The sequence below is a fragment of the Paraburkholderia ginsengiterrae genome, from assembly GCF_001645125.1.
GTDB classification, from domain to species: Bacteria; Pseudomonadota; Gammaproteobacteria; order Burkholderiales; family Burkholderiaceae; genus Paraburkholderia; species Paraburkholderia ginsengiterrae.
Genome location: NZ_LXKA01000382.1, coordinates 57,672 through 170,349, shown reverse-complemented (window position 1 = coordinate 170,349; position 112,678 = coordinate 57,672). Strand labels below are relative to the sequence as shown.

The 112,678-nt window shown below is 61.2% G+C and carries 112 protein-coding genes and 1 pseudogene (1 of these 113 running past the window's edge); 45 read left to right on the top strand and 68 right to left on the bottom strand.

Annotated elements, in window-relative coordinates; translation table 11 throughout:
* Nucleotides 1–132 precede the first annotated feature (132 nt).
* Both A6V37_RS37060 and A6V37_RS37055 read left to right on the top strand, forming a co-directional pair.
* Nucleotides 133–420: a DUF3303 domain-containing protein gene (locus A6V37_RS37060; protein WP_064265193.1), complete on the top strand. Its 288-nt coding sequence runs from the start codon at nt 133–135 to the stop codon at nt 418–420.
* A gap of 7 nt (nt 421–427) precedes the next feature.
* Nucleotides 428–2,065 (top strand): MFS transporter, encoded by a 1,638-nt coding sequence (locus tag A6V37_RS37055; protein ID WP_064265192.1) that lies wholly within the window; start codon nt 428–430, stop codon nt 2,063–2,065.
* Between the two features lie 30 nt (nt 2,066–2,095).
* Here A6V37_RS37055 and A6V37_RS41140 read toward each other — a convergent pair whose 3' ends face one another.
* On the bottom strand, nt 2,096–2,242 hold the full coding sequence (locus A6V37_RS41140; RefSeq protein ID WP_157447935.1) for a hypothetical protein: 147 nt from the start codon (nt 2,240–2,242) through the stop codon (nt 2,096–2,098).
* Nucleotides 2,243–2,631: 389 nt separating this feature from the next.
* Here A6V37_RS41140 and A6V37_RS37050 point away from each other — a divergent pair, with 389 nt between their 5' ends.
* Nucleotides 2,632–3,105: an Lrp/AsnC family transcriptional regulator gene (locus A6V37_RS37050; protein ID WP_064265191.1), complete on the top strand. Its 474-nt coding sequence runs from the start codon at nt 2,632–2,634 to the stop codon at nt 3,103–3,105.
* Between the two features lie 34 nt (nt 3,106–3,139).
* Here A6V37_RS37050 and A6V37_RS37045 read toward each other — a convergent pair whose 3' ends face one another.
* A complete protein-coding gene (locus A6V37_RS37045; protein WP_064265190.1) occupies nt 3,140–4,375 on the bottom strand; it encodes a YbfB/YjiJ family MFS transporter in 1,236 nt (411 codons plus the stop codon).
* A gap of 340 nt (nt 4,376–4,715) precedes the next feature.
* On the opposite strand from A6V37_RS37045, the gene A6V37_RS37040 reads away from it, so the two are divergent.
* Nucleotides 4,716–5,195, top strand: a complete 480-nt coding sequence (locus A6V37_RS37040) for a hypothetical protein (protein ID WP_064265189.1) — start codon at nt 4,716–4,718, stop codon at nt 5,193–5,195.
* A 48-nt stretch (nt 5,196–5,243) separates the two neighbouring features.
* Here the strand turns inward: A6V37_RS37040 and A6V37_RS37035 are convergent, their stop codons facing one another.
* The 4 genes from A6V37_RS37035 to A6V37_RS37020 all read right to left on the bottom strand — a co-directional run bounded on the left by A6V37_RS37035 (nt 5,244) and on the right by A6V37_RS37020 (nt 9,669).
* The gene (locus tag A6V37_RS37035; RefSeq protein ID WP_064265188.1) at nt 5,244–6,572 is read right to left on the bottom strand and encodes an MFS transporter; all 1,329 of its coding nucleotides are present in this window, start codon (nt 6,570–6,572) and stop codon (nt 5,244–5,246) included.
* Nucleotides 6,573–6,646: 74 nt separating this feature from the next.
* Complete coding sequence (locus tag A6V37_RS37030) at nt 6,647–6,883, bottom strand: DUF2783 domain-containing protein (protein WP_064265187.1); 237 nt, start codon at nt 6,881–6,883, stop codon at nt 6,647–6,649.
* A 62-nt stretch (nt 6,884–6,945) separates the two neighbouring features.
* The gene (locus A6V37_RS37025; RefSeq protein ID WP_064265186.1) at nt 6,946–8,655 is read right to left on the bottom strand and encodes an FAD-dependent oxidoreductase; all 1,710 of its coding nucleotides are present in this window, start codon (nt 8,653–8,655) and stop codon (nt 6,946–6,948) included.
* Between the two features lie 54 nt (nt 8,656–8,709).
* Nucleotides 8,710–9,669, bottom strand: coding sequence for an MBL fold metallo-hydrolase (locus A6V37_RS37020; RefSeq protein WP_064265185.1), 960 nt, complete (start codon nt 9,667–9,669; stop codon nt 8,710–8,712).
* Nucleotides 9,670–9,947: 278 nt separating this feature from the next.
* Here A6V37_RS37020 and A6V37_RS37015 point away from each other — a divergent pair, with 278 nt between their 5' ends.
* Both A6V37_RS37015 and A6V37_RS37010 read left to right on the top strand, forming a co-directional pair.
* Nucleotides 9,948–10,805, top strand: a complete 858-nt coding sequence (locus A6V37_RS37015; RefSeq protein ID WP_064265184.1) for an IclR family transcriptional regulator — start codon at nt 9,948–9,950, stop codon at nt 10,803–10,805.
* Entirely contained in the window at nt 10,802–11,716 is a 915-nt protein-coding gene (locus tag A6V37_RS37010) for an IclR family transcriptional regulator (RefSeq protein ID WP_064265183.1), read from the top strand. Before A6V37_RS37015 ends, A6V37_RS37010 begins: the two co-directional genes overlap by 4 nt.
* A 60-nt stretch (nt 11,717–11,776) precedes the next feature.
* On the opposite strand, the gene A6V37_RS37005 is transcribed toward A6V37_RS37010, so the two are convergent.
* The 3 genes from A6V37_RS37005 to A6V37_RS36995 form a co-directional block, all read right to left on the bottom strand.
* Nucleotides 11,777–12,700 (bottom strand): hypothetical protein, encoded by a 924-nt coding sequence (locus A6V37_RS37005; protein ID WP_064265182.1) that lies wholly within the window; start codon nt 12,698–12,700, stop codon nt 11,777–11,779.
* A gap of 94 nt (nt 12,701–12,794) precedes the next feature.
* Complete coding sequence (locus A6V37_RS37000; RefSeq protein WP_064265181.1) at nt 12,795–13,904, bottom strand: polyamine ABC transporter substrate-binding protein; 1,110 nt, start codon at nt 13,902–13,904, stop codon at nt 12,795–12,797.
* A gap of 46 nt (nt 13,905–13,950) precedes the next feature.
* Complete coding sequence (locus tag A6V37_RS36995; protein WP_064265180.1) at nt 13,951–15,078, bottom strand: DmpA family aminopeptidase; 1,128 nt, start codon at nt 15,076–15,078, stop codon at nt 13,951–13,953.
* A 151-nt stretch (nt 15,079–15,229) separates the two neighbouring features.
* Here A6V37_RS36995 and A6V37_RS36990 point away from each other — a divergent pair, with 151 nt between their 5' ends.
* Entirely contained in the window at nt 15,230–16,033 is an 804-nt protein-coding gene (locus A6V37_RS36990; RefSeq protein WP_064265179.1) for a helix-turn-helix transcriptional regulator, read from the top strand.
* Nucleotides 16,034–16,074: 41 nt separating this feature from the next.
* On the top strand, nt 16,075–16,839 hold the full coding sequence (locus A6V37_RS36985) for a hypothetical protein (protein ID WP_082902553.1): 765 nt from the start codon (nt 16,075–16,077) through the stop codon (nt 16,837–16,839).
* An 83-nt stretch (nt 16,840–16,922) separates the two neighbouring features.
* On the opposite strand, the gene A6V37_RS36980 is transcribed toward A6V37_RS36985, so the two are convergent.
* From A6V37_RS36980 to A6V37_RS36970, 3 genes are all read right to left on the bottom strand, one after another.
* Nucleotides 16,923–17,786, bottom strand: coding sequence for a MurR/RpiR family transcriptional regulator (locus tag A6V37_RS36980; RefSeq protein ID WP_064265178.1), 864 nt, complete (start codon nt 17,784–17,786; stop codon nt 16,923–16,925).
* A 102-nt stretch (nt 17,787–17,888) separates the two neighbouring features.
* A complete protein-coding gene (locus A6V37_RS36975; RefSeq protein ID WP_064265177.1) occupies nt 17,889–18,971 on the bottom strand; it encodes an ABC transporter ATP-binding protein in 1,083 nt (360 codons plus the stop codon).
* Between the two features lie 86 nt (nt 18,972–19,057).
* The gene (locus tag A6V37_RS36970) at nt 19,058–19,831 is read right to left on the bottom strand and encodes an SDR family oxidoreductase (protein WP_064286890.1); all 774 of its coding nucleotides are present in this window, start codon (nt 19,829–19,831) and stop codon (nt 19,058–19,060) included.
* 284 nt (nt 19,832–20,115) lie between these two features.
* Here A6V37_RS36970 and A6V37_RS36965 point away from each other — a divergent pair, with 284 nt between their 5' ends.
* From A6V37_RS36965 to A6V37_RS36955, 3 genes are all read left to right on the top strand, one after another.
* The gene (locus tag A6V37_RS36965; RefSeq protein ID WP_064265175.1) at nt 20,116–21,348 is read left to right on the top strand and encodes an ABC transporter substrate-binding protein; all 1,233 of its coding nucleotides are present in this window, start codon (nt 20,116–20,118) and stop codon (nt 21,346–21,348) included.
* 146 nt (nt 21,349–21,494) lie between these two features.
* Nucleotides 21,495–22,385, top strand: a complete 891-nt coding sequence (locus A6V37_RS36960) for a carbohydrate ABC transporter permease (protein ID WP_064265174.1) — start codon at nt 21,495–21,497, stop codon at nt 22,383–22,385.
* Nucleotides 22,382–23,233 carry a carbohydrate ABC transporter permease gene (locus A6V37_RS36955; protein ID WP_064265173.1) on the top strand — a complete coding sequence of 284 codons (852 nt, stop codon included), beginning with the start codon at nt 22,382–22,384 and terminating at the stop codon, nt 23,231–23,233. Before A6V37_RS36960 ends, A6V37_RS36955 begins: the two co-directional genes overlap by 4 nt.
* A gap of 100 nt (nt 23,234–23,333) precedes the next feature.
* Here the strand turns inward: A6V37_RS36955 and A6V37_RS36950 are convergent, their stop codons facing one another.
* A complete protein-coding gene (locus A6V37_RS36950; RefSeq protein ID WP_064265172.1) occupies nt 23,334–23,627 on the bottom strand; it encodes a DUF1330 domain-containing protein in 294 nt (97 codons plus the stop codon).
* 292 nt (nt 23,628–23,919) lie between these two features.
* Between A6V37_RS36950 and A6V37_RS36945 the strand changes: the two genes are divergently transcribed.
* On the top strand, nt 23,920–24,591 hold the full coding sequence (locus A6V37_RS36945; protein WP_064265171.1) for a DsbA family oxidoreductase: 672 nt from the start codon (nt 23,920–23,922) through the stop codon (nt 24,589–24,591).
* A 121-nt stretch (nt 24,592–24,712) separates the two neighbouring features.
* On the opposite strand, the gene A6V37_RS36940 is transcribed toward A6V37_RS36945, so the two are convergent.
* Entirely contained in the window at nt 24,713–25,873 is a 1,161-nt protein-coding gene (locus A6V37_RS36940; protein WP_064265170.1) for a porin, read from the bottom strand.
* A gap of 690 nt (nt 25,874–26,563) precedes the next feature.
* Here A6V37_RS36940 and glnH point away from each other — a divergent pair.
* The 3 genes from glnH (at nt 26,564) to glnQ (ending at nt 28,763) form a co-directional block, all read left to right on the top strand.
* Nucleotides 26,564–27,316, top strand: a complete 753-nt coding sequence (gene glnH, locus A6V37_RS36935) for a glutamine ABC transporter substrate-binding protein GlnH (protein WP_064265169.1) — start codon at nt 26,564–26,566, stop codon at nt 27,314–27,316.
* 65 nt (nt 27,317–27,381) lie between these two features.
* Nucleotides 27,382–28,038 carry a glutamine ABC transporter permease GlnP gene (gene glnP / locus A6V37_RS36930; protein WP_064265168.1) on the top strand — a complete coding sequence of 219 codons (657 nt, stop codon included), beginning with the start codon at nt 27,382–27,384 and terminating at the stop codon, nt 28,036–28,038.
* Nucleotides 28,035–28,763, top strand: coding sequence for a glutamine ABC transporter ATP-binding protein GlnQ (gene glnQ, locus A6V37_RS36925; RefSeq protein ID WP_064265167.1), 729 nt, complete (start codon nt 28,035–28,037; stop codon nt 28,761–28,763). The genes glnP and glnQ overlap by 4 nt, the downstream gene beginning before the upstream one ends.
* A gap of 68 nt (nt 28,764–28,831) precedes the next feature.
* On the opposite strand, the gene A6V37_RS36920 is transcribed toward glnQ, so the two are convergent.
* The 3 genes from A6V37_RS36920 to A6V37_RS36910 form a co-directional block, all read right to left on the bottom strand.
* The gene (locus tag A6V37_RS36920; RefSeq protein WP_064265166.1) at nt 28,832–29,272 is read right to left on the bottom strand and encodes a hypothetical protein; all 441 of its coding nucleotides are present in this window, start codon (nt 29,270–29,272) and stop codon (nt 28,832–28,834) included.
* A 151-nt stretch (nt 29,273–29,423) separates the two neighbouring features.
* Complete coding sequence (locus A6V37_RS36915) at nt 29,424–31,115, bottom strand: fibronectin type III domain-containing protein (protein ID WP_064265165.1); 1,692 nt, start codon at nt 31,113–31,115, stop codon at nt 29,424–29,426.
* Between the two features lie 275 nt (nt 31,116–31,390).
* On the bottom strand, nt 31,391–32,608 hold the full coding sequence (locus A6V37_RS36910; protein WP_064265164.1) for a GGDEF domain-containing protein: 1,218 nt from the start codon (nt 32,606–32,608) through the stop codon (nt 31,391–31,393).
* Nucleotides 32,609–33,299: 691 nt separating this feature from the next.
* Here A6V37_RS36910 and A6V37_RS36905 point away from each other — a divergent pair.
* On the top strand, nt 33,300–33,614 hold the full coding sequence (locus A6V37_RS36905) for a hypothetical protein (protein ID WP_064265163.1): 315 nt from the start codon (nt 33,300–33,302) through the stop codon (nt 33,612–33,614).
* A gap of 147 nt (nt 33,615–33,761) precedes the next feature.
* Here A6V37_RS36905 and A6V37_RS36900 read toward each other — a convergent pair whose 3' ends face one another.
* Nucleotides 33,762–33,986 (bottom strand): hypothetical protein, encoded by a 225-nt coding sequence (locus A6V37_RS36900; RefSeq protein WP_064265162.1) that lies wholly within the window; start codon nt 33,984–33,986, stop codon nt 33,762–33,764.
* 134 nt (nt 33,987–34,120) lie between these two features.
* Entirely contained in the window at nt 34,121–34,540 is a 420-nt protein-coding gene (locus A6V37_RS36895) for a hypothetical protein (RefSeq protein ID WP_064265161.1), read from the bottom strand.
* Between the two features lie 192 nt (nt 34,541–34,732).
* Here A6V37_RS36895 and A6V37_RS36890 point away from each other — a divergent pair, with 192 nt between their 5' ends.
* From A6V37_RS36890 to A6V37_RS36880, 3 genes are all read left to right on the top strand, one after another.
* Nucleotides 34,733–35,362, top strand: a complete 630-nt coding sequence (locus A6V37_RS36890; RefSeq protein ID WP_064265160.1) for a TetR/AcrR family transcriptional regulator — start codon at nt 34,733–34,735, stop codon at nt 35,360–35,362.
* Between the two features lie 186 nt (nt 35,363–35,548).
* Entirely contained in the window at nt 35,549–36,211 is a 663-nt protein-coding gene (locus tag A6V37_RS36885) for a DUF3313 domain-containing protein (protein ID WP_064265159.1), read from the top strand.
* A complete protein-coding gene (locus A6V37_RS36880) occupies nt 36,186–37,778 on the top strand; it encodes a PqiB family protein (RefSeq protein WP_064265158.1) in 1,593 nt (530 codons plus the stop codon). Before A6V37_RS36885 ends, A6V37_RS36880 begins: the two co-directional genes overlap by 26 nt.
* Before the next feature lie 29 nt (nt 37,779–37,807).
* On the opposite strand, the gene A6V37_RS36875 is transcribed toward A6V37_RS36880, so the two are convergent.
* On the bottom strand, nt 37,808–39,745 hold the full coding sequence (locus A6V37_RS36875; RefSeq protein WP_064265157.1) for a putative bifunctional diguanylate cyclase/phosphodiesterase: 1,938 nt from the start codon (nt 39,743–39,745) through the stop codon (nt 37,808–37,810).
* Between the two features lie 285 nt (nt 39,746–40,030).
* Here A6V37_RS36875 and A6V37_RS36870 point away from each other — a divergent pair, with 285 nt between their 5' ends.
* Nucleotides 40,031–40,369, top strand: a complete 339-nt coding sequence (locus A6V37_RS36870; RefSeq protein ID WP_064265156.1) for a hypothetical protein — start codon at nt 40,031–40,033, stop codon at nt 40,367–40,369.
* On the opposite strand, the gene A6V37_RS41135 is transcribed toward A6V37_RS36870, so the two are convergent.
* Entirely contained in the window at nt 40,350–40,634 is a 285-nt protein-coding gene (locus A6V37_RS41135) for a hypothetical protein (RefSeq protein ID WP_131799786.1), read from the bottom strand. The two genes, A6V37_RS36870 and A6V37_RS41135, sit on opposite strands and share 20 nt — an antisense overlap.
* 296 nt (nt 40,635–40,930) lie before the next feature.
* Here A6V37_RS41135 and A6V37_RS36865 point away from each other — a divergent pair, with 296 nt between their 5' ends.
* Entirely contained in the window at nt 40,931–41,137 is a 207-nt protein-coding gene (locus A6V37_RS36865; RefSeq protein ID WP_064265155.1) for a hypothetical protein, read from the top strand.
* Between the two features lie 301 nt (nt 41,138–41,438).
* On the top strand, nt 41,439–41,846 hold the full coding sequence (locus A6V37_RS36860) for a DUF2784 domain-containing protein (protein ID WP_064265154.1): 408 nt from the start codon (nt 41,439–41,441) through the stop codon (nt 41,844–41,846).
* A gap of 8 nt (nt 41,847–41,854) precedes the next feature.
* On the opposite strand, the gene A6V37_RS36855 is transcribed toward A6V37_RS36860, so the two are convergent.
* The 3 genes and pseudogenes from A6V37_RS36855 to A6V37_RS36845 all read right to left on the bottom strand — a co-directional run bounded on the left by A6V37_RS36855 (nt 41,855) and on the right by A6V37_RS36845 (nt 44,558).
* A complete protein-coding gene (locus A6V37_RS36855; protein WP_064265153.1) occupies nt 41,855–42,451 on the bottom strand; it encodes a uracil-DNA glycosylase family protein in 597 nt (198 codons plus the stop codon).
* Nucleotides 42,452–42,503: 52 nt separating this feature from the next.
* A complete protein-coding gene (locus A6V37_RS36850) occupies nt 42,504–42,752 on the bottom strand; it encodes a hypothetical protein (protein ID WP_064265152.1) in 249 nt (82 codons plus the stop codon).
* Between the two features lie 31 nt (nt 42,753–42,783).
* Nucleotides 42,784–44,558, bottom strand: a pseudogene (locus A6V37_RS36845) (ABC transporter transmembrane domain-containing protein).
* Between the two features lie 143 nt (nt 44,559–44,701).
* Between A6V37_RS36845 and A6V37_RS36840 the strand changes: the two are divergent.
* Nucleotides 44,702–44,935, top strand: coding sequence for a hypothetical protein (locus A6V37_RS36840; protein ID WP_064265151.1), 234 nt, complete (start codon nt 44,702–44,704; stop codon nt 44,933–44,935).
* On the opposite strand, the gene A6V37_RS36835 is transcribed toward A6V37_RS36840, so the two are convergent.
* Nucleotides 44,932–45,708 carry an ArsR/SmtB family transcription factor gene (locus A6V37_RS36835; RefSeq protein ID WP_075643625.1) on the bottom strand — a complete coding sequence of 259 codons (777 nt, stop codon included), beginning with the start codon at nt 45,706–45,708 and terminating at the stop codon, nt 44,932–44,934. The genes A6V37_RS36840 and A6V37_RS36835 overlap by 4 nt on opposite strands.
* A gap of 134 nt (nt 45,709–45,842) precedes the next feature.
* On the opposite strand from A6V37_RS36835, the gene A6V37_RS36830 reads away from it, so the two are divergent.
* Nucleotides 45,843–47,258 (top strand): MFS transporter, encoded by a 1,416-nt coding sequence (locus A6V37_RS36830; protein WP_064265150.1) that lies wholly within the window; start codon nt 45,843–45,845, stop codon nt 47,256–47,258.
* Between the two features lie 31 nt (nt 47,259–47,289).
* On the opposite strand, the gene A6V37_RS36825 is transcribed toward A6V37_RS36830, so the two are convergent.
* The 6 genes from A6V37_RS36825 to A6V37_RS36800 all read right to left on the bottom strand — a co-directional run bounded on the left by A6V37_RS36825 (nt 47,290) and on the right by A6V37_RS36800 (nt 52,812).
* The gene (locus A6V37_RS36825; RefSeq protein ID WP_064265249.1) at nt 47,290–48,360 is read right to left on the bottom strand and encodes a rhodanese-like domain-containing protein; all 1,071 of its coding nucleotides are present in this window, start codon (nt 48,358–48,360) and stop codon (nt 47,290–47,292) included.
* Between the two features lie 158 nt (nt 48,361–48,518).
* Nucleotides 48,519–49,175, bottom strand: coding sequence for a peroxiredoxin (locus tag A6V37_RS36820; protein ID WP_064265149.1), 657 nt, complete (start codon nt 49,173–49,175; stop codon nt 48,519–48,521).
* A gap of 325 nt (nt 49,176–49,500) precedes the next feature.
* A complete protein-coding gene (locus A6V37_RS36815; protein WP_064265148.1) occupies nt 49,501–49,728 on the bottom strand; it encodes a hypothetical protein in 228 nt (75 codons plus the stop codon).
* Nucleotides 49,729–49,837: 109 nt separating this feature from the next.
* Entirely contained in the window at nt 49,838–50,602 is a 765-nt protein-coding gene (locus A6V37_RS36810) for a ParA family protein (protein ID WP_064265147.1), read from the bottom strand.
* Between the two features lie 159 nt (nt 50,603–50,761).
* Nucleotides 50,762–51,934: a YncE family protein gene (locus A6V37_RS36805; protein ID WP_064265146.1), complete on the bottom strand. Its 1,173-nt coding sequence runs from the start codon at nt 51,932–51,934 to the stop codon at nt 50,762–50,764.
* Between the two features lie 62 nt (nt 51,935–51,996).
* Nucleotides 51,997–52,812, bottom strand: coding sequence for a creatininase family protein (locus A6V37_RS36800; protein ID WP_064265145.1), 816 nt, complete (start codon nt 52,810–52,812; stop codon nt 51,997–51,999).
* A 441-nt stretch (nt 52,813–53,253) separates the two neighbouring features.
* Between A6V37_RS36800 and A6V37_RS36795 the strand changes: the two genes are divergently transcribed.
* Nucleotides 53,254–54,384 carry a VIT1/CCC1 transporter family protein gene (locus tag A6V37_RS36795; RefSeq protein ID WP_064265144.1) on the top strand — a complete coding sequence of 377 codons (1,131 nt, stop codon included), beginning with the start codon at nt 53,254–53,256 and terminating at the stop codon, nt 54,382–54,384.
* A 171-nt stretch (nt 54,385–54,555) separates the two neighbouring features.
* Nucleotides 54,556–55,902, top strand: coding sequence for an ABC transporter ATP-binding protein (locus tag A6V37_RS36790; RefSeq protein ID WP_064265143.1), 1,347 nt, complete (start codon nt 54,556–54,558; stop codon nt 55,900–55,902).
* A gap of 30 nt (nt 55,903–55,932) precedes the next feature.
* Here the strand turns inward: A6V37_RS36790 and A6V37_RS36785 are convergent, their stop codons facing one another.
* Nucleotides 55,933–56,415 (bottom strand): cupin domain-containing protein, encoded by a 483-nt coding sequence (locus A6V37_RS36785; RefSeq protein ID WP_064265142.1) that lies wholly within the window; start codon nt 56,413–56,415, stop codon nt 55,933–55,935.
* 82 nt (nt 56,416–56,497) lie between these two features.
* Nucleotides 56,498–57,112, bottom strand: coding sequence for a TetR/AcrR family transcriptional regulator (locus A6V37_RS36780; RefSeq protein WP_064265141.1), 615 nt, complete (start codon nt 57,110–57,112; stop codon nt 56,498–56,500).
* An 83-nt stretch (nt 57,113–57,195) separates the two neighbouring features.
* Here A6V37_RS36780 and A6V37_RS36775 point away from each other — a divergent pair, with 83 nt between their 5' ends.
* The 3 genes from A6V37_RS36775 (at nt 57,196) to A6V37_RS36765 (ending at nt 60,439) form a co-directional block, all read left to right on the top strand.
* On the top strand, nt 57,196–58,338 hold the full coding sequence (locus A6V37_RS36775) for an MBL fold metallo-hydrolase (RefSeq protein ID WP_064265140.1): 1,143 nt from the start codon (nt 57,196–57,198) through the stop codon (nt 58,336–58,338).
* Between the two features lie 95 nt (nt 58,339–58,433).
* On the top strand, nt 58,434–59,093 hold the full coding sequence (locus A6V37_RS36770) for a PadR family transcriptional regulator (protein WP_064286889.1): 660 nt from the start codon (nt 58,434–58,436) through the stop codon (nt 59,091–59,093).
* Nucleotides 59,090–60,439, top strand: a complete 1,350-nt coding sequence (locus tag A6V37_RS36765; RefSeq protein ID WP_064265138.1) for an FAD-dependent oxidoreductase — start codon at nt 59,090–59,092, stop codon at nt 60,437–60,439. The genes A6V37_RS36770 and A6V37_RS36765 overlap by 4 nt, the downstream gene beginning before the upstream one ends.
* A gap of 65 nt (nt 60,440–60,504) precedes the next feature.
* On the opposite strand, the gene A6V37_RS36760 is transcribed toward A6V37_RS36765, so the two are convergent.
* From A6V37_RS36760 to A6V37_RS36730, 7 genes are all read right to left on the bottom strand, one after another.
* Entirely contained in the window at nt 60,505–61,920 is a 1,416-nt protein-coding gene (locus tag A6V37_RS36760) for a DUF2252 domain-containing protein (protein ID WP_064265137.1), read from the bottom strand.
* Nucleotides 61,921–62,001: 81 nt separating this feature from the next.
* Complete coding sequence (locus A6V37_RS36755) at nt 62,002–63,735, bottom strand: SulP family inorganic anion transporter (RefSeq protein ID WP_064265136.1); 1,734 nt, start codon at nt 63,733–63,735, stop codon at nt 62,002–62,004.
* Nucleotides 63,736–63,816: 81 nt separating this feature from the next.
* Nucleotides 63,817–65,115, bottom strand: coding sequence for an L-fuconate dehydratase (locus A6V37_RS36750; protein WP_064265135.1), 1,299 nt, complete (start codon nt 65,113–65,115; stop codon nt 63,817–63,819).
* A gap of 159 nt (nt 65,116–65,274) precedes the next feature.
* Nucleotides 65,275–66,216, bottom strand: a complete 942-nt coding sequence (locus tag A6V37_RS36745; protein ID WP_064265134.1) for an ABC transporter substrate-binding protein — start codon at nt 66,214–66,216, stop codon at nt 65,275–65,277.
* Between the two features lie 88 nt (nt 66,217–66,304).
* Complete coding sequence (locus tag A6V37_RS36740) at nt 66,305–67,330, bottom strand: ABC transporter permease (RefSeq protein ID WP_064265133.1); 1,026 nt, start codon at nt 67,328–67,330, stop codon at nt 66,305–66,307.
* 16 nt (nt 67,331–67,346) lie between these two features.
* Nucleotides 67,347–68,861, bottom strand: a complete 1,515-nt coding sequence (locus A6V37_RS36735) for a sugar ABC transporter ATP-binding protein (protein WP_064265132.1) — start codon at nt 68,859–68,861, stop codon at nt 67,347–67,349.
* Between the two features lie 385 nt (nt 68,862–69,246).
* Complete coding sequence (locus tag A6V37_RS36730; protein ID WP_064265131.1) at nt 69,247–69,549, bottom strand: VF_A0006 family four-cysteine protein; 303 nt, start codon at nt 69,547–69,549, stop codon at nt 69,247–69,249.
* A 235-nt stretch (nt 69,550–69,784) separates the two neighbouring features.
* Between A6V37_RS36730 and A6V37_RS36725 the strand changes: the two genes are divergently transcribed.
* Nucleotides 69,785–70,078, top strand: a complete 294-nt coding sequence (locus A6V37_RS36725; protein WP_064265130.1) for a hypothetical protein — start codon at nt 69,785–69,787, stop codon at nt 70,076–70,078.
* Nucleotides 70,079–70,177: 99 nt separating this feature from the next.
* Here the strand turns inward: A6V37_RS36725 and A6V37_RS36720 are convergent, their stop codons facing one another.
* Together A6V37_RS36720 and A6V37_RS36715 are read right to left on the bottom strand one after the other, a co-directional pair.
* Complete coding sequence (locus tag A6V37_RS36720) at nt 70,178–72,388, bottom strand: xanthine dehydrogenase family protein molybdopterin-binding subunit (RefSeq protein WP_064286888.1); 2,211 nt, start codon at nt 72,386–72,388, stop codon at nt 70,178–70,180.
* Nucleotides 72,389–72,390: 2 nt separating this feature from the next.
* Nucleotides 72,391–72,852, bottom strand: a complete 462-nt coding sequence (locus A6V37_RS36715) for a (2Fe-2S)-binding protein (protein ID WP_064265128.1) — start codon at nt 72,850–72,852, stop codon at nt 72,391–72,393.
* Between the two features lie 185 nt (nt 72,853–73,037).
* Between A6V37_RS36715 and A6V37_RS36710 the strand changes: the two genes are divergently transcribed.
* Entirely contained in the window at nt 73,038–73,982 is a 945-nt protein-coding gene (locus A6V37_RS36710; RefSeq protein WP_064265248.1) for an AraC family transcriptional regulator, read from the top strand.
* A 137-nt stretch (nt 73,983–74,119) separates the two neighbouring features.
* On the opposite strand, the gene A6V37_RS36705 is transcribed toward A6V37_RS36710, so the two are convergent.
* The gene (locus A6V37_RS36705; RefSeq protein WP_064265127.1) at nt 74,120–75,367 is read right to left on the bottom strand and encodes an MFS transporter; all 1,248 of its coding nucleotides are present in this window, start codon (nt 75,365–75,367) and stop codon (nt 74,120–74,122) included.
* Between the two features lie 145 nt (nt 75,368–75,512).
* Here A6V37_RS36705 and A6V37_RS36700 point away from each other — a divergent pair, with 145 nt between their 5' ends.
* From A6V37_RS36700 to A6V37_RS36690, 3 genes are all read left to right on the top strand, one after another.
* Nucleotides 75,513–76,385 (top strand): LysR family transcriptional regulator, encoded by an 873-nt coding sequence (locus tag A6V37_RS36700; protein WP_064265126.1) that lies wholly within the window; start codon nt 75,513–75,515, stop codon nt 76,383–76,385.
* A gap of 814 nt (nt 76,386–77,199) precedes the next feature.
* A complete protein-coding gene (locus A6V37_RS36695; RefSeq protein WP_064265125.1) occupies nt 77,200–77,661 on the top strand; it encodes a TadE/TadG family type IV pilus assembly protein in 462 nt (153 codons plus the stop codon).
* Nucleotides 77,662–77,708: 47 nt separating this feature from the next.
* Nucleotides 77,709–78,917, top strand: coding sequence for a TadG family pilus assembly protein (locus tag A6V37_RS36690; RefSeq protein WP_064265124.1), 1,209 nt, complete (start codon nt 77,709–77,711; stop codon nt 78,915–78,917).
* Nucleotides 78,918–79,001: 84 nt separating this feature from the next.
* Here A6V37_RS36690 and A6V37_RS36685 read toward each other — a convergent pair whose 3' ends face one another.
* The 9 genes from A6V37_RS36685 to A6V37_RS36645 form a co-directional block, all read right to left on the bottom strand.
* The gene (locus tag A6V37_RS36685) at nt 79,002–79,784 is read right to left on the bottom strand and encodes an amino acid ABC transporter permease (RefSeq protein ID WP_064265123.1); all 783 of its coding nucleotides are present in this window, start codon (nt 79,782–79,784) and stop codon (nt 79,002–79,004) included.
* Nucleotides 79,785–79,888: 104 nt separating this feature from the next.
* Complete coding sequence (locus A6V37_RS36680) at nt 79,889–80,650, bottom strand: basic amino acid ABC transporter substrate-binding protein (protein ID WP_064265122.1); 762 nt, start codon at nt 80,648–80,650, stop codon at nt 79,889–79,891.
* A gap of 249 nt (nt 80,651–80,899) precedes the next feature.
* Nucleotides 80,900–81,616, bottom strand: a complete 717-nt coding sequence (locus A6V37_RS36675; protein WP_064265121.1) for a transposase — start codon at nt 81,614–81,616, stop codon at nt 80,900–80,902.
* A gap of 236 nt (nt 81,617–81,852) precedes the next feature.
* Nucleotides 81,853–82,284, bottom strand: coding sequence for a hypothetical protein (locus A6V37_RS36670; RefSeq protein ID WP_064265120.1), 432 nt, complete (start codon nt 82,282–82,284; stop codon nt 81,853–81,855).
* Entirely contained in the window at nt 82,281–82,745 is a 465-nt protein-coding gene (locus A6V37_RS36665; RefSeq protein WP_242665698.1) for a septal ring lytic transglycosylase RlpA family protein, read from the bottom strand. Before A6V37_RS36665 ends, A6V37_RS36670 begins: the two co-directional genes overlap by 4 nt.
* Before the next feature lie 200 nt (nt 82,746–82,945).
* Nucleotides 82,946–84,520 carry an amidase gene (locus tag A6V37_RS36660; RefSeq protein ID WP_064265119.1) on the bottom strand — a complete coding sequence of 525 codons (1,575 nt, stop codon included), beginning with the start codon at nt 84,518–84,520 and terminating at the stop codon, nt 82,946–82,948.
* 186 nt (nt 84,521–84,706) lie between these two features.
* A complete protein-coding gene (locus A6V37_RS36655) occupies nt 84,707–85,705 on the bottom strand; it encodes a class I SAM-dependent methyltransferase (protein ID WP_064265118.1) in 999 nt (332 codons plus the stop codon).
* A 437-nt stretch (nt 85,706–86,142) separates the two neighbouring features.
* Nucleotides 86,143–86,973 carry a substrate-binding periplasmic protein gene (locus tag A6V37_RS36650; protein WP_064265117.1) on the bottom strand — a complete coding sequence of 277 codons (831 nt, stop codon included), beginning with the start codon at nt 86,971–86,973 and terminating at the stop codon, nt 86,143–86,145.
* Between the two features lie 41 nt (nt 86,974–87,014).
* A complete protein-coding gene (locus A6V37_RS36645; protein ID WP_157447934.1) occupies nt 87,015–87,668 on the bottom strand; it encodes a hypothetical protein in 654 nt (217 codons plus the stop codon).
* A gap of 211 nt (nt 87,669–87,879) precedes the next feature.
* On the opposite strand from A6V37_RS36645, the gene A6V37_RS36635 reads away from it, so the two are divergent.
* The gene (locus A6V37_RS36635; protein ID WP_064265114.1) at nt 87,880–88,770 is read left to right on the top strand and encodes a LysR family transcriptional regulator; all 891 of its coding nucleotides are present in this window, start codon (nt 87,880–87,882) and stop codon (nt 88,768–88,770) included.
* A 129-nt stretch (nt 88,771–88,899) separates the two neighbouring features.
* Here A6V37_RS36635 and A6V37_RS36630 read toward each other — a convergent pair whose 3' ends face one another.
* The 4 genes from A6V37_RS36630 to A6V37_RS36615 all read right to left on the bottom strand — a co-directional run bounded on the left by A6V37_RS36630 (nt 88,900) and on the right by A6V37_RS36615 (nt 92,634).
* Nucleotides 88,900–89,817, bottom strand: coding sequence for a LysR family transcriptional regulator (locus A6V37_RS36630; RefSeq protein WP_064265113.1), 918 nt, complete (start codon nt 89,815–89,817; stop codon nt 88,900–88,902).
* Nucleotides 89,818–89,969: 152 nt separating this feature from the next.
* On the bottom strand, nt 89,970–90,584 hold the full coding sequence (locus A6V37_RS36625; protein WP_064265112.1) for a DUF1989 domain-containing protein: 615 nt from the start codon (nt 90,582–90,584) through the stop codon (nt 89,970–89,972).
* A gap of 21 nt (nt 90,585–90,605) precedes the next feature.
* Nucleotides 90,606–91,964 carry an amidase family protein gene (locus A6V37_RS36620; protein WP_207547560.1) on the bottom strand — a complete coding sequence of 453 codons (1,359 nt, stop codon included), beginning with the start codon at nt 91,962–91,964 and terminating at the stop codon, nt 90,606–90,608.
* A gap of 22 nt (nt 91,965–91,986) precedes the next feature.
* Entirely contained in the window at nt 91,987–92,634 is a 648-nt protein-coding gene (locus tag A6V37_RS36615; protein ID WP_064265111.1) for an FMN-dependent NADH-azoreductase, read from the bottom strand.
* 245 nt (nt 92,635–92,879) lie between these two features.
* Here A6V37_RS36615 and A6V37_RS36610 point away from each other — a divergent pair, with 245 nt between their 5' ends.
* From A6V37_RS36610 to A6V37_RS36590, 4 genes are all read left to right on the top strand, one after another.
* The gene (locus A6V37_RS36610; RefSeq protein ID WP_207547559.1) at nt 92,880–94,325 is read left to right on the top strand and encodes a purine-cytosine permease family protein; all 1,446 of its coding nucleotides are present in this window, start codon (nt 92,880–92,882) and stop codon (nt 94,323–94,325) included.
* Nucleotides 94,322–95,131 (top strand): creatininase, encoded by an 810-nt coding sequence (locus A6V37_RS36605; RefSeq protein WP_064265109.1) that lies wholly within the window; start codon nt 94,322–94,324, stop codon nt 95,129–95,131. The genes A6V37_RS36610 and A6V37_RS36605 overlap by 4 nt, the downstream gene beginning before the upstream one ends.
* A gap of 664 nt (nt 95,132–95,795) precedes the next feature.
* Entirely contained in the window at nt 95,796–96,197 is a 402-nt protein-coding gene (locus A6V37_RS42695; RefSeq protein WP_064265107.1) for a hypothetical protein, read from the top strand.
* A 192-nt stretch (nt 96,198–96,389) separates the two neighbouring features.
* A complete protein-coding gene (locus tag A6V37_RS36590) occupies nt 96,390–97,763 on the top strand; it encodes an MFS transporter (RefSeq protein WP_242665697.1) in 1,374 nt (457 codons plus the stop codon).
* Between the two features lie 183 nt (nt 97,764–97,946).
* Here the strand turns inward: A6V37_RS36590 and A6V37_RS36585 are convergent, their stop codons facing one another.
* A complete protein-coding gene (locus tag A6V37_RS36585; RefSeq protein WP_064265106.1) occupies nt 97,947–98,849 on the bottom strand; it encodes a LysR family transcriptional regulator in 903 nt (300 codons plus the stop codon).
* Nucleotides 98,850–98,993: 144 nt separating this feature from the next.
* Between A6V37_RS36585 and A6V37_RS41130 the strand changes: the two genes are divergently transcribed.
* The 3 genes from A6V37_RS41130 to A6V37_RS39770 all read left to right on the top strand — a co-directional run bounded on the left by A6V37_RS41130 (nt 98,994) and on the right by A6V37_RS39770 (nt 100,399).
* Nucleotides 98,994–99,182, top strand: a complete 189-nt coding sequence (locus tag A6V37_RS41130; protein WP_242665696.1) for a DUF3563 family protein — start codon at nt 98,994–98,996, stop codon at nt 99,180–99,182.
* 465 nt (nt 99,183–99,647) lie between these two features.
* Nucleotides 99,648–99,908, top strand: a complete 261-nt coding sequence (locus tag A6V37_RS36580; protein WP_064265105.1) for a hypothetical protein — start codon at nt 99,648–99,650, stop codon at nt 99,906–99,908.
* Between the two features lie 209 nt (nt 99,909–100,117).
* Complete coding sequence (locus A6V37_RS39770) at nt 100,118–100,399, top strand: hypothetical protein (protein ID WP_157447933.1); 282 nt, start codon at nt 100,118–100,120, stop codon at nt 100,397–100,399.
* Between the two features lie 47 nt (nt 100,400–100,446).
* Here A6V37_RS39770 and A6V37_RS36575 read toward each other — a convergent pair whose 3' ends face one another.
* Nucleotides 100,447–100,863 carry a cupin domain-containing protein gene (locus A6V37_RS36575; RefSeq protein ID WP_165614389.1) on the bottom strand — a complete coding sequence of 139 codons (417 nt, stop codon included), beginning with the start codon at nt 100,861–100,863 and terminating at the stop codon, nt 100,447–100,449.
* Between the two features lie 186 nt (nt 100,864–101,049).
* On the opposite strand from A6V37_RS36575, the gene A6V37_RS36570 reads away from it, so the two are divergent.
* The 3 genes from A6V37_RS36570 to A6V37_RS36565 all read left to right on the top strand — a co-directional run bounded on the left by A6V37_RS36570 (nt 101,050) and on the right by A6V37_RS36565 (nt 103,428).
* Complete coding sequence (locus tag A6V37_RS36570; RefSeq protein WP_064265103.1) at nt 101,050–102,159, top strand: saccharopine dehydrogenase family protein; 1,110 nt, start codon at nt 101,050–101,052, stop codon at nt 102,157–102,159.
* Nucleotides 102,160–102,345: 186 nt separating this feature from the next.
* Nucleotides 102,346–102,648: a hypothetical protein gene (locus tag A6V37_RS39765; RefSeq protein WP_075643622.1), complete on the top strand. Its 303-nt coding sequence runs from the start codon at nt 102,346–102,348 to the stop codon at nt 102,646–102,648.
* Nucleotides 102,649–103,071: 423 nt separating this feature from the next.
* Nucleotides 103,072–103,428, top strand: coding sequence for a BON domain-containing protein (locus A6V37_RS36565; RefSeq protein ID WP_064265102.1), 357 nt, complete (start codon nt 103,072–103,074; stop codon nt 103,426–103,428).
* 12 nt (nt 103,429–103,440) lie between these two features.
* On the opposite strand, the gene A6V37_RS36560 is transcribed toward A6V37_RS36565, so the two are convergent.
* The 10 genes from A6V37_RS36560 to A6V37_RS36515 form a co-directional block, all read right to left on the bottom strand.
* Nucleotides 103,441–104,616, bottom strand: coding sequence for a porin (locus A6V37_RS36560; RefSeq protein ID WP_064265101.1), 1,176 nt, complete (start codon nt 104,614–104,616; stop codon nt 103,441–103,443).
* A gap of 284 nt (nt 104,617–104,900) precedes the next feature.
* Nucleotides 104,901–106,352 (bottom strand): NAD-dependent succinate-semialdehyde dehydrogenase, encoded by a 1,452-nt coding sequence (locus tag A6V37_RS36555; protein ID WP_064265100.1) that lies wholly within the window; start codon nt 106,350–106,352, stop codon nt 104,901–104,903.
* 26 nt (nt 106,353–106,378) lie between these two features.
* The gene (locus A6V37_RS36550) at nt 106,379–106,696 is read right to left on the bottom strand and encodes an NIPSNAP family protein (RefSeq protein WP_064265099.1); all 318 of its coding nucleotides are present in this window, start codon (nt 106,694–106,696) and stop codon (nt 106,379–106,381) included.
* Nucleotides 106,693–108,327, bottom strand: coding sequence for a bifunctional 3-(3-hydroxy-phenyl)propionate/3-hydroxycinnamic acid hydroxylase (locus A6V37_RS36545; protein WP_064265098.1), 1,635 nt, complete (start codon nt 108,325–108,327; stop codon nt 106,693–106,695). Before A6V37_RS36545 ends, A6V37_RS36550 begins: the two co-directional genes overlap by 4 nt.
* A gap of 11 nt (nt 108,328–108,338) precedes the next feature.
* Nucleotides 108,339–109,214, bottom strand: a complete 876-nt coding sequence (locus A6V37_RS36540; RefSeq protein WP_064265097.1) for an alpha/beta fold hydrolase — start codon at nt 109,212–109,214, stop codon at nt 108,339–108,341.
* A gap of 23 nt (nt 109,215–109,237) precedes the next feature.
* Complete coding sequence (locus A6V37_RS36535; protein ID WP_064265096.1) at nt 109,238–109,843, bottom strand: amino acid synthesis family protein; 606 nt, start codon at nt 109,841–109,843, stop codon at nt 109,238–109,240.
* Nucleotides 109,844–109,856: 13 nt separating this feature from the next.
* The gene (locus A6V37_RS36530) at nt 109,857–110,315 is read right to left on the bottom strand and encodes a VOC family protein (protein ID WP_064265095.1); all 459 of its coding nucleotides are present in this window, start codon (nt 110,313–110,315) and stop codon (nt 109,857–109,859) included.
* An 8-nt stretch (nt 110,316–110,323) separates the two neighbouring features.
* Nucleotides 110,324–111,340, bottom strand: coding sequence for a WD40/YVTN/BNR-like repeat-containing protein (locus A6V37_RS36525; RefSeq protein WP_064265094.1), 1,017 nt, complete (start codon nt 111,338–111,340; stop codon nt 110,324–110,326).
* A gap of 13 nt (nt 111,341–111,353) precedes the next feature.
* Nucleotides 111,354–112,157 (bottom strand): SDR family NAD(P)-dependent oxidoreductase, encoded by an 804-nt coding sequence (locus tag A6V37_RS36520; RefSeq protein WP_064265093.1) that lies wholly within the window; start codon nt 112,155–112,157, stop codon nt 111,354–111,356.
* 14 nt (nt 112,158–112,171) lie between these two features.
* Nucleotides 112,172–112,678 carry the end of an aldehyde dehydrogenase family protein gene (locus A6V37_RS36515; protein ID WP_064265092.1) on the bottom strand. 1,008 nt of this gene lie beyond the right edge of the window, so the window shows 507 of its 1,515 coding nt (coding positions 1,009–1,515); its start codon lies off the right edge, out of view; it ends in the stop codon at nt 112,172–112,174.

The window sequence follows — 112,678 nt, the reverse complement described above, 5'->3', positions numbered from 1 at the left end:
TGATGCTTAGGACGCCACGTGGTTTTTTCCTGCTGCCCGCCAATAGCGCGTGCTATCCGGACAGCTTGCCGGCGCAAAAGAGATTTCGGCACGCCACGAGCCGGCATCGCGGATTCGAATTGGAGACACACCATGAAATTCATCGTCCAGTGGAACGGTCTGCCGACTGCGGAGGGTTCCGTTATCGAACGCTTCATGAAGACCGGTGGTCAAACACCGGACGGTGTCAAATTGCTGGGACGTTGGCATGCGATTGGCGGATTGCATGGCTTCGCGGTCGTCGAGGCGGAGGACACCCGAGGCATCTCGGCACTGGCGCTCGAATGGGGTGACTTGCTGACCATGAGCATCTTCCCGGCCATGACCGACGAAGACCTGGGCGCGGCACTCGCCAAACATCAGGCAACCCATCAACAGTAAGTACCTCATGACTCCAGAGCTCCCGGCGCCTCTCCCTGGCGGTCAACTGCTGCCGTTTCGCGAATCGTTTCTCGCGATGCTCGGCATTGCGTTCGTGGCCATGCTGGTGGCGCTGGATCAAACCATTGTCGGAACCGCACTGCCACGTATCGTCGCCGACCTGAAGGGTTTCGACCTGTACGCGTGGGTCGCGACGTCGTACATGCTGGCCTCCGTCATCACCATTCCGATCTTCGGGCGGCTCGGCGATCTGTTTGGCCGCAAGCCGTTTCTGATCGCCGCGATCCTGCTGTTCACCGGCGCGTCCGTCTTGTGCGGATTCGCCTCCAGCATGCTGCTGCTGGTGATCTCGCGCGGCCTGCAAGGCATCGGCGGCGGCATTCTGATCGGCACGGTGTTCGCCACCGTCGCCGATCTGTTCCCCAATCCGAAACTGCGGCTGCGCTGGCTGGTTTTCGTCACTTCCGCGTTCGGCGTAGCCAATATGGTCGGGCCAACATTGGGCGGACTGTTGACGCAGTATGGCGGCTGGCGTCTGGTGTTTTTCGTCAACGTGCCGGTCGGGATTGCTTCGCTATTTTTCGTGCAGCGCTTTGTGCCGCCGCTGCGCCATCTGCGGCATAAAGGCCCCGTGCGGCTCGACTGGCTCGGTGCATTCGTGCTTGCCGTCACGTTCGGTTCAGTGCAACTCCTGATCGAACTGTTGCCGAAACGCGGCTTCGACACGACGACAATCGTGCTGGCCATCATATCGACCACTTGCGGGCTCATTCTCTGGCTATGGGAGCGGCGCATCGGCTATCCGATCGTGCCCGTGGACATGCTGATGGACCGCAAACTGTCAGCGCTCTTCGCCATGGCGGCGCTCGGGGGCTTCGCGCTCTTTTCGCTGGTGTTCTACGTGCCGTTGCTGTTTCAGGGCGGCTACGCCATGTCCGCGCATGCCTCGGGCATGCTGATCACGCCGCTCCTGCTCGGTACGACGATAGGCAGCGTGGTCAACAATCGTATCGTCACACGAATTCGCCGCGCGAACGGCATCATGTATGTGGGGTTTGCGCTGTCCGCGCTCGCCTGCCTCAGCGTGGTCGCGCTGCATGGCAACGAGCCGCATCTCGTGTGGATGTCGTGCATGGGCCTGAGCGGACTCGGGCTTGGTCTCGTCGCGACCAGTCTGACGGTGTGCTCGCAGCAGATCGTCGACCGGGATCATGTGGGCGCAGCCACCGCGCTCCTTCAGTCGCTGCGCACGTTCGGCGGCATGCTCGGCACCGTGCTGACCGGTGCGTTGCTCGGCCATCTCTACTCGCAAGGCGTGCATCGTTCGCTCGATTCGTATCAGGCGACGCAGTGGTTCAAGTCATTCGCCAGCCCGGAGTTGCTGGTGGATCGCGCGGAGCAGGCCGCGCTGATCAACCGCCTGGTGAGCGCCGGCCATGCGGGCGACGCCATGATGCATTCCGCGCGCGATGCGCTCGTGCAGTCGATACACATCGGCATTCTGATGGCTTGCGCCGCCACGCTGGTCGGACTTTGTCTCGCGTGGTTCGTCCCGCCGGTGCAGATCGTCTATGCTGAAACCGGCCTCGCGCCAGATGGGCAATCACCCGCCGACGCGCTCCCTCCGCACGGTACGGCGCTGTAGACGCCTGCCGCTGCTTCGACTCGCGCATCTTCAGTGACGCGCATGTTGCGGAGCGTGTTCACGTACCGGCATGGCGACGCTGGCCGAGGTCCAGGCGAGACACGCTGCGACTTCCACTACCACGCTGCCTAAGGCCAACGACACTGTTGCCGCCAGCAGATACACACGAGAATCCATGTCCTCTCCCGATGTGAAAAATCACGCGGGCAAGGGCTTGCGTGCGTCATCGTTAGTCAATCGGGTTTCGAGGCGTGGCGTGCGCAACGCAGCCGGCGGGAAGATGCATCCATGCCCGGCGGGTGCGCGCTCCGGCGCTGGTGGCGCCGGAATTCGTCCGCGTGCCGCCTTCCTGTGAAGGCGGCGAGACACCGGAGGGCAGCTTGTGGCCGCATGAGGCCGCGGGCGCGAAGACCGCGACCCGGACGGTTGTCCCGGGCATGAATGCATGGTGAAAATATACCGGGACCCAGGCTGGATAGGCTTCTTAAAGCGATCTATCGTCTGACCGATACCAGAACGATCTTCCGCTAAAATTGCATTTTCCAGTACAAGCTTCCAGACACACCATGACCACCCGAAATCGCCCGCTGGACAACCAGGACCGCAAGATCATGCGCGAGTTGCAGAAGAACGCGCGCCTGAGCAATGCTGAACTCGCCGAACTGGTCGGCATGTCGACCACCGCATGCTGGAATCGCACGCGTCAATTGGAAACCGAGGGGTATATCCGTGGCTACGTTGCACTGCTCGATCAGCAGAAGCTCGGTTTCGCGGACGTGGTGCTGCTCGAGGTCACACTGAACCGTCACGACGAGGACGCCCTCGCCCGCTTCGGCGCCGAACTGGCGACGCTGACCGAAGTGCTCGAGGCGTATCTCGTGTCGGGTGACTACGACTATCTGGTGAAAGTAGCGGTGGACGGCACGGCCGGCTACGAGCGGTTTCTGCGCGAGAAGCTCTACAAGATCGCCGGCATCCGTCACAGCCGTTCGATGTTCGCGCTGCGGTGCATGAAGAGCATCCCGTCCGTGCAGGTGTAGCCGGTGTAACGCGCGAAGGCCCGAGCGTGCAACGTCACGATGCGCGCAGCGGCTTCTGACACGCGGCCAACACCGCGCCCGCGCCGAGCAGCAGCGCGGAATACACGAGGCCGCGTGCGAGACCCGCGCCGTCCGAGACCCAGCCGATCACCATCGGGCCGACTATCTGTCCGAATGCGAACACGATCGTGAAAGCGCTGATGCCTTTGGCCCAGTGGCTCGCGGGCAGGTTGTGGCGCACGAAAGCCGTGGTCGACGCCACGGCGGAGAGAAACGTCGCGCCAAACAGCACGCCGGATACGAACGCGACCCACGGCTGCGTGAACAGCGCGGGCAGCAGCGTCGCGACCGCGAGCAAAGCGTTGAGCACGGCGAGCGCCTGGCCGCCGCGCATGCGATCGAGCAGCCCGGACCACACTCGCGCCGACAGCACGGTCGCGACACCGAGCAGCAGATAAAAGCCCGTCACGACCGCCGCGCTCATGCCCGCGTTGCGCAGCAGCGCCACGATGAACGTCATGTAGCCGATATACCCGACGCCGAACAATCCATAGCCCGCCAATGCGAGGCTGAAACGCGGCCAGCGCGGGGCATCGGCGGCCGCATGCGAGGGCGCGGCCGACCCTGCCGCGGGATGCCTGTTTTCGATTTTGCGCGCGGCGCCAATTGCCACCGCGGAGAACACCGCGCACGCCGCTGCCAGCGCGAACCACGCAGATTGCCAGCCGTGGGTGGCCTGGGTGATCGTGAACGGCACCAGCACCGACGACGCCACGATGCCCCATCCCGTGCCGCCGTAGTACAGGCCGAGCACAAGCCCGGCATCGTATGGTCTAGCCGATGCCAGCCGCGCCGCCAGCACGCCGCCGCTGATGAAAACCGCCGCGCTGGTCGCGCCGGTAATCACGCGCAACACCAGCAGCGAGTGTGTGTCGGCGAGCAGGCCACTGACCGCCATCAGCACAGCGGTTGCCGCGCAACCGGCGCCGAACAGCGCGCCGGCCGACCAGCGGTGCGCGAGCCGCGGAAACGCCAGTGCGCCGAGCAGATAACCCAGGGCGTTGGCCGTGTTCATCGCGCCCGCCTGCGCGAAGCTCCAGCCGAGATCGAGTTTCATCGACGGCAACAGCAGCGCGTACGCGAAACGGGCCAGTCCCAACGCGATCGCGCTGCCTAGCGACAGCGCGGCGGCGAGCGTCAGCGTGGGCAAACGTTCCGCGGCTTCGGTGTCCGTGTGAGGCGATGCTGAATCGAGAGATTTGGTCGGCATGTGCTAGCGGAAGTGGACAAGGAGGCTGCAGAACGCTTTTGCAGCGAACGTTGAATTTGGCACTTCGTCATCATATCCGGGGACCGCGGGCGGGCTTGACCGTTAGTTGCCTTTGATAGCCGAAAACGAGCACTTGCACGGCGGACGTCTCGCAGCCCCCCGTCGAACGCATGCTGTTTCATGCGATGATGCCATCGTCTAAATGAGAATGATTTGCATTTAGACGAGAACTGGCTCATCATTCAGTCCATAACATTTGCCGAACACCACCCAATCGCGTCAGCGCGCCCCTCTCACCCGCCCGCGCGATTCATTGGACCGCGTCCATTCAGGAGCAACGATGAATTTCCGCTCTCCATACAGCAGCCGCCCCGAACTGATCGACGACCATCCGGCCGATCCAGCCGACACGCCCGAACGCACCGTTCTCAGTGCCGTTCGGACCTGGCTGCGGCCCGCTTGCGAAACGGCACGCGGCGACGTGCACTGGCGCGACATTCTGAGCGGTGCCGGCTTGCGTCGCGACGGCATCGAGCATTTCGATCTGCTGATGCGCTCGCTCATGCACGTGTCGTATCGTCCGCTCGACATGCGCTGCCGTTGCGCGAGCGATCTCGGCAAGGACGAGGCGGTGGTCCTGCAAACCATCGCGCTGCTGCAAAAGACCCACAGCGGCGCGGCGTTGCGCATGTTGAGCGAGTGGCTGCCAGCGCCCGCCGTGAGTGGCGTGTTGAAGCTGATTCGCTGGTTCGCCATCGACTTGCTCGACGCCGGCGTGGAACTCAGCGTGCAGGCACGGCGTGTGACGTACATGCACTGAAGAAGCCAGCCGATGCCTGCCGTTGGCACCGGCGTGCGGCATTCGGCATCAAACGTGTTTGGCGTCTTTCGGCACGCCCAGCAACAACGCCGCTCCGCTGACGAACAGCAATGCGGTGAGCAGATACAGCGCGTTGTCCATGCTGCCGGTGTGCGTCTTGATCATGCCGATCACCCAGGGACTGACGATACCGCTCGTAATGCCGATGCTGCTGATCAACGCGATGCCGGCCGCCGCCGCGGTGCCGGACAGATAACCCGACGGTACCGTCCAGAAGATCGGCAGCGCCGCGAAAATCAGCACGGCAGCCAGCGAGAGAATCGCCAGCATCGCGGGAAAGCTGCTCAGATGAAGCGTCAGCAACGAGAGCGCCACACCGCCGCCAATCGTGCAGACGGCGAAATGCCGGCGGCGTTCGCCACGGCGATCCGAGTGACGCGCAATCAGGATCAGCCCCACCGCGCCGACCGCGTTGGGAATCACGGTGTACAAGCTGATTGCGAGCACATCATGAACGCCGAAGTCGCGAATCATCAGCGGCATCCAGAAGTTCAGCGTCAACGACGCGCAGGTCAGCGAAAAATAGATGAACGCGAACAGATACACACGCGGATTGCGCAACGCCTGCATGAACGAGCGTGACGAATGCGCATCTGAGGAAGGCCGGCGGTCTTCATCGCGCTGCGCCAGCAGTTGTGCTTTCTCCGCGGCGCTGAGCCACGTGGCGTGCTGCGGGCCGTCCACCAGGTAGTAGGCAGCGAGCAGACCGAGCACGATCGCGGGCGCGCCTTCGATCACGAACATCCACTGCCAGCCGAACAGGCCCAGCACGCCGCCCATGTCGCGCATGATCCAGCCGGACACGAGGCCGCCGAGCACGCCCGCCACCGCCACTCCCGCGAAGAAAATCGACAGCACGGCGGCGCGCCGCCGCGCCGGATACCAGTAGGTCAGATACAGCACGATGCCGGGAAAGAAGCCCGCTTCGAACACCCCGAGCATGAAGCGCAGCAGATAAAAGTGCGTGGGCTTCGACACCAGCATCATGCCGACCGACGCAATCCCCCACAGCAGCATGATCCGCGTGAACGTGCGGCGTGCGCCGAAACGCGCGAGGAGCATGTTGCTCGGCACTTCACATAGGACATAGCCGACGTAGAAGACCGCCGCGCCGAGACCGTACATCGCATCGCTGAAGCCGAGGTCGTGCTTCATCTGCAACTGCGCGAAGCCGATATTGATGCGATCGAGAAACGACACGACGTAGCAGAGAAACAGAAAAGGAATAATCCTTAAGGATACCTTTCTATATAGCAGATCATCAGGTACGGCAGCGGATGCGCCCGGCTCGAGCGCGGGGGCGAGGGATTGGCTCATCGGTTATCTCCAAACGTGAGGGTCCAACGGACCCGCCGGGTCCGGCGTCTTACTGCGCCGCGTTGTGGGTGGAATCAGGCCGCGAGGGAATGCGGCTCGGTGCCTTGGCTGGATGCGTCGGACACACCTTCGCGTGCATGCCGCATGGCTTCGAGCAGAACGTCGTGATCGCCGATATGGTTGGCGAGCAGCAGGATCAGTTGCGCGTTGGCCGACTGGCTCTGCGCATCGTCCAGATCGCGATGCATGTCGATCAGCGCCTCGTAGAAATCGTCGGGGCGGGCGAGGTTGGGTTGGGTGTTGAGTGGCATGTCGGTCTCCAACTGCTATTTTTGCTGATGTGGTGCGCGTGCCGCGTCTGCGGCGCGTTCGGTCAGGCGGTGCCTTCCACGCACAGTGCTCGTTTCAACGCCTGCTCCACCGCGCCCGCATCGAGTTGGCGCCAGCGCGCGCAAACATGCTGGTCCGGACGAATCAGATAGAACGTGCCTGGTTTTGCGTCATAGCGTGCACTTGCAAGACCTTCCGCATCGCGGACCACTTTAGCGCCCGCCGACGTAACGGCTGACTCATCGCCACGCGTCACCACAACAAGCTTCAACCGAATCGGACCCGCGCGCAGCGAATCCAGCGCGGCCTGCGCAGCCTGGTCGACACCTTGTTCACCGCAGAACAACACGCCAGTGAATTGCTGACCGAGCTGCGGCAGCAGCCATGCCGGCTGTCCCGCCAGTTGCACCGGTGCATCGACACATGACGTGCCCGGCACCATCAACCCTTCAAAGCTATCGCTATCCGCCGTATTCAGCGGGGAATCACGCAACACCGCCGGCACCGAGAGCCGCCCACTATTCGTCAGTTGCCGCGCAAACGGATGATGACGCGCGAGCTTCAGCACCGCGTCGCGGAACACGCGGCTCACGGGGCTTTTCGGCGTAATGAAATCCGTGGAGCGCGTGGAGTTGCGGATGTTTTCGTCGGCGGCGAACTCGCGCTCGCTGGCATAGCTGTCGAGCAACGCATCGGACGCGTTGCCGCCGAGCACCATCGCCAGTTTCCATGCGAGGTTTTCCGCGTCCTGCAGCCCGCTATTCGCACCACGCGCGCCGAACGGCGACACGCCATGCGCGGAGTCTCCGGCGAACAGCACGTTGCCGTGCCGGAAGCGTTCCATGCGCAAACATGAAAACGTATAGACGCTGACCCATTCCAGTTCGAACTTCGCGTCCTTGCCGAGCAGCGCGCGCACGCGCGGGATCACGCGCTCCGGCGTTTTCTCCAACACCGGATCGGCGTCCCAGCCCAACTGGAAATCGATCCGCCACACGTTATCCGGCTGCCGATGCAACAGCACGGATTGATTCGGATGGAACGGCGGATCGAACCAGAACCAGCGCTCCGTCGGAAATTCCGCTTCCATCTTGACGTCGGCGATCAGGAAACGGTCTTTGAACGTCACACCTTTGCTGTCGAGTCCCATCAGGTTGCGCATCGGGCTGCGCGAACCGTCGGCGGCGACCACATAACGGCCGCGCAACGCGTACTGGCCATTGGGCGTGTCGACCGTCAGCGTGACGCTGGCGTCATCCGTGCCGGGTGTGCCGCTTTGCTGCACGCCGACCACTTTGCTTTTCCAGCGGATCTCGAGATTCGGCATTTCCTGCGCACGTTCGAGCAGAAAGCCTTCCACGTAGTACTGCTGCAAGTTGATGAACGCAGGCCGATGGTGGCCCGCTTCCGGTTGCAGATTGAACGTGTACACCAGTTCGTCTTTCAGGAACACCTTGCCGACGTTCCAGCTGATGCCCTTGTCCACCATGCGCTGACCGCATCCCAGCCGGTCGAAGATATCCAGCGAGCGCTTCGAGAAGCAGATTGCCCGCGACCCTGTGGACAACGAACAATCGTCGTCCACCAGCACGACCGGCACGCCCTGCTGCGCGATATCGATCGCGGTAGCGAGGCCCACCGGCCCCGCACCGACCACGATCACCGGATACGCCGTCTGGTCCATGCCGCCCTGCCCGCTCTGCTCACGACACGGCTGATAGTCGAACGCCAGCGTCTGGTAGTTGATGCTCATCTTGTGTCTCCGTCCTTCTCCGCTCTGCTTCTTTGTGCTGTGCGCCGGTTAATCTCAGGCTTGCAGCGCGTCCCACATTTCCTTGTCGCGCTGCGCGGTCCAGATGCGCGGATGCGTGATGCCGCTCGCTTCGTCGAACGCGCGCGACACGTCGAACGGCAGACAGTGCTCGTAGATGAAAACGTGGCCGAACTTCGGGTCCATCGCCTTGCGCGTGTGCGCCATGGCAGCCTTCAGATCGAGCTTCTGTTCGACGGCCTCACGGCCCTGCTGAAGCAGCGTGGTGACAAAGTCCTTCGTGTAGTCCAGACCCTGGTCGACCTCTTCCGGCGTGGTCAGCGCGGGGCCGCGGCCCGGTACGAGCTTGTCGGCCTTCAGCGCGCGCAACGCTTCGAGCGTGGCCGGCCATTGTTCGAGCTGCGCGTCGCCGCAATAGCAAGCCGCGTCGTACTCGACCAGGTCGCCCGAGAACAGCACCTTCTGCGACGGCAGCCATACCACCGTGTCGCCCTTCGTGTGACCCGCGCCCAGATGAGCGATACGCACTTCGAGCTTGCCGAGGAACAGCGTCATTTCCTTTTCGAACACGAGCGTCGGCCATGTCAGGCCCGGCACCGTTTCGACACCCGCGAACAGGCGGGGGAAGCGCTCGATTTCCGACTTCATGTCCTGTTCGCCACGCTCGACGATCATTTCGTACGTGCCGCGGCTCGCGATCACCTCCTGCGCGCCTTCCTTGAAATAGGCCGATGCGCCAAGCACGCGCACCGCGTGGTAGTGCGACAGCACGACGTATTTGATCGGCTTGTCCGTGACGCTGCGAATCTTTGCGATGAGGTCTTGCGCCATGGCCGGCGTGGCGGTCGTGTCGACGATCAGCACGCCGTCGTCGCCGATGATCACGCCCGAGTTCGGATCGCCCTCGGCGGTGTATGCGTAGGCGTTCTCGGACAGTTGCGTCCATGTGACTTTTTTGACTTCCAGGTCGGCCTGGGATGCGAATGCCTTTGCCATGCTTGTCTCCCTCAAAAGTTGGACGTGAGGCGAGACGGCCGACCGCGCGGATGCCGCGCTGGCTGACGGGTTTGGAGGACTGTCTCGCCCCGCTTTGACTCTGTGACTGCGACGGTGTGTCGGGGTGAATCAATATTAGGACGGCGGCCGCTTATTTGTCAATGACGAAATGTATCGCTATACGCAAATTTCAGAACGACTAAGATGAAGGCATGGTCAGGCGGGTCGGCGCGACGGCCTTCGGTTAACATGGACCCTTTTTACGGACGAGCGCGGGTGTGAGCAAAACAGCGAAATCGGCCACGGGCAAAGGCGCGGGCGGCCGCGAGACGGCGGAGGGCGGCAAGACGCAGCGCGGCATCCAGAGCGTCGAAGTGGGCGGCCGCGTCCTGCTGGCGCTCGCCCAGGCGCGCGCGCCGCTCGCGTTGTCAGACCTCGCCACCGCCGCGCAGATCGCGCCGGGGCAGGCGCACGCGTATCTGGTGAGCCTGAGCCGGCTCGGCTTGATCAAGCGCGACGAGCTGACGGGGCGCTATGAACCGGGTCCGCTGTCGCTGCGGCTCGGGCTGCTGCATCTGGAGAATCAGCCGGCGTTTCGCGCCGCCGTGCCGCGTGTGGCCGCGCTGGCCGAGGCGATCGGCTTTAGCGTGGCGATCTGTATTGCCGGGGCGCAAGGGCCAACTATCGTTCGGTATGAGCATGCGGGCTTTCCGTTGCATGTCAATTTGCATGTGGGGACGGTGATGTCGCTGCCGGGCACGTCGACGGGACGCGTGTGTTGCGCTTTTCTGCCGCGTGATGTGGTGGACGGGATGTGGGCGAATCAGTCGGGTGGGTCGAGTCGCGTTATGACTGCGCCCGAGGCAAGCGCGGAGTTTGATGCTACGTTGGATGCGATTCGCGCGCGTGGGTTGGAATGCAGTGTGGATGTGCCGAGCCCGGGCATCAGCAGTTTGTGCGCGCCGGTGTTGGATAGCGACGGGCGTTTGACCCTCGCGTTGACGGTGATTGGCTCGACCGGCGCGATCGATGTCGCTGTTGATGGTTCGATCGCGCGTGCGCTGCTGGCGACGGCGCACGATATTGGCGCTGAACTGGCGGCTGCACCTTCTCTATTGGCTTCTACAGCATCGTGACCGACTCTCCCGATACTTCTCACGGCGCTTCTGCTGCTTCTGCCGATCTGAAACCGCAGCGCGGCATCCAGTCGCTCGATAGCACGGGCGAACTGCTGGCCGCGCTCGTGGCGGCGGCGCGGCCGCTGAACCTCCGCGATCTCGCGGCCTCGGCCGGCATGCCGCCGGCAAAGGCGTTTCCGCATCTGGTGAGCTTGCAGAAAATCGGCTTGCTTAATCGTGATGCGGCGGGCTGTTTTGAAGCTGGGCCCCTTGCGCTGGAGTTGGGGCTGATTGGCTTGCAGCGCTTGTCGCCGACGCGTGAGGCGGAACCCGAGGTGGTGGAGCTGGCGGGGTCGACGGGGATGAGCGTCGCGATGGCCGTGCTCGGTCCGCTCGGGCCCACCGTGGTGCGCCTGGAGGAATCCGCGCGGCCGCTGCACGTGAGCCTGCGGGTCGGCACGGTGATGTCGCTGGTGAATACAGCAATTGGGCGGGTGTTTGCTGCGTATGTCGCGGATGATGTGCGCGCTGGGTTGCTGGCGCAGGATCATCTACGGCTCGCGGGGGCGGACATGGCTGAAGTGTTCGCGGGAAAGGCCGTTGGCTGCGCGGATGCTGTGTCCGGGTCGCCGCCGCTGACGAAAGCCTATGAGCAGCGCCTTGCGCAAATTCGAGCCGATGGTGTCGATACGGCCCTTAGCCGACCCGTTCCGGGCATCGATACGTTGGCTGCGCCGGTGTTCGACCATACGGGCAACATCTGCCTCGTGCTGGCGATCATGGGCACTAGCGGGAATTTCGATAGCGAATTGGCAGGCGCGCCGGCGCAAACTTTGCGCGCCGCGACGGAGAGGTTGTCGCGGAGGTTTGGGTGGATGGTGGTGGGTGAATCGTTCGCAAAACCTGATAACAAACTGGTTCACGACTGATTTCCAGTCGAAGCCGCGCACGCCGAAGGCCGCGACACTGCACGGCCGGTGAACTGTGGGCTATCCGCGCTGGTTAGCTTGTCTCGCGTGGTTCCCGGCGGCAATCGCCTGTTGCATGAATGGCATGGCGCTAAACAGCCCATCTAGCCGTTGGCGTTCGTCCGGCGCGGCAGTGACGGTGAAGTAGGATTGATTGGGCGCGTTGCGGCGCTCCACGGGTTGATCCGCATACTCGCCGAGCAGATGATTCTGAACTTCAACGGCGAGATCGCCGATCCAGCATTGAAGGCGTCCCAATGCGACTTGAAGCGGTTCCGCAAGCGCATCAAATTCGATAAGCGTATTGGCCGTGATGTCCGGTCGATAAATGAACGGAGCGGCGGCAGGGTTTCGCGCGACTTCTGGATTCTCGATAGGCAACCAACGGATAAGCATCGACTGGAACAGAAGGTTTGTGTGATGAATATCGTGTATTGCGGAATTGATCGCTATCTTGAAGATATCGAAGCCCACCAGCAGCGCGTCGTATCGCTCGATAAAGAAGATGAGTCGAACGGCCGCCTCGGCATAGCGGTTCAGTTCTCCCATGAAAGCAGGCGCCCTGTAGATGACAGGGGCCTGGTCCAGCCCGGCCTGGGTGCGATCAACAGCTATGGCAAAAGCCGTTCGGATGGAAGCCATCGTGGCCGTTGGCACACTCGCATCGCTGTACGGCCGGATGGCGCTCTGGAACTCACGATACGCCTCAAGCTGAAGATCAGCTTTGACGCTTCGCTTGTGCTGCTCAATCGCCTCACGATGTTGCCGCCGCAACTGAAGCACGATCACCAGGACACTGACTGCCGCTGCAAAGATCGTTGTGGCGATCTGAATCGACGGCGTGATGTAGTCCGTAGGCGCCTCGATGACGCGGATCGGTACACCTTGCGTTGGCGTGTAGAGCAGTGCCGGTTGCGGAAGATCGACGCCGAATGTCGTGGTCATAGGACTCGTCATGGCAAGTGCGCGGGAACTTCGACGAGCCATTCTATCGAACAATTGCCTCGCGACTCTGCAGCGTTCCCGCAAAACATCCCCGTCAGCGCCCCGACTTCAGCTGGGTCCACAACCGGTTTTCAAGGCGCATGATATCTGTCGGCAAGGGTTGTGACAGCGTGAGCGATTTCATCCTGTCAGGGTCAGGGTAGACCGCGTTGTTCTTGAGAATGTCCGCCTTCACATAGTTAAGAGCAGCGGCGTTGGCGTTCGGATAGAAAACCTGATTGGTGATTGCCGCGCTAACCTTTGGCTGAAGGATGTAGTTGATCCATAGCATGGCGGCTTCAGGGTGAGGTGCATCTTTCGGCACACCCATCAGATCGAACCACAGTACCCCGTCGCCATTCGGAATGACATAGCGAATTTCGTAGGAGCGGTGCGCTTCCTCAGCACGCCGTTTCGCGATGCCAACATCACCCGACCACGCCAGCGCGATGCAAACATCGTTATTGGCCAGGTCATTGATGTAGCCGGAAGAATTGAACTGGGTGATGTACGGTCGAATCGTCTTGAACAACTGGTAAACCGCCTGATAATCCGCCGGGTTCCTGCTATTAGGATCCTTATGCAAGTAGACCAACCCGACTGAGAACGCATCCTCTGGCGAGTCGAGCACCGAGACTCCACAGGATTTCAGCCTGGATACATACTGCGGGTTAAATAGCAGGTCCCAGCTGTCATAAGGTGCGTCCTTGCCCAGAATCTGGGTGACTTTGGTCGCGTTGTACCCAATGCCATCCGTTCCCCATGACCATGGCACCATGTATTGATTGCCCGGGTCGGCTGAGGCGAGCATTTTCATGAGCAACGGGTCCAAGTTGGCCAGGTTGGGAATCTTGCTCTTGTCGAGCTTTCGATAAACACCCGCTTCAATTTGCTTGGCGGCATAGGCGGACGAAGGCACTACCACGTCGTAACCCGACGAGCCACTCAGCAATTTGGCCTGCAAGGTGTCGTCGCCGTCGTAGACGTCGTAGCGTGTGTGAATACTGGTTTGCTTTTCGAATCCCGACACGGTGTCGTCGGCGATATTGTCCGACCAGTTGTAGACATTCAGGTCTTCGGCTTCGGCATGGTTGGCGCCCAACGTCATGACGCCCAAAGCGACAAGCGTACCGGTGATGACGGAGATGCGATGACGGATAGTCATAGTGGCCCTTCGATCAGGATGAAGCGTTTCACAGAAGACGTAATCGTTAGTTCGTGGAGTAATGCGTCAATGGCCTCCGGCCCGGACGCCACCCCACTTCCGCGAGAGCATCCAGCAAGCGGTCCGCGCCCAGCGCGTGGACATGAACACCTTGTCCCTCGGTATCGTCGGCCGCTACCAGTGCGTTGAGAATCGCTTCTTCAACCGCTTCCGCCGCAGCGACGAAGATTGACGAAATGAAATCCTGGGCTATGCTGCGCACGTGCATGATGGGCTCTCGCGCCAGGCTGTAATCCGCCGGCGGGATGCCGCGGTTGCCTACCGAGAAAGCGACGAAGATGTCGCCGCTGGCATATTCGGTACCGCCGCCCACGCGTGCGAGTCCGATGCTCGCGCGCCGCGCTACCTGATCGCACTGGTGTGGCAGCAGTGGCGCGTCAGTGGCGAGCGTCACCACGATCGATCCCATTCCCGGGACGCCTGCCAGCCGTCGGGAAAACGGCGACGGCACGTCGCGCAGCACATCGCCGACAGGGTAGCCGGCTACGCGAAGCGCTTCGCGGCGGCCGTAGTTGGCCTGAACCAACGCGCCGACCGTCCAGCCGCCCTCGTCTGGCGTCAGCTTGCGCGATGCCGTTCCGATGCCGCCTTTGAATTCATGGCAAATCATGCCGGTGCCTCCGCCGACCGATCCTTCAGGGACCGGCCCGCTCGTGGCCTGTGCCATTGCCTCGTGGACGTGCGCCGCCGTGACATGCTGGCCCCAGATGTCGTTTAGTACCCCGTCGAAAGTCTCCAGCACCACGGGCATGCACCAGTACTGGCTATCGCCAACCGAAGAACGCTCCGCGGCGACGAGCGCATCACGGACCACGCCGACACTGTGCGTGTTCGTATAGGCAATCGGCGTCGTGAGCAAACCGGACTCGCGGATCCATTCGAGGCCAGTTGCGTCACCGTTGCCGTTAAGCACGTGAGTCCCGGCAAAACATGGTTCGAACCTCGCGACGCCGGGGCGCGGCTCGATGATGGTCACGCCCGTTCGAATCGAAACTTCTCCCCGATTTTCGACCAGGGTACGATGACCGACTCTGACGCCTTGCACGTCGGTAATGCTGTTGAACGGGCCCGGGGTGCCGTAACCGATTCGAACACCGAGGTCTCTGATGCCCATGCCTTTCCTCCTGTATTGCCGAGCGAATTAGTCGGCGTGTATGCGTTGGGGTACTGCGATACTAGGGTGCAAGGCTGTGGGTGAAAATCAGGCCGAAGGGCTAGAACAATTGTGCGGCCTACCCTTTTAGGGGTAGTTGGGAGAAGTCGGCATGCAGTTTGAAGTCTCGGACGTGGCATTTCATAACCGGCTTGGACGTCTGATCGAAAAACTCGACGACAAGCAGTTCTGGCATGCGCTGACGGATTTGCTACGCGGCGTGGTCCAGTTCGACAACTGGGTGGCGGTGATCTTCTGGCCTGACAGGAAACCGCAGTTGATTGCGGAAATCCAGGCGCCTGCCTCGGGGGAAGAATTGTTCAGAGGGTATTTGAACAGCGTTTATCTTCTGGACCCTTTCTATCAATTCAGTCTGAGTGCCATTCGCTCCGGCGTGTATTGTCTCGACGAAGTGGCGCCCGATCACTTCCGAGAAACCGAATACTTTCGCCGCTATTTTTCGATTAACGTGCTGGAAGATGAAGTGCAGTTCCTGGCACCTCTATCAACCGGGGGAACGCTGTCACTATCGCTGGGCGGTAAGCGGCGCTTCAGTGCGTCCGAGATCGGCACGCTGTGTCTTTATGGAGCGTGGATCATTCCGTTGATGTGCCACGCGGTTTCCTCGCAGACAGCTGTTGCGTCGCCGAGCGTTGCTTCCGCCTCAGGGGGCGACCGTCGTGTTCAGTTCGAACAAGCGCTGCGTAAGAAATCCACCGCGGCCCTCACGAACCGCGAAATTGAAATTGCGCTGATGATCCTCGCCGGTCATTCCACCAAGAATATCGCGCGGCTACTCGGCGTCTCGCCTGCAACTGCCAAGGTTCATCGGCGCAATCTCTACAAGAAACTGGATATCTCATCCCAATCAACGTTGTTCCTGCTGATTCTCGACGAAGAGTCGGAGGCACATTGACGCGATTGCCCGAGCCAGCGCGGAATCCGGAAGGGAAACGCATGAAACGCTTCTTCCAGCATTTGACCACCACCGGCGCCATCTGCATCGCTCTGGCGACCTCCGCATTAGCGCAAAGCAATAACGAAGTCGTCACTGCCGTCTACGAAGGCACCCTTGGCTCCCAGCGAATCGGCATGACATTGATCGTGAAGGACGGTCAGCTTATCCCCGACAGCCACTACTTCTACAACAAGCATTTGACCGACATCCCGCTCACCGGCACAGCCGGCCGCAGCCTAACCCTGAAAGAACCCGGCGGCGGCACTTTCACCCTGCATTTCGAAGGAAACGGCAGCAACGGCAATGCTCCGCTTGCCTTCGAAAACAGCATCGGCTTGTCGGGAAGCTGGACCGGCCCCGACAGCAAAACCTATCCGGTAGCGCTCGCCGGCGGTGGCGGTCCGGGCCCCGCGGCCCCGCCCGACACACGCCGCTACCAGGACGTGACCGACAAAAGCGACACCGCCTTCGAAGCCCAGGCACAAGGTTTCTACAAAGCCGTGCTAACCGGCGACCGCGCCGCCGCGGCACGATATGTGAGCTTTCCGCTGAGGGTCAATTTCTCACCCACGCGACACGTACAGATCAAGACACCGACTGAGTTAAACGCTCAGTGGAGCAAGATCTTCAACGCCGCGTGGCTCAAGAAAGCGGCTGATGCCGCGCCGCATGACATGCCGGTCATACGAGGTCAGGCGATGCTCGGCAACGGACTGGCATTTTTCGGCAGCAGTGGTGCCGAAGTGATTAACGCGGGGTCTTGAGACCCACAGCGCTGGCAACGAACGCTTATTCAGAAGTACCTGGAGGCCTTAACCAGCCAGGCGTAAATCCCGCCAACAGCCAATCAATCCCCCGCCGCCTCCGGTTCATGCGACGCCAGCCTCGCCTTCGCATGCCGCATCTTCTCAAGCGTCTTAGGCCCGGCCTTGAGCGCGACCCCAATCGCGAGCGCATCCATGATGCACAGATGCACGAGCCGCGACACGCCCGGCGTATTCGGATCCACAGGACTCGCCACGCGCAGCAGCAGCGGAATATCGACCAGCCATGCCAGGCGCGAACCGACATTGGTAAGCGCGATCGTGGTCGCGCCGCGCTCCTTGGCGATCTGCATGCTTTCGTTCACCTCGACGCTGCGGCCGGAATGCGAAATCGCGAAAGCCACGTCGCCCGGTTCCATCAGGCCCGCGTAAAGACGCTGCAGATGACCATCCGTAAAAGCGGTCGATGCAATATCGAGCCGCAGGAACCGCAGTGCCGCGTCCTGCGCGACCAGCCCCGATCCCGAACCGACGCCGAAGAAAAACACCCGCCGCGCGCTCGATAACGCGGCAATCGCACTCTCGACCACCGCCGGATCCAGCGCGCCACGCGCATGGGTAATGCCGTCGATGGCCGCTTCGCCCACCTTGTCCATCAGCGTCTGCACGTCGTCGTCGCGCGCCACCGCCGTCGATGCATACGGCACGCCGCCCGCCACGCTCTGCGCCAGTTGCATCTTGAAGTCGCGCAGGCCATGCGCGCCGATAGCGCGGCAAAATCGCGTGACGGAGGGCTCGGACACGTCCGCGCGCTGCGCGAGTTCGGTGATGCTCGCGCGCATCGCGAAGTCGACGTCGCTCAGCACCATGTCGGCGACCTTGCGCTCGGCGGGCCGCAAATTGGCCAGTGCACTGCGGATGTGGGGAATCAAGTTTGGTGCGGACACCCGGTGTTCCTTAAAAGCGCCTACTCTCACGGGTTAAACGAATCCGCGTCGCAGCTTCAGCTCGAGCCGTCCTTGAATCGGTCTCGAGCAGCAACACGCGGTTCAAACCAGCCTGCGCCCGCTCTCCGTGTCGAACAGATGAATATGTTCGGCCGGCAGGCGCAGCGCGACGCGCTGGCCAGGCTCGACTTTCGAGCGCTGGCGAGTCGTCACGCACCACGTGCTGCCGCCTATTTTCCCGTACAAATGGGTCTCCGCGCCAGTCGGCTCGGTCACTTCGACTTCCATCGTGGCGTCCGGCGTCGCGCTCGTGATCTCGATGTGCTCCGGCCGCACGCCGAGCGTGACCTTCGCGCCAACCACGGCCGACGCAGGCGCTCCCTCGAGCACGATCTCGCCGCCGTCCGTGAGATTCAACGCAAGCCCCTGCCCTTGCGAGCGGTTCGCGATCGCGCCCTCGGCAAAATTCATCGATGGCGAACCGAGAAAGCTCGCCACGAACAGATTCGCGGGACGATCGTACAGCTCCAGCGGACGGCCGATCTGCTCGATGCGCCCCGCGTTCATCACGACGATGCGGTCGGCCATGGTCATCGCTTCGATCTGATCGTGCGTGACGTAGATCACCGTGTTCTTCAGCCGCTGATGCAGTGCCTTGATTTCCGTGCGCATCTGCACGCGCAGTTTGGCGTCGAGATTGGACAGCGGTTCGTCGAACAGGAATAGCGAAGGCTCGCGCACCACCGCGCGGCCCATCGCCACGCGTTGGCGCTGGCCGCCGGACAGCGCGCGCGGCAAGCGATCCAAATAGCCGCTGAGATTCAGCATCTTCGCGGCCGCTTCGATCCGCGGCTTGAACTTCGCGGACGGCTCCTTGCGAATCCGCGGCCCAAATGCAATGTTTTCGTAGACGGACAGATGCGGATAGAGCGCGTAACTCTGGAACACCATCGAAATATTGCGCTGCTGCGGTGCGAGGCTGTTCGCACGCGTGCCGCCGATCATCAGATCGCCGCCGCTGATCTCTTCGAGCCCCGCCACCATGCGCATCAGCGTGCTCTTGCCGCAGCCCGACGGCCCGACCAGCACGACGAATTCGCCGTCGTCGATGTCGAGGTCGATGCCGTGCACCACTTGCGTGTCGCCATAGCGTTTGAAGATGCCGCTCAGTTGCACTGCTGCCATGCTGTCCTCATCGTCGTGCTTCGTTGACTCGATCTCGCGCTGCTTGCTTGTAGCTTGCTCGTTGCTTGCTTGTAGCTTCCGGTGGTTCAGAACGATTCGAGCGTCAGTTCCTGCGCCATCAAACGGTTGCCAGCCATCAGCCCACCGTCGACCGGCAAGGCGACACCGGTAATCACCCGCGCCATCGGCGACGCCAGAAACTGCACTGCATCGGCGATATCGTCGGGCGTCGCGAAGTCACCCAACGGGTACCACTTTTTCAGTTCCTCGAACACCTGCGGATTCTTGTCAACTCGGGCCTGCCACGCCTGCGTCTTCACCGTGCCCGGGCAGACAATGTTGGCGCGTATGCCATGGCGGCCGAGTTCAAGCGCCAGCGCCTTCGTGTAACTGATCAGCCCCGCCTTCGCCGCGCTGTACGCCGGATGACCGAGCGCGGCCATGCCGTTCACCGAGCCGATCAGCACCAGCACGCCCTGCTGCCGTTCGATCATCGACGCGCGCACCGCTTCCACCGTGTGATACGTGCCGTTCAGGTTCAGATGAATATCGCGCTGCCAGCTCGCGGCATCCGTGGTGGCGAGCGTCAGTCCTTGCGCGGCACCCGCGTTCGCGACCAGCACGTCCACCGGACCGCGCGTCTTGACCGCGGCGGCCACCGCTTGCTGCACCGCGGCGGCGTCGCCGAGATCGACCGCAACCGGCGTGACGCGCGCCGCGCCGAGGTGCGCGGTCAAGGCCAGCAGCGCGGCAGCGTCGATGTCGAGCGCCAGCACCGTATCGCCCTGCTCCACGAAGCGCTTGCACAACACGCTGCCGATCCCGCCGCAAGCGCCCGTTACCAACACCACACGATTCATGTCCGCCCTCGCTCCTCGACCTCGCCACCCGCGCCGGCATTGGCCCGGCATGTAAATTTCCTACAAATCCGACATCGCGCGGTTCTATGCCATCCCAAAATTTGGGTATTCACACTTTCTCGCGATGCAAAATATTCCTTCCTTTACAGCATCTTAGGCACAAAACCAGCCAAGAAAAAATATCGCAGACCCTACGTGACAAGCTATTTTTCGTCATGTAGGATTTTTACAAACAATTTAACCCAAAGCGGCCGGCGACGGCAGCAGACCATTAGGAGAGAGAGATGTCGTTGCATGCCCGTGCTTCCCTCGCGCTCGGCAAAGTTGCCTTCGCGCTCGCGTTTGCAGGTATCGCCGTCGCGGCTCACGCCGACACGGTCCGCGTCACGGTCGCGCACTACAGCGATGCGACCGCGCCGTACTTCGAAAAAATGGCTCGCAACTTCGAGAAGGCCAATCCCGGCACGACCATCAAGATCGAAGACGTGAACTGGGACACGCTGCAACAGAAACTCCAGACGGATATCTCCGGCGGCGCCAACGCCGACCTCGCGATCGTCGGCACGCGCTGGCTGCTCGACTTCGTAAAGGACGACGTGGCCGAGCCGCTCGACGGCTATATGGATTCGAGCTTCAAGGGCCGCTTCATCGGTCCGTTCCTCGCACCGGGCGAAATCAACGGCAAGGTGTATGGCCTGCCGATCGCCGCCTCCGCGCGCGCGCTCTACTACAACAAGGATCTGCTCGCGAAGGTCGGCTATCCCGACGGTCCGAAAACCTGGAACGACGTGATCGATGCGTCGAAGAAACTGAAGGCGCAAGGCATTGCCGGCTTCGGCCTGCAAGGCAAGGAAATCGAAACGGACGTCTACTATTACTACGCGTTGTGGACCAACGGCGGCGACGTGGTCGGCAAGGACGGCAAGGCCGCTTTCGCTTCGCCGGCCGGCATCAAGGCGGCCACGCTGTACAAGACGATGATCGACGACGGCCTGACGCAACCCGGCGTGACTGGCTACAGCCGCGAAGACGTGCAGAACCTCTTCAAGCAGGGCCGTGTCGCGATGATGATCTCCGCGCCGTTCCTCGCGAAGCAGATCAAGAAGGAAGCGCCGAACCTGAAGTACGGCATCGATCCGATCCCGATGGGCACGACGCACGCCACCTACGCCGTCACCGATTCGATCGTGATGTTCAAGAACTCGAAGGTGAAGAAGTCGGCGTGGAAGTTCCTTGACTATCTGTTCACGAAGGAGCCGCGCGTCGAGTTCACGACAACGGAAGGCTTCCTGCCGACCACCAAGGCTGAATCGACCGACCCGGCGTTCAACGATCCGGACACCAAAGCGTTCGTCGCGCTGCTGCCGACGGCCCGCTTCGCGCCGACCGTGACCGGCTGGGAAGACACCGCGAAGGCCGTGACCGACGCAATGCAGTCGATCTACCTGGGCAAGGCAAAGCCGGCTGATGCGTTGAACGCGGCGGCTGCGCAAGCGAACAAGTCGCTGGGGCATTGATCGCAAGGTAGTCCCGCAGTAACTGGCTGAACCCGGAACGCGCACCGCCCTTGCCAGGGTAGCGCGCGTTCCGGCTGTCCTGCACCATCCGGCCCATTCCGCCGCGCCCGCCTATCCACGCAGGCGCGTCTTACGATCGAGCACGCATGAGCCGTTCCGCTTCTCCGCGCCTGCAAGCGCCCTGGTTGCTGATTGCGCCGAGTCTGGTACTGGCGTTGTTCATCATCAGCTATCCGATTTTTAACATCGTGTGGCAGTCGCTGCACGAGGTCTCGCGCTTCGGCGCGATTCGCGATTTCACCGGTCTGCAGAACTTCTATACGATCTTCAGCGACCCTTATTTTCTTGCGGCCGCCAAGCGCACCATCGTTTGGACCGTGTGCGTGGTGGGAGGCACGGTGCTGACCTCGGTGCCCGTCGCCCTGGTGCTGAATCAGGACTTCCACGGCCGCGGCATAGCCCGCACAATTGTGATGCTGCCGTGGTCCGTCTCGCTGACCATGACCGCCGTGGTGTGGCGTTGGTCCTTCAACGACGACTACGGCATGGTCAACGTCACGCTGCAGAAACTGGGCTTGATCAGCGGGCCGATCCATTGGCTCGCCACGCCGGAACTCGCGTTTCCGGTTGAAATCGCGGTTGGCATTCTGGTGTCGATTCCGTTTACGGTGACGATTCTGCTGGGCGGATTGTCGTCGGTGCCGGGCGATATTTATGAGGCTGCGCGGATCGACGGCGCAAGTGCGTGGCAGCAATTTCGCCAGCTCACCATGCCGCTGCTGCGCCCCTTCATCAATATGGCGATTCTGTTGAACGTGATCTACGTCTTCAACTCGTTCCCCATCATCTGGGTGATGACGCAAGGCGGCCCCGACAACAGCACGCACATTCTCGTCACGTATCTCTATGAACTCGGTTTCCGGCTCGGACGTCCCGGCGAAGCCGCGGCGGTGTCGCTGATCATGCTCGTAATGCTGTTCGTGTTCTCGATCGCCTATCTGCGCTTGCAGCCCGCAAAAGAAGGGGAGCCGTCATGAGTCTCAGCACGAAGATGAAGCGCTCGCTGTGGTGCTGGCTCGCGCTGTCGCCGCTCATTGTGGTGGTGCTGTTTCCGTTTGCCGTCATGCTGTTCACCGCGTTGAAGCCGGCTTCGGAGATCTTTGTCTATCCGGCGCGCTGGCTGCCGGTGCATTGGCAATGGAGCAATTTCTCCGACATGTGGGAAGCCGCCAATTTCGGCGTGGCGTTACGCAATAGCACGGTGATCAGCTTGCTGTCGACCGCGCTCGCGCTGGCCGTGAGCTTGCCGGCCGCTTACGCGCTGGCGAGATTTCCGTTTCGTGGACGCGGGCTCTATCGGCAGTTTCTGCTCGTCACACAGATGCTGTCGCCTATCCTGCTCGTGGTCGGCCTGTTCCGGCTCGCCGCGATGATTCCTTATGGCGATGGCAATCTGGTGGATTCGAAAATCGGCGTGATCGTTTCCTACGCGGCTTTCAATATCGCGTTTGCCGTGTGGATGCTGTCGTCCTACTTTCAGACGGTGCCGCGAGATCTGGAAGAGTCCGCGTGGCTGGAAGGATGCGGGCGAACCAAAGCCGTTTTCAAAGTGTTCTTGCCGCTCGCGGTGCCCGCGATTGTGGTGACCGCGATCTTCACGTTCATCAATGCGTGGAACGAGTTCGCGGTCGTCTACACGCTGATCCGCTCGCCGGAGAACAAGACGCTAACCGTGCAGGTGACCGATATGGTAGCGGGAAAATACGTCGTCCAATGGCATCTGGTGATGGCCGCGACGCTCTGCGCCACGTTGCCGGTGTCGGTCGTGTTTGCGTGGCTGCAGCGGTACCTGGTGAAGGGGCTGGCGTTGGGGGCAGTCAAGTAACGTCTTAAGGGCCAAGCCTGCCCCGACCTGATATCGGCTCTCGCCGAAACACTGACGTCACGCGGACCTTGCCCGGCCGCGTGACGTTTCTCCGCAGGCGTTATTCCGCGCCGCGCACGATCCGCAGATCGCGCTCCACACCATCGCCCAACGCTTCGAGCGCCTTCTTGTAGAGATCGCTGCTATAAGCGGCAACCGCCGCTTCGTAGGTCGGAAACTCGATCACGACCGTACGCTCGTTCAAGCCCTGCTCACGCGCCTCTTCAGCCACGCCCCGCACGATGAACTTGCCGCCGGCAGCCGTCACCGCGGGCAGCGCGAGCTGCGCGTACGCGGCCAGTTTGGCTGGGTCTTTCGTCGCGCGATATGACGTCACCCAATAACCCTTGCTCATTTGAAGCTCCTTGTTCTACGGTGAAAAAGCAGTCGCCGTCCTGCATGGCTGGCAGAACGTGACTATGCCATTGTTCGGATATTCCTGTTATCCGGTGGATGGAAGACCCAGACTCCGGCATGGAATATAAGCAGCGTAGCACGGCGAATGATCGCGCTTGATCGTGCTGCATCGTCGTACAGCGTGGTATCGCATCGTCCTGCAAATATCGGCAATTCCGGTTACGCTGTCGACAGCTATCGCCGCGCCGCCATGGCAGCAGCGCCACAGCGCTCCATCTCTCAGGAACACAATGACCCAACCGCTAACCATCGACTTTGTCTCCGATATCGCCTGCCCGTGGTGCGCGATCGGCCTATCCTCGCTCCAACGTGCGCTAGCGCAGCTTGGCGAAACGGTCGACGCCCAGATAACCGTGCATCCGTTCGAGTTGAATCCGCAAATGGGCCCCGGCGGCCAGACGATCGTCGAGTATCTCGGCAAGAAATACGGACGCACGCCCGAGCAGATCGCGGAAACGCATGCCGCGATCCACGAACGCGGCGCGAGCGTCGGTTTTGACTTCGGCCCGCGCACGCACGTCTACAACACGTTCGACGCGCACCGCCTGCTCCATTGGGCGGGCACCAAGGGCCAGCAATTGCCGCTCAAACTGGCGCTGCTGCGCGCCTATCACTCCGAGGGCAAGGATCCGAGCAACCACGACGTCCTGATAGAAGCAGCGCAGTCCGTGGGACTCGACGCCGCAGAGGCGCGCGAAGTACTGCAAAGCGGCATCTATGCCGACGACGTGCGCGCGGCAGAGCAGAACAACGCGGCAATGGGTATTCAGTCGGTGCCCGCCATCATCTTCAATCGCCGCTATCTGGTGAGCGGTGGACAGCCCGTGGAAACGTTCGTGGAAGTCATCGAACAGATTCTGGCCGAAGAGAAGAACGGGGAATCAACGGATACGCAACGATAAGCCGTTGACGTGGCGCCGCGCGGATAACCGTGGATAACCACGGATGACATTACCCGCGCGGACTCGTATGCCTGGCGCAAACCAGGCATACGGTTTCACTCAATGCTCAACGCGAGATCGATCAGAACGCGTGGCGCATTCCCACCGTGACCGCCACTTGCGTGTTGCTGGACGACGGCGACAGCGTGTTGATCATGGCATGCGAGAGCACCGAATCCGCCGGCGCGCCATGCACGTTCTGATACACGCCTTCAAGATAGAAGTCCGTGCGCTTGCTGATCGCGTAGTCGGTCTGCAGCATGCCCGTATTCCAACCCGGCGACGAGCCGTTGTAGGCGCCATGCGTGTACGTGTACGCGCCCGACACGCTCAACGCCGGCGTGAGCGCGTACTTCGCGTTCACTTCGTAGTTGTCGAGCCGCAACGAGCCGGCCAGCGTACCGGCCGACGCATCGTCCGAGCCGAGGTAGGTGCCCGTGCCGAACGAGAACACGCCCGACGCGTTGTCGATCTGCGTATGGCTCCAGACCAGCCCGACGGTGGCCGGTCCATAGGTGTAGTTGCCACCCAGCGACCAGATGCGCTGGCGCTGCGCCAGGAAGTTCGCGCTCGTATCGCCCGAGGTGACGGCGCCGCCGCCGTTGCCCGCGCCATTCAGTTGCAGGTAGCCGGCGGCAAGGTTCACCGGACCCTGCGCATAGGAAAGGCCGAAGCCGTATGAACGGTTGTTCGCGAAGTTGCCGGCCTTGTTGCTGAACGAATACATCGTTTCGAACGTCACGCCGTGGTACGTCGGACTCGCGTACTTGACCGAATTGTTGATAACAACGGAATTCGCCGCCAGGTTGTCGTTCTCGAACGGATGCGCGGCCATATTGCCGCCCCACGTGTTGGACTCCGCCGTGAGCGGTCCAACCAGGTCGTTCATCACGTCGAACTGGCGGCCGAACGTCAAGGTGCCGTAAGGATCGCTTTGCAGGCCGACCCATGCCTGGGAACCGAATCCATCACCGGAGAACGCCTGCGCTCCGTTATTCAGCAGGAAACCTTGTTCGAGCTTGAAGATTGCATGCAAGCCGCCGCCCAGATCTTCCGAGCCTTTCAATCCGAAAACCGTGTTCTGCGTTGAGCTGCTCACTTCCTGCCAGTTGCTGTGTCCGAATTGATTGTTCGTATAAACGAGACCCGCATCGATCAGGCCGTAGAGCGTCACGCTGCTTTGCGCATGCGCGGACATTGAAACGGCGCCGAAGAGCGCGGCTGTGAGTAAAGACTTTTTCATACTTGTTGGCTCCGTGTGATTGAGGAATTCATTTGCTCGATCCACCAGCGCCATGAACGCGCACGCAATACGTCCGCAATCATAGTTGCGCTATCTGCGAGAAGCATAAGTTGCTGTTTGTTGTTCATTGCGCGCTACGCCATGCCAATGGCACTGCGATGGTGCGCGCTGATAGATTGCAGGGCTTTCAAATTGATATGAGTGCACGCGGACTAACCAGTACGATTAGAAATCGCGCACGCCAATCATAGGACGATGAAAATAAATTCAGTGTCAAAAAAATAAATGCGTGGTGTCGAAAGAACAACGCGGGGGCGAAGCTTAGCGTGTTCCGGCACGCGCGGGGAAGTGTGATTCAGTGAATCAGACTTTAAGATGACGCCGCGAAGTCCCGTTTGTCTCCCCCTCTGCCCGAACGCAGGTTGTATCCCTCAAGCCAGTCAATATCGAACGTCCGTTCGCGAGCGGCTGGAGCGGCTGGAGCGGCCCCGCCCCACCGTTTCTGCCGCCTCTTCATCGCGAAACAACAAACGTTGTCAGTCCAGGGTTTTCATTAACAGAAATTGCTTTCACCAAAATTATTGTTGTCGTAGTATCCGCATTGACAACATATGTTGCAGTCATCCTGGATCGCACATCGCATGTTGTTGACCCGGCCCGGGGTATTGCCAATCAATGCGGAGAGAAATCATGGGACGTCGCGCCTTCCTGCTGTCTATCGCTGCTGCCGCCCTGTTCGGCACAGGCCTCGTTCACGCCGAGAACAAGGAACTCATCGTCGGCACCGATACATCGTTCATGCCTTTCGAATTCAAGCAGGGCGATAAGTACGTCGGTTTCGACCTCGATCTCTGGGCAGAGATTGCGAAAGACCAGGGCTGGAAATACAAAATCCAGCCGATGGACTTCAGCGGCCTGATTCCGGCCCTGCAAACGCAGAACATCGACGTCGCGCTGTCGGGTATGACCATCAAGGAAGAGCGCAAGAAGGCGATCGACTTCTCCGACCCGTATTACGACAGCGGACTGGCTGCGATGGTGCAAAGCGGCAACACCACCATCAAGTCAATCGATGACCTGAATGGCAAAGTCATTGCCGCCAAAACCGGCACGGCCACCATCGACTGGATCAAGGCTCATCTGAAGCCCAAGGAAATCCGCCAGTTCCCGAACATCGACCAGGCCTATCTCGCGCTGGAGGCAGGCCGTGTCGATGCCGCCATGCACGACACGCCGAACGTGCTCTATTTTGTCAACACGGTCGGCAAAGGCCAGGTGAAGGTCGCCGGCGCGCCAGTCAACGGCGACAAATACGGCATTGGCTTCCCGAAGGGCAGCCCGCTGGTCGCCACGGTCAACGCGTCGCTCGCCAAAATGAAGGCCGATGGCCGCTACGCGACGCTGTACAAGAAGTGGTTCGGCTCCGAGCCGCCCAAGTCGTAAGCGTCGCAAGTTGAACGCGCAGCGAGGATTCGCTGCGCGAAAGGCGAATCAACCAGGAGCGGTTTGTGGAATTCGATTGGTCAGTGATCTGGACTGCGCTTCCAGACTTGATAACCGGCGTGAAATTGACGGTGTTCATTGCGTTCGTCGGGCTGGTGGGCGGCTTCGTGGTCGGTGTCGTCGCCGGCATGTTCCGCGCTTATGGGCCGCTCGCGCTGAACATCGCCGCGCAGGTCTACATTGAACTCATTCGCGGCACACCGATTGTGGTGCAGGTGATGTTTCTCTACTTCGCCCTGCCCCTGCTTGCACACCTCAGGATCGACGGGCTCAGCGCCGCGATTATCGCCATTACCGTGAATTCCGGCGCGTATCTCGCCGAAGTCGTGCGCGGCGCCTTGCTGTCCATTCCAAAGGGTTTGATGGAGGCTGGCCTCGCCATGGGGCTGTCGATGCCGCGCGTGCTGCTGAAAATCGTCGGTCCGCTCGCATTCCGCCGGCTGATTCCGCCATTGGGCAATCAGTGCATTGTCAGTTTGAAGGACACGTCGCTGTTTATCGTCATCGGCGTCGGGGAACTGACGCGCAAGGGTCAGGAAATCATCGCGGGAAATTTTCGCGCGGTTGAAATCTGGTCGGCCGTCGCGGTGATCTATCTCGTGCTGACCGGCGCGATGACGCTGTCGCTCCGCGTCGTTGAAAAAAGGATGCGCATACTATGAGCATGGTGGAATTCAAGAACGTGTCGAAGAGCTTCGGCCACGTGCCCGTGCTCAGGAACATCGATCTTCGTATTGAGAATGCTGAGGTAGTGGTAGTGGTCGGTCCCTCGGGTTCGGGCAAATCGACCATGCTTCGATGCATCAACGCGCTCGAGAAAATCAGCGGCGGCGAGTTGCTGGTGGACGGCTTGAGCGTCAAAGGCCATGCGTCCGACATCCGCGCGATTCGCCTCGAAGCCGGCATGGTGTTCCAGCAGTTCAATCTGTTTCCGCAGATGACCGCGCTCGAGAACGTGATGTTTGGGCCGATTCAGGTGCGCGGCGCATCGCGCGCGGAGGCCCGTGACCAAGCCATGGCGTTACTCGACAAGGTCGGTCTGGAATCGCGAGCGAATCACTACCCTTCCGAACTGTCCGGAGGACAGCAGCAGCGTGTGGCCATTGCGCGAGCGTTAGCGATCAAGCCGAAGCTGATGCTGTTCGACGAGCCGACCTCGGCGCTGGATCCCGAGCTACGTCATGAAGTGCTAAAGGTCATGCAAGACCTGGCGATGGAAGGCATGACGATGATCGTCGTGACCCATGAGATCGGATTCGCGAAGCGGGTAGGCACGCGCCTGCTATTCATGGATCAGGGCGGAATTGCGGAAGACGGCGAACCTGCCGCGCTGATCGACAATCCGCCCACGCAGCGGCTAAGAGACTTTCTGAAGCACGTGGCTTAAGTGGACCACGCTGCCCTCTGCAGAGGTCGACGGTTACCCGTCGACCCGCGCTGCATCCCGCTCACCGTTCAGTCGTAGTGGCGATGTTTGTGGTGCTTCTTGCCCGAGTGGTAGCCGCGGGAATAGTCGTCCGCGTACGAGTTGGAGCGCGAGACGTTGCCGCCGAGCGCCGAGCCGAGACCGCCACCCACCGCAGCACCGACCAGACCGCCGCCACGCCCGCCCATAGCATTGCCGGCCGCCGTGCCCGCACCGCCGCCAAGCGCGCCGCCGATGATGGCGCCCGTGCGTTCCCTGCGGTTCGACGTGACCGCTCCACCTGCACCGCCGCCCACCGCGCCGCCAATCACGGCACCCGTGCTGCCGCCTACGGCGCCACCGAGGGCCGCGCCGGCGACACCACCGAGCGCGCCGCCAAGGGCATTGTTCATATCGCTCGCCACTGCCGATAACGACGCCGTGGCGGTGAGCGCCGCAACGGCAACAATCTGGAGGATTTTCTTCGACATAAAAGGCAATTCATAATTTTTAGACAGCGCGGAGTATATCCGGCAAATGAAAGGCATTTGTAACGCCCCGGCTCCACATCGGTAAGACGTGTAACAAAAATGGTCTTATAGGATTTGATGTGGGGGCAGATCGTGGGGGCGCTCCAACACCTCAGCCGCGCCGCTTCTTTTTCAACTCGATGGTCTCGAACAGCTCGTAGGTCTGCGTCGGCGTCTGGTCCGCGCCGGGCGCATGGTAATAGTTCATCGTAATGGTGGTCTCGCCGCCGGGCTGTCCCGGGTCGTGATCGAACACCGCGATGCCGTAGCCGGTGCCGGTATCGCGTTGCGCCGACCAGATCGCGTCTTCCACGGCGTCCGCGCTCGCGCGCACGAAAGTCCCGGCTGTCGTGCCGGTCACCGGACGGTTGGGCCGCGTGAAGATACGCGCCTGCGGCAGCCCCGTGCCGGCATCCACGCCGTACACATCCAGCGGGGCACTCGTGCCTCCGCCGCCCAGAATCAGGTGAATCGTGCCGTGGCTCGTATCGAAAGTCGACGCCCCCGGCGACACCGCCGACATTACCGGCTTCGGCTGCAACGTATCGACCGGCCTGCCGGTCGCGATGTCGGTGCCATGGTTGTGATTGCAGCCGCGTACGGGATAGCTGCGCTCATAGTCGTGATCATGGCCGCACAGCACCAGATCGACGCCATAGCGGTCAAACAGCGGCAACCATGCTTCGCGGATGCCCTTGTCCGAACCGTTGCCGGTCTTCGAGGAACTCAACGCGTCCTGATGCATCTGCACGACGATCCAGTCGATGTCATCGTCCTCAGCTGCGCGTCGCAAGGTCCTCTCGAGCCAGCGCGTCTGCTCGCCGGCGCTATATCCCCGCACATAGAGCGACGTGCCCGGTTGGATCGGCGGATTGCCGGTGCTCGCAACCGGCACCAGCGGATTCGGGCCGGCAACGAATGCCGCCGCGTCCTGATAGACGACGTCATCCGCGTCGAGCGAAATGAAGAGTACCGAGCTCACTCGGAAGCTGTACCAGCGGCCCTGATAACGCGTGTGATTGTCCGGCAGCGTATAGCGTGCGAGATACGATGCGAGGCCCTGTTCCCCGTTGTGGAATTCGAGTTCGTGGTTGCCCGGACACGGCATCCACGGCCGGTTCGACGCCGAAGTCTGGCAGTTGTTGCCGAAGTCGCGCCACACTTCCGGCTGATGCATCGGGTTCAGATTGGCGTAGCAAAGATCGCCATTGAGCAGGTGGAACAGCGGCTGGAACCGCTCGACCGCCTGCACCGCAAAGCGGCTTTGCGGCGACGACAGGACCCAGCCCGTGTTGGGCGTCGCGAGGTCGCCATAGCTCGTCCAGCGGAATGGAGCGCGGCCGTGCGGCGCGGTGCGGAAATTCGCCGAGAAAGGCTGCGCCGCGTTGCTGTCGTTCTCCGCGGTCACCTCGTACTCGTAACTGGTATCGGGCTTCAGGTCGTGCAAACGCGCGTGATACGTGAACACGACCTCGCCGTTGAGGCCGTCGGCATAGGTGCTTTGCACGCCGTGCACCGTCCGACTCGCCTCACCTGCACCGCTCAGGCGCACGCGCGGATTCACCGCGGGCGCCGGCGACGCCCACGACACGGTGACCTCACGCGCCGGATCGTTGCCCCAGGTCAGGTGGACCTGCTCCGGCGTGCCGTCGGGCGTGCTGCCCGCCGCGCGCGCCGCCGACGAAAGCGTGCCCGCCGCTGTTGCCAGACCGGACGCGCCGGCCAACTTCAGAAACCCACGACGCGAGACAATGGACGCGCCCTGATCGGTCGGTAAAACCTTGGCGTTTTTCTTGTTCGACATAGCTGGTGTTGTTGTGCAGGGGATGGAAGGATGCCGGCCTCTATTCCGGGTGCACCGTGCCGCGTGAACTGCGAGTGCGCTGCCGGACGGGCGCCGGGGGCCTGACGGATTGAACAGACGCAATGGATGAGACGAGCCATGCTAGCCGCGCGGCGATGACATGCGGATGAAACCCCGATCCTGCGTCGCGGCGGCAAACTTCAAGCGTTCACACGTTGGGGATTGCTCGGCTCAGTTGTCCGGCAGGGATTGAAGCAGAGCGCTATACAGGATTTTCATGCAGGGTCGTTGGTTTGCTCGGTCGTGCTCTCGCCTTGCGTATCTTCGACCCGTTGCCCGGCAGACAACAGCGTGCCGACAACGCAATTCCGGCCCATGGCCTTCGCGGCGTATAGCGCGGCGTCCGCCCTGCCCATCATGTTCGCCAGCGTGTCGCCTTCGTGGTACTCATCGACACCGGCACTGAAGGTATACGCGACCTCGCCTGATGGAATAGTCAGACGCGATGCCGCGACATGGACGCGCAGCTGGTCTATCAAACGAACCGTGTCGGCTTGCCCGGTGGACAGAGACAGGACGGCGAATTCCTCGCCGCCAAGACGGCCGAAGATATCTCCTTGTCGCAAGCCGCTTGATACGGTAGCAGCGAAATGCGCAAGCACCTGGTCGCCGCCCGCATGCCCATGTACGTCGTTGATTGCCTTGAACTTGTCGAGGTCGAGAATCGCAATGGACAGCCGCAACTTCGCATTCCTGGCCTCTTGCAGCAATGCCTCTGCCTGGACAAGGAACGCCCGGCGCACAAGCGCGCCGGTCAGGCCATCGACGTTTGCCAGCCGCTCCATACGCTCGGCCATCCGGTCGTGAGCAAGCATGACCGCGCCAATCGAAAGACATGGCATCGCCAAGATGCCAAGTCCGAGGAATACGATGTTCAGCGGGGTCGGCTCCAGAAAGGAGGCTTGATGCTCCCAGCCCACTACGCAGGCAACACTACGTGATGCGTGGACAGCTGCGCCGAGGAGTGCCGCGCCGGCCATAAACTGGTAGCAATATTTCGGTCTGCCCGGAGGCCGCAACCTGAGCGCAATCCAGCCGATAACCACACGGACATACGCAAGAAACGCCGATAGCAACGCAATTCTGGCATTGGCGTTTGGCGACAGGTATCCCCAATAGACAATCCCAAGTAGCAATGCGCCGTATAGGACGTACTCGAACGAACGCGCGGGCCGAAGTCCAAAGAACTCCCGGCAGCCCTGCAGCATCATGAGCGCCGCGGCCCCGAGCAATGCGCTTGCGACAACGATAGTCAGTTGTGCGGGCGCGGGCGCTTGCCGCACGAGAAGGACCAGCACGGCGGCTATCACGGCGTTTGCGCCAATCCAGCGGGGCAACCCTGGAATTGCGGCGCGCAGCAGCGAACCAAACACCGCCATACTCATCACGCTGGACATCATTGCGACAACGAGGAGGATGACGGGGCTAGGCATACCTGGCGGCGTTAAGTCGAGACTTGCAGGGTTGTGGATTAGAAGGCGTCAAGCGCACAGGCGTACTGAAGCGCTCCTGCGCTGCGAGTTTTTTTGCCTTATTTCGGAGAGCACAGGCTCTCGTATGCATTTACGGCAGGCGCTTGGTGTTCTTGAATCCTGGACACCAGGCTCCGGACGACGCCGAGTTCGACATGGTACCAGTGCGGCCCGGGGCGGCTCATGTTCCGCCACCACCCACTGAGTGCGAGGACCTGAATATTCCGGAAAAGTCACCGGTGGCGCAGATGGCTTCCGCCTCTGCGCCACCGCTCTGCCTGCGCTCTAGTAGCGGTGATAGTAGCCGCCTGCAGGCACAACGATACAGCCACCCAGCATGCTTCCCAGACATACAGCAGTCAGCATCAACACAAAAATTCGCTTCATTGCGTGCCTCACGTGTTAGTTGTGACGGCACTATATTGAGCCCGCAGATTACCCGTGTTTTTGAGTGTAACGAGACGTGTAATTTGAAACACCTCTCTGTGTGCACGCTTCTCCAGAACCTGAACGTCACGAAATATTCCGTTTCAGAACTCACAACTGCGCGGTCGGCATTGCGGTTGCCTTAGCCGTTAATAAGGTAGACGCCGGCATCGGCGGACTGAGTTCTACCTATCCTTGGTGGCCTTCAGATTTTCTGGCGGGCGACATGAAAAGCACGAATGGGCAATCCCTGCGTTGTCAGGTCGAAAAATGGCTGGCGCCGGCGCCCACAACGCCGGTTCGTGTGACCGCTTTCAGCCGCACCAGATTGGGCGGCCAACGTTACGTGTGTGTCGAGACATTGTCGCCATCAGGCGTGCACGCGCTGTTCTTCTTCAAGCATGATGACGGCAATTGGCACGTCTTCCCGCAGGCTGCCAACAGTCAGAATTTGGCCGCAGATCGTCCTCTCATGCACGCGGCCACGCCATCTATTGACAGCGGCTGCAAGTCTGCAGCCCCCAAGGCCAGCACGATTTAAGGCGTGACCTGGATATCGGGCAGTGCCGGCGGCTCATTGTTGAGCCATATCGCCGGCGGGGTACTTTCGACGCAAGCGGCGACGCCACGCAAAACCGCCGGCGCATGCAGTCCATTGCGGATCATGCGGCCGGCGGCGCGTGTTCAATCAGGTCTGAGGATTCGAGTCGTCCGCAGGTTGCGCGTTATCCGCTTCTTCCTGCTTCTCATCGTCTTTCTTTTCGAGCATCGATTCCAGCTTGCCGGCGCCTTCAAAACCGGCCACAGCGGCGATGCCTTTCGTCACCAAACCCGCATCCGGATCTACTTTTTCCGCTGCTTCAACGGCGGCAATCGCCCCTGCAATCTTTCCTGCTTCGTCCAAGAGTCCCATGTCGCTCTCCTCGAGAAAAAGTGAACCCACATCGTCTCATGAACTCGACGCCTTGTCGTCAATTGTCAATTCGAAATGACGGTCGGCTGACGCCGCCGAAAGCCGGCTCGATTATTACGTTTAGTAAGCGAAGACTACCGCGCAGGCGGCTGCGGATTATTGGCCGGATCAGTATCGAACCGTGAGACTCGTCTGATGCTCTCGTCGCTGACCAGCGCCAACAGTTCGGCCTCCATACTATCTGCAACTTCCTTGCTGTAGACTTCATCGCCGTTTACATAGACGGTCATTGACTGCAGATACTTCGCTTTTTTCTCCGGGTTCTCGATTGTCTGCCGGGTCCACTCGTACAACGGATAATTCTCCGTCCCCAATCGCTCCGCCTCGCTTACATAGTCGGCGAAGGCATCGAACTGACACTTCAGCGTAGCGTTGTGTCTGCGCAAAACACCCTGAAGCGCGGGATGCGATGCATACGTCGCATCCGCGCGTAGAGCGGCGGCCAGTTCCGGCGAGACGGTGATCCGCAACTGGTACTGCAAGGTAGACTCCATTTGAACCTCGATATGGGACGGCGTTGAAGCAATTCCTGGCAGGCCAGTTGACGCGGTCTGTAAAATGACGGAGTAGCGACCTGTCGACGCTGCCGAACACAGTCGCTCGCCCGAACCTCATTTGACCACTAAACGGCGCACTCGAGGCCACTCGCCGATTGTGCGAATCCGCACCAACGCCCTAAAAACTCCATGGACAACCCGACCCGTTCCGAACGTTCCCGTCAAGCGGCACTTCAGGCGGCGCTTACCATCATCGCGCGCGATGGCCCGGGTCAACTCACGTTCGACGCGATCTCCCGGGAAAGCGGCATCAGCAAGGGCGGGTTGATGCATCAGTTCCGCACGAAGACGGAAGTGCTGAAGGCGCTGCTCGACCACGACATCGCGCACTTCGAAGCCTTCTCCCAGCGCTACCTCGCCAAAGTTGGCGACACGACGCCCGAGGCCAATCTCGCGGCGGAGATCGCCACCATGCGCGAAGCGGCCAATAGCCCGCACGCAGGCGGTTTCGCCGTGCTCGCCGCGCTGGTTGAAGACCCCGCGCTGGTATCGTCCGTCCGTGACCGGAGTGCGCAAGCAGTCAAACGTATCAAGGCCGACGCGGCCGACCCGGACCTGGCGCTCCTGCGCTGGGAGGCGGCGCGAGGGCTCGTGTTCACGACCTTGCTGGGCCTCTCGCCGCTTTCCGAAAAGGAGCGCGTGCGTTTGTTCGATCGCCTGCTCGACGATAGCCAATGGCCTTCCCCCGCTCCTACCGCCACTAAAGCCAAAGCCAAACCTCGGGCCGCACGCGCAACGCGCAGCGTCAAGAAGGACTAAAAGGACCGTTGAAAAACAGCGCACCGGCCAAGGCCGGTGTGCTCCGCACGCCAGATTTTGACCAACAAACAAACCGCCTGGTCGGTTTACATTCCAAAATTGCGGTGATAGGCTTGAGCCCGCCATGAACTGTCACGCCTGGATCGGCCAGGGCAGACAAAGTCGAAATTGGAAACGGAGCCAGGCATGAAACGGTCAGTGAAGGTGCGTCACGTGTTGCTTGCGGCCACATGCGCCGCTTTGGTCGGCTGCTCGAGCGTGACCCCGGTCGCGTATTCGGGCATCGCTTCGGCACCCTATTTGCGGTCCAATCCGCAGGACGACTCCGGCCGCATCCCGTATCGCTTCTCAACGCAAACCGACTGGCAGCAGTACACGAAGGTGATCATCGATCCGGTCGTGGTCTATCGAGGCACGGACAACCAGTTCGGCGACATGCGCGACGAAGACAAAACAGCCCTCGCGAATTACATGCAGACCCGTTTCGCGGAGAAGCTGGGCACGCGCTTCGAGATCGCCACGCAGCCGGGTCCGAACACCCTGCGTCTGCGGCTCACGCTGACCGGTGCGAAAACCAGTACGCCTGTAATCAGCACGTTCTCGCGCATCGACATCGCGGGCGGTCTTTATAACGGCGTGCAAGCGGTCCGTGGGCGTGAAGGCGCCTTCACAGGATCTGTGATCTACGCCGTCGAAATCTACGATGCACCGACCAACCGCCTCATCAACGCGTACGTGACCAAGCAATATCCCAATGCGATGAATATCGGCGCGAGCTTCGGTTCACTCGGCGCGTCGAAAACCGGCATCGAAAAGGGAGCCGATGCGCTGGTCGCGCAACTCAAGTAATGCGGTGCCGGCTCGTGGCTGGCTGCCGTCGCTCGTCTGGCTGATTCCACTCGCGGCGGCGCTCGTCTGCATCGGCCTCGCGTACAGATCGGTGAGCGAGCGCGGTCCGGCGATCGTCATCAGCTTCCCCAATGCGGAGGGACTCGAAGCCGGCAAGGCGGCGGTCCGATATCGTGATGTGGACATCGGCTCGGTGACGGCAATCACGCTGGCGCCGGATCGGTCCCATGTACTGGTCGAAGTCCGGCTGACGGAAAGCGCGAAGCGTTTCGCGGCCAAAGGCGCACGCTTCTGGATCGTCCATCCGCGTGTCGACGCGGGCGGTGTTTCCGGTCTCGGCACCCTCTTGTCGGGCGCCTACATTGGCGCCGATGCCGGCCACTCCCACGAAACAGAAACGCGCTTTACTGGCCTCGAAACGCCGCCCGCCATCGGCACCGGCGAGGAAGGCGCGCAATACGTTCTGCACGGTGACTCGCTCGGCTCGGTCGACATCGGGTCCCCGGTCTATTACCGGCGCCTCCAGGTGGGGCGAGTCACCGGGGTAACGCTGGATAAGGATGGCGCGGGTGTCACGTTGAACGTATTCGTCGGCCGGCCGTATCAGCAGTATGTCGGCACGAATACGCGCTGGTGGCAGGCAAGCGGCCTCGACCTGCGGCTCGATTCGAACGGTCTTCAACTCAATACGCAATCGCTCGCCGCAGTCATGCTGGGTGGCATTGCGTTTCAAGGGCCGCCAGGCGAAACCGTCGGCGAAGCCGCCGCGGGCGGCGCCGTGTTCCGGCTGGCACGCGATGAGTCCGACGCCATGCGCCACGACGACGGTCCACCCGCACAGGTGGTGATGCGCTTCAGTCAGTCGCTGCGGGGGCTATCGGTTGGCGCGCCGGTCGACTTCCGCGGCATCCAGCTTGGCGAAGTGACAAAAATCGGCATCGAGTTCGACCCAAAGACGCGCGAATTCACGCTGCCTGTGACGCTCAATCTCTATCCGGACCGTCTCGGGCAACGCTATCGGGAATCGGTCCAACACCGCGACGCGAGCGCCGGCAAGGCATTGCTCGTCAAACTCGTGGCGAGCGGATTGCGCGGACAATTGCGCACAGGCAATCTCCTGACCAATCAGCTCTACGTCGCTCTCGACATGTTTCCGCAGGCGCCAACCGCACACGTCGACCTGAACCGGAGGCCGATCGAACTCCCCACCGCGCCGAACACGCTTCAGGAACTCCAGGTGCAGATCGCCGACATCGCGAAGAAACTCAATCAGGTGCCGTTCGATCAAATCGGCAATAACCTGGACAGCGCGCTCGCGAATGCCAATCTTCTCCTGCGGCAACTCGACACGCAGCTCGCCCCTCAGGCCCGCGACACGCTCGCATCGGCCGAGCGAACCTTCAACGTCGCGCAGGCCGTTCTGCAACAGGATTCGCCATTGCAAGCGGATATGCATCGGGCGCTGACGCAGTTGACGCAGACGCTGCGCTCCTTGAACACGCTCGCCGATTACCTCGAGCAGCATCCGGAGTCGCTGGTGTGGGGCAAGGGGAGAAACGCGAACTAGGAAACCGGAACAGGCACCGCTCGCCGGCGCTACCCCTTATCCGCGGAATGCGCGGCGGTCCTCTCTTCGATCCGCTCGATCTCGGAACCCCGCACCGGCCTGCCGAGCAGAAACCCCTGAGCATGTGTGCATCCGCACACGCGCACGAAGTCCAGCTGTTCTTGCGTTTCAATGCCTTCCGCCGTGGTCGGCATGCCGATTTCCCGCGCCAACGCCACGACGCCGCGCACCACCGCCGCCGATTCCCGCCGGTGCACCGACTCCTTGACGAACGAGCTGTCGATCTTGAGCTTGTCGAACGAGAAGCGCACGAGGGTCGACATGGTCGAAAAGCCGGTTCCAAAATCGTCGAGCGCGAGTCCGATGCCCAACGCACGCAGCCTCGCGATGTTGCGCTGGGTCACGACGTCGTCGTCGTTCAGCAGCACGGTTTCCGTGACCTCGATATTCAGGCGCTCCGGCGGCAGCTTCGTCTGGCGAAGAATCCCGGTCAGGGTCGAAGCAAACGATTCCTCCCGCAATTGCACGGGCGACACATTGACGGCGACTGTCGCTCCGTCTCGCCATGTCACCGCCTCCTTGCACGACTGCCGCAAGGCCCATTCGCCCAATGCCAGAATGAGCCCCGTACGTTCGGCGGTGGGAATGAACGCGGAGGGTGAAAGCTCACCGCGGGTCGGGTGCGTCCAACGCATCAGCGCCTCGCGGCCGGACACCGCGCCGTTGCTGAGATCGATGATCGGCTGATACTCCATGCGCAAACCGCTGAACGACTTCAACGCCCCTTCGAGATCGCTGCGCAACAGACTCAGGCTTTCATCCGAAGCATGCCTCTTCGCATCGAAAACGGAGAACGCGCTCTTGCCGCTGCGTTTCACCGCATACAGCGCGCGGTCGGCACAGATGAGCAACTGTGGTCCGGTACTCGCATGCTCCGGATAGAGCGAGATGCCCACGCTTGCGCCGATATGCACCAGCGCCTGCCGCAGCGCGAACGGACGCGCCAGCGCCTTGACAATGCGATCCGCCAGAACGCGGACGTCGCGAAGCTGCGCCGCGCCGTCGGAGATCACCACGAACTCGTCGCCAGCGAGGCGTCCGACGAGATCGCCACTCGGCAGCACTTCACGCAACCGCACGGCCGCTTCCTGAAGGATCTGATCGCCCGCGGCGTGCCCCAGACTGTCATTGATAGCCTTGAAGCCGTCGAGATCGATCAGTAGAACCGCAAACAGCTGATCCTGATGCATCGAGCCCATTTCCGTGCGTTCGAGCAGCAGTTCGCTGATCCGCGCGCGGTTGGGCAAGCCGGTGAGGCTGTCGTGATGGGCGAGGCGTTGGCTATGCTCGCGCGCCAGCAGCAACGCGACCGTGTCGCGATTGCTGCGCAGCGCAACGGTAAAGAAACCGGCGGCGCAAAAAGGCGCCTGAAACAGCAGGACGAGCTTGCCGGACCCCGGAGACAACGCAGCACCGACACCCAACAGGCCGAGAATGAAGGAAATCTGCAGCATGGCGAGCCGGGGGGTGCCGGCATTGCGCCCGGCCAGTCCGCCAATCACGCCTACCGCGCAAACGTTGCCGAGCAGAAAAAGTGTCTGATCTCCGCTGATATTGCATAGCAACGTGCCGAAGCCGAACAGCGCGCTCCACAGCAGGCTTGCCAGCAAAAACGCCGAAGTGGGCGTCGGCAAGCCATATGCACTGCGCGTACGGCACCACCCGATTAAGGCCAGGCGCACGATCAGCAGCGCGACGACGGCACTCGCCCAACCCGCGTAAAGCGCCTTGGGATAAAAGTAGTAGGCGGTCGCACAAACGCTGATTTCACAGACCGACGCAAACACAATCGACGCGGTGCGCGTGAACAGATTGGCAAGCAGTATCTGCCGGTTGTCTTCGCTCAGGTCCTGAGCGTTCGAGACGACCCACTTGAAAAATGGAGACCTTGGTTCGCTGAAAGCCATGACCTACGCATTTTTGATGGTTGGCGGATCGAAAAAGGGCATGCATCGCGATTATTGCGTATACATAAGGTATCAGGGGATTTCAGCAGAGGAAAACCCGCCGCCCCGCCGGTGGCGGAAATATGACAAACAGGCGGGGAACGTTGGCGTGCTACCGGCAATAGGCGCATGCGTGGTCCACGCCGCTTTCGGCGTATTCCCGTTTCACGCCCCTGGCCGTATAGTGGACGTACCGCTGCCTGTTCAGCGGCCTGTTTTCACATCCGCGAGATGGGGGACTACGAGATGACATTCGCAACCACAACAATGAACGGCGCTCGGGAGCCCGTGCCAGAGTCGCTGCAGACATTGGCGGAATATCTCGAACTGTCCCTCGACAAGGCGGCGTCCGTGGTGATGATGCGTCACACGAACGCTGTTTGCACCGTGTACCTGGGCGATCCGTCCGGTCCGCTCGAGGAAATGAAGCGGGCCGGCACGATCGCCATCCCGCTCGCCAATGAAATGCTGGAACTGACCAGCTCAGGCCTCAATCAGATGCCGATCGGCGGCCAGGCTTACCGATTTGTACGCACCTTCACGCAAGTCGAAGACACGGCCGCGGTCATTTTTTCAACGACCTAGCCAGGCGGCGAACCGCGCCGCCGCCGCGGTTGTTCGTCACATTGAGGGCCTGATCGATCAGGCCAGGCATGATCGTTTTGCCTTCGCGATAGACAGCGCACGCATCACTGTTCTTGATCGGCATGTCGGACAATTCGCGAACCAAGTCACTTTCGATAAGGACTTCGAAACCTTCTGGCGGATCATGATGCGCAGGATCGAGAAGCGCGCGTGCAGACTTTCGCGTGGAAGCGCTACCAGAAAAATCATCAGGATCGGTGCGCACGCATCGAGTATGTGCGCTGGCAAACGCGTGATGTGAAGCAGCACACATTTGCCAGCCGGCGAATCATGCTGCACCGCGATGGCCTCGCAGCGGCGCCATAAAAATTTCGAAAAAACAATTCCCATATGTTGATCTATTGGACGCCTCAGCATTAAGATGACCTCCTTGGCGCGCGACATGTCTCCCGAACGCGAGATGACATCCCGCAGCAGCCATCCCCGAATTGATCCTGGTCGCGAAGCGAGATCAACGGATCAAATTCCCAGCGAAGCAACAAGCTCAGCGAGGAGACGGAGATGCTCAGTCCACATGAATTCGCAACCCTCATGCTACTCAAGGATGCACCGGATCTGCTGAGTCTGGACCGTGCCGATCTGGAAGCGCTGCTGGATCGCCAACTCATTACGTTGGAGAACCTCGCTTCCGGGCAGCAACGTCCGCTTATTACCGACGACGGACAAATATTTCTAAAAGCTGCCGCTCGTGTCCTGAACGACGAATGACACGCATCGCTTGATCAGGTTCACACTCAAGGAGTGTTCCATGGCCGAGTCGGGGACAGGAATCGTGGTGGGTCTGTGTGGGCTAAGTGCCGCCATGCTGCTCGTTGCGGTTCACTACTGGCGCGAAATGAAACGGCGCCGGCAACTCAAGCGAATGGACCATCGCGATTGCTGGGAAGTCATGCGCCACCGACGCTGAAAATAATCGCGCCGGCAACCTTGCACTTCTGAGTACTGAACAAGTTGGACTCTGTTTGATTCAATTTGACCTGCGGGAAAGCAGGGCAAAAGAAAGCGGATCATGATCTGGCTAGCCGATGCGGTGCTTGTCGTGCATGCGCTGCTTGCGTTGTTCATTGTGGGCGGACTCGTCGCGATCTGGGTGGGCGCCGCCCTCGGCTGGAGCTGGATACGTCAACGGCTTTTCCGCCTCACACACCTCTTCTCGATTCTGATCGTGTCAGCGCTGTCGCTGCTGGGTATCGCGTGCCCGTTGACGACGCTCGAGGACTGGCTGCGTACAGGCTCGCTGGAATCGTCAGGCGTCACACAAGGTTTTATCCAGCGCTGGGTGAGCCGCCTGCTCTACTACGATTTGCCGGCCTGGGTGCTCACGCTCCTGTACGTCGCTTTCGGCCTGGCGGTGTTACTGGCCTGGCGCCTGATTCCAACACAGCACGCACAACGATCGCAGGCAACGCACCAATGAGCGACGAATCACGCGAGTTGCTGTGCGACCCGCCGGCGCAATTCGGGCAGCACGTCGCTTTCGAACCACGGGTGATGCTTGAACCAGGCCTGGTTGCGCGGCGACGGATGCGGCAATGGCAACACCGCAGGACCAAAGTCGCGCCATGCGAGGACGGTGTCCGTCAGCGTCGCCTTGCGCGCGTTCGCGAGGAAATGCCGCTGCGCATACTGGCCGATCAACAGCGTGAGGCGTATCGCCGGCAATTCCGCGAGCAGCCGGTCGAGCCAGAGCCTCGCGCATTCGGGCCGTGGCGGGTTGTCGCCGCTCGCGCCGCGGCCCGGGTAGCAGAATCCCATCGGCACGATCGCGAAGCGCGACGCGTCATAGAACGTGTCGGGCTCGACACCAAGCCACTCGCGCAGCCGCTTGCCACTCGCGTCGTCCCATGGAATACCGCTGGCATGCACGCGCGCGCCAGGCGCCTGCCCGACGATCAGAATGCGCGCGTCACGGTGCGCGCGCACCACGGGGCGCGGGCCAAGCGGCAGCACGGCTTCGCAAGCGCGGCAGGCGCGGATTTCGGTAAGCAGCACGTCGAGCGGCGTGCGTCGTTCTTCAGACATGGGGGATTGCAGGTTTCGGTATGGAAGCGACGTGCGCGGCCGTTCAACGAGATCAGTCCTTGCCCCACCGCCAGCGAGGCGGCTCGCCCTTGAGCCAGCACACGGCCACGAGAGCGAGACTCGATAGCGCGACCAGCAAGGCAAACGTGACGGGCTCTTCGTGCGGGCGGAAAAAACGCGTGTCCAGCCAGATCACCACCAGGTAAGTGACCAACACCACCCATCCTTGCCAACGCGACGGGAGGCCCCAGCCCCAACCATAGCGTTTAGCCGGAAACCAGTAGTCTTGCTCAGATGACATGATGCGATCCAGTCACGCGGATATTGCGTCATTATGCCGTCTGCCCGAGCGGCTCGCCGAACTGCAGTGCGGCAAGCTGGGCATAGAGCGGCGAACTGAGAAGGAGATCGGCGTGACGGCCCTGCGCGACGATGCGCCCCTGCTCCAGCACGACGATGCGGTCAGCCTGTTGCACGGTCGCCAAACGGTGTGCGATGACCAGCGTGGTGCGGTTCTGCGCGGCATTGTCCAGCGCCAGTTGCACGAGCCGTTCGCTGGCGGCGTCGAGCGCGCTGGTCGCCTCGTCGAGCAGCAGAATGGGCGGGTTCTTCAGAATCGCGCGGGCGATCGCGATGCGCTGACGCTGCCCGCCTGAGAGCCGCACGCCGCGCTCGCCGCTGACGTGTCGTAGCGTTGCGGCAACTCGTCGATAAAGCCGCTCGCAGCCGCCATGTCAGCGGCGCGCTGTACTTCCTCGAAGGTGGCATCCGGTGCGCCGTAGCGGATGTTGTCGAGCACAGTTCCGGAAAAAATTACGGACTCCTGCAAGACCACGCCAATTTCCCGGCGCAATTCAGCAAGCGCCACCTGCCGCGCCGGCACGCCGTTGATGAGGATGTTGCCGGACTGCGGATCGTAAAAACGCAGCAGCAGTTGGAACAGCGTGGTCTTGCCCGCGCCGGACGGTCCGACCAATGCGACATGCTCGCCCGGACGGACATCGAGTGAAATACCGGCGAGCGCCGCCACGCCGGGACGCGACGGATACGAGAAGCTCACGTTGTCGAAGCGGATACCGTCGCCGCGCCGTGGCAGCGGGACGGTGGCTTCGGCCTGCTCGACCGGCGAGCGCGCCTCCAGCAGTTGCAGCAGCCGCTCCGTGGCGCCCGCGGCACGTTGCAGATCGCCCCACACTTCGGCGACCGCCCCCACCGCGCCGGCGGTGACGACCGCGTAGAGAATGAACTGGGACAATTGACCCGCTGTCATGCTGCCGGCCAGCACTTGTTGCGCGCCGAGCCACAGCACGAACACGACGGCGGCGAACACCAGCACGATCACCACGGCCGTCAGCCAGGCGCGTGCGCGGATGCGCGTGAGCGCCGTCTGGAATGCGCCCTCCGCCGCGCCGGTGAAGCGCATGGCCTCGTAGGGTTCCTGGGTGAACGATTGCACGGTCGGCATGGCGTTGAGCACCTCGCCCGCCAGCGCACTCGCATTCGCCACCTTGTCCTGACTCGCACGCGAGAGCCGCCGCACGCGCCGCCCAAAAACGACGATGGGCACGATCACCACAACCAGCGTGGCGAGAATGTAGCCGCACAGCACGGGGCTCGTCACCGCCAGCATCGCGACGCCGCCGGTAAGCAGGAAGAAGTTGCGCAACCCCAGCGACAGGCTGGTGCCCACCACCGTCTGGATCAACGTGGTGTCAGCGGTCAGCCGCGACAGCACCTCTCCGGTCTGCGTGGTCTCGAAGAACTGCGGACTCATCTCGAGGATGTGCCCATAGACCGCCTGCCGCAAATCGGCCGTGACCCGCTCGCCCAGCCACGACACCAGGTAAAAGCGCAGCGCCGTGGCGGCGGCAAGGATCAGCGACACGACGAACAGCGCCAGAAAATAGCGATCGATATGCGCCCGGCTGCCGGCGGCGAAACCGCGGTCGATCAGGTATCTGAACGCCACCGGCAAAGTCAGGGTCGCCCCCGCCGACGTCACCAGCGCGAGGAAAGCGAGTGCCCAGCGGCCGGCGTAACGGCGCAGAAAGGGTGATAAGGAGAACAACGGGCCGAGGCGCGAAGCACGCGGGGCGGCATCGGACATGATGCATTTCCTGGGCGGATCGAAAGTCCCCCAATTGTGCCAGTCCTGCGGATTCACGGGCGGCCCGCGTAGAGGCGTGGCGCTTGCGGCGGTTCTCCATCTGTATCAAGATCGAGTCGACTCATCAGGAACAGGCGAGTCTCATGACCGATGATCCCGATCACAATGCCACTAGCGACCCCAATCCCGATCCCGATTCCGAACCCGACAAGCTGACCGGCCCCGGCGGTATGACGCTGCGCCAGATTCACGACCAGGTGCAGAAGAGCGTCGAGCGCGATCGCGAAGCGCAGGCCAGGCATCACGCAACCGCTCCGCAGCAGAGCCGGTGGCAGCGGTGGGTGCGCTATGTGTGGGGTCGCAGCGGACGCCGCTAGCGACCAGCAGCCGTGTTGGCCGGCGCGGTCGTGCGTGCGGTCTGCGCTTCGTCCGCGGCGTCGCTGCCGATGCCTTCAATCGCATCGGCCGTAATGTCGAGTTGCTCCCGCAATCCTGTCCATCCTCGCGGCGTGATCTGCACGGCCCGCGAGGCCCGGCTGCGTGTGACCCAGCCTTTGGCACACAGCGAATCGAGCAGCGCTACGCCGAGCGGCCCCGCGAGATGGTGCTGCCGTTCAGTCCAGTCGAGGCATTGACGTGCGATGCCATGCCGCCCCGGTCGAGCCGCTTCGAGGTCGAGGCCGAACGCGTCGAACCACGCCGCGCCCTGGTCCGTGATCGCAAAGCGCTTGTCTGGTTCGACGGATAGCAAACCCCGCGTCAACAGCGCTTGCGTGATCGCAACGCCGGCCTGGCCAGCCAGATGGTCGTAGCAACAACGCGCGAACCGGAGTTTCTCGGCGTCGCGGCCAGGCGGTTTACGGCGGACGGTCCGTGGCGTGCCGATCGACGCGAGGCTTTCGAGCGCCAGCGCGACTTGCGGGCCGGCGAGCCGGGAGTAGCGGTGCCGCCCTTGTTTCTCGACATCAAGAAGTCCGCCGTCCAACAACTTCGTCAGATGGCTGCTGGCCGTTTGCGGCGTCACACCGGCGGCATAGGCCAATTCACCCGCGGGCAATGCGCGGCCGTCGGCGAGCGCCATCAGCATGGCGGCACGGGCGGCATCCGCGATCAGGAATGCGGTGGCGGATAGATTGGGCTGGGCGTTCAAGAGGATCTCCGTGATTTCAGCTCGAGCATACGGCGATTCGATAGTCGCATGTTTCGACACGCATCGAAGCATCGGACACCACGCGCCGCCGATACTGGAGCAACACACGGCACGAAAAAAAGGATCGCCCCAAGGTGGAGAACGTCAAGCATCAGCAACGCGTGCTACTCGCGACGAGCCTCAGCTACGTGATCGTGATTCTCGATACGTCGATCGTCAACGTCGCGCTGGAGCCGATCGCCAATAGTCTCGCGGGCGGCATTGCCGGATTGCAGTGGATCGTCACCGCCTACACCCTGACTTTTGCCAGCCTGCTGTTGACCGGCGGAACGCTGGGTGATCGTCATGGCGCGCGTAACGTCTACATCGCGGGGCTGGCCGCATTCACCGTGGCGTCGGCGCTGTGCGGCGCCGCACCGAGCCTCCCCCTGCTGGTCGCCGGGCGCATTGTCCAGGGTGTCGGAGCGGCATTGCTGGTGCCGGCCTCGCTGGCCCTCATCAACCACACCTGGTCGAATTCCCGCGAACGCGCCGCCGTGTTCGGCGTGTGGGCCGGACTGGGCGGCGTGGCCATGGCGTCCGGGCCATTGCTGGGTGGAGTGCTGATCGGCTTGATCGGCTGGCGCAGCATCTTTCTGGTCAACGTGCCGATCTGCCTCGCGGGCATCGTACTCGCCTTGCGCGTGCCCGCCGCTCGGTCAGATTCGCCGCTTGCGAACACGCGTTCGTTCGATCTTGCCGGGCAGCTTGCGGGGATCGCGGCGCTGGCATTGCTGAACATCGCGATTATCGACGCGCCGCGCGACGGATGGGGCTCGCCCGCCGTCATCGGATGCATGGTGGCGGCGTTGGCCGCCGGTGCCGCCTTCGTCGCGATCGAAGCGACCCGTGCCCAGCCGATGATGCCGCTCGATCTGTTTCGGCACGCCGTATTCCCGGCCGCGGTGTGGGCGTCGATGGTCTCCGCGGTCACGTTCTATGGGCTGATGTTCGACCTGAGTCTGTTATTTCAGCGCCAGCTCGGCTACACACCCTTGCACGCAGGACTGGCGTTCCTGCCGCTGACGATCGTGGTCCCCGTCGGCAGCCTGCTCTCCAAGCGTGCAAGTGGATGGCTCGGGGTGAAATGGCTGGTCGCCGGCGCATTTCTGCTTTCGGCGGGCGGCTATTTCGCTCTGATGGCGCTCGGCCCGGCGGCGCCCTATGCCCTGCTCGCCCTGCCGCTGCCGGCGATCGGCTTCGCGGCGAGCCTCATCACGCCGGCTACCACCGCGGCCATGATGGCGTCGGTCGATCGTCAGCGGGCGGGTATCGCGGCGGGGGTGCTGAACGCGGCACGCCAGACCGGGGCGCTTCTCGGCGTAGCGTTGTCCGGCGGGCTGATTGCGCGGCACGCTGAGATCGGTGAAGGCATGCAGCCCGGCTTCCTGATCGCGGGCGTTCTGTCGCTCAGCGCCGGCGCAATCTGGTGGCGCGCCGCGACGCGCTCCGGCCCGCAAGACGGGATTGCCTCACCGGCCATTCAACCAGTGCAGCGACGGAGCCACTGAGCGGATGACCACTCGCGCCGCCGCACGACGGCTAATTGCTGGCGTTTTCGACCACGCGGCCCTCCGCGCGCCAGCGGAGCATGCCGCCCGCGAGGTTGGCGACGTCCTGGAATCCCGACTGCCGGAGGATGACCGTGGCTTGCGTCGAACGTCCGCCCGCCCGGCACACCGTCACGATTGGGCGTTCTTTCGAGAGCTCGTCGGCGCGCCCGGCCAGTTCGCCGAGTGAAATGAGCTTGGCGGCGGGAATGCGCCCCAGCGGCCCATCGAACTCGTCCGGCTCGCGCACGTCGACGATCTGAACCGAACGAAGATTTTCCTCGAGCCATTGGGAATTGATTTCCCAGATGCCCGCGAACGTGTACGTCAGCGGCGCCCAATCCGGCTCGGCCATCTGCGTAGGGTCATTGTCGGCAACACCGCATTTCAGGTTCGCCGGCACCGCGACGTCGATCTGCTTGGGATGCGGCAGGCGCAGATTCGTCACGTATCCGACGAAATCGCCTTCACACAATTGCCCCCCGAGGCGCGGATTGAAGCGCCGCTCCTCGGCGACACTCGTGACCGTCAAACCGCGATAGTCGTGGGCCGGATAAAGCAGGCACGCTTCAGGCAGCGTGAAAATCTGATGATGGACCGCCTGGAACATTGCATGGGCGTCGCCATTCTGGAAATCGGTCCGGCCCGTGCCGCGTATCAACAGGCAATCGCCGGTAAACGCCATGGTCTCGTTGTCGAGTACGAGGCTGATGCATCCATTCGTATGACCAGGCGTTGCGCGCACTTCCAGGTACCGCGCGCCGAACCGGCACCGTTCGCCATGGCTCAGATAGCGGTCCGCGCCTTCGGCGCCACTGGTGGCCGATATCGCAATCTGGCTGCCCGTGCGGCGCTTCAGCATCCACGCGCCGGTCACATGATCGGCGTGAACATGGGTGTCGACGGTATAGAGCAGGCGCAATCCGAGTTCTTCGATCAGTGCGGTATCCCGCCGGACCTGGTCGAATACCGGATCGATCAGGACAGCCTCTCCCGCTGCGCTATCCGCAAGGAGATAGGTGTAGGTGGACGATTGCTGGTCGAATAGCTGCCGGAAGATCAACACGATAGGTCTCCACCGCGCATCTGTGTGCGCGCTTCGGAATAGCGGCGCACGAGACGCCGACAAACCGTCCCGCGCGCCGCCGAATTTGGCCGGTGTGAATCAGGAGCGCCGGACTCCGTACCGTCCGGCGCCCGCCCCTTCATTCAACCCGACGCTTACTTCGGTTGTGCCACCACCCGCAGATAAGGTTTCAAGGTTTTGAAACCCTGCGGATATTTCTTCATTGCGTCCTCGTTGGAAACGGACGTCGGAATAATGACGTCGTCGCCCGGTTTCCAGTTCACGGGGGTCGCCACCGTGTGCTTCGCATTGAGCTGAAGCGAATCGAGCAGACGCAACACCTCGTCGAAATTGCGGCCCGCGCTCATCGGATAGACGAGCATGGCTTTGACTTTCTTGTCCGGCCCGATCAGAAACACGGAGCGCACCGTTGCGTTGTCCGCTGCGGTGCGCGGGCCGCCGCCGCTCGCGTTCGGATGAATCATGTCGTAAAGCTTCGCGACAGTCAGGTCGGAATCGCCGATCATCGGGTAATTGACCGCATGCCCCTGCGTCTCTTCAATATCGCCCACCCACTTCAGGTGGTCGCTGACGGGATCCACGCTGAGCCCGATGATTTTGGTGTTGCGCTTGTCGAATTCCGGCTTGAGCCCGGCCATATATCCCAGTTCAGTGGTGCACACGGGCGTGAAATCCTTCGGGTGCGAAAACAGGATCGCCCAGTGGTCACCAATCCATTCGTGAAAACGGATCGTCCCCTCGGTGGTTTCAGCGGTGAAATCGGGTGCTTCTTCTCCTAATCGAATCGACATATTCAGTCTCCATGCGGTGGAAGCGCGAAGGTATTAGCGTGACTGCCGGAGCGACAGCCTCACTCCGCCCGGCTGTTTAGTCAGGCGATTGGTTTGACTCAGGAGCAGCCTACGGCCCGTTGAACTGGATTGCGCGGTGGAACGATCTGCGAACGCAGCGGATTCAGAGGCTTTCCCCGAATAGCCGTGAAGCGATTCAGACAACGGGACGCCCCGCGGGTCGTGCTTATAGCGTACAACAAAAAATGCCTTTATCGCAGACCGAATCCGCCGTTCTGGCGGATAGCACACTTATACCCGGCGCCTCAAGCCAGCCGGCCTCGCCTTACGACAGTGAAGCCAGCATGTTCGACAACCTTCTCATGTGAGCCTTGAACGCGTCGCTCGCCTCGCGGTCGGTTGTCGGGTTCACCTGCGACGTCTCGGCAAGTTGTGCCTGCTCATGAAAATCATTGGCGACCGTGCGCCGGATGTCCGCGGGTAACGCCCGCACGATGGAGACGAGTAAAGCCTCTTCGGCGTGCATCATGCCCAGAATCGAATGCGTATCCATGGAGGAAACTCCGTTGAAAGCGTCGACCATCCAATCTAGCACGCGCTTGGGATTGGTGCGCCGCAGCGCATCCAATCCCGAACCTCACCGCTCACGCCATGCCCGCGCGCTATCCAACCAGTTCCCGATGCAGCGCGACGAATTCCTGCGCGAGCTTGTGCTTGGGATCGAAGTGAATCATCGGCTTGGCGTATTGATGCGACTCGCGAATTTTCACGGACGAGGACAGTCGGGACTCGAGCACCGGCAGCCCCTCGCTGATCAGTTCCTCGACCAGCTGCAGCGGCAGGCTCGCGCGCGGCTGAAACTGGTTGATCACAATACCCTCGACCTCGAGCCCGGGGTTATGGTCCTGCTGAATCTCCTTGACGTTGTCGAGCAGCGTATATAACGCGCGACGCGAGAAATCGTCACAATCGAAGGGAATCAGGCAGCGCTCGACCGCAATCAGCGCGGAGCGGGTGTAGAAATTCAGCGCGGGTGGCGTGTCGATGTAAATCGCGTCGTACTCGTCCAGTTCATTCAACGCGTCGCGCAGCTTGTAGATTTTGTAGCGGGATTCGAGCTTGCTGTGGAGCGTATCGAGATCCGGATGCGCGGGCATCACATCGAGGTTCTCAAAAGGCGTAGCGTGGATGAACGTCGAGACAGGCGTCGGCCTGAAGCTGAAACTCAAGGCCGTCTCGAAGAAGTCGGCGACGGTGGGCTTGATCTCGCTGACCTGCTTGCCAAGAAGATACTGGCTGGAGTTGCCTTGCGGGTCGAGGTCGATGACCAGCGTACGCAGGTTCTCGCTGGCGTTGATCGCCGCCAGATTGCATACGATGGTCGATTTGCCGACTCCGCCCTTCTGGTTAAATATGACACGCCGCATTTGCCTCTGCCCCTTTTTTTGAAGAACGCGCAAGAGGCACAGCTTACCGCAGCAAAATGACAACGTGACAAGCGATCTGGCTGATCGTGCCGTCGAAATCGAAAGCGGCAACGACACTCGCCGCCCCGATCTCGTTCACGCGATGATGCCGGCCACAGGTCAACGCATATTCCCGGTGTGCCCCAGAGAATAGCGGCCAGGCTGTGGCCACACGGTCAGTCCATGCGGTTCCGCGCCAACCGGGATGATCTTGACGGCGCCCGTCGTCGTATCGATGGCGTAGACAACATCGTCGTACCGGCCGGACAGCCACAACATCTTGCCGTCCGCGCTGACGTTGCCCATGTCAGGGCTTCCTCCCCCCGGAATGGGCCAGGTGGTCAGAACCTTGCGCGTGGCAAAGTCGAGCACCGACACACCCCCTTTGCCGTGGCGCGGTCCGTGAACGAGATTGGAGCCGCGATTTGCGATGTACAGCTTGGTGCCGTCCCGGCTCGGATACAAGCCGTGCGTGCCGACGCCGGTCGGGATGAATCCGATCTTCGTGAAGCTGTCACCGTCGACCACGAAGACACCGTTGGCCATCATGTCGGCGACGTAAAACACCTTGCCGTCCGGCGACACACGAATGTCCTGCGGCATGCCCTTCTTTTCGAGCTGAAGGTAGCCCAGGACCTGGCGATTGACGAGATCGATCTTGGCGAGCTTGCCGCCGAACTCACAGGTGAACAGCGCGTACTTGCCGTCGATCGAAAAATCGGCGTGATTGATGCCCTTGCACTGCGGCACTTCGAGACTCGATTTCAGCGCCATGGTGTGGGGATCGCGGAAGTCGAGGCGCGCATGCGCTTCCGCCACCACGATCGCTTCCTTGCCGTCCGGCGTGAAGTACATGTTGTACGGATCGTCCACCATGAGCGCCTTGCCAGGCTTCCCGGTTTTCGGATCGATCGGCGTCAGGCTGCCGTCGGGCCGGCCCTCGGCGTTGTTCGCCACCCACAATGTTTGCAGATCCCATGCGGGCACGACGTGCTGCGGGCTGAAACCGACATGAAACCGGTCGACGACCTTGAAGGTGGCCGGATCGATCACATAGACGTCATTCGAGCGCAGATTCGGGACGTAGACGCGAGTCAGCGCGCCCGCAACCGCCGGGCTCATATGGCCGGCGCTCGCTTCACCATACAGGTTGCCGGGATCCACCACGGGCGGCATGCCGGCTACGGTGGCCACAGCCGACGCGGCGGATGCCGCGCCCACGGCGCAGCACCCAGCCAGCGCGACGGCGGCGGCCGTTACGAGACGCGTAAGACGACGGGAACGCAGTTGCATAGTGGATTCCATGATCGTTTGAAGAGATGACTCGAGGCAGAAACCGGCCGGCTTCAAATGCTTTAGTGACCGCCTGTCTCCTTCCTGATCGCATCGATTGTGCGAGACACGATTGCGTCGACACCCAACTGACCAAGTTCGACGCTCGATCTGCGCGGGTCGCCGCCATACACACCATCGGCTGCCCCGAGCTTCGGGCCGCTGCGCAGGTGCTCGAGCCGCACCATCTGCGGTGCAACTGCAAGGAGCAGCGACGTATCGGCGAGTCCGGCATGGGTGCCGATCTCGGCATCACTGACGCCGTGCTGACGCAGGATCTGTGCGTAGCCGTCGGAACTCATGCCGTAGTACTCCGGCGGCACGAATGCCCGTGCGCCTGAGCCGGCCCAACTCTTGTTGAGCTGGGCCACGGCGTGCCTGATGTCGTTCTGGTAACCGCCGTGATCGCCAAGAAAGACGATGTTCGTGAACCCGTGGACCTTGAAACTGTTCGCCGCGGATTCCAATGTCTTCTCGAACACGTCGTCCGGCACGGTGATGGTGCCGGGAAAGCGCATGTGCGAGGTCGGCGGCGCATAGCCGCCCTCCGGCACATAAGCGATGACCGGCGCGACGATCGCGTTGCCGAGGCCCTCCGCGATGCGCTGGGACAAGACCTTCACGCGCGCGTTGTGCTTGCCGAGTGCAACGTCGGGCCCGCTTTGCTCGGTCCCGCCGATAGGGATGATGATGGTGGTTTTGCCCGCGTGAATCTGGTCGCGCAACTCTGTCCAGGTCAGGTCCTCCAGCTGCACCGTCTTCGGTGCCTGTGCCACTGCGGCGTGGGTGGTGACCAGTACCATGGCCGATGCCAAGGCTAGTCGAAGGGGGAAGCGCATGACATGTCCTCGTAGAAACGGTTTGTTCCGGTTCGTGAAAGGGTGTGACGGCAATGCGGACACGGAACGGCGAACATACGATGCCGGATTCACGGCGACCGGCATTGTGAAATGGAACGAAGGTCGGATTCGGCCAGTGATTGTAGCGCGCCAGATACTGTAAATGGGCGTGGCATATTTCACGCGTCAATGTTACGCGGTCATGCAATACAGCTATCCCAGCGCCTGGAAATCGAAAAAGGCATTCGAAAGATATATTCCATTTTGTTGACTGAATTTTTTAATTCGCTATACGAAGCATTGTCGCCACGACTCCGCATGGACGGCGTAAGCGAGAATGAGACCGGTGGTCGTTCGCATTAAAAGAGGGACCTGGGGCCTTTCTGCGTTGTCACGGGAATCCCCTTACACTCGCAGTTGACTCCCAAGACCACTGCGCTCATGACTCAAATCCACAAATCAGACGTCAAACGGTTCCGCGCCAACTTACGCGATGAACTGGATGGAGCGGCACTCTACGAAGAACTCGCTGCGGCGGAGCCGAATCCCGGCCGGCGCGACGTGTTCCGTCAACTGGCGCAGGCCGAACGCGAACATGCGGAGCTTTGGCGCTCCAAGCTTCACGCGCACGGTGTCCGCGCTCCAGCGGCCAAGCCGTCGTTCAAAACGAAAACCTTGCGTCTGCTCATACGCCGTTTCGGCCCGCGCTTCGTGCTGCCCGCGCTAGCTGCCGCCGAGTTTGCGGACCGCAACAAATACGCGAACCAGCCTGATTCGGCGGGTCTGTCCGCCGACGAGCACAGCCATGCCGCGGTCGTTGCCGCAGCCGCACAGGGCGGTCACCCAGGCGGCGTGACCGGGGCTGAAATAGCGCGGGCGGAGTCGTGGCATCGCGGCGCTTCAGGCAATGATTTGCGCGCCGCCGTGCTCGGCGCCAACGACGGCCTCGTGTCGAACTTCTGCCTCCTCATGGGTGTCGCGGGCGCCGGGTCTTCCAGCAAGGTCATTCTCCTGACCGGGCTGGCCGGGTTGATTGCCGGAGCCTGTTCCATGGCGCTTGGCGAATGGCTTTCAGTGACGAATGCGAGAGAACTCGCGCAGACTCAGATCGCCCGCGAAGCCGAGGAGCTCGAGCACACGCCGGAGGCCGAGCAGCGTGAGCTGGCACTCATCTATCAGGCGAAGGGGCTGGACAAGGAGGAGGCCCACCGCGTCGCCGAACAGTTGATGCGCAACCACGACAAGGCACTCGATACGCTCACGCGCGAAGAGTTGGGCATCGACCCCGACGAACTCGGGGGCAATCCATGGAGCGCGGCGGGCACGTCGTTCGGCCTCTTCGCGTTGGGCGCGATTTTTCCAGCCGTGCCGTTTTTCTGGTCGCACGGCCTCGCCGCCATTGCGACTAGTGTCGGGCTCAGCGTGCTTGGGCTGGCCGTCATCGGCGTGGTCACGTCGCTGTTCAACGGCCGGACACCCTGGTTCTCCGCAGCCCGGCAGGTCGTCATTGGCTGCATCGCTGCTGCCTTCACGTATGGTGTCGGTGCGCTGCTCGGCGTATCGATGTCGTAGCGCATGAGTCACATGCATCACCATCTCACTAGGTCACTACTACATTCCAACGGGCAGCAAGTTTCATAAAGATTCCGAAGCGATTAGGTTTGTCACAATTCTCGCGTAGAAGTGGCGCACCATCAAATAGCCGTCGCACACGATCCGGGCGCGCATTGAGAGTGAATCGCCATGCAAAATCCTAAAGCTGCCGCCACCGCTTTGCCGCCCCGCACAACGGCATCGCCGCCGCGCCTCGGCGACGAGATTCTGTGCGTGAAAAACGTGTCGCGCGGTTTTCACAAGGCCCAGAGCGAACTGCTTGTCCTCGACGACGCGAATCTGTCGCTGCGCGAAGGCGAGATCGTCGGCCTGCTGGGCCGTTCGGGTTCGGGCAAGTCGACGCTGTTGCGTATCATCGCCGGTCTGATCGAGCCGACCGACGGCGAAGTCACGTATCTGGGCAAGCCGCTCGACGGCCCCGCCAAGGGCGTCGCGATGGTGTTCCAGACCTTCGCGCTGTTTCCCTGGCTGACTGTGCTGCAGAACGTGGAGGCAGGTCTCGAGGCGCTTGGCGTCGGCACCGGCGAGCGGCGCGAACGCGCGCTGGCGGCAATCGACCTGATCGGTCTGGACGGCTTCGAGAATGCGTACCCGCGCGAACTGTCGGGCGGCATGCGCCAGCGTGTCGGCTTTGCGCGCGCGCTGGTGGTCGACCCCACGCTGCTGCTCATGGACGAGCCATTCTCCGCGCTCGATGTGCTGACCGCCGAGAATCTGCGTACCGACCTGCTCGATCTGTGGACGCAAGGCCGCATGCCGATCAAGTCGGTGCTGATCGTCACGCACAACATCGAGGAAGCGGTGTTCATGTGCGACCGGATTCTGGTGTTGTCGTCGAATCCGGGCCGCGTCGTGGGGGAGACGCAGGTGCCGTTCCCACACCCGCGCAACCGTCTGGATCCGGCGTTCCGGCAACTGGTGGACGAGATCTACGCCAAGATGACGGCACGTCAGATTGACGAGGCGGCCAGAAAGGGCCTCGAGCCTGGCAGCCGGTTGCCGGAGGTGTCGACCAACCTGATGGCCGGCCTGATCGAAATGCTGGCCGCCGCGCCCTATAACGGCCGCGCGGACATGCCGGAGATCGCGCGCTCGCTGCATCTGGAGGTGGACGACCTGTTCCCGGTCGCCGAAGCGCTGCAGTATCTCGGTTTTGCCGACGTGCGCGAAGGCGACATCATGCTCACCCCAGCGGGGCGCGCGTTTGCCGACCTCGGCACCCAGGAGCGCAAGATGATGTTCGCCGACCATCTGCTGAAGAACGTGCCGCTCGCCGCGCGAATCAAGAAGGTGCTAAACGAGCGCCCTGGCCATCGCGCGCCGCGCGTGCGTTTCGAGCAGGAACTGGAAGACTTCCTGTCGGACGGCGCCGCGGAAGAAACGCTCGACGCGGTCATCAACTGGGGCCGTTACGGCGAGATCTTCTCGTATAACGACAAGACGGAAATTTTCAGTCTGGAGGACGTCGAGTCCTGAACGACGCATTCAGCACGGTGCCGGGCAAGCTCAGTCCGGCATCCCGTTATGACCGCCCAGCGGCCTGGCCGGCCAATCTTCCCAGCGGTCCTTGCGCGTGCGTTCGTGCGCTTCGTTGAGCGGATAGCGGATGCGATTGTCCTCGCGCGGACGCTCGCCAATCACCATCAGCCTGACATCGCTTTTGGTGTTGTTGATAAACGTGTGGCAGATTCCGGTGCCTGCCGGAAATGCTACCGAATCGCCTTCAGCTAGACGGTGCAGCGCGCCGTCGATCCACGCATCGGGCGTGCCATGCAGCACGTAGACGAACTCCTGTTCGGTGCTTTCCGCGTGCGGATAGGACGTCCTCCGACCCGGCAAAAGCCGCACATGATGAATGCCGATGCGCGTAATGCCCAGCGCGGCAGAAAGTGGCGAATCGAGCCCCATCGGTTCGGTATCGCCGCGATAGACGTGCGCGTCCGCTTCTTCCAGTTCGGTCCAGTGTTTGATGAAATCCGGTCGGCTCATCGCGTGCTCTCCTTTGGGACGAGCAACGATGATAGCGGCTTGCCGTGGAGACAAAGCGCAATCTTCGCGAGCGAAGCGCCGCTCACGCGTAGCGCGCAAGAAACATATCGACCGCGGACTCCGCGACGTTCTTCTGTTCGTTTCCGCTGAGAGGCGGTTGCCCCATCGTCACCTGCGGCCAGAAAGCAAACGCCTTCACGAGGCTCTGCAATTGCAGCGATGCGAACACCGGATCAGGCGTTCGGAGACGTCCATCGGCCGCGGCCGCGCGTATCCACACAGTCAGATCCTCCTCGCGCTCGCCCATGCGCGCCACCATGTCCCGCGCACGCTCCGGCGAATGAATGCCCGCCGCGATCGCGACCCGCGCGAGCGACAGAAATGCTTCGTCATTCAGCAGGCTCAGCTTGCGCAACAACAGTTCGAGCAACTGCGCGCGCAGCGGCTCGCCGGCACTGTATGCGGGCGCCTCGCCCGCATGACTGGCTTCCCACAACTGACGCAGGATCGCCGCGAAGAGCGCTTCCTTGCTGGGGAAATGGTTGTAGACCGTGCGCTTCGACACGCTCGCCCGGGCCGCGATACGGTCCATGCTGGTCGCGTCGAAGCCGGCTGCGAGAAATTCTTCGATGGCCGCGCCAAGGATGGCGAGGCGCTTGCGGTCGGTCAGGCGTTGGGGGGTGGCGGTCGGATCCATCGTTAAATTTTACACCGGGCAGTTTACTTTTTTCCAGATTAAACTACACTGACCAGTCTACTTTCCGCATCGGGACGTCTTTTATGACTTCGTTCATCGATTCTTTCAGCCGGGTTTTGGGCCTCACGACAGCACGACGCTCACGCGAGATGTCCCACTCGTCCGCGCAGCATGACGGCGAGCGCTTTCGCAACGTCAAGCCGCGCCCGGTGGAAGGGTTCGGCAAGACCTTGAGCATTGCGTGGAACGTGCTGTTCCGGAAACCGGCCGGCACGGTCCCGGCGGGCGCGCTCCCCGTCGACGCATTGACCCGCGAACAGCTCGATGCGGCACCTGACCGCAGCCTGTACCGGCTCGGGCATTCGACCATGCTGCTCAAGCTGCGCGGCGAATACTGGCTGACCGATCCGGTCTTCGCCGAGCGCGCGTCGCCATTCCGGCGCTTCGGTCCGAAGCGCTTCCATGCGCCGCCCATCGCGCTGGAGGATCTGCCGCCGCTGCGCGGCGTCATTTTGTCCCACGACCACTACGACCACCTGGACCATGACACGGTGCTCGCCCTCGCCGGGAAAACGGGCGTGTTTCTCACGCCGCTGGGAGTCGGCGACCGGCTGATCGAGTGGGGCATCGACGCGAAAAAGGTGCGCCAGTTCGACTGGTGGCAAGGCGTGGAGATCGACGGCCTGGAGTTCACGGCAACGCCCGCCCAGCATTTCTCCGGACGCAGCCTGTTCGACGGCAATAGCACCTTGTGGGCATCGTGGGTCATCGTCGACGGCGATCTGCGCGTGTTTTTCAGCGGCGACACCGGTTATTTCGACGGCTTCAAGGAGATCGGCGCGCGCCTCGGCCCGTTCGACCTCACGCTCATCGAAACCGGCGCCTACGACGCCCAATGGCCGTACGTCCACATGCAGCCGGAAGACACCGTGCAGGCGCATGTCGATCTGCGCGGCCGCTGCCTGGTGCCAATCCACAACGGCACGTTCGACCTGGCCATGCATCGCTGGCAGGAACCCTTCGAGCGCGTGATCGGGCTGGCCGCCGTGCATGGCGTGGCCGTCTCGACGCCGCGCATGGGCGAGCGGCTCGATCTCGCCTCGCCGCATCGCGGCGAGCGGTGGTGGCGCCAGGTTGCCGACATTGGCGACATGGCCACCGAAGACACCACCACGCGGATTCTCCCGTTGCAAAGCGGTGCCCGTGCGGGCCGTCAAGACGGCTAGCCGCCCGATGGCTTGAGGTGAGCGCTCATCGCCCCTTGCAAGCGGGCCACAAGTAGTTATATTATGACTAGCAACATTAAGACTAGTCTGAATTCATGGTCCGCCATTCTCCGCTCGCCCTCGCCGTCCTTGCCATGCTCACCGAAGGCCCGCTGCATCCGTACCGGATGCAGCAGCTCATCAAGGCGCGGGGCAAGGACGAGGTCATCAACGTCGGGCAGCGCAACAGCCTCTATCAAACGATCGACCGTCTGTTGCGCGGCGATCTGATCGCCGTTCGCGAAACCGAACGCGACGGCGCCTTCCCCGAGCGCACGATCTACGAAATCACGGAGGCCGGTCGCGACACCGGCCGCCTGTGGCTGCGCGAACAGCTTGCCCAGCCCGGCCGGGAATTCCCGGCGTTTCCGGCAGCGCTGTCCTTCCTCCCGCTGCTGACGCCGGACGATGTGCGCCGGCAACTCGAAACGCGCGCCGGCGCCCTCGAACGTGAACTTGCTCGCCAGGACGCGATGACCGCGGAGGCGAACGCGATCCAGTTGCCGCGTCTGTTCCTGCTGGAAGGCGAACTGGTGCGCGCGCAACTGGTCGTGCAACTCGAATGGGTGCGCAGCGTCGTCGCCGACCTGCAGGCCGGCACGCTGACATGGAGCGAAGCGTGGCTCGCCGACATCGCCCAGCGTTTTTCGCTCCCCGCCGACGCCACCTCGTACAGGCTGGCCAAGCCCACTGCCACCAAGGAACCGAAAGCATGAGCCGGGAACCCATGAACGTCATCATCATCGGTGCGGGCACCGGTGGCCTGTGCCTCGCGCACGGACTCAAGCGCCACGGCATCAACGTCGCCGTCTACGAACGCGATCGCACCCGCGCCGACGGCTTGCAGGGCTATCGCGTCGGCATCAACGCGCACGGCGTCGCTTCGCTGAAGGCCTGTCTGCCTCCCGATCTGTTCGCCACCTTCGTCGCCACCTGCGCGCGCACGCCGGGCCACTTCAACATCCTCACGGAACAGATGACGGAGTTGCTGTGCGTGCCGCTCGACGACGAAGAGATGAGCGGCGGCAAATCCGTGAGCCGGATGACGTTGCGGCAGGTCCTGCTTACCGGTCTTGAAGAACAGGTTCACTTCGACAAGACGTTCACCGCTTACGAACAGCACGCTGACGGCAGTGTGACCGCGCACTTCGCCGACGGCACGCACGCCACCGGCGATCTGCTGATCGGGGCGGACGGCGCACGTTCGAAGGTACGCCGGCAATTGCTGCCGGATGCGCGCGTTGAAACCACCGGCATCGTCAGCATCGCGGCCAAGGTGCCGATGAGCGAAGCTTCACGCGCGCTGCTGCCGCCCAAGGTACTCGACGGCATTACGCTCATCAACGCCCCGAAGGGTTTTGGCGCGATCGTGCATGTGATGGAGTTTCCTTGGAGTGCTAACGGTCCGAAAGAGGGCATCGGCAGCAGCGACGCCGAGTTGCTTGCGCGCTGGCCGGGCCTGCTGCTCGACAATACCCGTGACTATCTGATGTGGGCCGTCTGGGGCGCGCTGCGCAATCTGCCGGCCAATCCGAAGTCACTCGGGCAGCCCGCATTGCTGGCGCTCGCGACGGAAATCACGGACGGCTGGCATCCCAATCTGCGTGCGCTGATTCGCGCGTCCGATCCAGCCACGGCCTTCAGCCTCGACATCCGCACGTCCGTCCCTGTCGACGCATGGGACACCACTAACGTGACCGTTCTCGGCGACGCCGTCCATCTGATGACGCCCGGCCGAGGCGTCGGCGCCAACACCGCGCTGCGCGACGCCGCGTTGCTGGCCGCACGGCTAGGTGATGCGCAGTCCGGAAAACTGTCGGGCCGCGACGCTGTCGCGGGGTACGAGGCGGAGATGCGCCGCTACGGCTTTCACGCCGTGGCGGAATCGCGCAAGCAGTTCGACGAGCGCGACGCGCTGCATCGGCCGGTGGTGGGGCGTATGGCGCTCGGTGCAATGCGCACGGGGTTGCGCGTGGTGAACAATGTGCCGTTGCTCAAGCGCCGAATGATCGCCGCGGAAAACGAGTTCCGCGGCGCCGAACCGGCGGCGCAAGGTCGCTGATTCCGGCTGTCGATGCCCGCAGAAGCAGTCACTGCGGGCACGCAAAACGAAGGGCGCAGGCAACCTCAGTCATGAATGACCTGAACGCGCCCCGCCTTGACTGCTGCTTTCAACACCGTCCAGTCAGCCTCGTTCTGTTCCGCATACGCGAGCGCGAATCGCTCGATAGCCTCGTCAAATGCCGCCGACTTGCCCAGATAGCCGGAGAGCAACGCGGGGTCTCCCGCTTTTGACATCGCATGGGCGAGCGCGTGCGCGCACGAGACCGCGTACTCGCCGAGATCTTCAACGTCGAAGGTGGTGAAGTCGAACGCGCCTTTCATGTCGCGCAATTGCCGCACGTAGAAGTCATTGCCCGTGTGGCGCATCTTCGACCACCCGAGAAAAATGTCGCTCGCCGATTGCAGCAGACGCTGGCCGTTCACCACCCGCTGGCCGTGATTCGGATAGCGGCTCGGCGCCACGTAGCCCTCCAGCACGGAAGCCCGTGCCTCCTTGAGTTGAAGGAACAGCGGACACTCGCCGTCGGCCATGAACAGCGCCTCGTAGCAGCGCGTTCCCACCGAGCCAATACCGACCACACGAATGGCGACATCCACCAGTTCGTAGCGATCGAATAATGCGCGCCTGTCATCCGGAAGGGTCAACCGGTAGTCGGCGAAGAAACGCCGAACCATTTCGTTGTAGTACTTCTGATCGTGCGCGGTCTCCAGTGGGACGTGATACACGAGCGGCGGCACGTCCTTGATGCGCAGCTTGCCATTGACGAGTACGGTTGAATGCGTCAACACGGAGCGCGACGACTGCAACCTCGCCTTCTCGATAACCGCCTGTTCTTTTCTTCTTTCCTCCGCCGAATCGGCAATCTCCAGCATGCTCGACGCACCGAACTGGTAGTACCAGATGTCGAGCGTGTCCATGCGGCTGAACGCGGCGATCTGTTGCCGGAACGTCTCGCATAGCCGGCGCACCACGGCGCGCTGGTCACGCGCTGAGAATCCGCGTTCGCGCGCGGCAATCACGAACGATGTCGCCAGCCTGCGCAGATCCCAGTCGAACGGACCGGGCAGCGTTTCGTCGAAGTCGTTGGGGCCGAAGAGAACGCGCCGCTCGGGACTCGCGAACAAGCCGAAATTAGCCAGATGCGCGTCGCCGCCCAGTTGCACGATCACGTCGGAACGCGGCAGCTTCGACAGGTCGTAGGCCATGAGCGGCGCGGAACCGCGATAGAACGCGAAAGGGTTCGCGACCATGCGCCCGTAGCGAATGGGGATCAGCTCCGCCACCCGCCCCACGTTCGACGCGTCGAGCAGCGCCATGGGGTCGCGGTCCTCGATCTTGCAGACCCCCAGCTCCGCACGCGGCACCTTCTTGCGTGCCGCCTTGCCCAGCTCGATGCGAGCCGCCACCGAGCCACGCCCCGCAAACAGCGTGGATGGGTCTTCTTGTGCCGCTGATGTAGTCGGATCGTTTTGTTGCATAGCAGGTTCGTTGCGCTTCGCGCCAACGGAGTCAGGCACGTGCGGCCTCCAGTTTCAAATGATGCCAGTATGGGTCTTGCTTCATTCCGGTTTGACAACCGGCGAAGGTGCGGCCCCAGGTGGCGGAATATCGCGTAGCCCGTCGACCGCGGCATCCACCGTCGCGAAGATCTCGCGATGCGTGCCGCCCGAGCGCAGTGCCCTATACCGTTCAAGCTCATGCCTTACACCTGTCGGGGGCGCGACCGAGGCGATGCCCACGCCGCGCTGGTCGAGCTCGATGCCCAACTGGACCAGCGTCTTGCCGGCAGTGTAGTCGATGTTGTTGATCTCGGACGCGTCGATCACCACCCAACGCAACGGCGGATTGGCCTCGTTGACAAGCCTAAGCACCTCCTCCGTGAAGCGGCCGGTGTTCGCATAGAACAGATCCGCTTCGAACCGGTAGACGACGATGCCGGGCGCCGCAAGCACATTCGGCGCGACCGGATGGTCGATCCAGCGGCCGATCGGGCTGCGGGTCAACACGCGCGTGCGCAGATGGTAACTATGCCGCGCATGCGCGATCAGCGACAGCACGACAGCCGCGAGAATGCCGTGCATCACGTCGACAAACACGACCACGCACGCAGTGAGCAACGCGACCACGAATTCGTCTTTCTGCAGGCGATAAAGTTCAATCATGCCCTTCACGTCGATCAGCTTCACGCCGATCATGAAGACAATCGCCGACAGCACGGCGGCAGGCAGAAGACTGAGCGGCCTCGTGAGAAAGAGCAGCACCAGCAGCACGATCACGGCCGTCGTCAGATGGGCTGCCTGGGTTCGGCCTCCCGCATCGTCGACCATCTCGGTCTTGGTCGGACTGCCGTTCACCACGAAGGTGCCGGTGAACGCAGCCGCTGCGTTCGCGGCGGCGAGACCGATGATGTCGGCATTGTCGTCGCCCTTTTCGTTGTAGCGATTGGCGTACGCGCGCGCCGTCGCGGCACTCTGCGCAATGATGACGATAAAGCACGACGCCGCCGTGGCCAGCACCTGGTTGATCTCGCTCACGTGCAGCGGCGGCAGGAACAGCGACGGCAGCCCGCCAGGCACTTCGCCCGTTACGGCAATGCCATGCCCGGCGAAATTGAACACGCCGCTCGCCACGATGGAACCGATCACGGCGATCAACGCGCCCGGCGCGCGCGGCGTCAGCCGCTTGCACCCGATGATCACCGCGAGAACGGCAAGCGAAAGCACCGTGGTGGAGTAGCTCGCCTCGGCCACGCGTTGAACCACGGACACCAGTTGCATGACCGGGCCATGCCCCTGCTTCGCGAGCCCGAACAGGCCGGCAAGTTCGCCTGCCGCGACCTGCACGCCCACGCCGGTCAGGAAGCCGATCAGGGCGCTGCGAGAAAGAAAGTCCGCCAGAAAGCCCAGCCTGAAGATGCGTGCGAACACGAGCATCACGGCAACCGTCAGCGCCACCGTGCTCGTGAGACCGATATATTCTTTGCTGCCTAACGCGGCGACGGCCGTGAGCGTACCCGCGAGAATAGCCGCGGTCGCGGAGTCCGCCGCGACCACCAGCTGACGCGACGCGCCAAAAACGACAAACGCGATGAGCGGCAGCAAGATCGTATAAAGGCCGGTGACGGTAGGTGTGCCGGAAATCTTCGTGTATCCCATCACCTCCGGGATGCCCAGGGCCGCGAGCGTGATCCCGGCAATAATGTCATGCGGCAGCTGCGCGGAATTGAAGGGCAGAAGTCCCTGCAAGAACGGGATGCGATGCGGATGAGACTCCGTCGATACTGCTGGTTTCATGGTACTGCCTCCGTCCGACTTGTAAGTAGGCCGACATGATTATTGGCTTGGATAGAAAGTCTGATCGCCGCGCGCACGGCTTCAGGTCCGCCAGGTCGGGCCGTCGGGAAAACTGTACTGATCAAGGGACGCAGCATGCATTTCGATGCTGTAGCCCGGGCGCTGCGGCGGCATGTAATGTCCGCTGCGGATCACGACGGGATCGACGAAGTGCTCATGGAGATGGTCCACGTATTCGAGCACCCGTTTCTCCAGCGAAGCCGACACGCAGATATAGTCGAACAGCGAAATGTGCTGCACGTATTCGCACAAGCCCACGCCACCCGCGTGCGGACACACGGGCACGCCGAATTTCGCCGCCATCAGCAGGACGACGATCACTTCGTTGAGTCCACCCAGGCGGCAGCTGTCGATCTGACAGAAGTCGATGGCCTGCGCCTGCAGCAACTGCTTGAACATCACGCGGTTCTGGCAGTGCTCGCCTGTCGCGACGCCAATGGGTCGAAGCCGCTGCCGGATGGCCGCGTGGCCGAGAATGTCATCGGGGCTCGTGGGCTCCTCGATCCACCAAGGGTCGAACTCCGCCAGCCTGCGCATGTTCGCCACCGCTTCATCGACATCCCACACCTGGTTCGCGTCCATCATCAGCTTGCGGTCCTGGCCAATTTCTTCACGCAGGATGCGGGCGCGGCGCATATCTTCTTCGAGATTGCCGCCCACCTTCTGCTTGAAGTGCGTCCAGCCCTGGGCGACGCCCTCACGGGCGAGCCGGCGGATCTTGTTGTCGTCATAGCCAAGCCAGCCGGCCGACGTCGTGTAAGCCGGATAGCCGTGTGCAAGCATTTCTTTCTCCCGCTCGCCGCGTGTCTTCGCATGCCGGTGCAGCATCGCAATGGCCTCTTGCGGTGTGATCGCATCGGTCACATAGCGGAAGTCAAGACAACGCACGAGTTCTTCCGGGCTCATGTCGACGAGCAGTTTCCACACCGGCTTGCCTGCCGATTTGGCCCAGAGGTCCCACACGGCATTCACCACCGCTGCCGTTGCCAGGTGAATGGCGCCCTTGTCCGGGCCGATCCAGCGCAACTGGCTATCCGAGGTCAGCGCGCGCCAGAACGCCCCCATGTTCGCAGCAATATCCTCGAGCGTTTTGCCGACCACCAGGGGTGCGAGCGCTTGTGCCGCAGTGACGCAAATCTCGTTGCCGCGCCCGATCGTGAAAGTGAGACCATGGCCCGTGAGCGCCTGCGGCGAATCCGTTTCGAGCGTCACATAGGTGGCGGAGTAGTCCGGCGCGGCGTTCATCGCGTCGGAGCCGTCGAGTGAACGCGAGGTCGGGAATCGGATATCCCGGACAGACAGCTTGACGATCTTGGTCATCTGAACACGCTCCCAGGCAACGGCGATCGGCCTCTGCCGGTGAGGCAGGGCGAAACGGGTTGGTGCGTTGCAATGCCGGCATTTCTGCCGCGTTGCGGGGTCACGAAGAGCAAAGGAAGGACCGCGCCCTTCCCCGCCTTCGCGCCCCGGCGGCGCTGGTCAATCGTAGAGCACGGCGGCGATCTTCGGATCGCTCATGTTGCTCTTGTCGTACCAGTAGAAGCCCGTGTCGACTTTCCTGGGCAGCTTCTCGCCCTTGAGCGCCTTCACCGCGGAGTCGACGACGCATTTGCCGATGCCGACCGGGTTCTGTGTAATGGCGCCGGCCATCAAGCCCGAGTTGATGTCCTCTTTTTGCTCCTTGCCGGAGTCATAGCCGATCAGCACGAGCTTCTTGCCCGATTCCTTGACGCCGATCGCCGCGCCTTCCGCCGAGCCTTCATTGGCGCCGAAGATGCCCTTCAGGTTGGGATTGGCCTGAATCATCGCCTTGGCGATCTCCGCCGACTTCAGATGGTCGCCGCCGCCGTACTGGACAGAAACAATCTTGATGTTCGGATGCTTGGCCTTCATCTCGTTCAGGAAACCGTCGCGGCGATCAATACCCGTGCGGCTGGTCTGGTCGTGGACGATCACGCCCACTTCACCGGAATCGCCGATCGCCTCGGCCATCTTGTCGGCGGCGAGCGCGGCCGCGGCAAGGTTGTCCGTTGCGCAGGTGGTCAGCGGGATGTCGCTGTCCACGCCGGAGTCGAACGCGATGACCGGTATTTTGGAGGCCTGTGCCCGCTTCAGAAGCGGAATGGCCGCCTTGCTGTCGAGCGCGGCGATGCCGAGCGCCTGCGGTTTCTTCGCGAGCGCGGCCGAGAGCATGTCGATCTGCTTATCGACCATGGCCTCGGTTTCCGGACCTTCGAAGGTGATCCGCACGTGATGCTCCTTCGCCGCCTGTTCGGCGCCGGACTTCACCGCCTGCCAGAACTGGTGCTGAAAACCTTTCGACACGAGCGGAATATAAGCTTCTTCCGCAAGCGCAAAATTCGTCCCGACAACGAGTGCACCCAGGCCAACGACGACACTCAATATTCTTCTATTCAACATGGTATTGCTCCTCTTAGGGTGGACCATCTCCTTCTGTTGTTAAGGAAGCCTGACTCGCTCCCCCGTCTTGATTTCGTCCAGCGCGGTGTCAGCTCTTCCTGCGTCGCAGGATGTCGGCGTAGACCGCGAGAATGATGATGAGACCCGTGACCACGATCTGCCATTCCTGCGCGACGGACATGATGCGCAGGCCGTTGGTCAGCACGCTCATAATGAAAGCGCCGATGATCGTGCCGAGAATCGTGCCCGAACCGCCGCTGAGCGACGTGCCGCCAATCACCACCGCGGCGATCGCCTCGAGTTCATAACCCTGGCCGAGCGCCGGCTGAGCCGAATTCAGGCGCGAGGCGATGAGCAGCCCCGCAATGCCGCAAATCGCTCCGCCCAGACCGTAAATCGCGATCTTCCACCGGTCGACATTCACGCCGGAAAGGCGCACCGCCTCTTCATTGCTGCCGAGCGCGAAGGTGTAGCGGCCAAGTGCCGTGCGATTCAGCGTGATCGAACTCACGATGGCGAGGAAGAACAGAATCAGCACGGCATTCGGCACCGGCACGCTCGGCAGAAAATAACCGATCAACGAATCCTGCGAGATCATGTAGAAGTTCTCGGTGTCGTTGAAATAGATCGGCTTGTCGGCCGAGACGACCAGCGACAGTCCTTTTAGCAGCAGCATCATGCCCAGGGTGGCAATGAACGGCGGGATCTTCATCTTCGCCGTGAGGGTTCCGGAAATGGTCCCGCAGAGCGCGCCCGTGCCAATGGCGGCGACTACGCCGACCCACATCGGCATATGCCAGAAGGTAAGAAACACGCCGCAAATGACTGCGGTAAAGGTCATCAGCGTGCCGACCGACAGATCGATGCCTCCCGTGATAATGATGAACGTACAGGCAATCGCCAGCACGCCGTTGACCGCCGTCGCCTGCAAAATGCCCAGCATGTTGTCCATCTGCATGAAGGCGGGCGAAGCGAAGCTGAAGAAAACCAGCAGCAGGATCAGACTCGTGAAAGCGAGCAGCTTCTGCAGAGCGGTCGGAGCCAGCACACGGGCTCTGAGGCTCGATGAACGTCCGTCATTAGCTAGCGCCGACGTATCCGATGGCAGTGTCATAGGGTCCTCTTGAGGCTCACGCCGCTACTTTCAAGGTTTCGCGCTGCGTTGCCAGATGCATGATGCTCTCCTGCGTCGCGTCGGCCGCCGAGAGTTCGCCGGTGATACGGCCTTCGCACATCACAACGATGCGGTCGCTCATACGCAAGATTTCCGGCAGCTCCGACGAGATCACCACAATCGCTTTGCCCTGCCCGGCGAGCAAGCGCAGGAGTTTGTAGATCTCGCTCTTCGCGCCGACGTCGATGCCGCGCGTCGGTTCGTCGAAGAACAGCACGTCGCAGTCGCGCTCGAGCCATTTCGCAATCACGATCTTCTGCTGGTTGCCGCCTGAAAGAAGCCGCACCTGCTGCGTCGCGGAAGGCGTGCGAATGGCAAGCAGCTTGATGAAATGGCCGGCGGTCCGGCGTATCTGGTTTCGCCGCAAGAAAAAGTTGAACGACAGGAACTTCCGCAAGTTGGACATGACGATGTTCGATTCAACGTCCATGCCGGTCGCAAGGCCAAAGCGCTTGCGGTCTTCCGAAAGATAGCCGATACCACGCGCCACGGCGTCACTCGGACTCCTGATCGTCGCCTTCACGCCGTTCACCACAATCTCACCGGACTCGACCGGATCGGCGCCGAACACGGCACGCGCAACCTCGGTGCGGCCGGCGCCCATCAAGCCGGCAAATCCCAATATTTCGCCTTTGTGCAGCGTGAAGCTCACATTCCGGACCAGCGGGCCTGCATTCAGATTGTGGACCTGGAGCGCGACGCCGCCTTTGTCCGCAACGCCTGGCGAAGGTCCGGTGTCGGTCAAGGTCCGCCCGACCATCATACCGATGATTGTCTGGACGCTCGTCCCGCCGGCGCCGACCGTGGCCACATACTCCCCGTCGCGTAACACGGTCACGCGGTCGGCGATCTGCTTGAGTTCGTCCATTTTGTGGGAAATGTAGATCACACCGACACCTCGGCCCTTCAGCTCCCGAATAATGCGGAATAGCTCGACGATCTCGGCGTCGTTGAGCGCCGAGGTGGGCTCGTCCATGATCAGGACGCGCGAATCGAACGACAGCGCCTTGGCGATTTCGACCATCTGCTGCCTGGCGACAGTGAGCGAGCCGACCACGGCGCGCGGATCGATATTCACGTGCATGCGGGAAAGGATGTCACGCGCTTGCGCGTTGAGCTTGTCTTCGTCGAGAAACAGGCCGAGCCGCCCGCGCGGCTCGCGGCCGATGAACATATTCTGGGCGACGGTCAAATGATTCATCAGCTGGAGTTCCTGATGAATGATGCCGACGCCCACGGCCTGCGCCTCGCGCGGGCTTTGGAAATCGACCGGCTGGCCGTCGTAGAGAATTTCACCCGAATCCCGCGTGTACACGCCGGCGAGTATTTTCATCAGGGTCGACTTGCCGGCGCCGTTCTCGCCCATCAGCGCGTGGACTTCACCGGCCATGAGTTCGAACTGGACTTCGTGAAGCGCCCTGACGCCTGGAAAGCTCTTGCTGAGCTTTTTGACGGCAATGAGCGGGGTCATGGCGCGGGCTCAAAGATGATTCCGCAATAGCCACGGGCCTCATGGAACGAGGCAGGTTGGAATAGCGCCGGGCATTGCCGGGTTTCCTGACTGAAATCGCAACGAGAAACCAGACACATTGCTGGGCCCCCAAACCGATGTGCCACGATTTTACGACGCTGAGCGGCCGTGGCTCAAGCCCATGCATTCCCGAGTGCTGCGCACTAAGGCTGCCGCCCACTCCGATATTACAATTTGCTTTCTTGGCGTTATTGCGTGGAGCAGAGTGTCTGCCTGACGTCCGAGGGCATCCGGTGCGGCGCCCAGGCCGCGACGGCAAAGCTGCCGGTTCGCATGATCAGCTCGATGAGCTGGAGCGATTCGATGAACAGCACTCCGAAACGACTTACATCTGATTCTGGCGCTGACACGCTCGCAGAATCTGTTGAACCGCATATCCGTCTCTCACGCTCTGCACGTTCTCCAGCACACACACGTGATACGACCTTTCGCGAGGCAGGAGCAGCGCGCCGTTTCTGTATAGCGCTTCGCACGAGCGCCGGATGGCTTCTGCCGCCACGTTGCTTTGGCTGTTCCTCAGCGATTGCAGGATGCATTGATCGTAGTCTGGATTGTCCATGCCGAACGCCGTGGCCGGGAGCGGCGAGGCAAGCGTGAGCGGGAGAAGCAGATAGGCGAGGTTGCGCATGGATTCCGAACGAGACACAGGGTTAACGAGAGCTAGCCGTACTATGTCGCATTTCGAGGTTTTCGATGTAATAAACGCCTGAAATCGCTCCTCGAATTCTCGTAGTACGGAACCGCGTCTAACGCTCGTTCAACCGTTCTACTGGTTGATTCCCGATGGACTTGCTCATGGCGCCATCTCCCCTTCGATCAGGTACGAGCCATGCTCAATTTCGGGTATCTGATGGAGGTACACGATGAAACCTATGATGAAACCAACGCGTTCGATTCTGATGACGCTCGTGGCAGGCACTGCACTCGCCATGGCGGGCTCGGCGTTCGCGCAAGTCTACGTCGCGCCGCCACCGCCGCAACCGAGGTACGAAGGGCCGGCTCCCGCCCATGGCGTGACGATCGCGCTCGGCTGGCACGGCGAGCGCTACTGGGACGGCCACCGTTATTGGGAGCGCGATGAATGGATGCACCGCCATCCGCATGATCGTTACTCGCAGCGCGACCGCGATCACGACCACGAACATCACGAATACTGACAACCCGCGTTAAGCGATGTGGCGCTCCCGCGTGGCAAACACGCGGGAGCGCAATTCACGGCCTCAAGGCGAAAAGGCGCGCCCTCTGCGGGTTGCCCGTCAGGCGGTCTTGTCTGAAGCGGCAGGGAACGGCAACGACTGGATCCGCCTGCCGGTGGCCGCGAAGATCGCGTTCGCCACCGCCGGCCCGACCGGCGCGACACCCGGTTCGCCGACACCCGTCGGCGCTTCGCCCGACGGCACGATATGCACTTCGACCTTGGGCATCTCGGCAATCCGCAGCACCTGGTAGCTGTCGAAGTTGTTCTGCTCGACCTTGCCGTCCTTCAGCGTGATCGCGCTGTGCAACGCCGCGCCGAGACCGAAGCCGATACCGCCTTCCATCTGCGCGGCGATGACGTCGGGATTGATCGGCGTGCCGCAATCCACCGCACAGACAACGCGCTCCACCTTCACATTGCCGTCCTTGTCGACGGAGACTTCCGCCACCTGCGCCACGAACGTCTGGAACGCCTCGGCCACCGCGATGCCACGCCCGCGCCCTTTCGGAAGCGGCTTGGCCGGATCCCAGCCCGCTTTCTGCGCGGCGAGTTCGAGCACGGCCCGCATGCGCGGCTCGTGCGCGAGCAGATCGCGGCGGAACTCGAACGGGTCCTTGCCCGCAGCGTGCGCGGCTTCGTCCATGAACGCCTCGACCGCGAACGCCGTGTGCGAGCTGCCGACCACCCGCCACCACAACACGGGCACGCCGGTCTGCGTGGTCGTCAATTCGACCGAGATGTTCGGAATCGCGTAGGCCACGTTAGCAGCCCCTTCGACAGACGTCCCGTCGATGCCGTCTTTGACCATCATGCTGGCGAACGGCGTGCCGGCGAGGATCGACTGGCCAACGATGCGATGCCGCCAGCCGACCAGCTTGCCGTCGGCGGTGAGGCCCGCATCGAGCTTGTGAAAGTACATCGGCCGGTAGAGGCCGCCGTGGATGTCGTCCTCGCGGGTCCATTGCAGCTTGACCGGCGTGCCGTTCGCACCCAGCGCCTTCGCGATCGACACGGCCTCGACGATATAGTCCGAGCGCGTGTTCGCGCGCCGCCCGAAGCTGCCGCCCGCGTACAGCGTGTGAATCTTCACCTGCTGCGGATCGAGCCCCGCCGTGTGCGCGGCGTTGCCCTGGTCGATGGTCTGGAACTGGTCGCCGGCCCAGATCTCACAGCTGTCGGCGGTGAGTTTGACGACGGCGTCGAGCGGCTCCATGGGGGCGTGAGCGAGATACGGGAACGTGTAGGTGGCCGAGATTTTCTTCGCCGCGCCCGCAAGCGCCTGTGTCGCATCGCCTTCCTTGCGGGCGGATGCGCCGGGCCGCTCGGCGAGCTGCCGGTATTCGGCCATGATCGCGTCCGAGCTGCGCTTTTCGGCATTCGTCTCGTCCCATTCGACCTTCAGCCCATCGCGGCCCTGCTTCGCCGCCCAGAAGCCCTTAGCGACCACGGCGACGCCGCCCGGCACCTGCACGACCGAGACGACGCCCGGCACGGCTTTCGCGGCCGACGCATCGAACGACTTGACCGTCGCGCCGAACAGCGGCGGTCGCTGCAGCAGCGCGACCAGCATGCCGGTGAACGTCACGTCGAGCGTGAACTGCGCGGTGCCATCGGTTTTAGACGGCACGTCGACGCGCGGCAGCTGATGGCCGATCAAGCGAAAATCCTTCGGCGACTTGAGCGTGACCTTGTCGGGAACCGGCAAGCGTGACGCGGCCGACGCGAGCGAGCCGTACGCCGCGGTCCGGTTCGTGGCCGCGTGATGAACGCTGCCGTCGCGCGTCGTCAAGTCGGACGCGGGCACTTTCCACTGCGCAGCGGCGGCGGAGACCAGCATCGCGCGCGCTTTAGCGCCGGCTTCGCGCAATTGCGTCCACGAGTTGGCCATCGCCGAGCTGCCGCCCGTGCCCTGGATCGTGCCGAACGCTAGATTCGCGTAGCGCTTCGCATCGGCGGGCGCGCTTTCGACACGTACGTCCTGCCAGTTCGCATCCAGCTCTTCCGCGACGATCGTCGCGATGCCGGTGTAAGCGCCCTGGCCCATCTCGACGTGCTTCGCGATAACCGTGACGGTGTTGTCCGGCGCAACGCGCAGGAACGCATTCGGCGCGAACGTCGCGTTGGGCAGATTGGCGGCGAGCGCGCGGCGGCCCATGCCCGCCCATTCGAAGCCGATGGTGAGACCCACTGCCGCGGCGGCGCCGGCGGCTTTCAGGAAGGTCCGGCGTGACGGGCGCACCGCGTCCTTGAGATCGAGATCGGTCGTCATGGTCAGGCCTTCAGCGTGGCAGCGGCTTCGTGAATGGCCGCGCGAATGCGGGTGTAGGTCGCACAGCGGCAGATATTGCCGTTCATCGCGGCGTCGATGTCGGCGTCGGTGGGCGTGGCGTTATGTTCGAGCAAGGCTGTCGCGGACATGATCTGCCCGGACTGACAGTACCCGCACTGCGGCACCTGCAGTTTGACCCATGCGGCCTGAATGGCTTTCGCGGGCCGGCTTTCAATACCTTCGATGGTCGTGATTTGCTTGCCGGCGACCGCGGCGAGCGGCAGCACACACGAGCGGGTGGCTTCGCCTTCCAGATGAACCGTGCAGGCGCCGCATTGCGCCATGCCGCAGCCGAACTTGGTGCCGTGCAGGCCCGCGTTCTCGCGGATGGCCCACAGAAGCGGCATGGTGGGATCGGCATCGACCGTAACGTTCTTGCCGTTCAGGACAAACGATGTAGACATGAAACCTCTCCGTAGGGAAAGCCCGGACGTGAATCCGGGTGTAGGCGGCAGTGTGACCGAGCGCCGGCTGTTGTGATTACACAATCCTGCAAAAATATTGAACAATGCTGCAAATTCACCAGGCCGGCCATGCTTGCCCCGCAGCGGTTGGGTATGCTCGATTCCATCCCCGGATTGCCATGCACATGAAACAGCTCCCCTCCCAGCTCGATCCTTCGGTAGCGCGCGAAGCGGCACGGTGCGAACTTGCCGCGCTCATCAGCCGCTTCGCGCCGACTGACGGCGCGCATCAAACGGCGATCCCGTCGCTGACGTTCTATCGCTACTCGCAGCCCGTGGATCTCGGCTGCGGCGTGTCGAGCGCCGCCTTCGTGTTCGCGGCGCAGGGCGCCAAGCGGGTCATGGTTGCGGGGCAGGCGTACGTTTACGATCACAAGCATTGCCTCGTGACATCCGTCGATCTGCCGGTGATGTCGCAAGTGACGCGGGCGTCTCCCGACGCGCCGTATCTGTGTGTGAAGCTCTCGCTCGATCCGCAGCGAATCGTCGAACTGGCAACGCAGCTGCGCCTGCCCGAACCGGATGCCGCATCGGCGGGAGAAGGCATTACCGTGGGCACGCTGTCGGCGTCGGTTTTCGACGCCGCACTACGGCTCGTAAGATTGCTCGATACTCCGGGTGACATTCCCATCCTCGCACCGCTCATCGAAAAGGAATTGCTGTATCGCCTGATGACGAGCGAGCAGGGAAAACGGTTGCGGCACGTCGCGGTGAACGGCAGCCAGACATACCGGATCGCGCGGGCGATCGAGTGGATCCAGACGCATTACACGGAGCTTTTGCGGGTGGAGACGCTGGCGCAGGCGGTGAATATGAGCGTGTCGTCGCTCCATCATCACTTCAAGAATGTGACGACGCTGACTCCGCTTCAGTATCAGAAGCAACTGCGGCTGCACGAGGCGCGCAGATTGCTGCTGCGGCATACCGCAGATGTCGGGTCGGTGGCGATCCGGGTGGGGTATGACAGCCCTTCGCAGTTCAGCCGCGAATATAGCCGGCTCTTCGGCGCGCCGCCGCTTCGCGACGTCTCGCAGTTGAGACGTCGCGGCGGGGTGGGGTTTGAGGAGTAAGGGGAGGAACCTGGCGGCAAGGACTCAACGATACAGAGTCCGGCCAAGGCTTATTTGCCCCAAGGCGATTGAGAAAAACGGCCTTCCGATTGAGCAAACGGTTAAGGTCGTCCAGCTAGACAGCAACGTCGGCAGGATCAAACAACGGCGCGCTTGCGAACTACGTTTAGCGCAACCACTAGGCACAGCACAAGCAGCACCGCAACGTACGACGCGACCGCCGGCCACGCTCCGTGCTGCCAGAACGAGCCTCCCAGAGACCCGAGCACGCTGGAGCCGACGTAGTACGCGAGCAGATAGAGCGAAGCCGCATGACCTTTCGCCGGGCCTGCCAGGTGCCCAACCCATCCGCTCGCCACCGAGTGGGTCACGAAAAAACCGATGGTGACGAGCACGATACCGACGATAACCAAAGTTAGCGAGAGCGAAAGCGTCAATGCGAGGCCGACTGCGAACAGCAGGAGACCACTCACGAGAACAGGTGCTCGCCCGAGCTTGTCCGCAAGCGCCCCCGCAGTCGACGACGACACCATACCGAACAGATAGGCCCCAAAGATCAGACCGCATGCCGTCGAGCTCAGATTGAACGGCGGCGCTGTCAGCCGAAATCCGGCGTAGTTGTACACCGTGACGAACGCACCCATGACGAGAAAGCCAATTGCAAAAACGGAAGGCAAACGGTTGTGCAGCAACTGCGCTTTCCACATCTGCAGATGGTGCCGAAGCGTCAAGTCGGTGCGCTTGATGAAGCGCCGCGATGTCGGCAGCAGCATCACGAATGCGATGGCAGCAAGGAGGTCGATCACGCCGATCGTCAGCATCGCCGTGCGCCATGAGAACCACTCTTCCAGAGCGCTCATTCCGATTCGGCCGACCATGCCCCCAAAGGCCGTCCCACCGACATAGAGCCCCATCGAAAACCCCAGCCCTTCCGTTGCGATTTCCTCGGCAAGGTACGCCATGGCAACGGCAGGCACGCCGCCGAGCGAAAACCCTTCAAACGCACGCCACACCAGCATGACGTCCCAACTCGACGCACCGGCGGCCAGCATGTTGAAGAGCGCCGCGCAGGTCATTGACGCAAACATGAGTCCGCGCCGCCCTACACGCTCAGAGAGTGCCCCCGCACACAGAATGGATACCGCCAGAAACCCGGTCGACAAAGACAGTGAAAGCGAACTGGCTGCCGCGCCAATATGAAACTCCCGCGTGAAAGCTGGCAGCAACGGCTGCACACAGTAAAGCAGCGAGAAGGTCGCGAAGCCGGCAAGAAAGAGCGCGAATGCGATACGCCGGTAAACGGCGGAGCCGGGGGACACGCCAGATGGAAGCGTCGCTTTCGCGTCAGGCCGCTCGAGCGTGGCTGACTGGCAGACGGAAGACATGGTCGTACTCGATTCAATGATGGAACTGACTTCATTCTTGCCAATCTTCGTCCATATGTCCAATATATGAAACCAACGCGAGCGATATGTTTTAGCACTGGCTTACTGTCGGCTGATGCCGTCGCCCCCTAAAAGGAACGAGGATATGGAACTCCGGCATCTGCGCTATTTCCTGGCTGTGGCCGACGCAGCAAACTTCACGAAGGCCGCCGATGTGCTCGGCATTGGCCAGCCGCCGCTTAGCCAGCAGGTGAAGGCGCTGGAAAGGGAACTCGACGTCGAGCTGTTCAAACGTACCGCGCGGGGCGCTGAGCTCACCGTGGCAGGACAGGTGTTCGCGGATGAAGCTCGCCGCGTTTTGGCCGACGCAGAGCGCGCATCACGTGCGGCAAAACGTGCGGCGCGCGGCGAGACCGGGCACTTGCGGGTGGGATTCACCGGTACGGCGGCCTTCAACGAACATGTGTCGGCGCTGATTCGCAAATTCCGGGGAGCTTACCCCGATGCCGAATTGACGTTGTACGAAGCGACCTCAGGCGTCCTCCTGGACGATCTCGAAGCGGGGCAGCTCGATGTCGCCATCGTTCGGCCAAAACGCCGCGTCGCCGAGACCGTGCAGCAGCAGGACTGGCGCGATGAGCCGATGCTGGTGGCGTTGCCCACCGCTCATCCGCTCGCACCCAGGAAGCGGATTGCGTTATCGGAGCTTGCCGATGAGCCCTTCGTGCAAGTGCCGCGAGAAGCGGGTAGCGGGCTCTTCGACGACATCGTCGCCGCCTGTGCGGCAGCCGGTTTCGAACCGGAAATGGCGCAACCCGCTCCGCAGATCGCATCGACACTTACCCTCGTAGCGGCAGGCATGGGTATATCTATCGTCCCGGAAGCCATCACGCAGGTGCGTGTTGCCGGGGTCGTGTATCGGCAGCTGGTGGCGCGCGGGCTGCGCGCCAAGCTCGCTTTGGCCTCCCGACGTGACGATCCTTCAGCTGTGGTGCGCAACTTTCTGGCACTCGTCTGATTTCCGTTCAGGAGAACTTCGTCACATATGTTGGCTACCCCACGCAACGATTCGCAGGCATCGGCCACACTTCCTGCGCGGCCACCCCGCCGATGACGCCGATCCTCGAACTCCTGTATCGCCGCACTACATCCGCCGCCACGTCTGCAAAGTGCCTGTAGCGTGTCTTCGCGCGCTGGCGTTCCAAGTATTTCAAATCGGATACCTAATCATTTTCACCTCCATGCTTTGGAGTGTTGATCAATAGCTTTGCATTCGCAATGTCTCAAATGTGAGGCATTCGATCCAAATCAGCGAATTGACCTTCTCTTGTGCGCAGTCGATTGGCGCACTCTCACATTGACGGGTGGCGGCTCGGATGCTCGGCTTGTACGCGACAAGGCTGGAACAAATAGTGGCGGCAAGCTCAACGACGAGAGACACGGCAAAGTGAGCAAGCCAAGTCTGCACCGACCATTACGGCAAGGCGAACGACGTTGCAGATCTGAACCATATTTGGTCGGTTCTCATCAAATAACGCCATTCGCCGATGTTGGCTTCTGCGCGAAGCCTTGATTTTTCGATGCTGGCATAGTCCGTGCATCGCAGATGGTCACGCGAGAGAGACGGGCATCGATGAATGGGGCTGCTCATAGGAACAAGACCCCATCCAAAAACATGATCGACGGGGAATCCGATGAGAACATTTGCGTGCAGGAGCGCGACCAATACCGCACCGACGGAGACATCACAGCATTTCTCCGGCCCTTCGTGGCACCACGACCATCATCAATCAAATACATATCCATCTCAGCGGACCGCCGGGCGGCGATCCGTGTCCGGAATCAGGATTGGTGCGCGACGTCAATCCGGGACAGCGGTTGTCGAGTTCGGCCTCGTCTTGCCCCTGCTTCTTTTACTGCTCTTCGGAATCATCGAATTCAGCGTCATGCTCTATGACAAGGCAGTCATCACCAATGCCAGCCGTGAAGCAACGAGACAGGGTGTTGTGTACAGCATGCCGTATCCGGCTTCCTCTGCGATTGTGAGTACTGCCACGAACAATCTGGCGAAGAACCTGATTACGTTCGGTGGAAGCGGGACTCCGTCCGCTACCGTTAGCCCGACGACAGGATGCACGGGCACCGGCACGCCACTCACCGTGACGGTGAGTTATCCGTTCACTGGCCTGGCGATAGGCAGCGGAGTTGTTGAGGGTACCCAACTCAACCCGCTCGCCAGTTTCGCCAAGAATGCGCTCACCCTGACTGCGTCCACGACAATGAATTGCGAGTGATCCTTGCCTTTGCATCGCATGCGAATCCATAAAGCAAGGAAGAAAAAATGAACGCGAATCCTCACACTCAAGCCCTTCGCCGCCAGGCGCGGAAACATCAACACGGTGTGGTTGCGATCCAGGTGGCGCTGTTTCTTGTCGTCCTGCTCGGCTTTGCGGCGCTCGCAATCGACATTGGACGCGCTCTGGTTGTCCGCAATGAATTGCAGAACGCTGCCGACGCCGCTGCACTTGCCGGTGTTAACCAACTTACCGGCCTGGTCGCCGCACCCGGAACGGCCGCACCCGCTGGCAAGTGGAATTCAGCGGACAGCGCAGCACAATCGACTGTAGGCACTACCATCACAGGCAATTATGCGAATGGCGCAGCCCTGAAAACTGCGCAACAGATTCAAGTGGGATACTGGAACGTGCAGGGATCACCGGCTGGCATGCAAGCGACGACCATCACACCCGGACAATACGACTTTCCCGCTGTCCAGGTGACCGTGAGCCTTGCGGATACGCACAACGGTGGACCTTTGAAGCTCCTATTGGCACCCGTGATTGGGATATCGTCGATGCCAATCAGCGCGACAGCGACCGCAGCCGTCGCCACGCCCGGGTCCACTGCAAGCGCAAATAATCTGTTCCCTCTCGCCATATCGCAGTGCCTTTATAAACAGTTCTGGAATACCGCTAGTAACTCACCGGATTTGTCACCCACTTCGGGAGTCAACAGCACATACTCCGACTACCCCCAAACAGCGGGGCAGCCGTATGTCTTCCAGATTCAATCGGTCTACCACACCTCCACCAATAGCAGTTGCCAAGGCGGAGAATGGACGCCGCTGTCTGCGCCAAAAGATAACAGCGATAAAAACAACCAGGATGTCATCACGAACATAACCAATGGGGTGTCGAGTGGTGCCCCTTCCGTGACCACCGGACAACAGATATGGGTTGAGAATGGCACGAAGAGCAATCTTTTCGGCCTTACGGATGCATGTAGTGATCTGAACGGCAACGGCGCGTGTGCCTACGTGATGGTGCCCGTCGTGACCGACGTAACCCCAGGCACCGACCAGACCGTTCAGGCATTTGCCTGCCTGCATATACTTAAGTCGCCCGGAAAGGGCTCCAATGCCGACGTCTACGTGCAGATGGAGAGTCTCTCCACTATGCCGTCGTCCCAGCAATCCAAATGCACTGTTACCGGTTCGGGCGGCGGAAGCACATACTATGGCGGCTATATGCCACCCAAATTAGTTCAGTGACGTGAGGGTGAAAGACCGAGGGTGATCTGATGGGGCATGGCGGTGTGTCTCCGCGGCTTTCCGGTGCCGTCTGCTCTTCCGCTGTCAGTGAGCGACGCGATCCGTTCGTGCCAGGTAATGCTCCAGCTTGTGCAGGCCGATGGTCAGCGCGAACGTCATCAGCCAGTACGCTGCGGCGATGGCGAGGTAAGGCTCCCAGTAGCGGCCATAAGCGCCGGCTACGGTGCGCGCGGCGTAGGCCATCTCACCGAGCCCGATCGCCGAGACCAACGACGTGTCCTTGAGCAGCGCAATCATGTTGTTGCCGAGCGGCGGCAGCATGCGCCGGAACGCTTGCGGGATCACCACATAACGCATCATCTGTGCATGCGTCATGCCCAGCGACAGGCCCGCCTGCTTCTGCCCGCTCGCAATCGACTGGATGCCGGCGCGAAACACTTCCGAGATATACGCGCTGGAGTTCAGCGTCAGCGCCACCACGCCCGAGATCAGCGCTCCGTGCTCCTGCTTCAGTGTGCGAGCCAGGTCACCGCTGATCAAAAGCCCGTTCACCGGATGGATGAACACCGGCATCACCGCAAAATGAATCAGCAAAATCTGCACGAACAACGGTGTGCCGCGAAAAAAGCTCACATAGGCGGTCGACGGCCAGCGCAGCAGGTATTGGCACACCGCACGCCACGGCTGATGTCTCGTCTCGGCAAGGCGCGCCAGCGCCAACAGCAGGCCCAGCGCGCAGCCCATCAGCACACAGACCACGGTCGTGCCGACGGTGACCAGCGCTCCTTGCCAGAACAGTTGCTTGTATTCCACCAGGATGTCCGGGCGGAACCACCCGAACCACAAGATCGGATTGCTGTCTTCCATGCTCGCTTTAAAACAACGAAAGGGCCGCAGTGCGGCCAGGGGCTTGTTTGCGCCGCGGCCCGCGCCAGGTCGCCAGTTCCTGCGCGCGCGGCCGTATCACACCATTACTGCGACTTGTAGTCCTGATTGAACCACTTCTTGTAGATCACGTTATAGCTGCCGTCGGCACGGATTGCAGCGAGACCAGCGTCGATCTTCTCCAGCAAGGCCTTGTCGCCTTTGCGCACGACGATGCCGTAGTATTCCTTGGGGAAGTTCGCGTCTTCCACAGTCTTGAGGCCGGGATTCTGCGATACCCGGTAGGCGATGACACCGTTGTCGCCGATTGCCGCATCCACGCCGCCCGAAGCCAGCTCGGAGATGATGAGCGGCGTGCTCTCAAAACGGCGGATGTTGGGATTGGTCTTGCCCACTTCACGGCTCATGACATCGTCGGCCGTGGAGCCGCTGACCACCGACACCTTCTTGCCGTCCAGATCCTTCAGCGACTTCACCGGGCTGCTCTTCGGCACGGCAATCAATTGGCGCGCATCGAAATACGGTGCCGAGAAGTCAAAACTCTGCTTGCGCTTGTCGTTGATGGTGACGCCCGAGATCACCAGGTCGACGTCGCCATTGTTGAGCGACGCAAAGATGCTGCTGAACGGCGTATTCACGACACGCAGTTTCAGGTGCTGCTGCTTCGCGATGGCATTGATGATGTCGATGTCAAAGCCGACGATCTGCTTGTCCTTGTTCTCGAACGCGAACGGTGTGTAGGTGGCACTCGATGCCACGACCAGTTCGCGGTCTTGTGCCTGCACCCCGGCAGAGCACAAAGCAAAGGCGGCCACCGAGGTGACCAGTGTGAGAATGATTTTTTTCATAGTGGCATCGCCTCGGGACAAGAAAAAGAAGGGAATCAAATGACTATCGCCAGAACGACCGAACCCCAAACGCGTTGATTCCAAAGCTGCCGCGTGTGTGCGCCGCGCCTGGATTCCGTGGCGAAGGATACAGCCTAAAAGCCTTGATTGGCAAAAATGTCAAATAGCCCGAGCCGGTCACGGACGAGCAGTATCTCGTGGGACCGGCAGAGAAGCACTGGCAACGTTTCGTTGCCTGTTTTCTTTTGATTAGTCCACGCGTTCGAGGACGCGTGCCGGGCGAACCTTGGGCGTCCGGTCGCGCAGCAGCAGAGGCATCAAACGCCGGTTGGCTGTCTGCGCCGCCCACTCGCAATACGCTGCGCTGCCGAGCACCCAGCCCTTGAGCGTCGACTGAATCAGTTTATCGACCTCGAGTTCGTCGAGGGACTGGGCGACCAGATCGCGGTAAGCCTGGTAACGCTCGGCGGGCGTATTGCCGAGCGCCCGGTAAAGGGGATGGTCCTTGATGAAGCTATCGACACGCAGCCCGATGTGATGCGTGTAGCTGGACCACGGGTAGGTTCCCGGCTCTGCCACCAGCCGGTTGCGCACCGGCGCATGATCGATGACCTGGCTCGCAAGCAGGAAATAGCGGTCGGGTTCGATCACCGTTGCGCAGTACGTGCCGCGCCACACCGTACCGCGGCGTCCGTGGCGACGGTTGAAGGTCTCGACATAGCGACGGCCGACCGCCTGCATCGCCATTGCCACGCTCGACTCGTATGAGGGCGTGACGAGTAACTGTATCGCGTCAGGCATGAGTACCCACGCGTGGACTGCCAGATCGGCGACGCGCGCTGCGTCTGCCAGGCAGGCGAGGAAGTACAGGTAGTCTCCTTCGTCCAGGAATGCGGGCCCCGTGAGCCCCTGCAAAATAACGTGCTGCGGTTGTTCTGGGACGTAGTGCCTTGCAAGCCGTGTCATGCTGAATTAACCGGAAATCCGATGTGAGAAAGCGATCCGACAGGTATCGGAACGCGTGACGGTACGTAACGAAATTCTATCGATCACGCGCGTGCGCTTGCCTCACGAATAGGCCTTTTTTCTGGCCTCTTTTCGTTGATTTGCCAGTTGCAACCAGCGTCTTTTTTATGCCACCGCTGAATAGCGGCATCGCGACCTATTTCATTGCCGGCTCGTGTGTTCGGATGCGTGCGGAGTCAATGGTAGGTCATCGTAGACGACTGCAGCTTCGTCAGCACGCCGCCTTTGAATCGATACCAGCCTTGCGAGCCTTGCATTACAACCTCATCGCCTTGCCAGAACACGCGCTTGACCGTCATGCGCTGACCCAGCCGTTGCACCAGTGGAGGATGGTGGCGAAAGTCGTACAGCACCGGCCCGGAGTCCGTCTGCACGAGCGTGCGCGCGACGCTGTCATTCCCGTCGCCGACGTCGTCGAAATGCGTGAGCGTGCTTGCGCTGAAGCGATCGAAAATTTCCTTGTCGAGCATCCCCTCAAAATTGCGGTCGACGCGCACGAACTGCAAATTACCCGCGGGTGTGAAGAGCGGACCGGACGCGTTGCTTTGCGCATGAGCGCCAGTCACGAAAGAGATGGCTGCGAATGCAGCGAGAAATAGCCGTTTCATGGTTCCTTTATAACGGTGTCGCCCTCGTCCGACCCCGTCTGCGTCTTCTCCACACGTTCAACCTGCACGCGCATCGACCGCGCGTCCGGCAAACCCAGGGCCTCAGCCGCCGCGTAAGAGAGATCGATGATCCGGCCTTTGACGTAGGGTCCGCGATCGTTGATGCGAACGACAACCGACTTTCCAGTAGCCAGCGACCGGACGCGCACATAGGTACCGACCGGCAAGGTCCGATGAGCGGCAGTCAGGGCGCCGCTATCGTAGCGCTCTCCGTTTGCGGTGAGATGCCCCTGGAACGTTGCCGCATACCATGACGCCTCGCCGGATTGCGACGTCGCATGCTCGTGCCGGGGGCGACAGGAATCCGGTCCGCACGCAGCCTGCCTGGACGGAATCTGGCCGCAGGCAGCGAACAACGCGCAGATGACCAAGACTCCAAAATAGCGAAGAGATTGCACCATAGACCACCCGTCAGTCAGTGAGACATTGTATTAAAAGTCTCCAAAGGTCCCACCGACGGCATGTCCGGGCTATTTGATACCTTGACGGTATTTTAGGCGACACGCGGCGCCTCTGAGGCTCAGGCCCTCATTTTCTTGCCAGGGGCGACAAGTTGATGCCCGGGTGCGTTGCGGCGGGCTAACCCGGGCACCACCGGCATTCAGATCGACGCCTCAAGCGGCGGCACTCTCGATTGCATCAGGAAGCGCGGCTCCCGGCGCCACTGCGTCGCCTGCTCGAACGCATAGCCGTAAGCGAGCAATCGTGCCTCGCTCCAGGCCGGCCCGACGAACGAGAGTCCTACTGGCAAGCCGCGGACGAATCCCGCCGGCACGCTGAGATGCGGATACCCGGCGACGGCCGCCGGCGTCGAGAATCCGTCGCCGGCGCTGTCGCCGTTGATCAGGTCCGTTAGCCATGCAGTGCCCCCGGTCGGTGCGATGATCGCGTCAAGGCGGTGTTCGCGGAACGCATGATCGAGACCGTCCTCACGCGCGCGTTTCCCGCACACGGCGAGCGCTTTGCGATAGACATCACTGTCCAGATCGCCGAGTGCCTGCGCCTGCACAAACAGCTCCTGGGCAAAGAACGGCATCTCGCTCTCGCGATGCTTTTCATTGAAGGCGATGACGTCGGCCAGATTCTTCACTGGCGCGTCGGGCGCGAACTGCGCGAGCCAAAGCGGCAACGCGTGTTTGAACTCGTGCAGCAAGACGCTTTGTTCCTCATTGGCATAGTCGACCTTCGGCAGCTCGATCGGGTCGACGATCGTCGCACCGAGCGCGATAAGCTGCGCAATTGCGCGTTCGATCTCGCCGTCGATCTCGTCGTGCGCGGTGAAGTACTCGCGCGCAACACCAATGCGCGCTCCGCGCAAGGCGTTCTGGTCGAGCGCCGCAACGTAGTCGTCAGGCGGCGGCGCCTTCAGCGTCGCGGGGTCGTTATCGTCCCGGCCCGCAATCGCCGCCAGCAGCCGGGCCGCGTCGGACACTGTCCGGGTCATCGGACCGGGCGTATCCTGCGTGCTCGAGATTGGCACGATCCCATCGCGGCTCACACGGCCGACGGTCGGCTTGAGGCCGACGATTCCGTTGATCGATGCGGGCGACGTAATGGAGCCGTCGGTCTCGGTGCCGATCGCCATCGACGCGAGGCCGGCCGCGATGGCCGCGGCCGACCCTGAACTCGACCCGCTCGGGTTGCGATCGAGCGCATGCGGATTGCGCGTGAAGCCGCCACGCGCGCTCCAGCCGCTCGTCGCCCGCGTCGAACGGATATTTGCCCACTCGCTGAGATTTGTTTTGCCCACTATGACGGCGCCAGCCTCGCGCAGCCGCGCGACCAGAAAGGCGTCGCGCGTGGCATGCATGCCGTCGAGCACAAGCGAGCCCGCTGTGGTCGACATCCGGTCGCCCGTTGCAATATTGTCTTTAACGACAAGCGCCGCGCCATGCAACGGACCACGCAGTTTGCCGGCGTGCCGCTCGGCATCGAGGGACATTGCAATTCGATGCGCGTCCGGGTTCAGTTCGATGATGCTACGCAGTTGCGGCCCTCGGCGGTCGATGGCTTCGATGCGTTGCAGATAGTGCGCGAGCGTCGCGCTGGCGAAAGACGGGTCCTGCGGAATCGGGCCATCACCGGGCCCGGAGCGGATATTTGCGGCGTTGATCGGTCGTGAGCCCAGGGCGGTACCTAGCCAGGCCAGGGAAGCGAAAAAACGGCGTCTTTGCATTGATGTCCAGTCGGGTTAGAGAGGCGTTGCGAGCCTATCCGAACAAAATTGGACGATCAATGTTGCGCCTTGGGCCGCACGTAGGGCAAAACAGCATCCAGTCGAAAACATGGTTGCTTCTCGCAAGCCGCCGTGGTCGGCGCACAGACAATGCCGTCTGTGCGCCGCGCAGAGCCTCGCAGCGCGCTACTTGAATGTGATGAGACTTTGCGGCGAGGGCGGCAGCGGCGCTACGCTGACCGTTGAAAACCCCGCTTCGCGGCCCATCTCCTCGAACTCGCGCGCCGTGTATGCATCACCTTGTGGTGTAGACGCAAGCATCACGAAGGAGAACGCAGCGGCGAACGGTGGCGACACGCGATCGTCATTAGGAACGAAATCCACGGCTAGTACTTGCCCTCCGGGACTGAGGCTCCTGCGCACCTTCGAGAGCATTTCCACGCAGGTTGGCCGATCGAAGTGATGCAGGAAATTCGTGATCAGCACGAGATCGAAATCCTTTCCCCAATCGACTTCAAACGCGCTGCCCGCGATCGTGTGATGACGCGCGCTCACACCGGACGCTGCGGCGTTTTCCTTCGCGATCTCCAGTACTGCTTGCCAGTCGGTTGCGACAATTTCCGCGCCGGGGACCGCCTTGGCGATCGCGATGCCGAACAGCCCGTGCCCAGCGGCAATATCGAGCACGCGCTTCGGAGCTTGCGGCCATCCGCCCACTTGTTGAGCGATGTTCTGTGCGGTTGGCGCCACAAATGGCACCATCGCGCGAGCGAATTTCAACCAAACGGGGTGGTCTGGGGCCATATTGCCCAGTCCAATGGATCCGCCCTTGCGAACGAACACAACCGGATCGTCCAGCCACAGTGCCATCATCTCGGGGGCCGCAAAAAAATCCACGATGCTGCCCATCGCGGCCGGCGAGGAACTTGTAAGGAACACGGACGTCGACGGCGTTAATCGATAGTACTCCGTCTCTTTCTGCAGAAACCCCAGCACAGTCAGATAGTCGCACAGTATGCGCACACCGCGCTCTGAGGCCTCCACGCGCCTCGCTATGCGCGAGAGCTCGCCATCCTCATTCTGGATCGCGGTGAACAGATCGAGCGCGACTGCGGCCTTTATCGCCGCGGTCTTCTGATATCCGCTTATGGCGTCGATGAAGGCTTCCGGAGAGATGTCATCCATGATCAAAGTCCTTTCGCGTGAATTGAGAAAGTGGCGGTCGGTGCTTCTACCTACGTGTTGCTAAGACGCGCGTTTTATCGGCGAGGAAATCCGGTAAACCACCGCGCTGTTCCCGTTACGTTGCCTCCCGGATGCCTGCCATGTGACGTAACGTTCCCTTCGCACCGGGTGGATCGCTCGCTTATTGGCAGGCCTTGATCCGCAGGTCCAACCCGGCCGGCGATGATTTGTCTAACGAAATGGAATAGGGAATCGAGCCTATACCGCCAATAGGACAACGGAATACGGCTTTCCTGGAAACAAGCGGGATCACGTGCTCAAGATGTTCTATGTCTTTTTTGACTTGATGTGGACTCATGGTCTACCCGCAGCGATACCTTGCCGAGTTCAAGTCGAAGCATAAACCGTACCGCGAGGACCTCTGCTTTTGTACCGGCTCACGGACCCGCCTGGACGGTTCTCGCCATCTCGGCGTCCACCTCGGGTTTGATGCTGTCCGCGACCGCTCGCAGCCAATCAAGAAACGCCGGCTGACCCTTGTCGACCGCCATGGCGATCGAGACCGGCAACTCCTGGCTAGCCAGGCAGTCCTTCGGCACCGACGCGAGCCCGGGCACCTTCCTTTGCAACATGCGGAAAAAGAACTTGTCGATCGGCACTACGTCGGCGCGGTGTGCCAGGATCTCGCCCGTGGCCAAATCGGTGAGGTTCCCAGGTATGCCGTCCCGCGCCGCCCGGACGAGCCGCTTCTGCAGCCAGGCCCCTTGTGGTGTGCCGACGATGAAACCGATCGTCACCGCGGATTGATCGAGATCGTCGAGCCGGGCTGCGGCCGCCACCTTGGGATTGTCAGCCAGACCGAACACGCAATGCGCCGAGGCAGAATAGGGAATCATATCCACGACGGCCTCGCGCTCCGGCGTCACCAACAGTGGGGCGATGGAGAGGTCGACCGCGCCGCTCGCCAGAATCGAAACCTTATCGTCCGAGGTGACGGGTGTCGTCTCGATGCTCACTCCAAGGCGGTGGGCATATTCCTCGGCCAATCGCCAGGCAGGGCCGCGGAACGGCGCGGCGTTGACTGAGGGGTTCTTGATCAGCCATGGAAACTCGCTGAGCACCGCGACCCGCAGCACCCCTCTGTGCCGAATGGCATCGATCCGGCTGCTCAACCCTGGCGGCGGCTCGAGGGCGTTGGCAGCCCGAACCGCCAGCGGTGTTGTGAACAGCAAAGCGGCGGCCAGCAGCACATTTGTCCAGGATCTCACGCGAGCGCTCCGTGTCATTCAGGGCGATTTGGGCTTCAGCGTCAGCCCCTGCGTGTATAGGCGTAACGGTGTGCGAGCCAGACCGTTCCGGCGCCGTCAGACAATATGAAGTGCTGGTTCTTGACGTCACGGTCCGGGCCGTCGCGGGTGATGACCGTGTTCATGCGCAGCATCTGCCCCGCCACTTCGGACCCACCGCCCGCAATCGCGAACGGTTCGTGGACGAGCACGACGCCCGCCGCGTCGCCGCGGTCGAAACTGTAGGCGGGCATGATGCCAACCGGCGCTCGCATCTCTATCGACACGTATTTCCACCGGCCTTCCACGCGTTGGAAACTCAGGTAGTCAATGCGCTTGATGTCGTGGCTAGAAGTATCCGAAGCCGGACGGATGAACTCCTGCAGGTAGGACCCGATCATGCGGCGTTCAGCGACGAGTCCGGTTGTCGTGACCGGAGTGCCACCTGGCTTATCCCATACTGTCTCGGTGACGTCCCACAAACCCGCGTATGCCGCCATGGCGGCATTTTCCGGACCAAGTTCATTCAGACGTTCGGCGGCGGAGGTCGCGGCCAAGGGCATGAGCCCGAGCTGGCCAGAGCCTCCTGTCCTGGCTGTTTGTGTCTGCGCTGCCGCCAGCCCGGGAATGAGGACCGAGCCGAATGCTGCTCCAAGGAAATGACGACGTTTCAACATAATGACGTTCCCGCGCTTGCCCGTGGAGGATCGGCCTCGGGCGTACCGGCCGCTTGCTATGTTTAGGCTGGCTGATCCGATGATCCCGATTTTGGTCATGACAAGAGCCTTTCTCGTAGCGGCCCCAGGGGCCTATATGCAAGATACTATTGACCTCCAACTCAGGTATAAAGACTGGTCTCGACAAGGGTGTCGCCACCAGGAGTAGGGAATGGATCGCCTCGCCAGCATGGCCGCCTTCGTTAAAACAGTGGAGGTCGGTTCCTTCGCCACAGCAGCTAGCGCTCTGAACATGTCGCCTCAGATGATCGCCAAACACGTGACCTGGCTCGAAAGCCGTTTGGGCACGCGGTTGCTCAACCGGACGACGCGCCGCCAGAGCCTGACGGATATCGGCAAGGCATATTACGATCGTTGCAAGCTGGTTTTGGCGGATGCGGACTGGGCGGATTCCCTCGCTGACGAGGCCAAGGGAGCACCCCGCGGGCGCTTGCGCGTCAATGCGCCCGTATCGTTTGGCACGCACAGGTTGACGCCGGTCATCGCGCGCTATTTGAGGCAATATCCCACGGTAGAAGTCGATCTCGTGCTCAGTGACCGCTTCGTTGACTTGGTCGAGGAGGAGTTCGAGGCCGTGTTCCGTGTCGGCCCGCTAGTCGACTCCAGCTTTATTGCTCGCGAGCTCGCGCCCTTTCGCCTGGTTGCCTGCGCATCACCCGATTATCTGCGCGAGAGAGGCGTTCCCGCGGTGCCGACCGATCTCGAGACTCACGAATGCCTGGTGTACGCCTCGACGTCAGCCCCCGCCGTCAGTGAGTGGCGCTTTGTGCGCGGTGATGAAAACTACCAGATCGACGTGAAGCATCGCTTGCGAGTAAATGACGCCAAGGCGCTTCTCGTCGCAGCTTTGAACGGCTTCGGCGTCGCTTTCATCGCGGAGGACCTGGTCGGAGAAAGCTTGCGCTCTGGACGTCTTGTCAAAGTGCTGCCTGACTATGAAACCCCGTCACGTCCAATTCACCTTATCTATCATCCTGATCGCCGACAGACGCCGAAACTAAAGAGCTTCATTTCGGCAGTTATAGGCGAACTTGGTAAATAATTTTTGTACTGTTCCATATCCGAGGACAAGCCGCCGAGACTCTCGCCTCGGCCAGGATCCATGACAGATATGCCGGCGATCAATGTCATCGCCGCATGGCTCGCCAATGTGGCAAAACCGTTCGAACACTTATCCGGTCACCGCAGACCTATCGCGAAACAAGCGGGCCTCTTCACGCAGCCATGTCGTGAAAGGGCGAAGACCTTTCTTGGGGCGCGTCGAGGTCGTCTCCACGAGGCGATACGAGAAACCCGGCAGGCAGGGGCCTTCGATCCGGCACAGGCGGCCAGTGCGTAGTTCTTCGTCGATCAACACGTTACTGCACATCAACGGCCCAAGACCACACTCCGCGGCGTAGAGCGCGAGCATTTCTTCGCTATACCAGGAAATTCGGAAATCGACGCTTTGATTGTGTTCGACGAGCGCGAGCCACGCGGACCAGTCCGGGGCATTCAGCGCGCGGTTTTCCCACTTGTAGGCGAGTAGCGGGCGTTTGCGGAAGTCCTCGATCGTCGGGATACGGTCTTCAGGACAAATACCCCGATCGGCGACCGCGATATAGCAGTCCTCCAGAATCACGGAATCCTGTTGATCCGTATCGACGGGTCCATACCGAATAGCGACGTCGATGTCTTCGGCGCGCAGATCGACGGCTTTCTCCGAGCCGTGGATATGCACCATGATGTCCGGGTGGATGGCATTGAACTGCGACAGCCTGGGCATCAACCAGCGCTCCGCGAATGCGCGGGTGGCCGAGATCTGGATCGAGTCTTCGTTTGTGCGAGTATTGACGACCTCGAACGCCTGAGCGATTTGGTCGAAGCCGTCTCTTAGGAGCGGGTAAATCGTCTTGCCCACTGGCGTGAGCGTGACCGCACGACCCGTTCTTTCGAAAAGTTTGTGGCCAATGCGTGCTTCGAGTTGCCGGATCTGATGGCTCACTGCCGTGATGGTCACGGACAGTTCAGCCGCGGCTGCTGTGAAGCTTTGATGCCGGGCTGCGGCCTCGAATGCGCGGATTGAATTGAGCGGTGGCAACTTACGCATGGCGAAATACCTTCATCCGGAAGTCGGCCGGTTAGGGTGAATGCATTTTACCGTAACCGGCCGCGCGCACCAGCTGGGCTCGCCGCCGCCGTTTCGTCGTCATCGCGCGAACACCGGCCCGCTGCGGAGCGGGCTGCGTGCCAAAAGCGGATTCAGATGATCGAATAATGCGCGTCAGTCGGCATCATCCCATTGACCGCTGTGACATCCTGCGGGCAGGCCGACATTACGATGATGAGATCCATTTCCGCGCGCAATGCGACGTACTGGCCGGCCTGACTGACTGGCTGCGCGAATCCCAGTTGACCGTTCCCGCGCACCGGCACATTCATGAACAGGTTCAGCGGACAGGGCGTTTCTTGCGGCTTCAGGCCGAGTCTTGCGAGCGCAGCGGCGAGGTTGTCGGTGCAGTTGTCATGGTAGCCGACCACGCCCAGCTGTGCGTAACGATGCCTGTCGCAGGCTGCGATCAGCGTGTCGTGCACGCCTGGCGTCGTGTCTTCGACCAGCGTCAGGATAGCGCGCCGATGGTTCGTGAGCAGTGTATCGCCCACCTTCGGCACGAGCTTCAGCATCGACGTACGGCTATGCTCCATCGACATCGATTCGCCGATGTCATCCTGATTGAACGCCCACGTATCGACTACCTGATGACCGTGTGTATTGATCACCTTGATGGTCATGCCTTTGGCGAGCTGGACCGCCACCCCGCTGCGCGCGGGAATACGCATGGGCGCACTGTCAGGACCAGGGGATGTCGTATTCATTAGCTGTTCTCCACGGAAATTTTATTGGACCGGCCGCGCCCGCAACACTGACTCGACCGCGAGACAGGTGCGCAGGAGCCGATCGTCGTGCCCCTGCGGCGCGGAAAAAAGTACTGATGTAGGCAGACCCTGTCGATCGACGCCCGACGGCATGGCAACACCTGGCATATCAAGGAGACTTCCTGGCATCGTCAGCGAAAGGGTCTCGAGATTGATCGCGGCAAACAAACGATCATCGGCCTCGAGCGCGGCAAGCGAAGGCGCGACATGTTTGACCGTCGGCGTGACCAGCACAGCGTCGCCGAGTTCGTGCAGCATGTTCAGCATCAGTTCGGCGCGCAAGGTTAGGATGCGGTTTTCCGCGTACCGATCGATGTCTCTGGCAGCCAGCAGTCTGCTGCGAACACGACGATCAAGCTGATCGCCGCGCTCGCCTTCGACGACTTCCCGAAGCAGCGACCACGCCTCTATGGCGCCGAGCCAGCCCTGTGTCGCGATCAGCTCGCGCGTGCGCATGAATGCTTGGACGGGGCGCTCTTCCACGCGCACACCGCATTGACGCAACCGCGTCACGACATTGCGTAGATTGCGCGCGACGTCTGACTGGAGCGCCGAGTCCTCGAGCACCGACGAATCGACGACGAACCGGACGCGCTCCAGCGGTGCGGCACACACGCCAATATCCGCGCAGCCGCGCATCGCGCGGTCGAGGAGCACACAGTCTTCGACGGTACGGGCGAGCGGCCCGAGGGTATCGAGTGTGACGGCGAGCGGATGGATGCCGCCCATGTCGTAGCGGCGGGTCGATGCGCGAAAGCCGACCAGTCCGTTGAACGCAGCCGGCACGCGGATCGAGCCGGCGGTATCGGTTCCGATTGCCGCTGTCACGAGGCCGTGTTGCACCGCGATCGCTGACCCGGAAGACGAACCGCCGGGTGCACGTGGCGCTGAAGTGTGGAAGTCCGCGGTTGGCGTGCCGAAGTGCGGATTGAGCCCAAGCCCCGAGAAGGCGAATTCGCTCAGATTCGTCTTGCCGACCGGAATCATCCCTGCTGCCCGCATCGCGGCAATCACGGCGGCGTCCCGGGATGCCGGCGGTGATTCGATCCGTGTGATCGTTCCAGCCGTCGTTATGCTGCCTGCCACGTCGATCATGTCTTTCACGGCGAACGGAATGCCATCGAGCCGGCCAAGCGGCGCGCCCAGGCTGCGTCTGCGGGCCGCTTCCACGGCGTCGTCGTGCGCACCTTCTATGAACGAGATGAAGACATGGCGCGCCGCGCGCGATTTACTGATCGATGTGCTGACCAGCTCGACCGCTTCGATGCTGCCATCGTGCAGCCCTAACGCCGTCCCGGTCATCGTCAGATCGGTGTGCATGACGATCGCGTCGTAACGAAGTCTAGCGAGCGCCAGCCAGTTGACGGGCCAGCACCGGTACCGCAGCGAACGCGTCCGCCACCGACGCCTCATGTCGTGCGTCGCCGAACTCCTGGTAGCTGATGCTGATCGCGTGGCTTTCTTCGACACCCAGATAGTGCGCGCAGGTCAGGATGTGGGTCTCCAGGTGATTCATCTTTTCGCGCACGCCGCCAGGGCCGAATCCAAATTCGCCGTGCGAACTCAGAATGACGAGCTTCTTGCCGCTCATGACTGGCTCCAGCGGAAAGTCTCCACGTGCGAGATCGAACGTGAACGTCTTGCCGATCCGGATGACCTTGTCGAACCACGACTTGAGAGCTGCCGGCATCCCATAGTTATACATTGGCGTGCCGATCACGATCAGGTCTGCGCGGTCGAGCTCGTCGATCAGTTCGTCGGACAGACGCAATGTCTCGCGTTGTTCCGGCGTGACGTTCTCGTCAGGCGTGAAGACGGCAGCGATCCAATCCTCCGTGATGATGGGGGGCGGATTGGCCCCGACGTCACGGGTAATGATCTTTGCAGCGGGCTCGAGCTGCGTCCAGGCGTCGATGAAGGCGCCCGAGAGCTTGCGGCTGAGGGAGCGGCCATTGCGCGCGCTGGCATCGATGTGCAGAAGGGTAGTCATCGCGTGTGCATTCCTTGGCTATCTGAAACTTGAAGAACAGGAACACCGATTTAGCCATGATGCTTTCGTCAGCGCGATTGATGAATTTTTCCTGTATGTTGAGAAAAATTCAACCGCGCCGGGCACGTGGCGGATGTCACATTTTTCTCAACCCATGTTGAGAATTCATCGATTTCGCCGTTAATTTGTCTCCGCTTAAATCCGCACTCAGAGATTCCGAGTCGTGACCCCAGGAGGAGACGGTAGTGTCAAACGATCAGATGGCGCAAGCGCATGCGGACACCAGCACCGCATACGACATGCACGGTATAGAGCCCGTGCCGGATGAAAGCAGAACATCCGGACAGCTGGACCAGTTCTGGATCTGGGCCGGTGCGAACGTCGCACCAATCAATTGGGTGCTGGGGGCAATCGGCATCCAACTGGGGCTGAGTCTCGTCGAGACGCTGGCGGTGATCGTGATCGGCAACGTGCTGGGTTGTGCATTGTTCGGCGCGATGTGCGTGATCGGACATCGCTCGGGCGTTCCGCAAATGGTGCTGTCGAGGCTGGCGTTCGGCCGGCGCGGCGCATGGCTGCCCACGCTCATGCAGGTGTTGATGCCGATGGGTTGGGTGGCGATCAACACATGGATTGTTCTGGATCTTGCCGTGGCGGCGCTTGAGCGCATGGGCATAAGCGGCGGCATCGAACTCAAATATGTCATTGCGATCGCGGTCATGCTGATCCAGTTGGGCATCGCGACATGGGGCTTTCACGCGATCCGGTATTTCGAGCGTTACACGATGCCGTTCGTCCTGGTCATCATGGTCGTGATGACCGTGCTTGCCTTCACGCACGTTGATATTCACTGGCACGTTTCAACCGCCCAAGGTGTCGGGAAGCTCTCCGCGATGAGCAAGCTGATGACCGCGATCGGCATCGGATGGGGTATTTCGTGGCTCGTCTATGCATCGGACTACACACGCTTCACGAAGCTGACGTTGAGCAGCCAGCAGGTATTTCGCGCGACCTCGCTCGGCATGTTCGTTCCGACCGTCTGGCTGGCTTTTCTGGGCGCGGCGATCGCGTCGGCAGGAAGCGGCGCCGATCCCGCCCAACTCATCATTGCCGTGTTCGGTGCGATGGCTTTGCCTGTTCTGCTCGTACTTGTCCACGGCCCGATCGCGACAAATATCGTCGTCATTTATTCGGCGGCGCTCGCGACGCTGTCGCTGGATCTGCGCGTTCCGCGCTGGGTCGTCTCCGTCGCGTCCGGCATTGTCGGCCTCCTTATCCTTTATCTGTTCCTGCATTCAGGCGCGTTTGCGAGCACTTTCGAGGATCTGATGGTCTTCTTTGTCGTGTGGATCGCGCCGTGGGCCGGCATCGTGCTCGTTGATTTCTTTCTGGTCCGTCGCGGCCGGATCGAAGTCGATGCGCTTTACTGTCACCACTCGGTGAGTGGCTGCGGAGACGTCAAGTGGTCCGGCATTGCGGCGTTGGCGTTGGGCGTGATCGCAGCCTGGCTCTTTCAGATCGGCAGTATCGAATCGATGCAGGGACCCATCGCGATGGCGCTGGGAGGTATCGATCTCTCATGGCTCGCCGGGCTCGGCGCGGGCGGCGGGAGCTACTACCTTTTTCATCTTGCGCGGCGCGACGTCCGGTCGGAACAGACGCCGCTCGCCGATAACAGGAGTTCGACATGAACAGCGTGCGTATGGACAACATCAGTTGGCTCGAATACGAGCAGCGGGTCAAGGCCGGATCGGTCGTATTTCTTCCTTGCGGCGCGACGGAACAGCACGGACCTCATCTTCCTCTTGGAACTGATGCGTTGCTGGCGAGCGCGATTTGCGAGGACGCGGCCCGTGAGGTCGGTGGCGTCGTAGCGCCGGCGATTTCATACGGCTATAAATCACAACCGAGGAGCGGCGGTGGTCAGCATTTCTGCGGCACTACGAGTGTCGACGGCGCGACGTTGAGCGGAATGATTCGTGATGCGGTGCGGGAGTTTCACCGTCACGGTGTCAGGCGTCTTGTGATCGTCGTCGGGCATTTTGAAAACCAGTGGTTCGTGACCGAGGGTATCGAACTCGCGATGCGCGACATCGGTGACAACAGCGGGATGGAAGTCATGCGTGTCGAGCACTGGGAGTTCTGTCGCAAGGAAACGCTCGACGCGATTTTCCCGGACGGGTTTCCCGGCATTGCGCTCGAACATGCCGCCGTGATCGAGACGTCGATGATGCTTCACTATCATCCGCAACTGGTATCGCTCGAGAGTATCCCGGAGCACGGCCCGGCGAAATTCCCGACCTACGATATGTACCCGGCGCGCACGGCGTGGGTTCCGTCGAGCGGCGTGCTGTCATCTGCGAAGGATTCGAGCAGCGAGAAAGGGCGTTTGCTGGTGACGGATGTGGTCGATGGGATCGCGACGGCCGTGCGTCAAGAATTCGGACTGCCCGGTCATGTGCATGTGACGTCACTGCAGCCGCAGGTCGTCGATTGACGACGACCGAAACCAGCTGACGTGACCGCCACGTCCGCAAAAAAACGCCTAGCCGAGAGCCGGGTGAAGCCACCAGGAATCTGGCAACAGAGGATGTCCGTGTTAGCAAACAGGCTCGCGCATCCCATGATCGCGGGCCTGTTTCGCATTGACAGCGAGGTCTGCCGGCTCAGGATCGCGCCGCGTCAATCAATGACAACGGGTTGCGGGTCTCCCGAGGTGGCTGAATTTGTCTGCAAGCCGCATCGGGGAGCGCTTCAGAAGTCGGAACGTGTCCAAGATCGAAAATTCAAGGGGCTGTAGTGGACTACGACAGTCCTCGCCATCAATCGGAACGAGTGGCAGGCCATTCGTGCTCGGCGCGACCCGTGCTAGCGGTGCGCTGTCATCGATCTGAATGGCAGCTTTGGGAAATATTGAGTGTCCCCTTCGGGTCGAGTCCGGGCAAAGTCTTCATCTGCGAGCTCCCGTTCACTTCCCAACGGCGTCGCACCCGCCGCGGTGTAGTATTCCAGCGTGGATAAATTATCGATTGGGCTCGGACGCGAGCACGTTCTCCGCACCTGTTTGAGTCTCGCCAGGAGACAGAAACAAGCCTGACAGCAGCTCCGGCGAAACGTCGAGTGGTGGTATACGTGACAGCGGCGTCGATGGGGAATTCCTAATGTCAAATGAGTGGAAGCACCGCGTGAGGCTGTTTGTTCAGCGTTTCTGGCAACCCACCAGCGCATGCATGACCTGCATGCCGGGGAGCTGGGGCAACGTCATAAGCCTTGTGCACTGGACGATCGCACTGCGGACAGGACTGTTCACCGGACTTCTGGCTGTACTCTTGACCTTTACGCCGGCTTCGAAACTCTACGGGCATCGATATGGCAATGCCCTGATCCTCGGGTGCCTGACAACGTTGGGCGACGCTTACTCACACAAGAGTCACTACCACATCCCCGTGATCGAGCACGTCGCGACGGGTGTTGTTTCGGGTTTGTTCGCACTGGCCGCCTCGTATCTCCTTGAAGATCGCGCGCGGCGAGTTCGGGCCGCATGGGCACGCGTTTTCCGATAGTCGTTCCGCTTACTGTCTGAGACGTTCTGGGCGCGCACAATGCGGTGTCCGTGTTGTGGTGGTGACGCAGTGCGGCCATGAAGGGATGCTCGACATACCTCCGTGAATTGCTGACAATCGATTTCCGAATCATCGCCAGTCACGAATCGCCCGTGTACGGCGTCCATTAAAGAAACGTCAGCCTCTGGCGACATGCGTCTGAACGGCGAGAAAAGTGCTGTGGTAGCGTCAGCGAACTCAACGGGGAAGACGGTGTTTCGGGAAATCAAAGCTCGCATAAACTCAATCGGCGCCCCTCTTGCCAGTCTGCTTCTCAGCGATCTGATGCGGATCCTGGCAGAAATGGTTGGCTATATCACGCTCCCTTGGTGGATCGTTCACCGCGGTGGCGCGCATGACTTGGCGATCTACAGCGTAAGCATCGCAATCACCACGATTTTTGCAATGCCGCTGCTTTCGCCACTCGGGGATCGCTATGCAAAGAGACCGCAGATTGCATGGGGTTTATGCACCCTGATGGTCGTCGCCTTTACCCTCGCTACGCTCGCTTCGCGGTCCGACTACCGACTTGTGCCCATCATCTGCATAGGCGTGGTCACCGTCATAGCAAAAGCTTTCGTTGATCCTGCCAGCTCCACCATTTCGGCCGAACTTCTTCCGGCGAATCGTTTGGCCGAAGCGCTTCGTTTTCGTAAGTCGATGCAAGCTGCTGGCCGTGCTTTAGGTCCAGCATTGGCTGGCGTGACATTAGTCCTGGGCGGTATCGCCGCGACATTTTGGATCAACGGCATACTGCTCGGCGTCGCTGCTTATGTGACTTTGCAGCTTCCCTCGCAATCTCAACATCGAGAACACCATCGCGGTCTAGCCGGTTGGTGGACAGACCTGCGCACCGGACTGCATGCTAAATGGATCGTACCGTTAGAGCGCGGCTGGACACTTGTAAACTTCCTCGTCTGGATATTCCAAGGGCCCGCAGTCGGCATGCTGATCCCGCTCAAAGTTCAATCACTCGGGATGTCGGGTCTTTGGCTAGGCGTTTGCGAAGCGGCCTTATCCATAGGTCTACTACTCGGAAGCTTTCGTGGTTCTGATGCACTAGTTAATCGTTTCGGCCGATTCAATGTGCGGGTAGGGGCCGCTATGTGCGAAGGATTGGCACTTGCTGCTTCGGGCTGGGTCCACTCACCCATCGCTCTCGTATCGGCGCTTGCATGCGTGGGTTTCGCCAATGCTTCAATGGGACTCGTTGGCGCGACTCACCGTTCATTGGCTATTCCGCAGAATTTCCGCGTACGCATTCTCGCTGCCAGCATGATGACCACGCAGATTGCGAGCATTCTCGGGCCGATGATCGCAGGCGCGGCGCTCACGCATTGGGCGGTCGGCAAGGTCTATACATGCTTCGGCCTCGCCACTTGTCTGCTCGCTTTTGGTTTCGTCCTGATTCCGCGATCGCGCGAATTCTTTGCGCTTAACCACGATCAGGTGAAAGACTGGTTTCGTCACGAATATCCCCATGCATTCGAATCACTCACGGTGCGCGAGTCGAAACGGGCTACGTAGATCGCGACGCTTCAAGGGATCGCGGGCTGTCGTTCAAAGCACTCGAAGTACGCGTCGCATATTAGCATCGCGTGAGGCAGAGTTCGGCCAATGTCGGTCTTTGCGCCCAGCGTTAAGACGGACACCTGAATGTCGGCTCCATTCGAGTACCGGACGCCTGGCGGCGCGATCATCGCGATTTGGCTAACTGAGGAGTCTCGATGCCGTCCGGACGATCTCATCGACGAACACTTTGACCATGGGATGGTTGCGCTCGCCGCGGCGATAAGCGACGTAGATCTTGCGGCGAACCTCGGGCCTCAGCTTTACCCATGCCACGCCGCGCGGCGAGCGTAGCATCCTGAGTCCGGGGGCGACTGACACCGAGCACCCGGAGGCCACCATCGCTTCGACCATCTCGGATCCACGGCATTTGGCGTTGGTCCGAGGCTCAAATCCGGCGCGGCGGCATAAATCGGCGACGAAGCTGCCGAAAGGCCCCCTCCTCGATTCCATTGCCCAGGTTTCGTCCCTGAGATCGGCCAAGCTAATCGACGGTTTTTTGCTCAGCGGGTGGTCAGTCGAGACTGTCACGTACCACACATCCTCGGCCAGCGGTACAACCGTGACGTGTTCCCGATTATCGCCCGCGACGATTGAGAGATCGTCAATCAAGGCGATGTCCGTTCTCCAGGATCGCAGTGCCGCCACCCCGTCAATCGCCTCCAGTTCTTCGATGACGATCTCCAGGCGCGGATACGTGTGCCGCAGCGCCTTGACCGTGTCGGGGAGCACCACCGACGCGACCGACGGAAACGCGGCGACGCGCAGTTCGCCAGCTATCTCGCGCCGAAGCTCTGCCATTTCTGAGCGAGCCTCGTCCATCACGACCATTAGCCGCTCGGCGTGCGCCACCAGCGCGTGGCCCGCCGGAGTAAGCCTGACTCCGCGGCCGATACGCTCCGTAAGCTTGACGCCGGCTTCTTCTTCCAGTTGTGCGATCTGCTGCGACACCGCTGAGGACGTCAGGGACAGAGCCTCAGCGGCGGCAGCCATCGTGCCACATCGCGCCAGCTCCAGGAGCGCGCGCAGTCGACCGACTTCCAAGGTATGTGTCTCCGGGAAAATCGTGCTGATTCAATAAATTTCCTAATGTATTACATAAGAAACGATAAGTATACGTAAGCATATTTGCAGCCTACGATTGAATCGTCTAACAGAGTCAGGGAACAGCCGCGAGGCGCATGCGTAGTGCCGCGTCTGGTCAACTGCGTCACTGGTAAGCAACTTTTGGAGATTATTATGTTTGCCTTCCTTCTCACACGGATTAGCCGCTGGTTTGAGCGCGCCGAACAACACCGCAATGACGAGTACCTGGCGGGCGCGCGAGATCTTGCCGAACTCGAACGGCGCATGCGCTCGCTGGAAAGCTGCTGCTGACTGATTTAATGCCTCCGCCCTCAGAGGACCAAAGATCGTGCTGCGTCAATCCTTGCGGTCACCGACGATTTTTGCCGTCTGTCGTAATCCGCAAGCTGCCATTCGCGCGATGAGGCTGCGGCCGTCCGCAACGGGTCGTTTATCGTCTCCGATGGTAGACGCGGACTGGCACTCGAGTACTCCGACGGTGCGCACACGGTTTGAAAACAACCGCACCTAATCGACCTCATCGGCTAGCGACTAGCCACTAGCGACATCAGGCGTCGCGAGCTGGCCGATCACTCAAACTTGAACGGAATATTGGTTAGCTCATTCGCATCGCGCCAGCGGGGAATTCTTCATACGCACATAAGCCGACAACAATGAATTGCTTTGTCTGCGCCAATCGTGCGCATTAGTGAACCTATACTGGGTCAAATAGATCCGCAAGCCGGTGCTTGCGGACCACCTCATAAAGGAACCGTGATGAAGCTCATTCAGATTATCGTTGCAGCATCGATCCTGATGCCGGCCGTATCTTCCTTCGCGCAATCGACGCCGCCGGCGGTGAACGGAGACGTGAGGGCCCAGCTGGTTCACGCAGATCCAACGTATCAGTCCTTTGATTCCAATGTTCAAAAGCAGGCGGCGATGAACACCGTCAGACGGAATGGCGGCCAGTCCCGGCAGATTGCTGGGGTGAACGTTGGACGTTACTCAATGTCAGTAGTCGGTCCCGCTTTCTAGTGCTGTCGATGATTATCGAGCCGCCGTTCATACGGAGTGCGTCATCGCGCATGTGAACTGTTATACATGGGCGCCCTCTCATGCAGCGCAACGCTTGGAGAGAAGGCATGGAGAGTGGGAGCGTGCCGGCCGGCTAAAGAACGTCGTTTTCAGGACGATAAACGATATATCCTCGCTCTCGTCCGGCATGCACCATGACATCGTCTCTAATGATCCACCCGACAATGCCCGAGCGACGGGTCAAGCGCGGATTCAACTGGTCTGCCTTAATATTCGGCACCCTGTGGGCATATTCCGAAGGACTGGTCATTCAAGGGGGACGGATGGCCGCGGCCGATGCTGCTGCCGGTCTCCTCGGCTGTTTCGACCATCCGGCCTTTCTGACTGCGGCTTTGCTACTGTTCGTGACGAAAAACGTCTGCTGCGCACGCCATGGCAGCGGCTGGGTGTACCGGCAATTGCACGGCCAAGGATACCGCTCGGTTCAATAGGCATGTATCAGGAGTACGACAACAGATCGCCGTACTTTCCGACGAGATCAATGCAATGGATCAAGAAACGGTGTGTCCAGGTCGCTGGCGTAAAAGACAACGACACGGAGGGACTCGCTGGTGCTTCGGTTATAACCGGTCATCTTCACGTGCGGCGGCTCCACCATTGCCTGACCTTGAGTGACGGTGACGGGCGCCATGTCTTCCATCTCTAAAGTGAAGGTACCCTCCAGCACATAAACAGTCACCGGAAACCTGTGCGTATGAAAAACGGTTTTATCGCCGGGTTTGAAACTCGCTGTCAAAACGCGAAGTTCCTGTTTTTCCCCTTTCGGCATGCCTTCGACCATTTGCTGAAGAAGTATTTGAGGCTTGACGGTTCCCGACTCTTGCGCGGCACAAGGTAGGCAGACAGCCGAGCCCAAGGCGACAGCTACGACAGTCAAACAGGTAGTCGTTTTCAATGTCTTCTCCATTCAAGATAATACTCGGCAGCGAATGCCGGCAAACCTGGTTTCGGCTTCCATTCGCGATGACTTTAACAAACCTTGTGCGAATCAGCTGTTGTTGCCGCATTGGATGTTGCTGAGCAAGGCTGACGGCAGGGACTCTTTCACACGTTTCGAACACAACAAATGGAGCGATAGCCTATGCGAGTCGTCGTGCTTGGTGGCTACGGCAACTTCGGTGCACGCATTTGCCGCGCGCTTGCTGGCAATGCGGAAATAGAACTCGTGATTGCCGGGCGAAGCGAGGCGCGAGCAACTGCGTTCGCGGCAACCTTGGCCGGAAGCGTCCCCGCAATAGCGCTTGATACCGGCGCAACCGATTTTGGCCAGCGACTCGGCGACATCAAACCAGGTCTGGTAATCCATACGGCAGGGCCGTTTCAAGGGCAAGGCTACGATATTGCACGAACGGTTGCAGAGTGCGGCGCGCACTATGTTGACCTTGCGGATGGCCGCCGGTTCGTCTGCGATTTCCCCGACGCATTGGATGCGCAGTTCAAAGCCGCTAGACGCACGGCCATTAGCGGCGTGAGTACGCTGTCTTCGCTCTCGGCGGCCGTCGTCGACGATCTGCGCAATCGTTTCGACGAACTTTCCTCGATCGATATGTGTATCGCACCGGCACAGCATGCCCCACGAGGCAAAGCGACGCTGGCCGCCGTGTTGTCATACTGCGGCGAGGCGGTCCCGGTGTGGCAAGCGGGTGGATGGGTGCAGCAGGTGGGTTGGGCACGCCCGACACGTGTCCAATTTGCACACTTGACACCGCGGTTGGCGGCATTGTGCGACGTTCCGGACCTGGAGTTGTTCCCGCGTCGCTATGCGGGTGTGACCACCGTCATGTTTCGTGCGGCGCTTGAAGTAGCACTGACGCAGCGCGTATTCGCTTTGATTGCATGGGCGCGACACAAGCGACTGCTCCCACGCGCAAGCCTGCTGGCGCCATTAGTGCATGGCATCGGGACGTGGTTCGATCGCTTCGGCTCAGGACTTGGCGGCATGGTCATCCGGCTCGATGGACGATCACTTCAAGGGCAACCGCTGTGCGTCGAATGGCACCTGACCGTAGGCGACAACTACGGTCCGGAAGTCCCTTGCATGGCGGCAATTTTATTAGCTCGGAGGCTGGCGGGCGGCGATGCATTCCCGATCGGTGCACAGACCAGTCCGGGTTTGCTGAGCTTGCACGAGTTCGCACCAGAGTTTGCGCGATGGGGCATACGGACGGAAGTGATCGAACGCGCTGGGTGACGATTCCAGATATGGAGCGCACGCAAGCTGCCGCGTGCGCGATGTTTGCGTCTAAGGGTTTGTACTTATTTCTACAACATTGTTTTGTTTTGCAAGTACTTAATTGCGAACAGGCCGCAGCCTAGACTGCAAGCACTGAAACGCAAACGGGCGTTTGCGGACAAACGAAGTCTGGAGGTAAGCATCATGAAACTCGTTCAATCGCTCATCGTCGCAACTGCTCTCGCTATTCCGGCTGTCTCATCCTTTGCCCAATCGAACGAAGCGGTCGCTCCGACCAATGTTCAGGCCACACAAACTAGCGCGTATCAAGCAAGTGGCGCTGCGACCGATTTTGGCGGGGTTGCTGACGGTACTTTGGCGTCGGGTAGCCATCGTGAACTGCGTGCGTTCGGCACCGCCGTCTCCCACTTGGGACATAAAATCCAAGGCTCTGTTCGCCCTGACCCGAATGATGGAATGAAGCCCGTGTTTTTTGGCGGCGCATAAATTGGCGGGATTGATTGCAGCCTCGTGCCGTCGATTGAGTGGTGCCTGGACGTCCGTGGTCTGTTGAGGGAATAACGCTTGAGACGCGCAGATTTATCTGCGCGTTTTCGTTTTCGGGAATCGGCCGCTGGGGTTGTTTCGCTGAGCCGCAGCGATGCTGCGCGAGCGCGCATCTATCCGATATTGACGGGATCAGACACGAGAGGATGTACGAATTCGAAATCGTGCTCACCCCAATGCCCTATGTCGGAGGCGCTTCTGGCGAAGAGAAAAATCGATTTCAACAAGCCTTAGTGGCACGCCATAATTCAGACCATGGGGAGCAATAGCCCAGCCAGTGGACGGGCTGTTCACGCAAATCGACATGCTGTGCTGACATACAGCATTTTGGCAAGCGCCCCAAATTGCCACCGGACAAAGGTCATGATCTGCAAACCTGTACGGACTCTGTGGGCGGCTGCAGGGGTGACGGCGATTTTGTCGGCTTGCGTGCAAACGGGTCCAACGTACACCGTGTCGGGGCCGTCACAGGAGATGGGCCACGATACCGAGACGCAGTCCGACCGCGCTCTGTCGAAGGCTGTCCGGCAAGCGCTGGCTCAGGCGCCTGGCTTCAATGCGGCGGGCGTGTTTGTCCGTGCGCGCGACGGCGCGGTGTTTCTGACCGGGACGGTGCATAGCGCCGATCAGATCCGTCAGGCTGAGCAAATTGCGCGAACCGTCCCGGGGGTGCTTGTCGTGTCGAACAAACTGACACTTTGGCACGGTGGGAATGGCTAAAAACGCGCGTCTTTAGAACATCGTGCGAAGTCCGATTGCCACGCCGACCTGATTGGTCCGGCCAATCGTGTTGGTCGGAACGCCCTGGCCGTTGACGCCGCCCGGGTAGTCGGCGGAGAAGGCGCCGGTGCCGCGCGCGAAGTCAGTGATCCCGTAGATTTCCGTGCGTTTTGTGAACGAGTATTCGGCGAGAACGGTAGCCGACTGGTTCACGCCCCGTCCGAGCGAACCATCGAGCAGTTCAGCATTGCGCGTCTGCCCGTAGTAGTAGGCGAACGTGAAAAGCAGCGGGGCGATGGCATGCCAGTTCGCACCGACGTAATAGGTGTTGTCGATGCGGTTGGGGCTGCCGCCCTTCAGTGTCGGCGCGCCAGATTGCTGCATGTAGCTGTCGGTCAAACCCGTCTTGTCCTGCCCCCGCAGCCAGCCGGCCAACAGGCGAATGTCAGGGGTGACCTGATACGCGCCGCTGATGTGCAGGAAGTTGGTCTTGGCGCCATTGACTGCGCTGCCGACACTGGTGCCGACCGAAGAGCCGGCCGCAGATGTCGGCACGGAGACCTGCTGGTAGCCTGCGTTGAGCATGGCAGGGCCATACGTGTACGTCAGTTCCGCGGCATAGGTGGCGCCTAGCCCGAGCGCGCCCGGCTGGTTGCTCAAGCCGTAAAGGGCGTCAATCGCGAGGCCATCGAAGCTGCCCTTGTACTTGATCGAGTTGTTGACTTCGAGATAAGGGCCGATGCCGTTATACATCCAGCTGTTTTGCCAGTAGTTGCCAACGGTCAGCGGATCGAAGATATCGCCCAAGGTGTCGTAGGCCGGCGCGTATTGCCTGCCGAAGGTCAACGAGCCCCACGTGTTGTTCGACAGGCCTACGAAAGCCTGTCGACTGAACAGTGTGCCGGGAACGTGTAGCTGCCCATTGAAGGCTTCGAAGCCGTTTTCGAGGCGGAATATCGCGGACCAGCCGTCCCCGAGATCCTCACTGCCCCTCAAGCCCCAACGACTGTGGGTTTCCGGGCCGGATGTCATGGCGACCTGGTCCTTGCCGCCGGGACCGGCATTCGTCTGATACCGGATGGCTTCATCGACGATGCCGTACAGCGTGACCGAGCTCTGTGCGAATGCTGACGAAGTCGCCGCAGCGAAAAGCGCGCCAGCGACAGTGGGGAAGATGATCTTTTTCATTAGCGATCCACAGTAATTGGTGGGCCGGCTGGGACACTTCTTCCGCACGCTCGAACAAGGAGAGTGTGAGCGGGAGCATAGCTCCTCGTTTTCTTGACGCACAAGATTTTCGTTGTGGAGTGTTGTTTATTTGCTGTGCCGGGGCAGATGCGCGCAAATCGTCTGGTGATCCGGGAGAATAAAATCAGTCTAATGGACAGGCTGCAAGCCCTTGAATTGACATGCTTCCGTCTGAGGAATCTGCTCACGGGCAAAGTCCGTCATGCAACGTTTTCGCCAGGAGTCTACAGCCCTGCGATACACGTGTATTTCAGCGTCGTGTAGTCGTCCACTCCGAACTTCGAACCTTCCCGCCCCATGCCGGATTGCTTGACTCCACCGAATGGCGCCATCTCGTTGGAGATCAGCCCGGTGTTGACCCCGACCATCCCGTATTCGAGCGATTCCGACACGCGGAATACCCGACCGAGATCGCGGCTATAGACATAGCTAGCCAGGCCATATTCCGTATCGTTGGCGAGTTCGATCACCTCGCTCTCCGATGCAAACCGGAAAAGCGCCGCAACCGGGCCAAATGTCTCCTCATGCGCGATCTTCATTGCGCTGGTCGCGTCCGCCAATATCGTCGGCTTGAAGAAAGTTCCGCCGAGCGGGTGCAACGTACCACCGCACAACAATCGAGCCCCTTTCTCCAAGGCGTCTCCGATATGGTCGATGACCTTATCGACAGCGGACTGGTCGATCAGCGGTCCTTGCGTCACACCATTCTCGGCGCCGTTGCCGACCTTCAGAACCTCGACTGCCGCGCAGAGCCGCTCCGCGAATAAGTCGTACACAGCATCCTGCACATAGAACCGATTCGTACAGACGCAGGTCTGCCCCGCATTTCTATACTTGCTGGCGATAGCGCCTTCGACCGCAGCATCGATGTCGGCGTCGTCGAAGACAATGAACGGCGCATTCCCGCCCAATTCCATCGACACCTTTTTAACCGTCGACCCAGCCTGCGCCATGAGTATCCGACCCACCTCGGTCGACCCCGTGAAGGACAGCTTCTTCACGAGAGGGCTAGTCGCGAGCGTCGTCCCGACTTCACTGGCTGAGCCCGTCACGACCGAAAACACGCCCGCCGGAACGTCGGCACGCTCCGCTAGATACGCGAGCGCCAATGCAGACAACGGTGTCTGCGATGCCGGCTTTACCACAATCGGACAGCCTGCGGCCAAGGCGGGGCCCGCCTTTCGCGTAATCATCGCGAGCGGAAAATTCCACGGGGTGATCGCAGCACAAACGCCTACCGGCTCGCGGGTGACGAGGATTCGCTTGTCCACCGACGGCCCTGCAATCACGCTCCCATCGATGCGCTTCGCTTCCTCCGCGTACCACTCGAGATAAGCAGCCGCATAACGTACTTCGCCGAGGGCCTCGCTCAGCGGTTTACCCTGTTCGGACGTCATGATCCTCGCCAGGTCGCCGGCATTTTCGAGCATCAGCTCGTACCAGCGCCGCAGAATGCCAGCACGTACCTTTGCCGGGGTCCTGCGCCACTCGCGCGCCGCGTCCGCCGCTGCCGCAATCGCCTCCTGCGTCTGCGTCGCGCCGAATCGCGGCACCGTTCCGACAACCGCGCCGGTGGCCGGATTCGTCACGGTAATGACAGCGCCCGCGTCGGACATTCGCCATTCGCCACCGATGAATGCACCGCTGCGCAGCAAAGCAGGATTTTCCAACAGCATAGGCTCAGTCTTCGTGTTCGTTTCCCTCACGGCGTCGCCTCCGGAAAAACGACGGCATTGAGAATGCAGTTTTTTTGCTGCACTAGCAGCGCTCGCACGCTCTTTCTGAACTCCGCAAATCGCGCATCGGCCATGAGCGCCGCGCGACGCGTTTCGCGGTCAGCCATGCTCTCGTAGCGCCACAGGAAAATAAGTTGATTGAGTTCTCCCACTTCCGACTGGAAGCACCCCACCATCTTGCCGAGATGCCTTTCCTGCGATTCGCGCCCAAGTGCGCCGTACTGCGCGATATATTGCGAAATACCACCCGGGACCAGGGTGTACCTGCGTTCTTCCAGTATCACAGCGTCTCCTCCAATTCATGACTTGTCGAGCACACTTTCGCAGCGAACGCACGCGTGACTTCAGCAAACGACGCTCGATCGGCAAGGGCCGCAACATACCGATCCGGACGAATGACCGCAATCGTCCGCCCTTGTTGCCGAAACCAAGGCTCCAGCGCATTTTCTAGATCTTCGACACAAATCGTCGTCGCAGACCCACTGATCCGCTCTGCACGTGACGCACCGCTGCGCGACCGCTCAACTCGGATGAACACGGCCTGCATAGACGTCCAAAAAGCTCGCCCTTCGGCATCGAGTGCTTCATAGGGGTCGGTGCGCCAGCCAACGATTGCGAACCACGGCCCTAAAACGTCGTCCAATTTCCGCTTTTCCCGCAAGCCGACTTCAACGTCCGGTTGAATGAACATGCGGCCGACCGCCGTATCAGGCGCGTCGCCCGCAGCTTCGACGACGAGTCCCCGGTCATAGCGAGGCATCGGCTTGAACTTCATCTGCAACACGTAGTCGCGCACGGGTCCAAGAGAACCGAACGACTTGAAAAACACGTCGCGAATAAATGCTTTGACGTTGCTCGTCGGCATCAGAATCCGGCCGAACGTATCCGCGAGATCGATCATCGCCTTGGCGTGATCGCGTCGCTCGACTTCGTAGCTCGTCAGAATCGACGGATCCATCCGCCCATTGACTACGGCAGCAAGCTTCCACGCAATGTTGCCGGCATCTCTTAGGCCGAGATTCAATCCCTGACCGATCCAGGGTGGGCTGAGGTGTGCCGCGTCGCCGGCGAATAACGTGCGTCCGACAATGAAACGATCGGCCACTCGGGAGTGATGTGTATAGATTCGTGCGCGCACCACTTCGAGACGATCCACATTCCAGACGTACGGTGCAATCAAGGATTTGACCGATGATTCTTCGACCAGGCGATCCGCATCTTCGTGCGGAAACACCATAAATTCCCAGCGGCGGTAGCCGAAGGGCAAATGAATGCATACGTTCGGCCGCCGCGGGTCGCAATGCAACGCTGTATAGGGGGCGTCCATCTCGGCGTTGCGCACGTCCACCACGAGCCATTTGATTGGATGGGTATTGCCGATCAATGTCACGCCGACGAGATCTCGGACCGTACTGCGGCCGCCATCGGCGGCGACGCAATACTGCGCCTCGATCTCGCGCGCCACCCCGTCGCGATCCGTCACGCCCAACGTCACGCCCTGCGCCCCCTGCCGAAGGGATTTGACCTCGGATCCAAGACGCATCTCGACGTGGGGATAGTTCGCCAGATGCTCACGTAGCGTTGCCTCGGCGAGCTGCTGCATGAAGATGTTGCGGCGATACCATCCGAACTCGCGCGTCCCAGGGCGAATATCGGCGAAAGGCTCGCCCTTCGCGGTAAACATTCGCAACGACACGTTCTGGATGATGTCGTCGATAAGCGCATCGGCCACACCGGCGGTTTGGAAGACGCGTAGCGCCTCGTCATCCATGCCTACCGCGCGAGGGTATGGAAGAACGTCTAAACTGCGATCGATCAGCATCGTTTCGATGCCGTAGACGCCGAGCAAATTGGCAACCGTACAGCCAACCGGCCCGGCGCCGACGATTGCCACGCTGGTGTGTATCTTTTCCATGATGTTCGAGCTCAAGCCCCTCGCTCGGCTTTCCGTTGTTCAAAGAAGTCATCGAGCGCGAGCAGAAAGCCAGTAGCGTTGTCATCGTGGACATAGTGCCCCGCGTTCGAAACCTCGCACCACGCTATGTGTCGATTGCGTCGGCTCATCTCCTGCGCGGTCGATCTCGACAAGAAGTCCGAATGTTCACCGCGGATCACGAGCGTCGGGCAGCGGAGGCCGTCCACGACCGGCCACAAATCGACGCCCAACTCGGGCCGCCGCGCGAGTTCGATGCGCGCGCGCCCGATCCCGTTCGCGTCGTACTTCCAGATCACGCCGCCATCCTCACTTGCCTTCAACGTGTGTTCGAGCCGGGAGTTCAACGCTTCCTCGGAGATGTGAGGCCGCTTGCTCCGCCAAAACTGCCGCGCCGCCTCCCAGTCTACGAAGCGGGACGGCGTGGACTCGAGTTCACCTACGATCCGTTTTGCGCCTTCGGTCGAGCTTGACGAACCGGGTCCGATATCTTCCACGACAAGCGCTTTGACTTTCTCGGGGTGTCTCGCCGTATAGACGAGGGCATTCGTGCCCCCGAGCGAGTGCCCTACCAGAACGAACGTTTCAAGATCAAGGTGGGCCACCATGGCTTCCAGATCCGCGACGTAGGCCGGCGTGTAGTAGTTGCACGCCGAGTCCCAGTCGCTATCGCCCCGTCCACGCTGATCGAGTGCAATCAGGCGTAAGTCAGTGGAAAAGAACCTGGCCGTCGGCTCCCACGTCATCGCATAGCTGCGCAAACCATGCAGGAGAATGACGGGCAACGCGTCCTTCGGCCCCCACTCGACATAACGCAAAGTCAGTTCGCCACTGCGGAATTCACCCCTGCTCGGCTGCAACTCGCTCATCCTATGTCTCCTATCTCAGGCCGTCAGTGCAGCCCATCCTGACCTTGGATCTCCGAAGTCTTGATGCCGCCAAGCCGCGCGTGCAGCCGCCCGCGTGAAGCAAACGCGAACGCGATGACGACTTCGTCCGGGTTGGGCGCGTCGGCGACCATGACCGAGACGGTGTCATAGTGAGAGCGCACGTAAAGTGCGTCCTTATGGGCCAGCGGAATGTCTATCACCGTATTGATGCCGCCGCGCTTGCCCGTCGACGGCACCCAGGCCTTCCCGCCGCCTACCGCATCGCGCACCGGATCGGCGAATACGCTCGTCAGAAACGCGTTGCCGTGTTCGTATTCGCCATCCGCACCTACGACGCACGCTTTACCGTAGCTCTCGACCGTGTCGTCGCCGAGCAGCTGCCGGATGCGCCGCGCGAATTCATGGCCAAGCGCGGGCGAGGCGTTCACGACCTCGCCGAGATCGTCCACGCTGCGACCGGCAAAAGGGTTGAGGATCACCGCGGCGATCACGATTTTCCGCAACGGCTCGCCATCTGCGTGGCGGCCATTCTCGTTGGTGAGAACATCTTCTATGTGGGTGTGCCACTTGCGAATTTGAAAGCCTTCGAAATTGGGAGTCGTTTTCATTTGCAGGTGCCGGTTAGTCGAACAGGGGTTTGAGATCAATGGGATCGCTAGGCGCGTGATACTCGTTCAGAAGCCGTTTTCCTTCTCCGTCGTCGAAGACAAGGTCGCAAAAGAACTCCAGACGATTGCCGTCCGGATCGTTGAAGTACAACCCGTAGCCGATCTTGTGGTCGGTCGTCTTCACGACCTCGACGTTCTTGCGCAACAGCATGCCGTACAGGCGCCGCAAGTACGTCACGTCCGCGCCGATCTCGAGGCCATAATGCTGAAGGCCTCGCTTGATCGGCGGGCGCGCCTCGTCCGTCCCGATCAGCGCGATATCGTGGTGCTTCGTGCCGAAGGACATGAACACCCAGTTCTCCCCCCGCGCGGTTTCTTCCATGCCGAGCACTTCTTCGTACCACTTGCCGGATGCGATCGGATCGCGAACGTAAAGCGCGATATGCGTGCGTTTGACGTTGGGTTTTTCCATGTACTACCTCAATGATGTTGAGGAGGATTGTCTACGGTTAAAACCGGTGTCCACGTCACGTCGGTAATTTCGCTGAACTCGCGCCACTCCTTGAACCAGGTCTGGCCGCCGTCCTCGGTCCTGAACAGATGGCCGTACTTCGAGCCGGCGAACATGAGAAGCGGATCAGCCTCGTTGACTCCGACGGCCCAGAACGCCGAGTTGGGCGTCTGCGTCAGCGGCACCTCGATCCAGGATTCGCCGAGGTCCGTCGATTTGAGCACTTTGCTCGTGTGACCCGGCGTCGAATCCCCGATGACGAGAAACGCTTCGTTGGTGCCTGGCCGGACACGCACGGTGCGCGCATAGCGCAGCGTCCATTCCTGCTTTGCATTCAAGCCCTTCCACGTCTTCCCATCGTCGTTCGAGATATAGATCGCATTGACCACGACAATGAGCAGTGTCTGCGGCGGGCCAGGAATAAAGGCGACGCAATGAATATCGGAATTGCTCACGCCGCCTCGTTGGCCATCGATTCGCTCCCAGCTCTCACCCGCATCCCTGCTACGGAACAGTCCACCCTCTTCGATGCCGAACCACAGATGGCTCGAGTTCGATGGGTCGATCGCGCAAGTCAGTACTCGAGGCTTGTTCACGCCCGCGCAACGCTCGGGGATTTCCGGCGGGAGCTTCGTCCAACTCTCGCCTCCGTCGGTCGAGCGGAAGAAGCCGGCGCGCGAAGGGGCACCCGTACCGCAAAGCATATGTTTCGGGTTGTTCGGATCGAAACAGATTGACCACACCGTCTGACCATTCAGGATCGAATCGATCCGCTTCCAGTTCACGCCGCCATCGGTGCTCTTGCAAAGGCCGACATCGGCGCCGGCGAACACCAGGCGTGGGTCGTCCGGATGCACAGCCAGACTCCGAACGACGCCGTCGAATTCGATATCCTGGTCCAGGTCGAGCCGCTTCCAGGACTTCCCGTTATCCGAGCTTCGCAGGATCCCCTGGCCGGCAGTGGCCACAAGAATGGTTTTATTCACTAGCTGCTCCTCGTTACAGAAAGATGCCACGCGTGATTCCACCGTCCGCGCCGATCGATTCGCCCGTGATCGCGCCGGCCTTCGGCGAGGCCATGAAAGTAGCGATCCATGCCATTTCCTCCGGTTGCAGCACCCGGCGAATGGGCGTGACCTTGATGTAGTTTTGCTCGACTTGCTCCGCCGTCAGCCCCTGCTTTGCAGCTTCCTTCTCGTAGAGCTCATGGATGTGCGGTGTTTCGACCACGCCGGGGTGAATCGTGTTGACCGTGATGTTGAACGGCCCTAATTGATCGGACAGCACTTTCGTCATGTGGACGATGGCCACGTTGCGCATGCCCGACAGTTGCTTGCTCCCGCGCCCCGTTAGCCCGCCGATGTTGAGAATGCGGCCGTATCGCTGGCGTTTCATGATTGGCGCGACCGCCTTCGCACAGCGGAAATAGCCCACGACCTTGATGTCGATGTCTTTCAATAGGCCATCCGCGTCGGCCTCCTCGAGTTCCGAACGTACGAGTCCGCCAGGATGGGCCGCGCCGTTGATCAAAATGTCGATGCGGCCGAATCGCCTGGCAGCCTCGTCGACGCCCGCCTGCACCGAGGCTGTGCTCGACGTGTCGACCGAAACGCAGGCGATCTCGCCCGCATCGGACGGCAGTCGCGAACGAATGTCCTCCGCGGCCTCTTCAAGGTGCTGCATCCGCCGTGCGGCAAGCACGACGTTCACGCCCTCGCCGGCCAGCTGCTCGGCGATGGCCTTGCCGATGCCCATGCTGCCCCCTGTGATGAATGCCGTCTGGCCTCTGAGTCCCATATCCATTTCAAGCTCCGTTCTCAATCCACGTTGATCCAAACGCTCTTCGTTTCGAGGTAGTTCTCAATGCCTTTGCGGCCGAGTTCGCGCCCCCAGCCCGATTCTTTGAAGCCGCCGAACGGCGATGCCGGATCCGTGACGTTGTAGCAATTCACCCAGACAGTCCCCGCTTTGAGCTGAGCAGCAAGCCGGTGCGCCTCTTTCACGTCGCGCGTCCATATGCCTGCGGCAAGACCGAACGGCGAATCGTTCGCGCGATTCACGAGATCATCGATATCGTCCCAAGGCATGGCAGTCAGTACGGGGCCGAATATCTCCTCCTTGACGATGCGAGCGCCGTCGCGGGTATCGACGAAGACGGTCGGTTCGAAGAAATACCCTTCGGGTCTGTCGTGCGGGCGGCCGCCGCCGGTAATCGTCGTGCCGCCTTCGTTGCGGCCGATGCTCACGTAGTCGCTCACACGTTGATGCTGAAGCGACGAGACGAGCGGCCCCATTTGCGTGCCGGCTTCCAGCCCCGGGCCGAT

Bases quoted from the DNA above. Each gene is read 5' to 3' on its own strand.
- A6V37_RS37060 (WP_064265193.1), top strand. From the start codon at position 133: ATGAAATTCATCGTCCAGTGGAACGGTCTGCCGACTGCGGAGGGTTCC.
- A6V37_RS37055 (WP_064265192.1), top strand. From the start codon at position 428: ATGACTCCAGAGCTCCCGGCGCCTCTCCCTGGCGGTCAACTGCTGCCG.
- A6V37_RS41140 (WP_157447935.1), bottom strand. From the start codon at position 2,242: ATGGATTCTCGTGTGTATCTGCTGGCGGCAACAGTGTCGTTGGCCTTA.
- A6V37_RS37050 (WP_064265191.1), top strand. From the start codon at position 2,632: ATGACCACCCGAAATCGCCCGCTGGACAACCAGGACCGCAAGATCATG.
- A6V37_RS37045 (WP_064265190.1), bottom strand. From the start codon at position 4,375: ATGCCGACCAAATCTCTCGATTCAGCATCGCCTCACACGGACACCGAA.
- A6V37_RS37040 (WP_064265189.1), top strand. From the start codon at position 4,716: ATGAATTTCCGCTCTCCATACAGCAGCCGCCCCGAACTGATCGACGAC.
- A6V37_RS37035 (WP_064265188.1), bottom strand. From the start codon at position 6,572: ATGAGCCAATCCCTCGCCCCCGCGCTCGAGCCGGGCGCATCCGCTGCC.
- A6V37_RS37030 (WP_064265187.1), bottom strand. From the start codon at position 6,883: ATGCCACTCAACACCCAACCCAACCTCGCCCGCCCCGACGATTTCTAC.
- A6V37_RS37025 (WP_064265186.1), bottom strand. From the start codon at position 8,655: ATGAGCATCAACTACCAGACGCTGGCGTTCGACTATCAGCCGTGTCGT.
- A6V37_RS37020 (WP_064265185.1), bottom strand. From the start codon at position 9,669: ATGGCAAAGGCATTCGCATCCCAGGCCGACCTGGAAGTCAAAAAAGTC.
- A6V37_RS37005 (WP_064265182.1), bottom strand. From the start codon at position 12,700: ATGACCACGACATTCGGCGTCGATCTTCCGCAACCGGCACTGCTCTAC.
- A6V37_RS37000 (WP_064265181.1), bottom strand. From the start codon at position 13,904: ATGACTATCCGTCATCGCATCTCCGTCATCACCGGTACGCTTGTCGCT.
- A6V37_RS36995 (WP_064265180.1), bottom strand. From the start codon at position 15,078: ATGGGCATCAGAGACCTCGGTGTTCGAATCGGTTACGGCACCCCGGGC.
- A6V37_RS36990 (WP_064265179.1), top strand. From the start codon at position 15,230: ATGCAGTTTGAAGTCTCGGACGTGGCATTTCATAACCGGCTTGGACGT.
- A6V37_RS36985 (WP_082902553.1), top strand. From the start codon at position 16,075: ATGAAACGCTTCTTCCAGCATTTGACCACCACCGGCGCCATCTGCATC.
- A6V37_RS36975 (WP_064265177.1), bottom strand. From the start codon at position 18,971: ATGGCAGCAGTGCAACTGAGCGGCATCTTCAAACGCTATGGCGACACG.
- A6V37_RS36970 (WP_064286890.1), bottom strand. From the start codon at position 19,831: ATGAATCGTGTGGTGTTGGTAACGGGCGCTTGCGGCGGGATCGGCAGC.
- A6V37_RS36965 (WP_064265175.1), top strand. From the start codon at position 20,116: ATGTCGTTGCATGCCCGTGCTTCCCTCGCGCTCGGCAAAGTTGCCTTC.
- A6V37_RS36960 (WP_064265174.1), top strand. From the start codon at position 21,495: ATGAGCCGTTCCGCTTCTCCGCGCCTGCAAGCGCCCTGGTTGCTGATT.
- A6V37_RS36955 (WP_064265173.1), top strand. From the start codon at position 22,382: ATGAGTCTCAGCACGAAGATGAAGCGCTCGCTGTGGTGCTGGCTCGCG.
- A6V37_RS36950 (WP_064265172.1), bottom strand. From the start codon at position 23,627: ATGAGCAAGGGTTATTGGGTGACGTCATATCGCGCGACGAAAGACCCA.
- A6V37_RS36945 (WP_064265171.1), top strand. From the start codon at position 23,920: ATGACCCAACCGCTAACCATCGACTTTGTCTCCGATATCGCCTGCCCG.
- A6V37_RS36940 (WP_064265170.1), bottom strand. From the start codon at position 25,873: ATGAAAAAGTCTTTACTCACAGCCGCGCTCTTCGGCGCCGTTTCAATG.
- glnH (WP_064265169.1), top strand. From the start codon at position 26,564: ATGGGACGTCGCGCCTTCCTGCTGTCTATCGCTGCTGCCGCCCTGTTC.
- glnQ (WP_064265167.1), top strand. From the start codon at position 28,035: ATGAGCATGGTGGAATTCAAGAACGTGTCGAAGAGCTTCGGCCACGTG.
- A6V37_RS36920 (WP_064265166.1), bottom strand. From the start codon at position 29,272: ATGTCGAAGAAAATCCTCCAGATTGTTGCCGTTGCGGCGCTCACCGCC.
- A6V37_RS36915 (WP_064265165.1), bottom strand. From the start codon at position 31,115: ATGTCGAACAAGAAAAACGCCAAGGTTTTACCGACCGATCAGGGCGCG.
- A6V37_RS36910 (WP_064265164.1), bottom strand. From the start codon at position 32,608: ATGCCTAGCCCCGTCATCCTCCTCGTTGTCGCAATGATGTCCAGCGTG.
- A6V37_RS36905 (WP_064265163.1), top strand. From the start codon at position 33,300: ATGAAAAGCACGAATGGGCAATCCCTGCGTTGTCAGGTCGAAAAATGG.
- A6V37_RS36900 (WP_064265162.1), bottom strand. From the start codon at position 33,986: ATGGGACTCTTGGACGAAGCAGGAAAGATTGCAGGGGCGATTGCCGCC.
- A6V37_RS36895 (WP_064265161.1), bottom strand. From the start codon at position 34,540: ATGGAGTCTACCTTGCAGTACCAGTTGCGGATCACCGTCTCGCCGGAA.
- A6V37_RS36890 (WP_064265160.1), top strand. From the start codon at position 34,733: ATGGACAACCCGACCCGTTCCGAACGTTCCCGTCAAGCGGCACTTCAG.
- A6V37_RS36885 (WP_064265159.1), top strand. From the start codon at position 35,549: ATGAAACGGTCAGTGAAGGTGCGTCACGTGTTGCTTGCGGCCACATGC.
- A6V37_RS36880 (WP_064265158.1), top strand. From the start codon at position 36,186: ATGCGCTGGTCGCGCAACTCAAGTAATGCGGTGCCGGCTCGTGGCTGG.
- A6V37_RS36875 (WP_064265157.1), bottom strand. From the start codon at position 39,745: ATGGCTTTCAGCGAACCAAGGTCTCCATTTTTCAAGTGGGTCGTCTCG.
- A6V37_RS36870 (WP_064265156.1), top strand. From the start codon at position 40,031: ATGACATTCGCAACCACAACAATGAACGGCGCTCGGGAGCCCGTGCCA.
- A6V37_RS36865 (WP_064265155.1), top strand. From the start codon at position 40,931: ATGCTCAGTCCACATGAATTCGCAACCCTCATGCTACTCAAGGATGCA.
- A6V37_RS36860 (WP_064265154.1), top strand. From the start codon at position 41,439: ATGATCTGGCTAGCCGATGCGGTGCTTGTCGTGCATGCGCTGCTTGCG.
- A6V37_RS36855 (WP_064265153.1), bottom strand. From the start codon at position 42,451: ATGTCTGAAGAACGACGCACGCCGCTCGACGTGCTGCTTACCGAAATC.
- A6V37_RS36850 (WP_064265152.1), bottom strand. From the start codon at position 42,752: ATGTCATCTGAGCAAGACTACTGGTTTCCGGCTAAACGCTATGGTTGG.
- A6V37_RS36840 (WP_064265151.1), top strand. From the start codon at position 44,702: ATGACCGATGATCCCGATCACAATGCCACTAGCGACCCCAATCCCGAT.
- A6V37_RS36820 (WP_064265149.1), bottom strand. From the start codon at position 49,175: ATGTCGATTCGATTAGGAGAAGAAGCACCCGATTTCACCGCTGAAACC.
- A6V37_RS36815 (WP_064265148.1), bottom strand. From the start codon at position 49,728: ATGGATACGCATTCGATTCTGGGCATGATGCACGCCGAAGAGGCTTTA.
- A6V37_RS36810 (WP_064265147.1), bottom strand. From the start codon at position 50,602: ATGCGGCGTGTCATATTTAACCAGAAGGGCGGAGTCGGCAAATCGACC.
- A6V37_RS36805 (WP_064265146.1), bottom strand. From the start codon at position 51,934: ATGCAACTGCGTTCCCGTCGTCTTACGCGTCTCGTAACGGCCGCCGCC.
- A6V37_RS36800 (WP_064265145.1), bottom strand. From the start codon at position 52,812: ATGCGCTTCCCCCTTCGACTAGCCTTGGCATCGGCCATGGTACTGGTC.
- A6V37_RS36795 (WP_064265144.1), top strand. From the start codon at position 53,254: ATGACTCAAATCCACAAATCAGACGTCAAACGGTTCCGCGCCAACTTA.
- A6V37_RS36790 (WP_064265143.1), top strand. From the start codon at position 54,556: ATGCAAAATCCTAAAGCTGCCGCCACCGCTTTGCCGCCCCGCACAACG.
- A6V37_RS36785 (WP_064265142.1), bottom strand. From the start codon at position 56,415: ATGAGCCGACCGGATTTCATCAAACACTGGACCGAACTGGAAGAAGCG.
- A6V37_RS36780 (WP_064265141.1), bottom strand. From the start codon at position 57,112: ATGGATCCGACCGCCACCCCCCAACGCCTGACCGACCGCAAGCGCCTC.
- A6V37_RS36775 (WP_064265140.1), top strand. From the start codon at position 57,196: ATGACTTCGTTCATCGATTCTTTCAGCCGGGTTTTGGGCCTCACGACA.
- A6V37_RS36770 (WP_064286889.1), top strand. From the start codon at position 58,434: ATGGTCCGCCATTCTCCGCTCGCCCTCGCCGTCCTTGCCATGCTCACC.
- A6V37_RS36765 (WP_064265138.1), top strand. From the start codon at position 59,090: ATGAGCCGGGAACCCATGAACGTCATCATCATCGGTGCGGGCACCGGT.
- A6V37_RS36760 (WP_064265137.1), bottom strand. From the start codon at position 61,920: ATGCAACAAAACGATCCGACTACATCAGCGGCACAAGAAGACCCATCC.
- A6V37_RS36755 (WP_064265136.1), bottom strand. From the start codon at position 63,735: ATGAAACCAGCAGTATCGACGGAGTCTCATCCGCATCGCATCCCGTTC.
- A6V37_RS36750 (WP_064265135.1), bottom strand. From the start codon at position 65,115: ATGACCAAGATCGTCAAGCTGTCTGTCCGGGATATCCGATTCCCGACC.
- A6V37_RS36745 (WP_064265134.1), bottom strand. From the start codon at position 66,216: ATGTTGAATAGAAGAATATTGAGTGTCGTCGTTGGCCTGGGTGCACTC.
- A6V37_RS36740 (WP_064265133.1), bottom strand. From the start codon at position 67,330: ATGACACTGCCATCGGATACGTCGGCGCTAGCTAATGACGGACGTTCA.
- A6V37_RS36735 (WP_064265132.1), bottom strand. From the start codon at position 68,861: ATGACCCCGCTCATTGCCGTCAAAAAGCTCAGCAAGAGCTTTCCAGGC.
- A6V37_RS36730 (WP_064265131.1), bottom strand. From the start codon at position 69,549: ATGCGCAACCTCGCCTATCTGCTTCTCCCGCTCACGCTTGCCTCGCCG.
- A6V37_RS36725 (WP_064265130.1), top strand. From the start codon at position 69,785: ATGAAACCTATGATGAAACCAACGCGTTCGATTCTGATGACGCTCGTG.
- A6V37_RS36720 (WP_064286888.1), bottom strand. From the start codon at position 72,388: ATGACGACCGATCTCGATCTCAAGGACGCGGTGCGCCCGTCACGCCGG.
- A6V37_RS36715 (WP_064265128.1), bottom strand. From the start codon at position 72,852: ATGTCTACATCGTTTGTCCTGAACGGCAAGAACGTTACGGTCGATGCC.
- A6V37_RS36710 (WP_064265248.1), top strand. From the start codon at position 73,038: ATGAAACAGCTCCCCTCCCAGCTCGATCCTTCGGTAGCGCGCGAAGCG.
- A6V37_RS36705 (WP_064265127.1), bottom strand. From the start codon at position 75,367: ATGTCTTCCGTCTGCCAGTCAGCCACGCTCGAGCGGCCTGACGCGAAA.
- A6V37_RS36700 (WP_064265126.1), top strand. From the start codon at position 75,513: ATGGAACTCCGGCATCTGCGCTATTTCCTGGCTGTGGCCGACGCAGCA.
- A6V37_RS36690 (WP_064265124.1), top strand. From the start codon at position 77,709: ATGAACGCGAATCCTCACACTCAAGCCCTTCGCCGCCAGGCGCGGAAA.
- A6V37_RS36685 (WP_064265123.1), bottom strand. From the start codon at position 79,784: ATGGAAGACAGCAATCCGATCTTGTGGTTCGGGTGGTTCCGCCCGGAC.
- A6V37_RS36680 (WP_064265122.1), bottom strand. From the start codon at position 80,650: ATGAAAAAAATCATTCTCACACTGGTCACCTCGGTGGCCGCCTTTGCT.
- A6V37_RS36675 (WP_064265121.1), bottom strand. From the start codon at position 81,616: ATGACACGGCTTGCAAGGCACTACGTCCCAGAACAACCGCAGCACGTT.
- A6V37_RS36670 (WP_064265120.1), bottom strand. From the start codon at position 82,284: ATGAAACGGCTATTTCTCGCTGCATTCGCAGCCATCTCTTTCGTGACT.
- A6V37_RS36665 (WP_242665698.1), bottom strand. From the start codon at position 82,745: ATGGTGCAATCTCTTCGCTATTTTGGAGTCTTGGTCATCTGCGCGTTG.
- A6V37_RS36660 (WP_064265119.1), bottom strand. From the start codon at position 84,520: ATGCAAAGACGCCGTTTTTTCGCTTCCCTGGCCTGGCTAGGTACCGCC.
- A6V37_RS36655 (WP_064265118.1), bottom strand. From the start codon at position 85,705: ATGGATGACATCTCTCCGGAAGCCTTCATCGACGCCATAAGCGGATAT.
- A6V37_RS36645 (WP_157447934.1), bottom strand. From the start codon at position 87,668: ATGTTGAAACGTCGTCATTTCCTTGGAGCAGCATTCGGCTCGGTCCTC.
- A6V37_RS36635 (WP_064265114.1), top strand. From the start codon at position 87,880: ATGGATCGCCTCGCCAGCATGGCCGCCTTCGTTAAAACAGTGGAGGTC.
- A6V37_RS36630 (WP_064265113.1), bottom strand. From the start codon at position 89,817: ATGCGTAAGTTGCCACCGCTCAATTCAATCCGCGCATTCGAGGCCGCA.
- A6V37_RS36625 (WP_064265112.1), bottom strand. From the start codon at position 90,584: ATGAATACGACATCCCCTGGTCCTGACAGTGCGCCCATGCGTATTCCC.
- A6V37_RS36620 (WP_207547560.1), bottom strand. From the start codon at position 91,964: ATGCACACCGATCTGACGATGACCGGGACGGCGTTAGGGCTGCACGAT.
- A6V37_RS36615 (WP_064265111.1), bottom strand. From the start codon at position 92,634: ATGACTACCCTTCTGCACATCGATGCCAGCGCGCGCAATGGCCGCTCC.
- A6V37_RS36605 (WP_064265109.1), top strand. From the start codon at position 94,322: ATGAACAGCGTGCGTATGGACAACATCAGTTGGCTCGAATACGAGCAG.
- A6V37_RS42695 (WP_064265107.1), top strand. From the start codon at position 95,796: ATGTCAAATGAGTGGAAGCACCGCGTGAGGCTGTTTGTTCAGCGTTTC.
- A6V37_RS36590 (WP_242665697.1), top strand. From the start codon at position 96,390: ATGCGTCTGAACGGCGAGAAAAGTGCTGTGGTAGCGTCAGCGAACTCA.
- A6V37_RS36580 (WP_064265105.1), top strand. From the start codon at position 99,648: ATGAAGCTCATTCAGATTATCGTTGCAGCATCGATCCTGATGCCGGCC.
- A6V37_RS39770 (WP_157447933.1), top strand. From the start codon at position 100,118: ATGATCCACCCGACAATGCCCGAGCGACGGGTCAAGCGCGGATTCAAC.
- A6V37_RS36570 (WP_064265103.1), top strand. From the start codon at position 101,050: ATGCGAGTCGTCGTGCTTGGTGGCTACGGCAACTTCGGTGCACGCATT.
- A6V37_RS39765 (WP_075643622.1), top strand. From the start codon at position 102,346: ATGAAACTCGTTCAATCGCTCATCGTCGCAACTGCTCTCGCTATTCCG.
- A6V37_RS36565 (WP_064265102.1), top strand. From the start codon at position 103,072: ATGATCTGCAAACCTGTACGGACTCTGTGGGCGGCTGCAGGGGTGACG.
- A6V37_RS36560 (WP_064265101.1), bottom strand. From the start codon at position 104,616: ATGAAAAAGATCATCTTCCCCACTGTCGCTGGCGCGCTTTTCGCTGCG.
- A6V37_RS36555 (WP_064265100.1), bottom strand. From the start codon at position 106,352: ATGCTGTTGGAAAATCCTGCTTTGCTGCGCAGCGGTGCATTCATCGGT.
- A6V37_RS36545 (WP_064265098.1), bottom strand. From the start codon at position 108,327: ATGGAAAAGATACACACCAGCGTGGCAATCGTCGGCGCCGGGCCGGTT.
- A6V37_RS36540 (WP_064265097.1), bottom strand. From the start codon at position 109,214: ATGAGCGAGTTGCAGCCGAGCAGGGGTGAATTCCGCAGTGGCGAACTG.
- A6V37_RS36535 (WP_064265096.1), bottom strand. From the start codon at position 109,843: ATGAAAACGACTCCCAATTTCGAAGGCTTTCAAATTCGCAAGTGGCAC.
- A6V37_RS36530 (WP_064265095.1), bottom strand. From the start codon at position 110,315: ATGGAAAAACCCAACGTCAAACGCACGCATATCGCGCTTTACGTTCGC.
- A6V37_RS36520 (WP_064265093.1), bottom strand. From the start codon at position 112,157: ATGGATATGGGACTCAGAGGCCAGACGGCATTCATCACAGGGGGCAGC.